The organism is Clostridia bacterium (genome assembly GCA_024653205.1).
Lineage (GTDB): Bacteria > Bacillota > DSM-521 > Neomoorellales > SLTJ01 > JANLFO01.
On record JANLFO010000008.1, the window covers coordinates 1 to 109,312 of the forward strand.

At 64.2% G+C, this 109,312-nt stretch carries 105 protein-coding genes, 3 pseudogenes and 1 riboswitch; of the genes and pseudogenes, 88 read left to right on the forward strand and 20 right to left on the reverse strand.

The genetic code is table 11. The features are described 5' to 3' along the window. The first annotated feature begins 113 nt into the window (after positions 1–113). The 5 genes and pseudogenes from cobU to NUV99_05590 all read left to right on the forward strand — a co-directional run bounded on the left by cobU (position 114) and on the right by NUV99_05590 (position 5,634). Positions 114–746 carry a bifunctional adenosylcobinamide kinase/adenosylcobinamide-phosphate guanylyltransferase gene (cobU, locus tag NUV99_05570; protein ID MCR4419591.1) on the forward strand — a complete coding sequence of 211 codons (633 nt, stop codon included), beginning with the start codon at positions 114–116 and terminating at the stop codon, positions 744–746. A gap of 39 nt (positions 747–785) precedes the next feature. Next, entirely contained in the window at positions 786–2,342 is a 1,557-nt protein-coding gene (locus NUV99_05575) for a cobyric acid synthase (GenBank protein MCR4419592.1), read from the forward strand. A 9-nt stretch (positions 2,343–2,351) separates the two neighbouring features. Continuing rightward, on the forward strand, positions 2,352–3,749 hold the full coding sequence (locus NUV99_05580) for a cobyrinate a,c-diamide synthase (GenBank protein MCR4419593.1): 1,398 nt from the start codon (positions 2,352–2,354) through the stop codon (positions 3,747–3,749). 110 nt (positions 3,750–3,859) lie between these two features. Further along, positions 3,860–4,195 (forward strand): annotated as a pseudogene (locus tag NUV99_05585) (sigma-70 family RNA polymerase sigma factor). Between the two features lie 155 nt (positions 4,196–4,350). Then, a pseudogene (locus NUV99_05590) lies at positions 4,351–5,634 on the forward strand (NAD-dependent epimerase/dehydratase family protein). A 190-nt stretch (positions 5,635–5,824) separates the two neighbouring features. On the opposite strand, the gene ligD (NUV99_05595) reads toward NUV99_05590, so the two are convergent. Next, entirely contained in the window at positions 5,825–6,727 is a 903-nt protein-coding gene (ligD, locus tag NUV99_05595) for a non-homologous end-joining DNA ligase (protein MCR4419594.1), read from the reverse strand. 93 nt (positions 6,728–6,820) lie between these two features. On the opposite strand from ligD (NUV99_05595), the gene ligD (NUV99_05600) reads away from it, so the two are divergent. Next, positions 6,821–7,762: a non-homologous end-joining DNA ligase gene (ligD, locus tag NUV99_05600; protein MCR4419595.1), complete on the forward strand. Its 942-nt coding sequence runs from the start codon at positions 6,821–6,823 to the stop codon at positions 7,760–7,762. Here the strand turns inward: ligD (NUV99_05600) and NUV99_05605 are convergent. The 7 genes from NUV99_05605 to NUV99_05635 form a co-directional block, all read right to left on the reverse strand. Next, on the reverse strand, positions 7,740–8,600 hold the full coding sequence (locus NUV99_05605) for a Ku protein (GenBank protein MCR4419596.1): 861 nt from the start codon (positions 8,598–8,600) through the stop codon (positions 7,740–7,742). The genes ligD (NUV99_05600) and NUV99_05605 overlap by 23 nt on opposite strands. Positions 8,601–8,820: 220 nt before the next feature. Then, positions 8,821–10,188 carry a hypothetical protein gene (locus tag NUV99_05610; protein MCR4419597.1) on the reverse strand — a complete coding sequence of 456 codons (1,368 nt, stop codon included), beginning with the start codon at positions 10,186–10,188 and terminating at the stop codon, positions 8,821–8,823. A 169-nt stretch (positions 10,189–10,357) separates the two neighbouring features. Continuing rightward, positions 10,358–11,188: an ABC transporter ATP-binding protein gene (locus tag NUV99_05615; GenBank protein MCR4419598.1), complete on the reverse strand. Its 831-nt coding sequence runs from the start codon at positions 11,186–11,188 to the stop codon at positions 10,358–10,360. Between the two features lie 6 nt (positions 11,189–11,194). Then, positions 11,195–12,409, reverse strand: coding sequence for a hypothetical protein (locus tag NUV99_05620; protein ID MCR4419599.1), 1,215 nt, complete (start codon positions 12,407–12,409; stop codon positions 11,195–11,197). Then, on the reverse strand, positions 12,406–13,467 hold the full coding sequence (locus NUV99_05625) for a radical SAM protein (protein MCR4419600.1): 1,062 nt from the start codon (positions 13,465–13,467) through the stop codon (positions 12,406–12,408). Before NUV99_05625 ends, NUV99_05620 begins: the two co-directional genes overlap by 4 nt. Before the next feature lie 59 nt (positions 13,468–13,526). Then, positions 13,527–14,573, reverse strand: a complete 1,047-nt coding sequence (locus NUV99_05630) for an iron ABC transporter permease (GenBank protein ID MCR4419601.1) — start codon at positions 14,571–14,573, stop codon at positions 13,527–13,529. After that, complete coding sequence (locus NUV99_05635) at positions 14,573–15,634, reverse strand: ABC transporter substrate-binding protein (protein MCR4419602.1); 1,062 nt, start codon at positions 15,632–15,634, stop codon at positions 14,573–14,575. Before NUV99_05635 ends, NUV99_05630 begins: the two co-directional genes overlap by 1 nt. A gap of 560 nt (positions 15,635–16,194) precedes the next feature. Between NUV99_05635 and NUV99_05640 the strand changes: the two genes are divergently transcribed. The 25 genes and pseudogenes from NUV99_05640 to NUV99_05760 all read left to right on the forward strand — a co-directional run bounded on the left by NUV99_05640 (position 16,195) and on the right by NUV99_05760 (position 39,310). Beyond that, the gene (locus tag NUV99_05640) at positions 16,195–16,986 is read left to right on the forward strand and encodes a DUF364 domain-containing protein (protein ID MCR4419603.1); all 792 of its coding nucleotides are present in this window, start codon (positions 16,195–16,197) and stop codon (positions 16,984–16,986) included. 71 nt (positions 16,987–17,057) lie between these two features. After that, on the forward strand, positions 17,058–17,600 hold the full coding sequence (locus NUV99_05645) for an ABC transporter ATP-binding protein (GenBank protein MCR4419604.1): 543 nt from the start codon (positions 17,058–17,060) through the stop codon (positions 17,598–17,600). 268 nt (positions 17,601–17,868) lie between these two features. Beyond that, a complete protein-coding gene (locus NUV99_05650) occupies positions 17,869–18,927 on the forward strand; it encodes an ABC transporter substrate-binding protein (protein MCR4419605.1) in 1,059 nt (352 codons plus the stop codon). 37 nt (positions 18,928–18,964) lie between these two features. Continuing rightward, positions 18,965–19,993 carry an iron ABC transporter permease gene (locus tag NUV99_05655; protein ID MCR4419606.1) on the forward strand — a complete coding sequence of 343 codons (1,029 nt, stop codon included), beginning with the start codon at positions 18,965–18,967 and terminating at the stop codon, positions 19,991–19,993. Continuing rightward, entirely contained in the window at positions 19,974–20,786 is an 813-nt protein-coding gene (locus NUV99_05660) for an ABC transporter ATP-binding protein (protein MCR4419607.1), read from the forward strand. The genes NUV99_05655 and NUV99_05660 overlap by 20 nt, the downstream gene beginning before the upstream one ends. 24 nt (positions 20,787–20,810) lie before the next feature. After that, on the forward strand, positions 20,811–21,185 hold the full coding sequence (locus NUV99_05665; protein ID MCR4419608.1) for a hypothetical protein: 375 nt from the start codon (positions 20,811–20,813) through the stop codon (positions 21,183–21,185). A 43-nt stretch (positions 21,186–21,228) separates the two neighbouring features. After that, positions 21,229–21,402, forward strand: a complete 174-nt coding sequence (locus NUV99_05670) for a hypothetical protein (GenBank protein MCR4419609.1) — start codon at positions 21,229–21,231, stop codon at positions 21,400–21,402. A gap of 7 nt (positions 21,403–21,409) precedes the next feature. After that, positions 21,410–21,907 (forward strand): hypothetical protein, encoded by a 498-nt coding sequence (locus NUV99_05675; protein MCR4419610.1) that lies wholly within the window; start codon positions 21,410–21,412, stop codon positions 21,905–21,907. Positions 21,908–21,921: 14 nt separating this feature from the next. Beyond that, the gene (locus NUV99_05680) at positions 21,922–22,479 is read left to right on the forward strand and encodes an ECF transporter S component (protein ID MCR4419611.1); all 558 of its coding nucleotides are present in this window, start codon (positions 21,922–21,924) and stop codon (positions 22,477–22,479) included. Between the two features lie 37 nt (positions 22,480–22,516). Next, complete coding sequence (locus NUV99_05685) at positions 22,517–24,346, forward strand: ATP-binding cassette domain-containing protein (GenBank protein ID MCR4419612.1); 1,830 nt, start codon at positions 22,517–22,519, stop codon at positions 24,344–24,346. Between the two features lie 17 nt (positions 24,347–24,363). Continuing rightward, positions 24,364–25,194, forward strand: coding sequence for an energy-coupling factor transporter transmembrane protein EcfT (locus NUV99_05690; GenBank protein MCR4419613.1), 831 nt, complete (start codon positions 24,364–24,366; stop codon positions 25,192–25,194). Positions 25,195–25,210: 16 nt separating this feature from the next. Next, positions 25,211–26,596, forward strand: coding sequence for an MATE family efflux transporter (locus NUV99_05695; protein ID MCR4419614.1), 1,386 nt, complete (start codon positions 25,211–25,213; stop codon positions 26,594–26,596). Between the two features lie 154 nt (positions 26,597–26,750). Continuing rightward, positions 26,751–27,377, forward strand: a complete 627-nt coding sequence (locus tag NUV99_05700) for a uracil-DNA glycosylase (protein ID MCR4419615.1) — start codon at positions 26,751–26,753, stop codon at positions 27,375–27,377. 177 nt (positions 27,378–27,554) lie between these two features. After that, positions 27,555–28,433 (forward strand): Ig-like domain-containing protein, encoded by an 879-nt coding sequence (locus NUV99_05705; GenBank protein ID MCR4419616.1) that lies wholly within the window; start codon positions 27,555–27,557, stop codon positions 28,431–28,433. Then, positions 28,430–29,440 (forward strand): iron ABC transporter permease, encoded by a 1,011-nt coding sequence (locus NUV99_05710; protein ID MCR4419617.1) that lies wholly within the window; start codon positions 28,430–28,432, stop codon positions 29,438–29,440. Before NUV99_05705 ends, NUV99_05710 begins: the two co-directional genes overlap by 4 nt. Before the next feature lies 1 nt (position 29,441). Continuing rightward, on the forward strand, positions 29,442–30,281 hold the full coding sequence (locus NUV99_05715; GenBank protein MCR4419618.1) for an ABC transporter ATP-binding protein: 840 nt from the start codon (positions 29,442–29,444) through the stop codon (positions 30,279–30,281). Beyond that, positions 30,269–31,399: an ABC transporter substrate-binding protein gene (locus tag NUV99_05720; GenBank protein MCR4419619.1), complete on the forward strand. Its 1,131-nt coding sequence runs from the start codon at positions 30,269–30,271 to the stop codon at positions 31,397–31,399. Before NUV99_05715 ends, NUV99_05720 begins: the two co-directional genes overlap by 13 nt. Before the next feature lie 25 nt (positions 31,400–31,424). Further along, complete coding sequence (locus NUV99_05725; GenBank protein ID MCR4419620.1) at positions 31,425–32,171, forward strand: hypothetical protein; 747 nt, start codon at positions 31,425–31,427, stop codon at positions 32,169–32,171. Positions 32,172–32,481: 310 nt separating this feature from the next. Then, complete coding sequence (locus NUV99_05730; protein ID MCR4419621.1) at positions 32,482–33,573, forward strand: S-layer homology domain-containing protein; 1,092 nt, start codon at positions 32,482–32,484, stop codon at positions 33,571–33,573. Between the two features lie 815 nt (positions 33,574–34,388). Then, complete coding sequence (locus NUV99_05735; protein MCR4419622.1) at positions 34,389–36,149, forward strand: diguanylate cyclase; 1,761 nt, start codon at positions 34,389–34,391, stop codon at positions 36,147–36,149. A 19-nt stretch (positions 36,150–36,168) separates the two neighbouring features. Then, positions 36,169–36,267 (forward strand): annotated as a pseudogene (locus NUV99_05740) (hypothetical protein). 64 nt (positions 36,268–36,331) lie between these two features. Then, positions 36,332–36,568, forward strand: a complete 237-nt coding sequence (locus NUV99_05745; protein MCR4419623.1) for a hypothetical protein — start codon at positions 36,332–36,334, stop codon at positions 36,566–36,568. A gap of 662 nt (positions 36,569–37,230) precedes the next feature. Beyond that, a complete protein-coding gene (locus tag NUV99_05750; GenBank protein ID MCR4419624.1) occupies positions 37,231–37,398 on the forward strand; it encodes a hypothetical protein in 168 nt (55 codons plus the stop codon). Continuing rightward, positions 37,371–38,936 carry a recombinase family protein gene (locus NUV99_05755; protein MCR4419625.1) on the forward strand — a complete coding sequence of 522 codons (1,566 nt, stop codon included), beginning with the start codon at positions 37,371–37,373 and terminating at the stop codon, positions 38,934–38,936. The genes NUV99_05750 and NUV99_05755 overlap by 28 nt, the downstream gene beginning before the upstream one ends. Positions 38,937–39,016: 80 nt before the next feature. Next, positions 39,017–39,310 (forward strand): sigma-70 family RNA polymerase sigma factor, encoded by a 294-nt coding sequence (locus tag NUV99_05760; protein MCR4419626.1) that lies wholly within the window; start codon positions 39,017–39,019, stop codon positions 39,308–39,310. Between the two features lie 166 nt (positions 39,311–39,476). On the opposite strand, the gene NUV99_05765 is transcribed toward NUV99_05760, so the two are convergent. The 6 genes from NUV99_05765 to yedE all read right to left on the reverse strand — a co-directional run bounded on the left by NUV99_05765 (position 39,477) and on the right by yedE (position 43,764). Continuing rightward, complete coding sequence (locus NUV99_05765) at positions 39,477–39,797, reverse strand: hypothetical protein (protein ID MCR4419627.1); 321 nt, start codon at positions 39,795–39,797, stop codon at positions 39,477–39,479. A 167-nt stretch (positions 39,798–39,964) separates the two neighbouring features. Further along, complete coding sequence (locus NUV99_05770) at positions 39,965–40,885, reverse strand: selenium metabolism-associated LysR family transcriptional regulator (GenBank protein ID MCR4419628.1); 921 nt, start codon at positions 40,883–40,885, stop codon at positions 39,965–39,967. Positions 40,886–41,007: 122 nt separating this feature from the next. Next, positions 41,008–41,286, reverse strand: coding sequence for a DUF3343 domain-containing protein (locus NUV99_05775; GenBank protein MCR4419629.1), 279 nt, complete (start codon positions 41,284–41,286; stop codon positions 41,008–41,010). A gap of 2 nt (positions 41,287–41,288) precedes the next feature. Then, entirely contained in the window at positions 41,289–42,437 is a 1,149-nt protein-coding gene (locus NUV99_05780; GenBank protein MCR4419630.1) for an aminotransferase class V-fold PLP-dependent enzyme, read from the reverse strand. 2 nt (positions 42,438–42,439) lie between these two features. Next, on the reverse strand, positions 42,440–42,673 hold the full coding sequence (locus NUV99_05785) for a sulfurtransferase TusA family protein (protein ID MCR4419631.1): 234 nt from the start codon (positions 42,671–42,673) through the stop codon (positions 42,440–42,442). 14 nt (positions 42,674–42,687) lie between these two features. Then, the gene (yedE, locus tag NUV99_05790) at positions 42,688–43,764 is read right to left on the reverse strand and encodes a YedE family putative selenium transporter (GenBank protein MCR4419632.1); all 1,077 of its coding nucleotides are present in this window, start codon (positions 43,762–43,764) and stop codon (positions 42,688–42,690) included. Positions 43,765–44,101: 337 nt separating this feature from the next. On the opposite strand from yedE, the gene NUV99_05795 reads away from it, so the two are divergent. The 37 genes from NUV99_05795 (at position 44,102) to NUV99_05975 (ending at position 77,727) form a co-directional block, all read left to right on the forward strand. Further along, positions 44,102–45,277, forward strand: coding sequence for a cysteine desulfurase (locus tag NUV99_05795; protein MCR4419633.1), 1,176 nt, complete (start codon positions 44,102–44,104; stop codon positions 45,275–45,277). A 23-nt stretch (positions 45,278–45,300) separates the two neighbouring features. After that, positions 45,301–46,560 (forward strand): tRNA 4-thiouridine(8) synthase ThiI, encoded by a 1,260-nt coding sequence (gene thiI, locus NUV99_05800; GenBank protein ID MCR4419634.1) that lies wholly within the window; start codon positions 45,301–45,303, stop codon positions 46,558–46,560. Next, complete coding sequence (locus tag NUV99_05805; protein MCR4419635.1) at positions 46,553–48,523, forward strand: hypothetical protein; 1,971 nt, start codon at positions 46,553–46,555, stop codon at positions 48,521–48,523. The genes thiI and NUV99_05805 overlap by 8 nt, the downstream gene beginning before the upstream one ends. A gap of 17 nt (positions 48,524–48,540) precedes the next feature. Further along, positions 48,541–49,056, forward strand: a complete 516-nt coding sequence (locus NUV99_05810) for a YqeG family HAD IIIA-type phosphatase (GenBank protein MCR4419636.1) — start codon at positions 48,541–48,543, stop codon at positions 49,054–49,056. After that, positions 49,056–50,006 (forward strand): shikimate dehydrogenase, encoded by a 951-nt coding sequence (locus NUV99_05815; protein ID MCR4419637.1) that lies wholly within the window; start codon positions 49,056–49,058, stop codon positions 50,004–50,006. The genes NUV99_05810 and NUV99_05815 overlap by 1 nt, the downstream gene beginning before the upstream one ends. Next, positions 49,991–51,196: a chorismate synthase gene (aroC, locus tag NUV99_05820; protein MCR4419638.1), complete on the forward strand. Its 1,206-nt coding sequence runs from the start codon at positions 49,991–49,993 to the stop codon at positions 51,194–51,196. The genes NUV99_05815 and aroC overlap by 16 nt, the downstream gene beginning before the upstream one ends. A 10-nt stretch (positions 51,197–51,206) precedes the next feature. Then, positions 51,207–51,737 (forward strand): shikimate kinase, encoded by a 531-nt coding sequence (locus tag NUV99_05825; protein MCR4419639.1) that lies wholly within the window; start codon positions 51,207–51,209, stop codon positions 51,735–51,737. Then, positions 51,734–52,963, forward strand: coding sequence for a 3-dehydroquinate synthase (gene aroB / locus NUV99_05830; GenBank protein MCR4419640.1), 1,230 nt, complete (start codon positions 51,734–51,736; stop codon positions 52,961–52,963). Before NUV99_05825 ends, aroB begins: the two co-directional genes overlap by 4 nt. Positions 52,964–53,057: 94 nt before the next feature. Then, complete coding sequence (locus NUV99_05835; protein MCR4419641.1) at positions 53,058–54,761, forward strand: GspE/PulE family protein; 1,704 nt, start codon at positions 53,058–53,060, stop codon at positions 54,759–54,761. 18 nt (positions 54,762–54,779) lie between these two features. After that, on the forward strand, positions 54,780–55,826 hold the full coding sequence (locus tag NUV99_05840; protein MCR4419642.1) for a type IV pilus twitching motility protein PilT: 1,047 nt from the start codon (positions 54,780–54,782) through the stop codon (positions 55,824–55,826). A gap of 18 nt (positions 55,827–55,844) precedes the next feature. Continuing rightward, positions 55,845–57,068, forward strand: a complete 1,224-nt coding sequence (locus tag NUV99_05845; protein MCR4419643.1) for a type II secretion system F family protein — start codon at positions 55,845–55,847, stop codon at positions 57,066–57,068. An 83-nt stretch (positions 57,069–57,151) separates the two neighbouring features. Further along, a riboswitch (cyclic di-GMP riboswitch) is annotated at positions 57,152–57,238 on the forward strand. A gap of 233 nt (positions 57,239–57,471) precedes the next feature. After that, complete coding sequence (locus tag NUV99_05850; GenBank protein ID MCR4419644.1) at positions 57,472–58,008, forward strand: type II secretion system GspH family protein; 537 nt, start codon at positions 57,472–57,474, stop codon at positions 58,006–58,008. A 73-nt stretch (positions 58,009–58,081) separates the two neighbouring features. Beyond that, on the forward strand, positions 58,082–58,834 hold the full coding sequence (locus NUV99_05855) for a prepilin peptidase (GenBank protein MCR4419645.1): 753 nt from the start codon (positions 58,082–58,084) through the stop codon (positions 58,832–58,834). Between the two features lie 137 nt (positions 58,835–58,971). Continuing rightward, positions 58,972–59,463 carry a prepilin-type N-terminal cleavage/methylation domain-containing protein gene (locus NUV99_05860; GenBank protein MCR4419646.1) on the forward strand — a complete coding sequence of 164 codons (492 nt, stop codon included), beginning with the start codon at positions 58,972–58,974 and terminating at the stop codon, positions 59,461–59,463. 37 nt (positions 59,464–59,500) lie between these two features. Next, positions 59,501–59,950, forward strand: a complete 450-nt coding sequence (locus tag NUV99_05865; protein ID MCR4419647.1) for a prepilin-type N-terminal cleavage/methylation domain-containing protein — start codon at positions 59,501–59,503, stop codon at positions 59,948–59,950. A 16-nt stretch (positions 59,951–59,966) separates the two neighbouring features. Further along, positions 59,967–60,566 carry a prepilin-type N-terminal cleavage/methylation domain-containing protein gene (locus NUV99_05870; protein MCR4419648.1) on the forward strand — a complete coding sequence of 200 codons (600 nt, stop codon included), beginning with the start codon at positions 59,967–59,969 and terminating at the stop codon, positions 60,564–60,566. 22 nt (positions 60,567–60,588) lie between these two features. Next, the gene (locus tag NUV99_05875) at positions 60,589–61,851 is read left to right on the forward strand and encodes a hypothetical protein (GenBank protein ID MCR4419649.1); all 1,263 of its coding nucleotides are present in this window, start codon (positions 60,589–60,591) and stop codon (positions 61,849–61,851) included. 11 nt (positions 61,852–61,862) lie between these two features. Then, positions 61,863–62,876: a pilus assembly protein PilM gene (gene pilM / locus NUV99_05880; GenBank protein MCR4419650.1), complete on the forward strand. Its 1,014-nt coding sequence runs from the start codon at positions 61,863–61,865 to the stop codon at positions 62,874–62,876. Next, on the forward strand, positions 62,876–63,418 hold the full coding sequence (locus NUV99_05885) for a PilN domain-containing protein (protein MCR4419651.1): 543 nt from the start codon (positions 62,876–62,878) through the stop codon (positions 63,416–63,418). The genes pilM and NUV99_05885 overlap by 1 nt, the downstream gene beginning before the upstream one ends. Then, positions 63,415–64,230 (forward strand): type 4a pilus biogenesis protein PilO, encoded by an 816-nt coding sequence (locus NUV99_05890; protein ID MCR4419652.1) that lies wholly within the window; start codon positions 63,415–63,417, stop codon positions 64,228–64,230. The genes NUV99_05885 and NUV99_05890 overlap by 4 nt, the downstream gene beginning before the upstream one ends. A gap of 33 nt (positions 64,231–64,263) precedes the next feature. Beyond that, positions 64,264–65,046, forward strand: a complete 783-nt coding sequence (locus NUV99_05895) for a stalk domain-containing protein (GenBank protein MCR4419653.1) — start codon at positions 64,264–64,266, stop codon at positions 65,044–65,046. A 14-nt stretch (positions 65,047–65,060) separates the two neighbouring features. Continuing rightward, positions 65,061–66,368: a diguanylate cyclase gene (locus NUV99_05900; protein ID MCR4419654.1), complete on the forward strand. Its 1,308-nt coding sequence runs from the start codon at positions 65,061–65,063 to the stop codon at positions 66,366–66,368. A gap of 27 nt (positions 66,369–66,395) precedes the next feature. Next, positions 66,396–66,848, forward strand: a complete 453-nt coding sequence (locus NUV99_05905; protein MCR4419655.1) for a DUF134 domain-containing protein — start codon at positions 66,396–66,398, stop codon at positions 66,846–66,848. A gap of 144 nt (positions 66,849–66,992) precedes the next feature. Beyond that, entirely contained in the window at positions 66,993–68,414 is a 1,422-nt protein-coding gene (locus NUV99_05910; protein ID MCR4419656.1) for a TldD/PmbA family protein, read from the forward strand. A 1-nt stretch (position 68,415) separates the two neighbouring features. Then, positions 68,416–69,765, forward strand: coding sequence for a TldD/PmbA family protein (locus NUV99_05915; GenBank protein ID MCR4419657.1), 1,350 nt, complete (start codon positions 68,416–68,418; stop codon positions 69,763–69,765). Positions 69,766–69,778: 13 nt separating this feature from the next. Further along, the gene (gene aroQ, locus NUV99_05920; GenBank protein ID MCR4419658.1) at positions 69,779–70,225 is read left to right on the forward strand and encodes a type II 3-dehydroquinate dehydratase; all 447 of its coding nucleotides are present in this window, start codon (positions 69,779–69,781) and stop codon (positions 70,223–70,225) included. 39 nt (positions 70,226–70,264) lie between these two features. After that, the gene (locus NUV99_05925) at positions 70,265–71,356 is read left to right on the forward strand and encodes a Xaa-Pro peptidase family protein (GenBank protein ID MCR4419659.1); all 1,092 of its coding nucleotides are present in this window, start codon (positions 70,265–70,267) and stop codon (positions 71,354–71,356) included. Between the two features lie 4 nt (positions 71,357–71,360). After that, on the forward strand, positions 71,361–71,918 hold the full coding sequence (gene efp / locus NUV99_05930) for an elongation factor P (protein MCR4419660.1): 558 nt from the start codon (positions 71,361–71,363) through the stop codon (positions 71,916–71,918). 53 nt (positions 71,919–71,971) lie between these two features. Beyond that, positions 71,972–72,424, forward strand: coding sequence for an AraC family transcriptional regulator (locus tag NUV99_05935; protein ID MCR4419661.1), 453 nt, complete (start codon positions 71,972–71,974; stop codon positions 72,422–72,424). A gap of 168 nt (positions 72,425–72,592) precedes the next feature. Continuing rightward, entirely contained in the window at positions 72,593–73,624 is a 1,032-nt protein-coding gene (gene spoIIIAA / locus NUV99_05940) for a stage III sporulation protein AA (protein ID MCR4419662.1), read from the forward strand. A 10-nt stretch (positions 73,625–73,634) separates the two neighbouring features. After that, on the forward strand, positions 73,635–74,144 hold the full coding sequence (locus NUV99_05945; protein MCR4419663.1) for a stage III sporulation protein AB: 510 nt from the start codon (positions 73,635–73,637) through the stop codon (positions 74,142–74,144). Positions 74,145–74,157: 13 nt separating this feature from the next. Further along, complete coding sequence (spoIIIAC, locus tag NUV99_05950) at positions 74,158–74,355, forward strand: stage III sporulation protein AC (protein ID MCR4419664.1); 198 nt, start codon at positions 74,158–74,160, stop codon at positions 74,353–74,355. Between the two features lie 30 nt (positions 74,356–74,385). Next, the gene (gene spoIIIAD, locus NUV99_05955) at positions 74,386–74,772 is read left to right on the forward strand and encodes a stage III sporulation protein AD (protein MCR4419665.1); all 387 of its coding nucleotides are present in this window, start codon (positions 74,386–74,388) and stop codon (positions 74,770–74,772) included. Next, positions 74,769–75,938 carry a stage III sporulation protein AE gene (spoIIIAE, locus tag NUV99_05960; GenBank protein ID MCR4419666.1) on the forward strand — a complete coding sequence of 390 codons (1,170 nt, stop codon included), beginning with the start codon at positions 74,769–74,771 and terminating at the stop codon, positions 75,936–75,938. Before spoIIIAD ends, spoIIIAE begins: the two co-directional genes overlap by 4 nt. A 2-nt stretch (positions 75,939–75,940) precedes the next feature. Next, complete coding sequence (locus tag NUV99_05965) at positions 75,941–76,504, forward strand: stage III sporulation protein AF (GenBank protein MCR4419667.1); 564 nt, start codon at positions 75,941–75,943, stop codon at positions 76,502–76,504. Positions 76,505–76,528: 24 nt separating this feature from the next. Continuing rightward, positions 76,529–77,107 (forward strand): hypothetical protein, encoded by a 579-nt coding sequence (locus NUV99_05970; GenBank protein MCR4419668.1) that lies wholly within the window; start codon positions 76,529–76,531, stop codon positions 77,105–77,107. Continuing rightward, positions 77,104–77,727 (forward strand): SpoIIIAH-like family protein, encoded by a 624-nt coding sequence (locus NUV99_05975; GenBank protein MCR4419669.1) that lies wholly within the window; start codon positions 77,104–77,106, stop codon positions 77,725–77,727. The genes NUV99_05970 and NUV99_05975 overlap by 4 nt, the downstream gene beginning before the upstream one ends. 82 nt (positions 77,728–77,809) lie before the next feature. On the opposite strand, the gene NUV99_05980 is transcribed toward NUV99_05975, so the two are convergent. From NUV99_05980 to NUV99_06005, 6 genes are all read right to left on the reverse strand, one after another. After that, complete coding sequence (locus tag NUV99_05980) at positions 77,810–81,124, reverse strand: DUF499 domain-containing protein (GenBank protein MCR4419670.1); 3,315 nt, start codon at positions 81,122–81,124, stop codon at positions 77,810–77,812. Positions 81,125–81,130: 6 nt separating this feature from the next. After that, complete coding sequence (locus tag NUV99_05985) at positions 81,131–81,763, reverse strand: hypothetical protein (GenBank protein MCR4419671.1); 633 nt, start codon at positions 81,761–81,763, stop codon at positions 81,131–81,133. Beyond that, positions 81,760–83,007 carry an AAA family ATPase gene (locus tag NUV99_05990; protein MCR4419672.1) on the reverse strand — a complete coding sequence of 416 codons (1,248 nt, stop codon included), beginning with the start codon at positions 83,005–83,007 and terminating at the stop codon, positions 81,760–81,762. The genes NUV99_05985 and NUV99_05990 overlap by 4 nt, the downstream gene beginning before the upstream one ends. A gap of 68 nt (positions 83,008–83,075) precedes the next feature. Further along, positions 83,076–83,498, reverse strand: coding sequence for a hypothetical protein (locus NUV99_05995; GenBank protein MCR4419673.1), 423 nt, complete (start codon positions 83,496–83,498; stop codon positions 83,076–83,078). Positions 83,499–83,664: 166 nt separating this feature from the next. Then, positions 83,665–86,853, reverse strand: coding sequence for a DUF1156 domain-containing protein (locus tag NUV99_06000; protein MCR4419674.1), 3,189 nt, complete (start codon positions 86,851–86,853; stop codon positions 83,665–83,667). 63 nt (positions 86,854–86,916) lie between these two features. Then, a complete protein-coding gene (locus NUV99_06005; GenBank protein ID MCR4419675.1) occupies positions 86,917–90,534 on the reverse strand; it encodes a helicase-related protein in 3,618 nt (1,205 codons plus the stop codon). Positions 90,535–90,896: 362 nt separating this feature from the next. Here NUV99_06005 and NUV99_06010 point away from each other — a divergent pair, with 362 nt between their 5' ends. From NUV99_06010 to NUV99_06105, 20 genes are all read left to right on the forward strand, one after another. Next, positions 90,897–91,307, forward strand: coding sequence for an Asp23/Gls24 family envelope stress response protein (locus tag NUV99_06010; GenBank protein ID MCR4419676.1), 411 nt, complete (start codon positions 90,897–90,899; stop codon positions 91,305–91,307). A gap of 32 nt (positions 91,308–91,339) precedes the next feature. Next, positions 91,340–91,873, forward strand: a complete 534-nt coding sequence (gene amaP / locus NUV99_06015; protein ID MCR4419677.1) for an alkaline shock response membrane anchor protein AmaP — start codon at positions 91,340–91,342, stop codon at positions 91,871–91,873. 23 nt (positions 91,874–91,896) lie between these two features. Next, positions 91,897–92,103 (forward strand): DUF2273 domain-containing protein, encoded by a 207-nt coding sequence (locus NUV99_06020; protein ID MCR4419678.1) that lies wholly within the window; start codon positions 91,897–91,899, stop codon positions 92,101–92,103. Between the two features lie 19 nt (positions 92,104–92,122). Continuing rightward, positions 92,123–92,533: a transcription antitermination factor NusB gene (nusB, locus tag NUV99_06025; GenBank protein MCR4419679.1), complete on the forward strand. Its 411-nt coding sequence runs from the start codon at positions 92,123–92,125 to the stop codon at positions 92,531–92,533. A 111-nt stretch (positions 92,534–92,644) separates the two neighbouring features. Continuing rightward, a complete protein-coding gene (folD, locus tag NUV99_06030) occupies positions 92,645–93,505 on the forward strand; it encodes a bifunctional methylenetetrahydrofolate dehydrogenase/methenyltetrahydrofolate cyclohydrolase FolD (protein MCR4419680.1) in 861 nt (286 codons plus the stop codon). Next, complete coding sequence (gene xseA / locus NUV99_06035) at positions 93,487–94,701, forward strand: exodeoxyribonuclease VII large subunit (protein MCR4419681.1); 1,215 nt, start codon at positions 93,487–93,489, stop codon at positions 94,699–94,701. The genes folD and xseA overlap by 19 nt, the downstream gene beginning before the upstream one ends. Then, positions 94,702–94,950, forward strand: a complete 249-nt coding sequence (gene xseB, locus NUV99_06040) for an exodeoxyribonuclease VII small subunit (GenBank protein ID MCR4419682.1) — start codon at positions 94,702–94,704, stop codon at positions 94,948–94,950. A gap of 23 nt (positions 94,951–94,973) precedes the next feature. After that, positions 94,974–95,864, forward strand: a complete 891-nt coding sequence (locus NUV99_06045) for a polyprenyl synthetase family protein (GenBank protein ID MCR4419683.1) — start codon at positions 94,974–94,976, stop codon at positions 95,862–95,864. Positions 95,865–96,682: 818 nt separating this feature from the next. Further along, entirely contained in the window at positions 96,683–97,261 is a 579-nt protein-coding gene (locus NUV99_06050) for a hypothetical protein (GenBank protein MCR4419684.1), read from the forward strand. Beyond that, entirely contained in the window at positions 97,252–99,213 is a 1,962-nt protein-coding gene (dxs, locus tag NUV99_06055) for a 1-deoxy-D-xylulose-5-phosphate synthase (GenBank protein ID MCR4419685.1), read from the forward strand. Before NUV99_06050 ends, dxs begins: the two co-directional genes overlap by 10 nt. Positions 99,214–99,264: 51 nt before the next feature. Then, entirely contained in the window at positions 99,265–100,128 is an 864-nt protein-coding gene (locus NUV99_06060) for a TlyA family RNA methyltransferase (GenBank protein MCR4419686.1), read from the forward strand. Then, positions 100,088–100,972 (forward strand): NAD(+)/NADH kinase, encoded by an 885-nt coding sequence (locus tag NUV99_06065; protein ID MCR4419687.1) that lies wholly within the window; start codon positions 100,088–100,090, stop codon positions 100,970–100,972. Before NUV99_06060 ends, NUV99_06065 begins: the two co-directional genes overlap by 41 nt. Continuing rightward, positions 100,960–101,436, forward strand: a complete 477-nt coding sequence (gene argR, locus NUV99_06070) for an arginine repressor (GenBank protein ID MCR4419688.1) — start codon at positions 100,960–100,962, stop codon at positions 101,434–101,436. The genes NUV99_06065 and argR overlap by 13 nt, the downstream gene beginning before the upstream one ends. Before the next feature lie 5 nt (positions 101,437–101,441). Continuing rightward, positions 101,442–103,121, forward strand: coding sequence for a DNA repair protein RecN (gene recN / locus NUV99_06075; protein MCR4419689.1), 1,680 nt, complete (start codon positions 101,442–101,444; stop codon positions 103,119–103,121). An 82-nt stretch (positions 103,122–103,203) separates the two neighbouring features. Then, complete coding sequence (gene spoIVB / locus NUV99_06080) at positions 103,204–104,490, forward strand: SpoIVB peptidase (GenBank protein MCR4419690.1); 1,287 nt, start codon at positions 103,204–103,206, stop codon at positions 104,488–104,490. A 73-nt stretch (positions 104,491–104,563) separates the two neighbouring features. After that, a complete protein-coding gene (gene spo0A, locus NUV99_06085) occupies positions 104,564–105,328 on the forward strand; it encodes a sporulation transcription factor Spo0A (protein MCR4419691.1) in 765 nt (254 codons plus the stop codon). A gap of 136 nt (positions 105,329–105,464) precedes the next feature. Next, the gene (gene steA, locus NUV99_06090; GenBank protein MCR4419692.1) at positions 105,465–106,592 is read left to right on the forward strand and encodes a putative cytokinetic ring protein SteA; all 1,128 of its coding nucleotides are present in this window, start codon (positions 105,465–105,467) and stop codon (positions 106,590–106,592) included. A gap of 27 nt (positions 106,593–106,619) precedes the next feature. Continuing rightward, positions 106,620–107,291, forward strand: a complete 672-nt coding sequence (locus NUV99_06095) for a glycosyltransferase family 2 protein (GenBank protein MCR4419693.1) — start codon at positions 106,620–106,622, stop codon at positions 107,289–107,291. Next, positions 107,288–108,082, forward strand: coding sequence for a hypothetical protein (locus tag NUV99_06100; GenBank protein MCR4419694.1), 795 nt, complete (start codon positions 107,288–107,290; stop codon positions 108,080–108,082). The genes NUV99_06095 and NUV99_06100 overlap by 4 nt, the downstream gene beginning before the upstream one ends. A 6-nt stretch (positions 108,083–108,088) precedes the next feature. Further along, positions 108,089–109,204 (forward strand): DUF3866 family protein, encoded by a 1,116-nt coding sequence (locus NUV99_06105; GenBank protein ID MCR4419695.1) that lies wholly within the window; start codon positions 108,089–108,091, stop codon positions 109,202–109,204. Positions 109,205–109,312 lie beyond the last annotated feature (108 nt).

Genomic DNA, 109,312 nt, shown 5'->3' on the forward strand with positions numbered 1-109,312 from the left:
AGCACCCGGTACCGCCAGTCAACTCAAGTTAACTCGAAAGTGGGGATACGTCAGGGCCGGGGCCTGTTGATGGGCGTGCCTGGGAGGAATTATAATTTGAGGGAGGCTTTTTCGTGAAAGGGGTGGGCGGAATGTCGGGGGGCCTAGTGCTGGTTACCGGCGGGGCCAGGAGCGGCAAGAGCCGGTTTGCCGAGAATCTGGCGGCGGCCAGCGGCAGGCAGGTGGTTTACGTGGCCACCGCCGTAGCGGGGGACGAAGAGATGCGGCTGAGGATCGAACAGCACCGTCGGCGCCGCCCGCCAGAGTGGAAGACGGTAGAAGAGCCCAGGCACCTGGCGCGGGTGATGGTCCAATACGATGCGCCGGACCGCGTCCTGTTGGTGGACTGTATGGCGGTCTACCTCAGCAACCTGCTGCTGGACCGTCTCCCGCGGTACAGCGACCTCGACGAAGATGCTTTTCCCCTGCCCGGCCGCAAAGGGCTGGCCGAGGCGATAGAGGCGGAGATCGGGGAACTGGTGCGCGCGGTCTCGGAAGCAAAGTCCCGAATAATAGCGGTGACCAACGAGGTGGGGTGGGGGCTGGAGCCTGCCTACCCCTTGGGCAGGGCCTACCGCGAATGGCTGGGCTGGACCAACCGCCGTCTGGCCGAAGTTGCCCGGGCGGTGTACCTGGTAGTGTGCGGCCTGCCGGTGGAGCTGAAAGGCCGATCCGTCGAGGCGCGGTGGGAAGATGGCAGTCCATGAGCCTTTGAGAGGCGTATCAGCGCCTGGAGGGCGGAATAGATGGCCAGATACGTAATGCTGCAGGGCACCGGGTCTCACGTGGGCAAGAGTATCCTGGCGGCCGCCCTGTGCCGCATATTCTATCGTTGCGGTTACCGCGTGGCGCCTTTCAAGGCCCAGAACATGGCCCTGAACTCCTACGTCACCGCCCGGGGCGAGGAAATGGCCCGGGCTCAGGTGGTACAGTCCTGGGCCGCGGGTATCGAGCCGGAAGTGGACATGAACCCGGTACTGCTTAAGCCCACCGGGGATTCCCGGTCCCAGGTGGTAGTCCGGGGGAGACCGATAGGCAACGTGGGGGCCTGCGATTACCACCGCGATTTCAATCTTCGGCTATTAGACGAGGTAGAGCGGGCTCTGCGGCGTCTTTCCCAACGTTACGAGATTATAGTCATGGAGGGCGCCGGCAGCCCGGCCGAGGTCAACCTGAAAGAGCAGGAAATCGCCAACATGCGGGTGGCCAAGCTGGTGGGAGCACCGGTGTTGCTGGTGGCGGACATCGACCGGGGAGGTGCCCTGGCGGCCATCGTGGGCACGCTGGAGTTGCTGGACCCAGACGAGCGCGACCTGGTGGCCGGCCTGATCATCAATAAGTTCCGGGGCGATCTCGAACTCCTCCGACCCGCGCTGGAGTTCCTGGAGCGGCGAACCGGAAAGCCGGTGCTGGGAGTGATTCCCTATCTGGCCGACCTGGGGCTGCCGGAAGAGGACTCCGTTGCCCTGGAAGAATACCGCGACACAATTCCGGGCGGGCGGGAACTATCGGTAGCGGTGGTGCAACTTCCCCGTATATCCAACTTCACCGACTTTGACGCCCTTGCCCGTCAGCCCGGAGTGCGGTTGGCCTACGTGATCGGCCCCCAGTACCTCGGCGAACCGGATCTGGTGATCCTCCCCGGCAGCAAGAACACCATTGCCGACCTGGAATACTTGCGTCAGACAGGGATGGCGGAACAGATCGTCACCTTGGCCAGAAGAGGCGTTCCGGTGGTCGGCATCTGCGGCGGCTATCAGATGCTGGGGCGAGAGGTTAGAGATCCGGAGGGAGTGGAAGGAGCCGCCGAAAGGGCAGAAGGACTGGGCTTGCTGGATGTAGTCACCGTAATCCGACCCGAGAAGGCTACGTACCGTAGCCGGGGAGTCGTGTGCGGTCCCGGGCCTTTGCTCGGCGGGTGCCGGGGCATGCGGATCACGGGCTACGAAATCCACATGGGCGAGACCCGACGTCTCAAAACCGCCTCGCCGGCGCTGGTGATCACGCAACGGGGTGAACAAGAAGTCTTCCGGCCCGACGGGGCGGTTAGTCCCTACGGCTTGGTCTTCGGCACCTACCTCCACGGCCTCTTCGACAACGATGCCTTCCGGCACCACCTCCTGGAGGCGTTGCGGCGGCGAAAGGGCTTGCCCTCTGACGCCGGAGATTACTGCTACCAGGTAGAATTGGAGAGGAGTTTCGATCGCTTGGCTGCCGAAGTAGCCGCACACCTGGACCTGGCCAGGCTATCGGCGATCATGAACCTGCCTCGGCCCCTGATCGCCCCGGAAGTGGGAGGGTAAGGGTTGCGAGTGCCGCGGGTAGCCGTAGCCGGAGTAAAGAGCGGCGTGGGCAAGACCACTATTGCTGCCGGGATCATGGCTGCCTTTGCGGGCCGCGGGCTCAGAGTGCAGGGGTTCAAGGTGGGGCCCGACTACATCGACCCCACCTATCACGCGGCGGCTACCGGCCGGGTTTCCCGAAATCTCGATCCCGTGCTGGTCTCGCCGGAAGCGGTAAAGGAGAGTTTTCTTCGTGCGGCCCGGACGGCAGACCTGGCGGTCATAGAGGGAGTAATGGGCCTCTTCGACGGCCAGGTCGGTTCGGGTCACGGCAGCACGGCCGAAGTCTGCCGGCAACTCGATACTCCGGTGATACTGGTAGTAGATGCCTCTTCGCTGGGTCAGAGCGTAGCCCCCCTGATATGGGGCTACAGCCGGTTTGATCCCCGGGTGAGGGTCGCCGGAGTGATCCTCAACTGGGTGGCCGGCCCACGGCATGCCAGCCTGCTCAGGCAAGCGGTAGAGGGCGGAACCGGTATACCGGTAGTAGGCGTCGTGCCCCGCGAGGAGGCTATGAGCCTGCCTTCACGTCACCTGGGCCTGGTGCCGGCGGTGGAACGTGAAGACCTGGCCCGGGCCACCCGTCGCCTGGGGGAGATAGCCTCCCGCTACCTGGACCTGAATCGGATACTGGATCTGGCCCGTGGAGCTCCCGATCTTGAACCCCCGCCCGCCTCCGTCTTCCCGCTGGCGCCACCCAGGCAGCGGTGGCCGATTGCCGTGGCCCGCGACGCTGCCTTCCACTTTTACTACCAGGACAGTTTGGAGTATCTGGAGGCCCTGGGAGCCGAACTGGTGCCCTTCAGCCCGCTTGAGGACCGGTGCCTGCCCGGAGGAGCGGCCGGGGTGTACCTGGGTGGCGGGTTTCCGGAGGTTTTCTTGGAGTCGCTTTCAGCCAACCGTGCCCTCCAGGCCGAGCTGCGAAGGCGGGCGGCGGAAGGCATGCCCATCTACGCGGAATGCGGCGGTCTCATGTACCTCTGCCGGGAGGTGCGCGACGGGGAGGGCAGGGCCTGGCCGTTGGTGGGGTTGCTACCGGCCGACTGTTACCTGGAAAGGCGGCTGGTGAGCATGGGTTACCGGCAGGCCACCGTTCTGCGCCGCAACCTGCTTTTCGACGCCGGCCGGCGGGTTACGGGGCACGAGTTTCACTATTCGCGTTTGGAGGTAACTACTCCGGACTTTCCCTGGGCCTACGAGGTGGAGGAAGGCCAAAGTGGGTCCCGCGTAGAGGGATACGCGCGGGGGAACTTGCTGGCCTCCTACCTGCATCTCAATTTCTTGGGCTGCCCGGAGGGAGCGGCAAGGTTCCTGGAGGCGGCCCGGGGCTATGCCCGAGGCCTTCCGCCGGCGAAGCCTCCGGGCTGAGATCAGAGCCGGTGCCGGCCGCCCGGGGCGGGTCTCCCGGCCTCGGCCACCCCCTGCCTCCCGGGGGCAGGGGACAGGCACCAACCGGTGATGCTGCCAATATCCTGTTAGTGATTTCGACTGCCGGGGGGAAGGGCGTGCTTTCCGGCGAGGCGGGCTTCGTAGGCTATGTCACCAACACGGTGTTTCCCGATCCTTTGGGCGAAGCCGAGGAGGCCGTTCTGGTGGAAAGCCTTCTCCGCGGGGACCGGGAAGCCCGCAACGTGCTCATCGAGAGAAACCTCAGGCTGGTTGCCCATATAGTGAAGAAATTCGAGGGCACCGGAGAAGACCCCGACGATCTTATCTCCATCGGCACCATCGGTTTGATCAAGGCGGTCAATACCTTCGATCCTTCCAAGGGTACCAAGCTGGCTACCTATGCCGCCAAGTGCATTGAAAATGACAGGCTGCGGTCTAAACCTGGCGGGATTTTATGGTAATTCCAGGCCGCCTACGCCCCGGCTCCGGCTGGGAACGGTAGATTGTCGGGCCACTTGCGCCCCGTCCTTTCATTTGCGATAATAGTTAAGGCGTTAACGATTAGTTGGGAGGCGGGATCATGTTCGCCGTTACCGGCGCCACCGGACACCTGGGCAACAACCTGGTCCGGATTCTGGTTTCCCGGGGCTATGCGGTCAGGGCCCTGGTTCTCCCCGGCGACAGCCTGCGGCCGCTGGAGGGCCTTGAGGTGGAGATCGTGGAGGCTGACGTAAGGGACCTGACTTCCCTGGAGCGGGCCTTCAGGGGAGCGGAGGGGGTCTTTCACCTGGCCTCGGTGATTTCCCTCGCGCCCGGAGATGAGCCCTTGCTGGAGGCGGTGAACGTGGGAGGCACCGCCAACGTGGTGGAGGCCTGCCGCCGGGCAGGAGTCAGGCGGCTGGTGTACGTGAGTTCCATCCACGCCCTCCGCGAGCCTGCCGAGGGCGGCACCGTGGACGAGACCTGCTTTGCGGGTCCTGCCGATCTCCCCGACGCCTATTCCCGGACCAAGGCCCGGGCTACGGAGTTGGTACTGGGGGCCTCCGGTGAGGGGCTGGAGTGCGTGGTGGTGGCACCCACGGGACTTCTCGGCCCGTACGACTATGCGCCCTCGCTGATGGGAAGGGCCATTCTGGACGTCGCCCGGGGAAAGTTTGCCGTGACCTTCGACGGCGGGTACGATTTCGCCGATGCCCGGGATGTGGCCGAGGGAATAGTGGCCGCCTGGTTGCGGGGCCGACCGGGGCAGCTCTACCTCCTCCCCGGAGAGTGGGTTTCGGTGCCGTTCCTGGTGAACACCGTATGCCGGCTGGCGGGCAGGCCGTTGCCGCGGGTTCACCTGCCGTATTCCTTCATGATGGGCGTGGTGGGGTTGGTGGAGGCCGTGGGCTACCGCTGGATAAACCGGCAGGCGCTGAAGATCCTGGCCACCCGGGCCGTAATCTCCTCGGAGAAGGCCCGCTCGGAGCTGGGCTACCGCTCACGGCCGGTGGCGGAGAGCCTTGAGGATACCCTGGCCTGGTTCGAGGCCCAGGGGTGGCTGCGGGGGGTGCGGGCCCGGGCGGTCGCCAGGCAGGCGGGAAGCGCCGGCGGATTTGAGGCCCTGGTGATGACCGCCAACCGGGTAATCGAGGCCGGTCAGGCCTGCCTCAACCTCAAGCTCCGGGGGAGCCGGCTCACCGGCGCCGAGGCCAACGTCCTCATGTTTCTGTACACTCACGGCGAGGGAGTAATCCAGGAGGATATCGTAACCGGCATGGAGCTCACCCGGCCGGCGATCTCGCGCACTCTGAGAGAGCTGGAACGCAAGGGCTACGTGCACCGCTACCCGGCAGAAAGGGACCGCCGCTCCCGCCAGGTGTTTCTTACCGACAGGGCTTTCGAGGAAAAGGCACGGGTGGAGGAGGCCTATCGCCAGATTGTGGCCGCGGCCACGGAAGGCATACCGGAGGAGAAGGCCGGGGAGTTCCTGGGCTACCTCCGCCGGGTGGCGGAGAACCTGGACGCCTACCGGAAGGAACTGAAGATGGATAAGGCCGGATAGGTCGGGACCGTTACCCCCGTATGGAGTAGAGCAGACGGTCCAGGCCCTGCTCCTCCCGCAGCACCGGGGCAAAGACGTCGCCGCGCCGGGCCAGCATCTCGGGTACGGTGGCCAGGTTGAAACGGAGCGGGTCCAGCTTTTCGTCCTCCAGTTCTTCCCAGGTAAGGGGAAAGGATACGGGCGCTCCGGGGAGGGGGCGCACGCTGTACACCGAGGCAATGGTCTTGCCGCGCCCGTTTTGGCCCACGTCCAGGTAAACCCGTCCCGAGCGCCGCCGGACCGCCCTTTCGAGGGTGCAGAGGTCCGGCCAGGCGGCCACGCACCAGCGCGCCAGGGCGGCGAGGGCCCGCCGGACTTCGGCATAGGTGTAGCGGGGAGCCAGGGGCAGGTAGAGGTGCAGGCCGGTGGCCCCGGAGGTTTTGGGGTAGCACCTCAATCCCAGCCGGTCGAACAGGCGGCCGAGGCGCCGGGCCAGCAACCGGGCCTCGGCGAAACCCGCCGGCGGGGCGGGGTCGAGATCTACCACGGCAACCGTGGGATGGTCGGGCGCGTTCCACCGGGAGAGCCAGGGATGGATCTCTATCGAGCCTTGGTTTACCACCCAAAGCAACCCTGCCAGGTCGGCGACCAGCACGTAGGTAACCGCCGGGCGGCGGCCGCCGGAAGGCAGCGGCACCCGGGGCAGCCAGTCGGGCGCGTATTCCGGGCACTCTTTCTGGTAAAAGGAAGGGCCCCGGATGCCTTCCGGGAAACGGTGCAGCACCAGCGGACGTCCGGCGAGGTGCGGCAGGAGATAGGAGCTCACCTCCGCGTAGTAGCGCAGGAGATGGGCCTTGGTATAGCCTTCGTCCGGCCAGAACACCTTCTCGGGGTTACTCAGCCCCACTTCTAAGCCCTCTACCTTTACGGTCAACCTTGTCCGCGTACTCTCCACGATGCTTAGATTTGCCGGGACGGTGCGGGGGAATACTTCCTCCGAGACTGCTTCGTTGAGGAGGGACGGTTCGTGGTCGGCCGGAACCTGGTGCCCATGGAGCCGGTAACCTGGCCGGCACCCTTCGACCACCCGGACTGGCTCTTCCAGCCCAAGTGGGACGGGGTAAGGATCCTCGCCCACGTTCGGGGGCCGGAGGTCCGCCTGATCAACCGGCGGGGCAGGGAGCGGACGGCCCACTATCCGGAAATCGTAGAAGGGGTTAGGGCGGTTCTTAGGGGCCAAAACGCGGTGCTCGACGGGGAGATGGTCGTGTTCTGGGAGGGGCGGCCGAGCTTCCCCCGGGTCATGCGGCGCGAGACGGCCGCACCCGGGGGACCGTCCCTGGCCGTACTCCGGCGTACCCTCCCCGCCACCTACATGGTCTTTGACCTCCTCCACCTCGACGGCCGTGAGCTGATCGGACTGGAGCTGGAAGCACGCCAGGAACTCCTTCGTCGGCACCTCGTCGCCGGCGAGCCGGTGCTGCTGACCGACAGCTTCGATCAGGGCAGCCGTCTTTTCGCCGCGGTGGAAGAAAGGGGATGGGAGGGTGTAGTGGCCAAGCGGCGGGGCAGCCCGTACCGGTTCGGGAAAAGCCCGCTGTGGCGCAAGATCAAGGTCAGGCGGCGCCAGCCCTGCGTGGTGGGCGGTTTCACGGTAGCCTCGGGGGGAGTGGTGGGGAGCCTGCTGCTGGGCGTGTGGCGGGAGCAGGACCTGATGTACGTCGGCCGGGCGGGAAGCGGCCTCGGCGGTGAGGAACGGGAGGCACTTGCCCGGGTTCTGGCGGAAACCGTGCAGCCGGAGTGCCCCTTCGATCCGGTCCCCCGCATGCGGGGGCCGGCCGTTCGCTGGGTGGCTCCCCTCCTCAGCGTACTGGTGGAGTACGGCGAGTGGACGGAGGGGCTGCACCTCCGCCACCCGGTGGTCGTGGGTTTCAATCCGGTGCCGGTCAGCGCCTGTCGGCTGCCGTAGCCGCCTTGCGGCCCCGGGCGCTGGCGCGTCCGGCCCCGGCGCGCCCGGCGCGCGCCGCGGGAGCTCGCTCCTTTTCCGCCTGCTCGATGCTGGCCCGCAGGGCCTCCATCAGGTCCACCACCTTGGCCGGCGCCGGAGCCGGAGGGACCACTACCTGGCGGCCGGCGATCTTGCCGCCGATCAGTTCTTCCAGGGCCCGGCGGTAGCCGTCGTGGTACTTTTCCGGTTCGAAGGGTGCGGAAAGGCTTTCCACCAGCCTCTTTGCCATGTCAAGCTCGCGGGGATCAAGGGCTTGCGGGTAATCGATCTCCGGCAGGTTTTCCGGCCGCCTGATCTCGTCGGCGTAGAGCATGGTTTCCAGCACCAGCGCCCGCCGGTATATCCTCACGCAGGCCAGGGATTCCCGCTGGCGCAGGGCCACCTTGGCCAGGGCCACCCGGTTGGTGTCGGCCATGGCCCGGTGGAGGAGGGCGTAGGCTTTCTGTCCGCCGTCTCCCGGCGCCAGGTAGTAGGGCCGGCTGAAATACAGGGGATCGATTTCTTCCAGGCTCACGAAGTCGCTGATCTCGATGGCCCTGGTGGTGGGCAGGGGCAGAGAAGCCAGTTCCTCCTGCGTAACCACCACGAACTGGCCGCGGGCGTACTCGTAACCCCGAACGATCTCGTCGGCCCCAACGTCCGTCCCGCAGGCGGGGCAGCGCTTGGCGTAGGTAATGGGAGTATGGCACTTGCGATGCAGGAGGCGGAAGGAGAAGTCCTTCTCCTCCACCGCCGGATAGACCTTGACCGGGATGTTGACCAGGCCGAAGCTCAAGACTCCGTTCCAGATGCTGCGCAACCCTGTCCGTCCTTTCCCGTTGAGACAGCTCTGCACCGGGCCTCTAGGGAAAGTATTCTTCCTCGCGGCAAGTCCCATGCGTCTGTACAGGTGTCTGTAATAGTTGCTAGGCGCACTTATTTTACTTGAGGAAGGTTACCCACTACCGGCGGCTGGCCCAACTGGCAGAGGAGGTCTTGGGAGGGGAGACAAAACCGTAGACGGCTCCGTACTGACCCCCCTAGCGGTCGAGGGCCCACCAGCCGATAACGCTGCCGCTGCGCGGCAGTCTGATCCCTTCGCGGGCCTCCAGTTCCCGGGCCCAGTCGCCCAGGGGGCAGGCGTGGTGGATTATCAGCGGCACGCTATGGGCCGGCAGCACGTCGTAAGGGAGGCCGTAGGCGGCAAAGGTGCGCTGCATCTCGGCCAGGCTTTCCGCCGTATCCCAGGGAGTGGGGTGTATCAAACCGTGAACCGATCCCTCGCAGCTGGCGTAAGCCCAGTTGTCCGGAAACTCGTCCTTGAGCCGGCGCATGAGGTCTACGGCGGCAAGATTTGTTTGCCTGGTCGTTCCCTTGTTGAGGTTGCGCAGGATGCGGTCGTCGAAGGACTCCAGGCCCACCGAGGCGAGGCGCAGCAAAATCCCCCTTTCCCGGGCACGCTTCAGAGCCTCGCGGGCGTTATGCTCCTGGCGGACGAACCAGTCGGCCCGCATCACCAGGTCGACCTGTGAGATCTTGAGGCCCCGGGAGGCGATTTCGTCCAACAGCCGGGGCAGCTGGGGCAAGGGATTCTCGTTGATGAGCTCGAAGGGTATCTTGCTTCCGTTTTCTTCCGGCAGGGCCCGAATTTGTTCTACCACCACCTCTATGGGGAACCTGCCCGCGTAACCCTTGTCGGTGGCCACGTCGCAGAAGCTGCAGCCGCGAAGCCTGACCGGGATGGAGCTCTGCTTGCCCAACGCCGTAGGGTAGTCTACGGCAATTTCCTTTGCCGCCACCGCGTAGGGGCAGCCCAGTTGCTGTATCACCTGGGCGCTTTCCACCTTAAGGGGGACAAGACTTCCGTTGTCTACCCGGTAAAGGTTATCCCAGCGCACGAAGCGGAAAAAGGCGGCATCCCAGGGCCGCGCCGGATTCCGGCCCCCGCAGGTAACGATTCCCGCACCTTCCGGGGGAAGCGCAGGGTTCTCTTCCTGCAGTACGGGAATAATCTGTTCCGCCGGCCCCTGTACGGCAAAACTGAAACACCGGTGATAGCCCTGGAAGCGGTGCGGCTCCAGGTCTTTTCCTTCCTCGCCGAGGAAGTCCACCGCCGCCTGGGGGCCGCCGAGGACGGTAGTGACCCCGTCCTGCTTGAAGGAGGCGGCGAGTTCGAAAAGCTCGGGCCGGCCGCTGAGGGTGGAAAAACCCACTACGGGCCTATCCTCGCCCAGGTAGGAGTAAATGGCCTTCCTGACCTCGGCGTGGGGCTCCTCTCCCGTGAGCGCCACCACCAGGCACTCGTAGGGGGTGTTCTCCTGGATTACGGTGGCCGCCAGCTGCGGGCCGAGCATGCCGTAAGTCTGACCCTGAAAGTAACTGGTGATGATGACCATCCTGGGACGCATGGTGCGCGGCCACCTTTCCCGGCTCGATCTGGCCCAAGCGCCTTTGCCGGCCGCATCCCGCCGTATCGCCTCCCCCAACTTAACACGAGCTTTGAGCCCGAGTCAATGGCAAACCGGCCTCACGCTTCCCCCGAATGGCCCGCCTTCGGCAGGCAAGGGAGGCGGTTGACTACTCGAAGGCGGAAGGCACTTGTACCTCCGCCGACTCCGGGCGGTGGGGTTCGATGCCCGACGATTCCACCGGCACGGCCACCCGGACCCCCGAGGAGGTGAAGTCCACCTGTATCGGCAGGTCGTACACCCGGCTCAGTACGCGGTCACACAACACTTCTTCCGACGGGCCCATGGCCACGACGTGCCCGTCGCTTATCAGAGCACAGGAGTCGCAGTAGAGCAGCGCGAGGTTGGGGTCGTGAACGGTGAGGATGACGGTCAGGCCCTTTTCCCGCGCCAGGCGGCACACGGTGCGCATCACCCTCACCTGATTGTTCAGGTCGAGGTGGGCGGTGGGCTCATCCAGAAGCAATACGGGGGTGTCCTGGAATATGGCCCGGGCCAACAGGGTGAGCTGGCGCTCTCCGCCGCTCAGTTCCGGAAAGGGCCGGCTTGCGAGGTGCCCGATGCCCAGTTCGTTCATGACTGCCGCTGCCGCCTCTCGGTGCCTGGCGCTGGGCGCAGCGAAGGTGGGCAGTCTGGGCGCGATCCCCATCAGGGTGACGTCGATGGCGCGAAAAGGCAGGAAGGCGTCCGTGCCCTGAGGAACCACTGCCATCCTGAGCGCGAGATCCTTGCGCGCCATTTTGGAGATCTCCCGACCCTGAAACAGTATCCTGCCGCGCATGGGTCTGATGATCCCGTTAATGCACCGCAGCAGGGTAGACTTGCCCGAGCCGTTGCGCCCGAGTATTCCCCACACCTTTCCGCCGGAAAAGCGCAGGTAGACGTCCCTGAGAACCGGGCGGCCGTTGTAGCCGCAGTAGAGCCCTTCTATCTCGATCACCGCGCTTCACCGGCAACCCGCCAGTCCGGGGTTTTGAGTCTCCGAGCCTGCGGCTCCGGGCAGGGCTTCGAGGTCCAGGACCGCCATGGCCCCGTGGTTGTAAAGGGCCCGGGCAAAGCACTCTACCGCGACCTCACAGCCCGAGGTCGCGTGCGTGAGGATGCTCCTGTTCCCCACGGCGGCCGTCCTGCCTCCACGGTACCTGTGCTGCTGGGCAATGGTAGCCTGGGGCATTTCCCTGAATACGCCCGAAAACGGGAACGGTTTCTCCTCATCGTCCTCCGCGTAGTAAGGGAAGCCGGGAGGGTATCCGTTTTCCACAAGGTGCCTTCCGGTAGTGATTGCCAGGTACTGGTTGTCGCCCACCGTGTAACAATACCACCGGCAGGTGTTGGTGATCCTGTGAAAGGGGAGGGGGAAGGTGGCGCACCCCACTCCCTCGACCAGTATCAGGGCCACCTTTGTGCTGCCTGCCAGCATCCCGGAGACCGCACCGGCTACCGAAGTGAGGTCGGCGAGTCCCTGAGAGGCGAGCGGTACGGGGCAGTGCAAAGGGATCTCCCGTTCGTATTTCGGCACCAGATAGATGGGCCGGGCACTACTCCCCAGTCCCCTTAGAACATAACCTTCCTCCGCAACCAGCAGGTAATCCGGGAAGCGGCGATAGAAGAGGAGGTTTCCCCCGAACTCTTTCTGGAAGGATACGCGGTCGACAATACGAGCGACCCCCGGCAAGCGGCGTAAGAAAGCCAGGTCCCTCGGCGCAGGTCGGAACAGGCCGGCGTATTGGGCCGGCATTCCGCCTGCTACCGCCAGGCCTTCCAGACCGGTAAGGTCTACCTGGCCCCGAAGCGGTACCATGCCCCCCAGGCCTACGATGACCGGGGTGAAGTCCGTCTGCACCAGGAAGCGGCCTATTTCGGCGAATACCTGGTCCACCACCGCCGCGCGCTGCGCGGTGTCCGTCGGGGTAAAGGCGGATACCAGGTAAGGGGTAGCGTAGATCAGCATCATGAAGCTCGGGCGGTACCCGTCGACCACATCCAAGGCCACGTCGGTAACCCAGCGGGCAGAGGAAGCATCCAGGTCGCCCGGGAAGGGATGGGCCTTGAGGAGGGATGCCAGGACCGGCAGCAGAGGGTGCTCCGGCTGCACCTCCCTGCCCCTCTCGAGATCGACCGTAACCTGCCAATCCGTAGCATCTATCACCGCCAGCTTCATAAGGCCCCCACCTCCGGATTGAGCGCGGCTCCTGGTGCCGAACGCTCCGGGCCTTCTGCGGAATGCCACCTGACCGGAGGCCGGGCAATCCTGATGGGGTGCCCGCAGATACCGCACTTCTGTCCGTCGTCCAGGCGGTGGGCGACGAGTTTTCCTCCGCACCCTCCAAGGCTTATGCGCTCCATGACTTCGGTCCCGCATTCGGGGCAGTAGGTGCTGACCCAGCGGGAGCCCACAAAATTACCGAAATACACGTAGGGGAGATCCCGGCACACGTCCCGGAGCATAGCGCTGATTCGGCCGACGTCGGGTCGCTCACGGGAGGCCATCCTGTACTCGGGCAGAAGCCGAAAGACATGCCAGGGTATCCGGGAGTCCAAGCGTTGCAAGAAGGCGGCGATCTCGGGGATCTCCGAGTCGTTAAGCCCCTCCACTATCGGCGTGGTCACCTCCACGTGGGTAAGGCGGTGGAAGATCTCTATGTTGCGCATCACTATGCCCGCCGACGGAACACCCACGTGGCGCCGGTAAAACTCATCCCTTACCGACTTGAGACTCACGTTTACAAAGGCGAAGGACTCACCCATCACCCTGGTTATTTCCGGAGTGGCGTAGCCGTTGGTGAGTATTCCTACCGGAATACCCGCTCTACCCGCCGTTTTGGCCAGCTCCAGAAGGGAAGGAAGGATCACGGTTGGCTCATTCAGCGCGAAAGCGATGTTGTGGCACCCGCTTTGGGCTGCCAGGGCCGGCACGCGTTCCGGGCTGAGTTCGTGCACCAGAAGCCGTGCAGGATTGCTTCTGACGAGGTAAGCGTTGGAGCAGTAGTCGCAATCGAAATTGCATCCCGCACCGCCCAGTACCAGCGTGCGGCTTCCCGGCTGAAAGTGAAAGACGGGAAGCGATTCGATGTGACTTACGTAGACCGAGGAATAGCGCCGCGGAAATACCTCCTCCGGCAATTCTGCCTGGGCGTCTCCGGGAGCCCGGTACATTCCGCAGAATCCCGTGCGCCCGCCGTCCAGCTGACAGCGTCTTTCGCAGAAAGCGCACTCCATGCCGATCGCCTCCATACCCAAAGGTCACACTTGGGCGCTCCTGTATTCTCCCGTTCCACCTATCCCCACCAGAGGCTTCGCCGGGCGCCCAGGAGGTAGCCAAGGAAGGGCGCGCCGATGCAGGAAGTGACTATGCTGATGGGGATCTCGGCGCCGCCAACGCTTCGGGCCAGGGTATCCATGGCGGCAAGAAATCCCGCCCCCATGAAGGCAGAGAAGGGCATCAGAACCACGTGGTCTGTGCCCACTACCAGCCGGGCCAAATGCGGCACCACCAGGCCTACCCAGGCGATAGTTCCAGTGGAGGAAACCGATGAGGTTACCACCAGGGTGCCGAAGAAGATGAAGCAGGCCTGGTAGCGCCTCACATTCAGCCCCAGGGAGAGGGCATCGTGCTCGCCGGCGGCAAGTATGTTGAGCTTCCACCTCAGCAGGACCAGCACCATCACCCCCAGGCAGACCGGGGGTAAGGTCCAGGCAACCCGGCCCCAGTCGGCGCTGTAGAATCCGCCCATGGTCCAAAAGATGATAGAAGGGAGGGTTTCGTAAGGATCGGCGATGTATTCCAGAAACGACAGCGCTGCCGAGAAGAGCGAGGAAACGACCACGCCCGCTACCACCATGGTGGTTAAAGAGCGGCCATCCCCACGGCTCCCCACCTTCCATGAAATGGCAACTGCCGCCAAACCGAAGGCAAATGCACAGAGGGGAATTGCCAGCGGCTGGTGGGTTTCGGCTCCCAGCGTGATTGCCAGCGCCGCTCCAAACCCGGCCCCGGCGGAAACGCCCAGAATGTCCGGCGACACCAGCGGGTTGCGGAACAGGCCTTGAAAGGTAGTACCCGCGGCCCCCAGGGCGGCTCCCACCGCCGAGCAAAGGATAACGCGGGGGAGCCGTACTTCCCAGAAGACCGTGGCGGCCGTCTGCGCCTCCTTGCTGGCCGCGAGAGTTGCCGGGTCCGCCAACCACACGGAGAGGAGATCACCTATGCTTAGGCGATAACGGCCCACAGCGAGCGACACCAGGGCGGCCGCCAGAAATATGCCCATCCCCCACAGGAGAGAGACGCGCTGGTCCGAGAATTGTCTGGGCACCGGCAAGGCCACTACAGCGTGCCCCCGACCTCACTAAACGTCCGGCCGTAGAATTCCTTATAGAACGAGTTGGCCTCCTGGAGCGGATCCAGGTCGGCGAAGAGGTCGGGGTGGAGGATCTTGGCCAACCACACCAGACCGAGTACCGCCTGGGGCGAGGGGTAGTCCCACGGGGTCAGATCGGACGGGAACCAGAACACGTTCTTGTTCTGGACTGCCTTGATATTCTTCCACCGCGGGTCCTGCAGAATCTTTTCCGGGCTGGTATCGCTGGCATACTTTACCACCACGATGACGTCCGGGTCCCATTGGATCAACTGTTCGGGCGACACCTCTACCCATCCGCCCTTCAGGTCGCCGGCCGCGTTTCTGCCGCCTGCGGCTTCGATCAGAAAGTGCTGGTACATCTCTCCCGAAGCTGTGGAGAGGGTCCCCATGGGTCCTACCAGGTATACCTTGGGCCGGGCGGAGCCCTCCAGCGCCTGGGTCTCAGACTGGATCCTGTCCAGCATCTGCCGATAGTACTGGTTAAACCGTTCTGCCCTTTCCTCCCGACCCAGGGCGCGGCCGAGATTGGACATGGTATCCATAAGCTGGTCCAGGTCTTCCGCTACCACCCCGAAGACGGTCAGCCCCTTGCCCGCGAGTTGTTCCACCATCTCCTTGTTGCGGCCCGGGACCAGAACCAGGTCGGGTTTCAAGGCGATAATCTGCTCTACGTTGATTTCCTTGGGACTGCCTACCGCGGGCAGGTCCTTGAAACCGGGGTGAAGGGCCAGGAAGAATTGATTTGTCCTGGAGGGGGTGTCGATGCCTACCAACCTGTCCTGAACACCTAGGGCATAGAGAAAATGCGTGGCAATGCCGTAGCTCACGGCGATACGCTCCACCTTCTGGGGCACTTCCACCTGTCGCCCTATCCCGTCGGTGACGGTGACGGTTTGCGGCCGGTTTTCCTGACCGGTGTCCGCTGACGGTGGACTCTGCGGGGTTCCCGCACATGCCGGAAGAAACGCAGCCAGCACTATCAGAGCGAGAACGGATACTGCCAGTCTTCTGGTCCCCGGTTTCAAATTGTTTTCCTCCTCCCAGGTACTGATTTCCGCGGCTCCCCGCGGGGTTGCGTCCGTGTGGCGCGCAACGGCGTGCCCGACCGGCGGCCAATCAAGGCTTGTCTCTGCAGAAACCACCTCCAGCTGCAGGCACCGAGATGCACGGTTCCTCTGCGGGATTGCGGACGGCTCGGGCCCGGCCTGCCGGCAGGCAAACCGGGTGCCTCGCCGTTATGCCGAGTCTAGCATAGCGACTGTCAACGGTCAAGTCCCGGTTGGCCTAATCTCCCGGTCGGCCTTTCGAGTCGCGGCGGGAATGCACCCCGTCCGCACCATTCCGGCCCCCGGTTTCCGTGACCTGCCCGCGGTGCCCGGCCTGGGCCGGCAGTGCGAGACGCAGAAAGATCCACATAGGACGAGTATCCGGGAGCGCCGTCCAGGAGCACAGCCGTAGAAAACTATTGCGGACACAGGATCGGGCTGAGGTCCGTTTGACCTGAAGGCAACGCTATGTCTAAATAAACATAGCGCTCTGAGCAATCCCGGCCACCGGGGATTTCAGAGGGGAGGAGCGGTAAGCCATGATGATCGACCGGATCATAAGAGCCGCACTGCCGTCGGCTGCCGGCAGACGCGTCCAGGATGTCCGGCTGGGCCTGGGCCTGTGCGGGGTCATGCTGGATGACGGTTCCTGCGGGGTGAGCTTTGTCTTTCGCAGCGAGATTACCACTCCGCATTGCGCAGTGGTGGACGATCAGGGTGCCCTCGCGGGACGCGAGGTGACCGAGGTTATACCCTGGGCCGCCGACTATCGCAACCTGGCCCGCGCGTCGATCGGTGTGGCGGTCTTGAACGCGCTTAGCCAGAAGAGCCTGCCCTCGGGGGCGGCCGAGGGGGATGCACTGGACTGGTTGGAGATAAGCCCCGACGACGTGGTGGGAATGATTGGCTATTTCAAGCCTCTGGTTGAGCCGGTGCGCCAGAAGGCCAAAGCATTGATGATTTTCGAGCGCCGCCCGTCCGACGACGACCCGGACATTTATCCCGACTGGGCAGAACGGGCTCTGCTGCCGCAGTGCTCTGTGGTGATTATTTCCGGCACCACCATTATCAATAAGACTGTCGATCAAATCCTGGAATGGTCTACCGGCGCGCGGGAGATAGCCCTGGTGGGCCCCAGCGTGCCTTTTTATCCCGAAGCCTACCGGGACTCCGGTATTACTCTCCTCGGTGCCTCGCAGGTGGGCCCGGGTTCGGAGCGCGTTATCCTCGATCTGATCGGTCAGGGAGGCGGGGGGCTCAGTCTTTTCGGCCACCTGAGAAAGGTTACCGTCCGGCTTCCCAGGTGTTTCCAAGGAACTCAGGGCAGATAGCCTTCCCAGAATGGGGGAGACAATCGCTCACCGGGGCTGCGAAAACTCGATTTCTGGCGAGGTGCGGAGCCGTGTCCGATAGAGGGTGGGAGCCTGTCACTCTGGTTCCGCTGGGACAGGTGGAATCGGATTTTACCCTTTCTGATTCCCCGGAGTATAGCCGGGAAGCCTTCGGAGCCCGTTCGGGAGAAATCACGGTCCTGCTGGGTCCCAATGGGTGCGGCAAGACCACTCTCATACGCTGCCTGCAAGGCCGGCTACGCCCCCAGAGCGGGAACGCCACCTGGCGAGGGCGCACGCTGCTGGACATGTCCCACGTGCAAATTGCCCGAACCATGGCCGTAGTTCCCCAGGAGCATACACCTCTCTTCCCTTTCACGGTTGACCCCAACCTCGCCTATACCTACGCCGATCACATCGTCCTCCTGGCCAAGGGCAGGGTGGCGGCTCAAGGCCGCCCTCCGGACGTAATGACCGAATCCCACCTGAGTCAGGCGTATGAGTGTCCGATTCGGGTTGCCTCTTTCTCCGGCTTTGTGGAGGAGGGCGTCGGGGGCGCCGTTATTAGCCCCAAGTCGGTCGCCCCGCAGCAATATATAAGCGTGGCTCAATGATTGAACCGGGGCCATGGAACGGTCGGGCTTGGCCGAAGTGAGCGGAGCAGACATCGTAGCGGAGCGGTTGCGGAGAAGGGGCTAGACTTTAGGAGGGTGAACGCGGGACGGCGTTATGCTGGAGGGGACATAGCGAGACCGGGCTCGCAGGTGGGCACATGAAGATCAGAAGGGAGGAACCGATCAAATGGGCTAATCCGATCGAAGGGGTACCAAGCCAAGCAAAGCATTGACGCTGGCAACATCAACAAGCAGGGGGTAAGGAAATGTGAAAGGACGCAGCTGTAAAGTCAGTGCGTTGATCCTGACCACAGTTCTGTCTCTGGTATGGCTGGCGGGAGGTTGCGGTCAGCCCGCTACCGGGCCGGCGCAGGGAGGGGCGAAGCCTCAGACCATTACGGTCACCGACCAGCTGGGTCGTCAAGTAGAACTGCCCGCCAAAATCGAAAAGGTGGCGGCCTTTCACCATTTCGGTGCCAAGCTGATCTACGCCATGGGGCAGCAGGACAAGCTGGTGCACCAGGCTTTACTCGGCGTGGAAGCCAAGGCGATGGCCAAGGTCGATCCCAAGTTCGCAGCCCTGCCCAACCTGGAGGCCGAGGGACACGATGTCAATATCGAAAGTGTGGTGGCCCTTGGGCCCCAGGTGGCCTTTGTCTACAGTTCGTTTGATCAAAAGGAACTGGAGGCGCTCGAAAACGCCGGCATTAAGGTGATCGGCCTCAGGGGCGAAACCCTGGAGGAGAGCTATGAGGCGGCCAGACTGGTGGGTAAAGTGCTGGGGTGCGAAGACAAGGCAGAGGCCTATATAAAGTACTGTCAAGACCTGGTGAAAATGGTTCGGGATCGGCTGGCCGACCTGCCTGCCGACCAGCGTCCAAAAGTGCTGTGCGCCGGTCCCAAGAGCATCTTCACCGCAGCCACCGGGGAAATGCTGCAGTCGACCATGATTGAGCTGGCGGGTGGCAAGAACGTGGCCGCCGAACTCAAGGGGTTCTGGGCTTCGGTGTCGCCGGAACAGATCGTGCAGTGGAACCCCGACTACATCTTACTGGGTTCCTCGCTGGGCAAGGTTTCCGTGGGTGACGCCCTCAAGAATCCCGGCCTCCAGACGGTCAAGGCAGTCAAAGAGGGCAAGATATATGCCATTCCCTCGAATATAGGCTGGTGGGACTTCCCGGCCCCACAGTGCGTGCTGGGCATCGTTTGGATGGCCAAGACCCTGCACCCGGATAGGTTCCGGGATGTCGACCTGACCAAGATGGCCGACGATTACTACAGCCGGTTCTGCGGGTATTCCTTCACCGCTCTGGGCGGCAAGCTTTAAACCGTTCGGTACGGCATAGGTTGACCGGGGGGTTGACATGAAGAAGGGCTGGAGAACGGGTCTGGTCGTGGCACTTATCGGGAGCATAGTTGTGGCCATGAACTCGGGCCGTTACGCCGTCAGTCCCGCCGGGGTACTGAGCATCCTGGCTCACGGCGTGGGTCTGGGGGGCTTGGTATCCCCACCCACGCCGGAGATGGAAATGGTGTTTTGGAATATTAGGGTGCCGCGTATCCTGGTGGCCTTCACTGTAGGCAGTGCTCTTTCCGTGTCCGGCGCCGTACTCCAGGCCCTTTTCCGCAACCCCCTGGCGTCGCCCGACATCGTAGGTGTAACCCAGGGCGCCGGGTTTGGAGCTGCGCTGGCGCTTATGTTCTTCCCGCCCTTGAGCGCGGTGGTGCAGGGCTCGGCGTTCCTGTTCGGTATCCTGGCGGTAAGCATTGCCTACCTTTTGGCCTCCCGAAGCCCGGACCGCTCGGTGGCGGTATTAGTCATTACCGGCATAGTGGTTTCCGCGGTCTTTCAGGCCGGTCTTTCTCTTCTTCAGTATTTCGCCGACCCCTACGACCAACTGGCCAAAATCGTCTTCTGGATTATGGGCAGCTTTCAGACCGCCTCCTGGGGCAACGTTCGCACAGTCGTCCCCCTGGTGGCGGCCGGAACGCTGTTACTGGTGGTGTTCGGCTGGCGATTGAACGTGATGGCGCAAGACGATGAGCAGGCTCTATCCCTGGGAATAAACGTCCCGGCCTGGCGCCTGTTATACGTCTTTCTGGCCACGCTCATTGTGGCCTCGTCAGTCTCGGCCACCGGCAATATTTCCTGGGTGGGTCTGATCGTACCGCATATCGGCCGCTACCTGGTCGGCTCGGAACACCGGCGGTTGGTGGCCACCTCAGCCCTGATTGGGGGGATATTTCTGGTGCTTATGGACACCGCTGCCCGTTCCCTAATGCCAGGGGAAATCCCCATTAGCATCGTCACCTCGATGGTTGGGGCCCCATTCCTGGCCAGCCTGGTATTGAGCCGAGGAGGTGTGCTCAAGCGTGAGCATACGAGTGGATAGCCTGGTGGCCGGCTACGGGGAAACGCAAGTACTGCACGGCGTGGACCTGGTAGTCGAGGAGGGTCAGGTCTGCGCCCTGCTGGGTCGCAACGGTTGCGGAAAGACGACGCTGCTGCGCTGTATAAATGCCATCCTCTCTCCCAGGAGCGGCTCGGTAAGGGTTAGAGAGCAGGAGGTACGGCACCTATCTCGTCCCCAGATTGCCGGGCTGATCAGCATGGTGCCTCAGAGCGCGACGACCGTGTTTGCTTCCACGTGTTTGGAGATGGTTCTACTGGGGGAAACGCCCCGGTTGCGGGTGTGGTCCTCACCGGGGAAAAGCGCGCGTCGACGGGCCCGGCAGGTGCTGGCAGAAATCGGCATCGAGCACCTGGCAGAGCGACCGTTCACCGAGCTTTCCGGCGGGGAACGCCAGTTGGTCCTGCTGGCCCGGGCTTTTTTCCAGGACACCCCGGTCATGCTCCTGGATGAGCCCACTTCTCACCTGGATTTCTGCAATCAGCACCGGGTTATGCATCTCATGCGCCGCACGGCGAAGATGCGGGGCGTAACGGTGCTAGTGACGCTGCACGATCCGAATCTCGCCTTCTACTATTGCGACTGCGTAGCGATGTTGAGGGACGGCAGGGTGGTGGCCCAGGGCCCCACCGGCCGGGTAATGAAGGACGAAAACCTCAGGCAAGTTTACGGCGACAACATCAAGACCGACATCACCAGCGTCGGCCTACCCGTAGTAATTCCGAGAAGCTGCGTGGGGGACGGGAAGCGAGAGCGGTTCTCTTTCTCGGCCTAACACTCTGTGGGAGGGGTACCTAGTATGCTGTGCAACTACTGTGAGCGCCGTTGTGACCTTTCCCAAGGCAGGAGCGGCTTCTGCAAGATGTACTTCGAAGAAGAGGGGGTGATTAAAGAGCGGTTTCCCGACCGGTGGTTCGTGCACTCCGTTTCTCACATTGAGTCCGTCCCTTTCTTTCACGTCTATCCGGGCAGCAGGAGCCTGGTATTCGGAACCGCCGGCGGCAGTGTCCCCGCCATTACCGACATATGCGGTTTGATCGAAGCCAGGTTGCAGGAACGGCCGGTGGCGCTCATCCTGGTGGAGGGCGTGGGCATCTCCGATTTTCCCCTGGCCTACCAGCCCTGTCTTAACGGCAAGAAGTGGTATTACTACGAACCCGGTGAAGGTCAGTAGCCTGCCCTCGAATGTATTAGGACGCCGCTTCAACGGCAAAAGCGTGGCTGTGGGAAACCGCAGCATGTTCATGCACGTGGCCGGCGGCACGCACCTATCAGTGGAGTGTTTTGCCCGGATGTTATACAACCACGGAGTCATGGCCGTGGTGGACCGGGACAGGGCCCGATGGCCGGAGCCGGCCGATTTAGATGCGGGAAAGGGAAAGGAGGAGTAGTACGGTGATGGCTGTTCACTCCGTGACCGGTTTGGCGGTCAATAAGCATGGGCAGGGACCCAAGCGCACCCGCCCGGCTGCCTGGCTGGGCGCGATCCTGGCGCTGGCCGTTCTGCTGCTTCCGGCAGGGTGCGGTCAGACGGGGGGCGGAGCGGCTAAGAAAGAGGTGCCCAGCAGCCAGGGTCTCAAGATAATGCGCGGTGATCAAGTAGTGCGGGAGTTTACCCTGGAAGAGCTCAAGAAGCTACCGCAGGCCACAGTAGAGGCCGACGGCGCCACCTTATCCGGGCCTACGGTCAAGACGGTCTTGGGGGAGGCGGGCATAACTTCCTGCAATGAGGTGCTGCTGGTCGCCCCCGACGGTTACACGGTCACGCTTACGAACGATCAGCTTACCGACGACCTCATTCTTGCCCTGAATGAGCAGGGCGTAAAGGAACTCGTCTCGCCCGCGCTGCCAAAGCAAACGCGCATCCGTGGGCCTGACACCGTTAAGGTGCAGTAAGGGAGGCCGGGCTGTTGGCAAAGGGGCGGTTTTACTTCACTACCTACGATTTGGTGTTGATAGCCATTATGGCGGCAGCCCAGGCGGTATTCGGTATTGTGGTATCCAAGTTCGGTATGACACTGGGCCACGGCGTCCATTTTCCCGGCGGGTCGATCGTTGGTGGCCTCTATTACGTTTTCATCCTGTTGGCCCGGGGCCTTACCGGCAAGTTCGGCTCGGCGGTGGTGGCCTGCGAGCTGGAGGCGCTCATCGTGGCGGTGATCGATCCGGGGCGCATGGGTTTCCTGCGTTTAATCAGCTACCTTCCTTCGGCGCTGGCGGTGGACCTGGTGCCGCTTATTACCCGCGATCACCGGCTGGAGCGGCCGGTACCCAATCTCCTTACCGGCGGGTTCGGCAACGCCGTGGGCATGTTGACCACGCTCACCTTCTACATGGGGCTACCGTTGGGGTACGTACTGCTGGCCTCGGGAGTGGGGTTTGTTTCGGGAATGCTTCTAGGCGGCCTGGTGGCGTGGCGGCTGGCTGCTTCGCTGCGCAAGAGCGGGCTCTTGAACCTTGCCGGCTGAATCTTTCCTTTAAGCCCGAGCGGCGGGAGGCAGGAGCTTGATCCGGGTATGCGATCTTTCCTTCCGTTATCCGGGCGCGCCCACCTGGGCGCTCCAGGGGATCAGCTTCGAATTGGCCCGGGGTCGGGTAGCCCTGGTGCTGGGCAAGAGCGGGTGCGGCAAAAGTACCTTGGCCCTGTGTCTGGGTGGTCTAATCCCGAACGTGATACGTGGAGAGTATCGGGGGCGGGTCGAGATGGCCGGCTTGAACACCGCGAAATGCCGCCCGGGGGAGCTGGCCACAAAGGTGGGCCTGGTGTTTCAGGATCCGGACAGCCAGTTGTCCCAGCTTACCGTGGCCGACGAGGTGGCATTCGGTCCGGAAAACCTGCTGGTAGACCCGCGGGAGATACCCCGGCGAGTGCGCTGGGCCCTGGAAAAGGTCGGACTGGCCGGTTTTGAGCGGCGCTCCGCCCTCCGCCTCTCCGGGGGCCAGAAGCAACGGTTGGTTATCGCCGCCGCCTTGGCCACCGGTGCGCAGATCCTGGTGCTCGATGAACCTACTTCGAACCTTGACGGCCGGGGTACGTCGGAGGTGCTGGCCACCCTGGCGGAGTTGCGCCGTCAGGGTCTAACTATGGTGGTGATCGAGCACCGGGTGGAGGAGATGGTGGAACTGGCGGATGTGGTTATGGTCATGGACAACGGCCGGCTGGTGATGCAGGGTCCGCCGCGACCGCTCCTGGCCAAGCGCTCCCTCTTCAGGGAATTGGGCCTATCCTACCCCAGTACGGCCGACCTGTACTACTCGGTGTGCCCCGGGGACGGACCAGACCCGCCGCTCAATCTGGCCGAGCTCCGGTCACGGTTGCCGAGCGGGAGCGGGGGCGGGGTGGAGGTGGCGTTGTCACCTCCTCAGACCGAGGGGGATGGTGAAGACGGGCTGGAGGGCGCCGGAGGCGCCGGCCCGTGCCGGGCGGCAGCTACAGTACCTCGGGTGGGGAAGCCGGTGGTAGAGGTGGACGGCGTCACCTTCGGCTTCGAAGACGTACCGGTGCTGGAGGACGTTAGCTTTACCCTGGAACCGGGCACTCTGACCGTGCTTCTGGGGCCTAACGGCAGCGGCAAGACCACCCTGGCCTTGTTGGTGGCGGGCCTGCTCCGACCTTGGAAGGGGAAGGTGCGGGTGGCGGGCCGGGACCCGGCGGAGGTTCCGGCCCGTGAGCTGGCCTCGTTGGTGGGGTTGGTATTTCAAAACCCCAACCAGCAGATCGTTCAGGATACGGTTCGGTCCGAGATTCTGCTCGGCCCAAGGGTTCTGGGGCTGGCGGAGGCAGTCGAAGGGCGCCTGGAAGAACTGCTGGCCTTTCTCGGCCTGGCCGGCCTGCCCCACCGCCACCCGCACACGCTGAGCCTGGGTCAGAAAAAGCGCCTGGCCCTGGCCACCGCCCTGATCAGCAACCCGCAGGTAATCGTCGTGGATGAGCCCACCACCGGGCAGGAGGCGTTCCTGGTGCGGCAAATGGTCAATCAGCTTCGCCGGCTGGCCAGCTCCGGCTCCTCGATTCTGGTCATCACGCACGACCTGGGCCTGGCGGCAGAAGTTGCGGACCGAGTACTAGTTCTGGCCGAGGGCAGATTGCAATATGCCGGCTCCCCGGAAGGTTTCTTTTGCAATCCCCACCTGGTAGAGAAGTGTGCTGCCCGGGTGCCGCCTTTGGTCAGGTTGGTACAAGAGTTGGGCCTGCCTTTGCGCCCCACGGTGGAGAGCGTGGCCAGATGGTACCGGAGCCACGACGGTGAATCCTTGCGCGGGTATGGCTCCTCAGGCCGAGACGGTTGGCTTCCGGGGAGGAGGCAGGAGCTTACCCACTTGGAGGTTGGCTAAGCAGCGAGGGAGCATATATGCGCGTGAACGACGTGATTACCAGTCTTGAACAAATAGTGGGCGACCATCCCTCGACTTCTTCCGGTGGCAGATACGACCCTCGGGCCCAGCTCCTGTGGCTGGGGGTAATGGTGGCATTAGCCTTTGTCTCTAAATCCTGGTGGTATCTCCTGATTCTGCTCCTGGTTAACATCTTCTTCGTTTTCTTCTTCGCCGTGCCGTGGGCGAGAATTAAGCCCCTGGTACGGCTTAACCTCTATATCCTAGGATTCTGTTTTTCGTTTCAGGTCCTATTCAATTGGGACGGTCCGGCGTTAGTATATCTCATACCCAGAGTCTCTGGCGTTGGCCCCTTCTGGCCCATTACCACTCAGGGGCTTTACCTGGGGGTATCGATGAGTCTGCGCTATGCCGACATTATTCTGCCCTCAATCGTGTTCAGCTCCGTGGTCCGCTTCAAAGCGTTGTTGCTGGCCTTCACCTCTCTGGGAGTACCGTACCAATTCGGCTATATGGCTCTTACCGCCCTGCGGTTCATACCGGTCCTGATGCGGGAGAGCGTCCAGATCCAGCAGGTGCAGCGGCTGCGGGGGCTGGCGTTTGACCGGCGCGGCCTCCGGCACAATCTCACGGTGGCCTATTCCCTAGCCATGCCGTTGCTGGTAAACTGTGTACTGCGGGCGAGAAACCTCAGCTTGGCACTGGAGAGCCGGGGCTTCAACTCTCACCCCTCGCGCACCGTCACCGAACGGTTGTGCTGGCAGAAGCGGGACAGTCTCCTGGTCGTGTTCCTACTGCTTCTGGTTATTACGTCCCTCGGGCTCCACTGGAGGCTCCCGTGGTTCTAACGAAGGGAAATTCGATGTGGCCGGACGTTTGGACAGAACCTATACCGACCTGGCGCCTGAGGAGATCAACCGCACCCTTTGGCACCTGAGTTACCCGAGCCTGCTGGCGCAGGCAGTGCACAACGGCTTTACGGTTTTCGAGGCCGGCCTGGTTGCGCACTACGGTACGGCTGAGCTTGCGGCCTTGAGCCTGGGTTACCCGATCACGATGATAATAACCAACCTGGGCTTTGGCCTTGGGATAGGGGCAAATTCCCTCACTGCCCGGCTGGTAGGACAGGGTCGCTGGGAGCAAGCGCGGCAGGCAGCCTTCTTGGCCCTGACCGTTGCGGTGACGGCAGGGCTGTTGTTGGCCGCCGTGGGCTATCCGGTAACGTGGTGGATTCTCCGGTGGTTACGCACCCCCGAAGAGACCTTGCGGGCAACCATGGCCTATTTGGCCCCGTACCTAGTGGGAGCCGCGGTTTACTTCCTGCAGGCGGTGGGCACAGGTCTTCTGCAGGGTATGGGGCGCATGGCCCAGAGCGCCCGGGTGGTGTTCGCTACGGTGGCGGTGAACGCCCTCCTGGACCCATTCTTGCTATACGGGGTGGGGTTCGTCCCGGAGATGGGACTGCCCGGGGTCTCCCTGGGTGCGGTGATAGCGAGGGGTGCGAGTGCGGCGCTGGCCTACGGTTGCTACCTACGCGCCAGCGGGCTGTGGCCGTTGAGCTTTGGGACCGGGCCGGGCTGGACCCTCGCAAAAGACATCCTGTGGGTGGCCGTGCCATCGGCCCTGGCCCGTTCGGCCCAGCCCCTCTGCATGCTTTTCCTCAACGGGCTACTTCTTTCTCTCGGCGCCGCCGCCGTTGCCGCCCGGGGTGTGGGGGCCCGGATAGAGATGCTGGCCTATTTGCCCGCCCTGGCCTTCGCCCCTACGGTGCTTGCCCTGACCGGGCAGAACTGGGGCGCCGGTAACGCCTTCATGGCCAGGCAGGTACCGCGATACGCCGCCCGGCTTATCGGAGCTGTAATGGCGCTCATCGGGCTGTTCGTCCTGGTTGCCCCGGGAGCAGTATGGGATCCCGTAGCCCCGGATGTGGCGCTGCGGGGCCCGGGTTACAGCTACATGCGCATTATGGGCGCCAGCTACTTCCTGGTGGGCCTGGACATGATCTACAGCGCCGCCTTGCAGGGCCTTGGGCTGGGCTATCCGCCCATGGTCATTACCCTGGTGCGAGTTTGGGGCATTTCCCTGCCGGTCTCGTACCTGCTGGTCAGGTGCTTTGGCATGGGTCCCGAGGGAGTCTGGCTGTCACTGGCACTAGGCAACTTGTGGGCCGGTGTGGCCGCGCCGGTATGGTTCTGGCATGCGGTGAGTGCCCGTCGCCGGGCCGCGGCTCCTGTCCGGCGCACGCGCTGAACCTGGCCCGGTCGCCCATGGGGGATGGCCGGGGATTTTCATCCGCAGGCATAGATACCTGCCGGCTGCCGGCAAAGGGCGCCCTTCGAGAGGAGAATGCGCTGCGAGTGGAGAACCCCCAGGTTGACAGAGTCTTAACCTGGAGGCGTGGGGCGTGAGCGCTGCCGAACCGCTCAAAGAGCTGGAGAATCGTTGCCTGGCCTGTCGGGCCTGCGACCTGAGAAAGTGGTGCCGCCAAGTGGTGTTCGGCGAAGGACGGCCGGACGCGCCGGTGATGTTCGTGGGCGAGGCCCCGGGTGGGGAGGAAGACCGGATGGGGCGGCCCTTTGTGGGTCCGGCGGGCAGGCTTTTGGATCGGCTGCTGGCCTTTGCCGGGTTCTCGCGGGCGGAGGTCTATATTACCAACGTGGTCAAGTGTCGGCCTCCCGGAAACCGCGAGCCCTCCCCTCAAGAGGCCGCGTCCTGCCGCCATTACCTGATGGAGCAGATCCGGCTCATCCGCCCGAGAATAATCGTCTGCCTGGGAGCACTGGCAGTCCGCAGCCTGGTAGATCCGGAGGCCAGGATTACCAGGGTGCGGGGACAGTGGTTCGAAAGGGATGGGGCAAAGATCCTGCCCACCTTCCACCCGGCGGCGGTGCTGCGCGACCGGGAGAAGTTGGCTCCGGTGGCGCTGGATTTCAGGAAGGTGGCGGCCGCCCACCGCGCGCTGGAAGCCCAAGTACGGGCAAGAGAACCCATCAGGGCCGAGCAGCCTTCCTTAGACTTTCCCGATCCTTAAAGGCCTGCCCTATTGTCCGGCCGGTCTTTTTGGCGGCCCGGCGGCAAGAACCGGCAGGAAAACCGTGTCAAACCGTCGAAGATAAAATTACTGCGCAGTCCGTATCCGGATTTTTTTGTGCACCACGTTATATTTGGGTAAGCATAGCGAGCCGTAGCGCAAGGGGGATGGGTTTCGATGCGCCTAGCCGTTCTTCCATGGGCGAGAACGCTCTGTTTCATCCTGTCTGTTACCTTCCTGGGAGCCTGCTTATGTCCACCCGCCCGCGCCGCCGAAGGCGACGGGACGGGCGGAGGGCGCGATGATCCCCTGCAGCTGGTTTCTTCCAGCCCGGCCGACGGCGAGAGGAACGTAACCCTGCCGCTACAGGCGATAACGCTTTCCTTCAACAAGAACGTGGTCAACGCTAGTGTGAGGGAGGCTAACCAGCGCTGTTTCTCCCTACATACCCAGGATAATCAGCCGGTACCCATCCGCGTGGATATGGCGGACGATCAAATCGAGCCGGAAAAGAAGCGGGTGGTTACCTTGGTTCCTCTGGCCGAATTGAAGCCCGGGACTACTTACACGGTGAGAGTGGCTCCCGAGCTACAAAGCAAGAGCGGTGCCACCTTAGGAGAAGAATTAACCATTAGTTTTTCTACTGCCGGGGAGCCCGCAAGCCAGCCCAAAGAGGCTACCAAACCGGTAGAACCGGTAGAGCCGGAGGGTTCTGCGTCTGTAGAGGGATCTGGGGCTCCCGAGCGCTCGGTCCCGGCGGACAAAGAGTCGGCGGCCGGTTCCATCTCCTCCCAGGGCGCGCAAATGCAAGACCAGTCTCCGGCTGCGGTTGAGTATTCACCGCGCCAGGAAACCTCGCAAAGCGCAAAAACGGAATACCCGCCCGCTCCGGCGACGGACATTCAAACCCAGTCCTTGCCCGCCGGGCAGACGCCAGCGGCCAACCCAGCATCGGGCGGCACTTCGACGCTGCCGGCGGTCCTGGGTATCCTCGCAGCCGTGGCTATTGCCGCTGCCGTATTCATTCGCAGCAGATACAGGAAGGTGGGCCCTTGACTTCGAGGAAGCAGAGATGGCTCTACCTGCTACCACTGGTGCCGGTGCTTTTTATCTTCCTCTCTCTGTTCATAGGAAGATACCCGGTCCCACCCGTGGTGGCGGCCCATATATTGTGGTCCAAGTTTACTGGCGCCCCCGCCGACGTGCCGGACATCAGCCGGACGGTAGTGTGGGATATCCGCCTCCCCAGAGCGATATTGGGCGCCATGGTGGGGGGAAGCCTGGCGGCGAGCGGTGCTGCCTTTCAGGGCCTGTTTCGCAATCCCCTGGTCAATTCCGGCATCCTGGGGGTGAGCGCCGGCGCCGGATTCGGAGCTTCCCTGGCCATATTACTCTTCAAAAGCGTAGTCCTGGTATATGCCTTCGCCTTTGGTTTCGGCTTCCTGGCGGTCATATTGAGCTACCTGATCGGGCGGATTTATCGCTCGACACCCACCATTATGCTGGTTCTGGGCGGGGTCATTGTGTCTTCTATGTTCCAGGCCTTGATATCATTCATCAAGTACATAGCCGACCCGTACGAAAAGCTTCCGGCTATCGTATTCTGGCTAATGGGGAGCTTGGCCAGCGCCCGTTTTCAGGACATTATTGTGGCGAGCATACCCATGTCCGTCGGAATGGCAGGTTTGGTCGCTATTAGCTGGCGCATCAACGTGCTCTCCATGGGGGATAAGGAGGCACAGACGCTGGGAGTCAATGTGGTCCTGGAGAAGGGGATAGTGATTTTCTGCGCCAGCCTGGCCACGGCCGGCGCGGTGTGTGTCAGCGGTATTATCGGCTGGGTCGGGTTGGTCATCCCCCATATCGGCCGAATGATAGTGGGAAACGACAACAGGGTGCTGATTCCCACCAGCATGGCCTTGGGGGGTGCCTACCTGATTTTGGTGGACACGCTGGCCAGGGTGGTTTCCGGATCGGAGATACCCCTGGGCATACTGACCGCTCTGGTAGGAGGGCCTTTTTTTGTGTACTTGCTGAAAAAGACCAAGGGTGGGGGGTGGTAATGTGCCGCCCCTGGTGGAAGTGCGCAAAGTATCCTTCGCCTACGGCCGGCACGAGGTATTTCGAGACATCAATCTAGAGCTCGAAGACGGCCACATCCTCTGCATATTGGGCCCCAACGGTTGCGGTAAGACTACTCTGCTTGACTGCATCCTGGGAATCCTTAAACCTACGCGGGGCACGGTACTGGTTAAGGGAAAGCCGGTATCCAGCATTTCTGCCCGGGAGATGGCGCGGCAGGTAGCCTACGTGCCCCAGATTCACGAAAGAACCTTCCCTTACCTGGTGAAGGATCTTGTGCTCATGGGCAGGGCATCCTACCTGGGGCTTTTCTCTTCGCCTTCCCGGGAAGACGAGGAGATCGCCGAGTGGGCGTTACAGGAAGTAGGTATGAGCCGTTTCAGGGACCGGCCCTATACCCAGCTCAGTGGAGGCGAGGGACAGTTGGTGATGATTGCTCGGGCTCTGGCGCAGAAGACCCCGATTATCATCATGGACGAACCTACCGCCCACCTGGATTTCCGGCACGAACTTATCGTCCTCGAAACCATGGTCAGATTGGTTAGGGATACCGGTGTGTCTATCCTAATGGCCACCCATTTTCCCAACCACGCTTTTTTCTTTGAGAATCACAACCTCCCTACCACAGTGGCCATGATGCACCGGGCCGGCCTGGCGGCACTCGGCCCTCCCAGCAAGGTACTGTCGGAGGCCAAGCTCCGAGAGGTTTACGGCATCGATGCCCGGACGCTGACCTGCGAGCTGGACCGGGGCCGTACTCTGAGGTACGTGGTAGCCGTGAACACGCTATCCGGTCACCAGGGGGGTGCATGCGCAAGTTGAACCGGCGGGCGGTTATCAGGCGTTTCACCACCATTGTCTTATTGCTGATAATCCTGGCCGCAGTCGCAGGTTGCAACGGTACGCCTGGGTCGGAAACGGATCGGAAGGCCATTACCGGGACCACGCATACCGTAACCGTTACCGACACCCTGGGAAGACAGGTAAAGGTGCCGGCCAGAATCGAGCGCATTGCCTGCTTATGCCCCTTTTCGGGTGACGCCGCGGTTATGCTAGGGCAGGGCGACAAGATAGTGGCAGTAATAGGGGGGCTGAAGCGGGAGGTGTTGCTGACGGAGATATGCCCCGCGGTTAAGAGCGCCGCCGTACCGCGGGTGAGCGGCACCATAAACATCGAGGAGCTGATCCGTTGCGACCCGGACGTAGTCTTCGTCAAGAACGACACGGCGCTGAACGAAGCGGAGGTCGACAAGCTGAACCGGGCGGGCCTGACCTTTGTAGTGGTGGATTTTCGCAGCATGGAAGAGCAGCGGTACGCCATGAGGCTGATGGGCCAGGTTCTCGGGGCCAGCGAAGAAGCGGAAGAATACAACCGTTACTACGAGAGTTGCCTGGAGCGGGTGCGCAAGGTAGTGGAGCAAATACCGGCGGAGCAGAGAGTCCGGGTCTATCACTCGCTTAATGAGGCCACTCGCACCGACTACACCCAGAGCCTGCCGGCGGACTGGACCCAGGCGGCGGGGGCCATCAACGTTTCCGTAAACCAGCAATTGAAACTGGTGGAAAACGAATACTACGCCACCCTGGAACAGATTCTGCAGTGGGACCCGGATGTGATTATTTGCAACGAGCCCGCAACCTTAGATTACATCATGAGCAACGAGCAATGGAGCCCTCTTAAGGCGGTAAAAAGCCGCAAGGTATACCTGATGCCCATCGGGGTTTCGCGGTGGGGCCATTTTAGTTCCCTGGAAACGCCCCTGGCGGTACTCTGGACGGCCAAGACCCTGTACCCGGACCGCTTCCGCGACCTCGATATGGTGGCGGAAACCAAGTTCTTCTACCGCCAGTTCTTCGATCTCGAGCTCTCCGACGAGATGGTTTCTCAAATTTTGTCCGGAGAGGGCCTGCGCTTGCCCAAGCAGGCAGAAGCAAAGTAGGCAGAGGGAGGAGGCATTACTTGCCATGCGCACCTTTATAGCCATCGACGACACGGATAATATCCATACGAAGCGAGGAACCGGCAAGCTTGCCGCTGCCCTGGCCCAGATGATTGAGGAGCGCGGGTGGGGACGGGGCAGCCTGATCACGCGCCACCAGCTATACGTGCATCCGGATGTGCCCTATACCTCGCATAACAGTTCCATGTGCTTTGTTTCGGAGCTGAAAGAAGAATATCTCGGTGACCTGATCGAGCTTGCCGGTGACTTTCTGGCCAAGGAGAGCGCGGAAGGGTCGGATCCCGGCCTATGCGTGGCCGTGGCCGGGCGGATCCGCAAGGTGGAGGCACTGGTGGACTACGGGCGAAGGGCCAAGGTTAGCGTGCTCACTAAAGCGGAAGCATACGGTCTGGCGGAGGAACTGGGAGTGCACCTGTCCGAGCACGGCGGCACGGGCCAGGGGGTGGTGGGCGCCCTGGCTGGGGTGGCGCTCAGGCTAAGCGGCAACGACGGGAGGGTGAGAGGCAAGCTTCAGGTCGAATCGGAGGCAGGAGTGGCCACGGTCCGGGAGATCCTGAGGCAGGCCCGCGTTTCCCGGGTTCAGAGCCTGGACGGTCGGGTCTTGGGGAACGACGAGCTGATCAGGTTGGGAGACAGGGTAAAGGCAGTTATGCTGGGCGGAGAGCCGGTACTGCTCGTGACACCGTTGGCGCAAAGCGCCGGCGGGGCCAAATGGCAGACCTTGACCAAGGAGCAGCTGAGGGCTTTCTAGGGAGTTGTTACCGGGAGGTCCCTCGGCGCGGGCGGGGTTGTGCAGCAGCAGGGCGGTGCATACCGGAAAGGGGGTGGCTAGGCGCAACGACTTTCTGGGCTTCGCGACATACCTACGCTATTCCACCGGTACATCGATTAGTGCCACCACAGCTTATTGCGCGTAATGGGGGCCGAACCGGAGCGGGCGAAGACCGCCTGGCCCGGGGTTACGCCAAGGCAAAAGAAGGGGAGGCAGGAGCATGTTTCTTAACCGGTTTAGGAAGCGGACTCCGTTGTTCGTTTTCTTATCGGTTCTCTCAATGCTTTTCATGCTTTCTGTGGCCAGTGCCTGGCCGGCATTCGCCGGCGGCGGAGGGGGCGGCGGTTCTGGCGGGGGTCAGAGCGAACCCTTTGCCTTTATAGGAGCCTACCTCACAACTGTCACCGGTAATACCTTTGCCGACATTCAGCCACTGACTGGTGCGGAGATTCAATCGGTAATGCCTACCATTAGGTTAGAGTTCAACAAGAACGTGACTTCGGAAACCGTATGGTCGGAAAATCAGGCCTGCTTCATTCTGCGCGAATCCTCCGGTAACCAGGTGCCTATAATCGTCACCAGGATCGGCACCGGAAGCCAGGATTCGCCGACCGAGCAGAAACGCAACGTATTCATCGCGCCCCAGACCGAATTAGTCCCGGGTAAAAGCTACGAGATAGTGATTAGTGCGAAACTCAGAGCTCAAGCCGGGACCGCTCTAGGGGCGGATAAGACGGTCAACTTCTCCGTAGCCCCGGCAGCGGCCCCGCCGGCAGACGGCGCCGCCGGCCAGCCCCAGATCGAGCCGTCAGCGCCAGTTACATTCACCGACATTGCGGGGCACTGGGCGCAACGGGATATCGAGTTCATGGCCGAAGCAGGTATGGCCGAGGAGGTTGCGCCGGGCAAATTCGGTCCCTCGGATCCGGTTGGCCGGGCGCAATTTGCGGCCTTCCTGAATCGTTGCCTGGGTATCCAGGAAGTCAGGCCGGAGCAGGGACACTTTAAGGACGTACCGGCTTCATCCGGATATTACGGCGCGGTGGAAACGTCACTTGCTAACAGGCTAACGGTCGGTTACGGTGACGGCACTTTCAAACCGGACGCAGGTATCACCCGCCAAGAAGTGGCCTGCGTGATCTCGCGCGTGCTGGCCAGAGCCGGCAGGCCGATCGCGGTTGTCGGGGCGGATGCAACACTGGCCCGCTTCACCGACGCTTCCCGGGTCAGTTCGTGGGCCGAAGAGGCGGTCGCTGCCGTGGCCAGTCAAGGAATAATGGTGGGTAGGGAAAGCGGGCGCTTCGCTCCTCAAGATACTATCAATCGAGCCGAGGCCATGGTGATACTGAAGCGCGTGAAGGAATTACTCGGCCGGGCGTAAGGCACGCTTACAACGTGCCGGTTGTTGATAATGTGGACTGATCGGTGGAGGCCCGTCATCCTTCGTCAGGCTGAACCCGGGCGGGGACAGGAATCGACGTAGGATTGGGAGCCAGAACCGCCAGCCAGGCAAACCGGGTACACACCTGTGCGGGGTTGGCAAGGTCCTGGCCGCCCAATAATGAATGTACATGCATGGTGTTGAAGAATAGAGAAGGCCGGCGCCCGCTGGCGCAGCCTATGCCTAGGCTGCCACCACGGGGCTCATAGCGAGAATATGCGTGTCCGCCGCGTGCCAGCAAGTATTGACACCCTGGCATGGGGGGCGCTATGCTTAAACAAGCATAACGTTTCCGCACCAGGTAGGTCCGAAGGGGCACGCCCTCTTCTCCGGTTCTGGCCGCCTACGGTCGAAGGACCGCCAGCGGACTTGCCAGCCTTACCAGGTGCTCAAGGGCGTAGGAAAACTGGCTTGTCTATGGTAGCAGGTACCAGCTTGTGCTTGAGTCTAGTGGATTGTGCCAACCGTACTAGCTCAATGCGGGTATAGCCCGAAATGTGGGCATAGCCGAGTAGGCATCCCGTCGAGGAGGCTTCCCTGAACGGCCCTTCCGGTTGGAGATGGCTCCGGTCTTCAATTCGTGTTCCGCCTACGACCTGGGCGGGGAGATTCGGAGATTCAGAAGAAACGCCGTGGGGGAGCAGGTCAAGCAGGGAAGGCAGGTATTGGGGGTGCTCACCTTCGGTGAAATCAAGAGCCTCGGCCAGCTACTCCTACCTTGAAGAGTAAGGCCGAGGTAGCGGCGGGTGGTAGGGTTGGGTCTCCAGCCATGGCAATTGCTAGCGATTGACGAGCTAACCAGCTTCTCTTTTCCCGCCTCTTGTCAGGACTTGGTGCAGGAAGCAGGGGAAAAGGCGTCCCGGGTAATAGGGCTTCGCCGCCTGGCTGCAACTGTGGAGGAAGACGGCAAGACAGTGGAGCTCGGGCGCTGGGGCTTCGGGGACCGTGCTCCTTCAAAGGAACGGCTTCGGCATCTGGGCAAAGAGGTCCTGGTGCACGTCATGTCTGGCGTGGTGAAGGGACGGATATACCTGGAGCTGGGGCACAGGCCTTCGGCGCAGGAGCGGTGGGTTCTGAGGCTCTTGGCTCGCCGCTTGGAGGATTTGATCGCCACAAGGGAGATGGCACGGAAGGCCCGGCAATGGGAGCGGGCCTTCCGCGCCGTCCTCAACAACGTTCACAACGGGGTCTTCATTTTCGAGCCCGGCGGCCAGGTCTTGGAGGTAAACGACTCGGTGCTCGGGCTGTACGGGCTGGCGGACCGGGCGGAGGCCCTAGGCCGGTGCTTCTGGCGGGACTACTCCGCTCCCGGCTGCCGCCGGGAAGAAGTGGATCGATGGTGGGCCGAGGGGGCGGAGGAGGAAAGCCTTCACCTGGAGTGGCTGGCCCGGCGCCCCTCCGACGGCTCGGTTTTTGAAGCCGAGGCGCGCTTTGCCAAGGTGGACTTCTGCGGCCGCAAGGCCCTGTTGGCTACGGTTCGGCATAAGAGGAGGTTTAGGGGCGACCGCGGAGACCTGCTGCGGAGCGTCTTCGACCACAGTCCTACTGCCATGTATATAGTGAGGGAGGGCCGGTTTGAGATGGTAAATCCGCAGTTTGAGCGGCTTTCCGGCTACTCCCGGGAGGAATTGATCGACCGAGAGTCCTTGAGCCTGGTGTTCCCCGAGGACCGGGAGAAGGTGCGGCAAGCAGCGGTGCGCATGCTCAAGGGTGCTAACACCCGGCCTTATGAGTTCCGGGTGGTTACCAAGCAAGGCAGCCTCCGGTGGGTCGAGGAGACGGTCACATCTTGGGAGTACAGCAACCGGCGGGTCACCTTGGGCAGCGTAGTGGACATCACCGAAAAGAAGCGCTTTGCCCAGAGGCTGGAATATGTCAGCCTGCATGACCAGCTTACGGGGTTATATAATCGCGTCTATTTCGAGGAGGAGCTCCGGCGCCTAAGCAACAGCGAGGACTGCTACCCTGTGAGCGTGATTGTAGCCGACGTCAACGGCCTCAAACTCGTGAATGACACCCGGGGCCACGAACGGGGGGACGAACTGCTGGTGGCCTGCGCCCGGGTCCTTCAGCGCACTTTGCGCCGCTCGGACGTGGTGGCCCGAGTGGGGGGAGACGAATTCGTGGCCATTTTGCCCAAGACCGATGAGGCGGCCGGCACGGCCATACTGCACCGGTTGCAGGCGGCGGTGGAGGAGCATAACCACCGGCACCCGGAGCTGCCGTTAAGCGTTAGCTTCGGTCTCGCCACGGCCCGAACGCCGGAAGAATCCCTGCGGGAAACCTACCGCCAGGCCGACGACCGGATGTACCAGGAGAAGCTGTACTCGGAAACCACTGCCCGCGGTCAGGCCGTCAACGCCCTGGTGGCCGCCCTGGCGCAGCGGGACCATTTTGCCGAGGGCCACGCCCGGCGACTGGCCCACTGGTGCCGGAAGGTGGGTGAGCGTCTCGGGGCTTTCCAAACAGCAACAGGCCAATTTGGCCCTTCTGGCCAGGGTTCACGACATTGGTAAGCTAGGTATTCCGGATGCCGTGCTGTTCAAGCCCGGGCCTTTAAGCAATGAGGAATGGGAGATCATGCGCCAGCACCCGGAAAAGGGCTACCGCATCGCTCTGGCCACGCCGGAGCTGGCCGGGGTGGCGGACCTCATCCTCAAGCACCACGAGCGCTGGGACGGATCGATCAGGGTACCCCTTGGGACTAAAAGGCGAAGAGATCCCTCTCGAGTGCCGCATCCTGGCCATCATGGACGCCTTCGACGCCATGGTCAACGAGCGCTGCTACCGCAAGGCCAAGACTCTCGCCGAAGCCATGGAGGAGATACGCCGATGCGCCGGCACTCAGTTCGATCCACGGCTGGCCGACTTATTCCTCCAGATGGTGGCCGAGTGCGGGTGGGTGGAAGGTTCCGTCGAGCCTAACCGGGAATAGCCTGACGGGCAGGCTGCAAATTACCGGGTTTGAGGGAACCAGCCCCTTTCTACATCCATTCTTTTGGGCTTAACCGCTATGTGCCGGGTGATTTTTCGGTAGGCTCGGGAGCCCTGCCTTCACCGGCCGGCTAGAGAATAGATGCGGGGCAGGCGGCCCGATATATTGGGGGTGAAACCAGGGGGTAAAAGTGGTGGGCACTGAAGAGATAAAGAAGGCGGCTGTCCCGATCCTGAGACGGTACGGTTACCAGGCCCCAGGCTGGAGGGCCCGGGCCTGAAATATCGCCACCCCAAGGCGCGGGTAAACCCCGGGCCTTTCGCGTTTTTTGTTTCTTGGAGGCCGTGGCGCCGCCACTGGCGGCCGGTTAGCAAGGCCGGCAAGGGGGTGAAGCCGTGTTGAGAAGGCCGAAGAGAGGCAACTGTCTTGCAGTCATGGGCGAGGCAGGCCGCGTGGTTAGGGTCGTAGGGGTGGTAGAAGTCTAGGGGGAAGTAGGTAGACGGTTTTGAGATTCTTTCATGCGACGGCAGGCCGGCCAGGGTGAGGATTAACTGCACCCTGGAATTCATGAGCCAACCGACATCTGGAAGAATGAGGCAAGACAGGCTCGGTAGTAGGACAGGGCGGGACCGGCGTAAGATTTCCCGAAAGGGGGCGCCGGAGTGCCGCGCAAGGCCGGGAGGAACGGCAAGGCCAAAGGAGGACGGCTGACGGTGAGGGTGCTGGGAAGCCCTTCGCCTGAAGCGCTGAAGCAGGCGTACTCGCTGGTGGCCAAGAAGCTGGTGAGGGAGCTGACCCGGGAGTGCGGGCGGCTGTCTACGTCCGAGTGAGCACCGAGGAGCAGGTGGAGACCGGCTACAGCCTGGCGGAGCAAAGAGAAGCCTGCATCCGCCGGGCCAAGGAACTGGGGGCGACTTCCATAACCGTGTACGCCGACGAGGGGGTTTCGGGTGCCACCCTGGACCGGCCCGGCCTTTCCGCCCTGCGCCGCGAGGCCCGCTCCGGCCGCATCGAGCTGGTCGTGTGCCGCGACCCCGATCGTCTTTCGCGCCGGCTGGCGCACCAGCTTCTTCTCACCGAGGAACTGGAGCGGTGGGGCGTACGGCTGGAATTCATCAGCTTCGAGTGGAAGGATACTCCCGAAGGTCGCCTCTTTTACGCAGTGCGGGGAGCCATAGCCGAGTACGAAAGGGAGAAGATACGCGAGCGCACCACCCTGGGCAGGCTGCAGAAGGCCCGTCAGGGAGGTATTCCCGTAGGGCTCGATCTGTACGGGTATACCTACAATCCCGAGACCGGTCGGGTAGAGGTCAGGGAGGAGGAGGTGGCGGTAGTAAGGGAGATATTCGTCCGGTTTGCCGGCGGTTGGGGTTACAGCGCCATCGCCCGCTGGCTGAACGAGCAAGGGGTGCCTACCAGGCGCAGGAAGGGCCCGTGGCACCGGCAGGTTGTGGCTCAGATTATCGCCAACAGCGCCTATGCGGGCACCTGGTACTACCGCCGCCGGGACTTTGCCGGAGGCAGGCGGGGCCAACCGGTCCCGCCCGAGCACTGGATTGCCGTCCCGGTGCCGGCCCTGATCCCGGAGGACTTATGGCTGGCCGCCCGGCAGAAGGCCGAGGCGGCGCGGCGGTTGTGGGCCAGCCGAGGCAAACACGATTACCTGCTGTCGGGGCTCGTGACCTGCGGTGACTGCGGTTTGCCCATGAGCGGCACCTGGATGAGCTGCTGGGGGAAACCGGACCGCCGCTACACCTGCCGGCGTCATGCCGCGGGCAGTAGGGGCGGTGGGTGCCGGCCGACGAAGGTGGTACTGGCCCGCCCGGTGGAGCAGGTGGTGTGGGATCGGGTAAAGGCGTGGCTGGGAGATAGCGAGACCCTGGCGCGGGAGGCCACCTCCGCATGGCCGGATGCGGAAGAGCTGCGGCGGGAATTGGCCCGGGTGGATAGACTTCTGGTCGAGACCGAGCGGGGGCGCCAAAACGTGCTGGCCGCTCTGGCCGGGGGCTGGTTCGACCTCGATGCCAGGACGAGAAACATGCTGGCGGAGCTGAGGCACAGGGCGGAGCGTCTTAACCGACGCAAGAAAGAGATCGAGGCGGAGATAGCGCGGGGTACGGGAGGTGGGCCGGACCCGGTCGGATTGCGCCTGGCCGCGGCAAGCCTGCTGGCCGGAATCGACGCCTTTGCCTTTGAGGAGAAGAGAGAGCTGGTGCGCGCCCTGGTCCAACAGGTTGTGGTGACCGGCCGCCCGAGGGCCGGCGACGCCTGCGGGGATTTAACGGTGACCGTGGTGCCCAGGACGGAAGAGGCACCGGACGGTGGCAATCCTTTCCGCCGGGCATTGACTTTAGGCCGGAAATACTGATGCACCTTAGAGCACTCAAAAAATACGCCCACGAGGTCTCCCTCTTTGAACCTATCGGCATCGATAAGGAAGGCAATGAGGTGACGCTCATTGACGTGCTGGGCACGGAACCGGATGCCGTGGCCGAAGTCGTAGAGCGGGGCTACGATTACGAACGGGTGAAACACCACCTGTCAGGACTCCACGATCGAGAACGCCAGGTGCTGGAGCTGCGGTACGGCATTCTGGGAGGGTTGCGGCGCACCCAGAGGGAGATAGCCAGGCGCCTGGGCATTTCGCGCAGCTACGTTTCGCGCATCGAGAAGAAGGCCATTCAGAAGCTCATCCAGGAACTGGAGAGGACCGCCCCCGACCGGCCCGCTCACCAGATATAGGGGAGGGCTAGGCCGGACAGGCGTAGGCGATGCACAGCGCCCGGTGGTGGCCGCGTGATATTCTGCCAGTGCTGAGATGGGGGTAGTGTGGGTTACAAACCGGGTGCTCCTTTATCGGGGAGAAAAAACCGCCGCGTCTGCTAGGGGTGGAGAAGGAGTTGCCGCCTTACCGGTTATCGGTCTGGCTCCTCCTGCCGACCCGCAGCCGGACAAGGTCCATGGCCAGGCATAAGGAGGAACCTCTGCCCCAGGCCTGCCACCTTCGCTTCAAGCCCGCGCCGCAGTACTGACCCAGGAAGAACGCGCCCACGAGCGGCGGGAAGCTGAACCAGGCCCAGCCGATACCCAGACTCAGGCGCAGGGCTACTATGGCCGGTACGGGCAAATGAATGGCCAACACCCACGGTACGGAAAACCTGGGCACGCCGGCCCGCCAGTAGCCGAAGGGCAGGTTCAGCAAAAGCACCAGAAATACCAGAAAGACCAACCTAAGCGTGGCTTATGGACCCCCTCTGGCAGGGCCGGGCTCATGGTTCGACCTCTATCTGGATAATAATCATGATAATCGGCGCCGGCCACATGCCAATCACCTTTACGGGTACTACGGCGGTAAACCGCAGTTCCTGTCCTCCTCCCTTGACTCTTCCGGCCCCATTATAGCACGGCGGGGCCCGGGCAGCATTGATCATTGGGCGAAAGCCGCCGGGCGGCAAAGTTCCAGAAGGCCTCCACGGCTGGCGAAGTTTCCCGACCGCGGCCCACCAGGAAAAGCTCCCTCCTCAGATCCAACCCCTTTACCCGCAGTGCTGCCACTTTCCCCAGGTGGACCGATCTTTCCGCCGCCAGATGGGTCACAAAAGACAACCCCAGCCCGGCTTCCACGGCGTTGACCACCGCCTCGGTGCTGCCCAGAGTCATCACCGGCTCGGGAAGCCGAATACCCAGGGCGGACAGTCGCTCCACCAGCACCTTCCGGGTGCCCGAGCCGCTTTCCCTCCAGATAAAGGGCTCTCCCTCAAGATCTTGAGGTGACACCTCCCGTAATCCCGCCAGGCGGTGGGCCGGGGGTACGATCAGGACTATCTCGTCTTCGGCTAAAGGCCGGAACTTCAATCCTCTGATCGGGCTCTTGGCCCCCACTACCCCCAAGTCCAGCTCTGCCTCCCGCACGCCCTTGAGCACCTCGGCGGTATCGGCGATGCGCAGGGTTACCTGCAGCCCCGGATACCGGCTTCGGAAACCAGCGATGAGGCGGGGCAGAAGATACTGTCCCGGCGTGGTGCTGGCTCCCAGCAGGAGTTCTCCCTGCAGGAGCTGCTCCAGCCCGGCAATCTCCTGGCGGGTCCTGTCCAGGCGGCGGAGTACCTCTTTGGCCGTGCGGTAAAAGATCCGGCCGGCAGGAGTCAGCCTTGCTTCCCGGCCGCGGCGTTCCAGCAGCCGCGCACCGCAGTAACTCTCCAGCGCCGCCAGCTGCTTGCTGACCGCCGGCTGGGTAAGGTGCAGGGCACGCGCGGCGGCAGAAAGCGTACCGATCTCCACCGTGGTCACGAAGGTCTCGAGCCATTCGAGCTGCATGACGCCTACCCTCCTTTGGGCACCCGCGCTTCGTCCGGTTCCTCCCGGCGCCTCACGGGCCCGGTCCTGACCGGCCGGTCACCCGCCGGGGTTCACCGGCAAATAAGGGTAACCCTACCCGGTTACTGGGGCTCAAAATCCACCACTTCGACCAAGGCCGTGATCAGGCCGGCCTCCCTTATCACCCTGGCCTTACGCTCCAGCTTTACCCCCGCCAGCGCTTCCAGAGCCGCAAGCTCATGCTCGGTGTCTACCTCCAGGGCCAATCCGCAGAGGGAACTGAGCTCGCGGGGAACGGGAACCAGCCTGACCCTTACCCCGGCCTGTCTTGCCGCCTTCTCCGCCTTCAGCGCGTAGTGGGTGGAGGGAAAGGTAAAAAACGTTACTCTCTCGCCTCCCATGGTTACCTTCGCACCTCTCGGGCCAGCTCCCGCAAAGCCTCCAGGGCCAGATCTATCTCTTGGGCGGTGTTGAAGAACCCGGGGCTGAGCCTTAAGGTGCCGGTTTCAAGCGTGCCCAGCGTGCGGTGGGCGAGGGGCGCGCAGTGCAGGCCCGGCCGGGTCACAATCTCGTACTTGGCAGCCAGCCAGGCGGCGGCCTCGCCGGGCGATAGGCCCTGAAGGTTTACGGAGACTACCGGCAGGCGCCCTTCCGGACCTGGCGGCCCGTAAACGGTGAGCCCGGGTATGGTCTTGAGCCCCTCCAGGAGGCGGGCGGTCAGTTCCCGGTTGTGGCGGGCTATGGCGGCAAGGCCGGTCTGGAGCACGAACCTCACCCCCTCACCCAGGGCGGCAATACCCGGCAGGTTAGGGGTGCCGCTTTCGAACTTGTCCGGGGCGAAATCTGGCTGATCCAGGCTTTCCGATCGGCTTCCGGTTCCGCCGTATTTCAAGGGCGGCAGCGCTTCGGGGTCTCGGATGTAGAGGCCGCCGGTGCCCGGCGGGCCGAACAGGGCCTTGTGGCCGGTAAAGGCCAGAAAGTCTATTTCTGCCGCTTCCACGTCAATGGGCACCTCGCCTGCGGTCTGGGCGGCGTCCACCAGAAAAAGAATCCCGTGCTTGCGGGCCAGCGCCCCCACCTCCTCCACGGGCAGGAGGGCGCCGGTCACGTTGGAAGCATGGGTCATGGCGATCAGACGGGTATGGGGGCGAATGGCTTCCTGCACCCGAGCCATTTCCAGGCTGCCGGAAGGGCTACAGGGAAGGATAGTGACCTCCACCCCCTGGGCCGAAAGGGCGGTTAGAGGCCGGGCAACGGAATTGTGTTCTAGACCGGTAGTTATTACGTGGTCGCCGGGCCGGAGCAGGCCCCTCAGGACCAGGTTCAAAGCCTCGGTGGCGTTGGCGGTGAAGACTATTTTCTCCGGCTCGCCTGCGCCGAAGAGCGCGGCCAGGGTCTCCCGGGTCTCCAGCAGCAGGCGGCCGGCACTGACCACGCCCGGGTGGCCTCCTCTCCCCGGCGTCCCGGTCAGCGAACGCAGGCACCGGTCGGCGGCCCGGTATACCGACTCGGGTTTGGGCCAGGTGGTGGCGGCGTTGTTGAGATAGACCAAGGTTACCGGCTCCTCAGGGTTAGGATGAGGGTCCACTCGCCTCCGGCCGGGCCTTCTTCGGCCACGTCGTAGTGGCGGGAGCGGGCGAGGCGGGTGATGTTGTCCTTGGCAGCGGGGGTATCGCCTCGTACTTCTATCACCCCGGCACCCCGATCCATGGCCTGCTTGGTTTTCACCAGCGGCAGAGGGCAGCTCAGTCCCCGTACATCTAAGGTTTCTTTGAACTGACCGGTCATTCCTTTTCACCTCCCTATGCTTCCCGGTATGCCAGACCCACGGCTACTGCTACCGCCAAGCCTATCCCTACTGCGATCTGCCCGTACAGGGTGGGTCCGGCCGGGCTGCTGGCCAGCATGAAGTTGTGGGCCACTCCCGCGCCCACCAGCATGCCCGAGAAGGCGAGTCCGGCATCGCCGTCCCCTTCTCCCCAGAGCACTATCTGCCGCAGCGGGCAGCCGCCCAGCAATACCGCGCAGACCCCGGTGAGGAACAGACCCAGGAAGTTCCACAGGAAGCTGGTGTGGGCCACCGGCTGGTCGGCAAAGCCGAGGTGGAATTGTCCCAGGAACAGGTTGGCAACCAGGGCCGCCAGGAAGATGAGGCCGTAGCCCTTGAGCAAGTAGGTATCCCTCACCAGCAACAGGTCCCGGAAACCGGCGCTGAGGCAGAGCCGCGCCCGCTGGGCCAGCGCCCCTCCGATCAGGCCGGCCACCAGAGAGACTACCAGCGGGGCGTGTAGAGATCCGGGCGGCTTGGCGCTGAAGAATACCGGCCCTCCGGCCTCGGCGTTGAATACCGGCTTGAAGACGACCAATACCAGCAGGGCGATCATTATCAGGGGCATGGCATAGCCCCCGGCCCGGAACCGCGACGGGTGAGCGCGGCCCAAATTAAACCCGGCCTTCAGGAATTGCGTTCCGAAGGCCACGCCGGCGAAGAACCCCAGGAGGCCGGCGACGGCGTTGAGATCGCCTCCCGCCAGGCGCAGTATGGCCCGGAGGGGGCAGCCCAGAAACACCAGGGCTCCGATCATCATGAACATGCCCAGCAGGAACCGGATGAAGGGCGCGGAGCCCTCTCTAACCCGAAACTCACCGGCGATCACGGCGCTAAGGAAGGCGCCAAGGCCCAGCCCCAGGATCTCCGGCCGGAGGTACTGCACCGTGGCCGCCCGGTGCAGGCCGAGGGCTCCGGCGATGTCCCGCACGAAGCAGACGATGCAGTAGCCCATGTTGGGGGGGTTGCCCAGCCTCACCAGCAGGGCGGCGGAAAGCCCTATGACCGCTCCGGTCAGTACAATGAGGAGATTCTTGTTCACCGAATACATGAACCGAGCCTCCTATGTATTGGTTTGATGGGCATTGTATTCGGCCTTAAGTGTGAGAATCCTTCATACAGAGAATAACGGATCGTTATAGATCAAACGGCGGAATCCTTCCCGAAGACCATTTCCCTGGCAGCGGGCCAGGACGCTCGTAGGGCGCAGGGCTTCGGCCGGCAACCGACACCGGGAACAATCCACTCCCCGGACGCGAACCTGCAATAGTCAGGCGCGGTTGCTTGATTCCGGCTGCGGGGAAGGCTATCATGGGCGTGGAGATACCGGTCCCGGTAGGCCCGGGCGGCTTGGAAACCGAGGCGCCACGCATAGGGAGTGGGTGGTAGTGTCCCGGCTGGTGTATCTGGACAACAGTGCGACCACGCCGTTACGGCCCGAGGTGCGCGAGGCGATGGTGCAGGCCCTGGAATCTACCTGGGGAAACCCCTCCTCCCGTCACGGGCTGGGACTGGCGGCGGAAAAGGCAGTGAACCGGGCCCGGGAGAGCATTGCCCGGGCGCTGGACGTTCTGCCCGAGGAGATCGTATTTACCTCCGGAGGGACCGAGGCCAACAACCTGGCCCTGAAGGGAGCGGCCCGGGCGCTGAGACGGCGGGGAAGGCACATAATCACCAGCGCGGTGGAGCATCCCTCGGTGCTCAACGTTTGCCGGCAGCTCGAGGCCGAGGAGGGGTTTGAGGTCACCTACCTGCCGGTAGACGCGGGCGGGGTAGTGGACGCGGAAGGAGTGGCCCGGGCTCTCCGTCCGGATACGGTGCTGGTCAGCCTCATGCACGTCAATAACGAGGTGGGAGCGATCCAGCCCGTCGAGGAGGTGGGCCGGCTGCTCGCCGCCCGGCAGGACAAGGTATGCTTTCACGTGGACGCCGTCCAGTCTTTCGGCCGGCTGCGGGTGAAGCCCCGGACCTGGAAGGCGGATCTCCTGACCCTGAGCGCCCACAAGATAGGGGGTCCCAAGGGAGTGGGCGCGCTCTACGTGCGGCGGGGTACGCGACTGGTGCCCTTAATGAGTGGTGGGGAACAGGAGGGGGGCTTAAGGCCGGGCACGGAGAACGTTGCCGGTATCGTGGGGTTCGGGACGGCGGCCGAGCTGGCCGTCAGGGAGGCTCCCACGGTAGTGCCGCGGCTGGCGGCCCTGAGGCAGCGGCTGCGGGAAGGTATTGAGAAGGAGGTGGGAGGGGTCCGGTATAACGGCCCGCCTCCGGAGGCGGCAGCTCCTCACATTCTGAACCTCTCCTTTCACGTTCCGGCAGAGTGGCTGCTACATTTTCTGGAGGAGGAAGGCATATACGTATCCAGCGGGGCTGCCTGCCATTCCCGGAGGCCGGAGCCCAGCCACGTGCTGGTGGCCATGGGCTTGGAAAAGCCCGAACTGGAAAGCGCCATTCGCTTCAGCCTTTCTTTCTTGACTACCGAAGAAGATATTGACTACACTATAGCCAAGCTGCGGGGGCTGGTGCCGGAACTTCGCCGGTTGGCCGGGTCCGGTGGCCGTCCCTAGAAGCGGTCTCGGGGGTGCGGGGTATGTACCAGGTGGTGCTCGTCCGTTACGGCGAGATCGCCCTGAAAGGCCAGAACCGGTACTGGTTTGAGCGCACCCTCCTCAACAACATCCGGCGCCACCTGAAGGACTTGGGCCCCCGCCGCATAGGAACGGTAAGCGGTCGGGTCATTGTCTCCCTCGACGGCGACTGGGAAGAGGTTAAGGAGCGCCTGGCCCCGGTATGCGGTATAGTCTCCTTCAGCCCGGCCCGGGTGGTGGCCAAAGACATGTCGGCCATCTGCCGGGCGGCGTTGGAAGAGATGTCCTCGCTGGCCTTTGACGGTCCGGCTACTTTTAAGGTAGAGGCTCGCCGGGCGGACAAGACCTTTCCCTTTACCTCACCGGAACTGGCGCGGGAGGTGGGTGCCTTCGTACTGCGGCACCTGCCCGATCTCAAGGTTGATCTTCACCGGCCCCGATACCGCCTTTCGGTGGAGTTGCGGCGGGAGGGCACCTACGTTTACACCCGCGTGGTTCCCGGCCAGGGCGGGCTCCCGGTGGGAGTAAGCGGCCGGGGGGTGCTGATGCTTTCCGGAGGGATCGATAGCCCCGTGGCCGGATTTTTTGCCGCCCGGCGGGGGGTAGAGCTGGTTCCCCTGCATTTTCACAGCTTTCCCTTTACCAGCGAGCGCTCCAAGGAAAAGGCGGTAGAACTTTGCCGGGTGTTGGCGCGCTACGCCGGCCCTTTAAGGCTACACGTCGCCCACTTTACCGACATCCAGAAGGCCATAGTACAGCTCTGTCCGGAGGAACTGCGGGTGACCATCATGCGCCGGATGATGCTCCGGGTGGCCACCCGACTGGCCGAGGCGGAGGGTGCCATAGCCATCTTTACCGGTGAGAGCCTGGGTCAGGTGGCCAGCCAGACCATGGAGAGTCTGGCGGTTATCGGTGCCGTGACCGACCGGCCTGTCCTGAGGCCGCTGATCGGTTTCGATAAGGCGGAGATAGTGGAAAAGGCCCGCGAACTGGGCACCTACGAGATATCCATCCGGCCTTACGAGGATTGCTGCACGCTATTCGTGCCTCCCCATCCTGCCACCAAGCCCCGGAGGGAGAAGGTGGAGGCGGCGGAGTCGCGCCTGGACGTAAAAGGCCTGGTGGAGGGCTGCCTGGGCAGAATGGAAATCATAGAGATCGAACCCCGTTTTTCGGGATTTCGGGAAGGATTCCGGGCAGGTGGGGGAGAAGATGCTTGCCGGCAACGGACGAGCAAGGAAGGGGTAGAAGAGATTGAGTAAGAAGCCAACTCCCCCCGGGGTGGACGATCGGCTGCTCAAGCGGCGGCTGGTGGAAAAGTGGCTGGAAACCTGCCGGCGGGGAGAGGTTAACCCCAGGTATATCGGGAGGGCGGTCAGACGGATATACGACGAGGCCGGGCGGGTCTTCCTGGAGATCCTCCTCCGGGATCTGGAGGCAGTACACATCCGGGACCGCCACCTGGCCGCCGGGTGCCTCCTGGAACTGCCGCCGGTAGCGGAGGTAAGGACCGGGCTGCGACAGGCGGTGGCCGACCGGCGGCGGCACCTTTGGGCCCGGGGCATCTGCCTCATCGCCCTGAGCGGCATGGGCGAGCCCATAGAGGGCATCATGCACCGCTACCCGGAACTGTCCGAGGAATTGCCGGCCGTGATGGCGCGGCAGTACATCGACGCCCTGTGCGACGAAGAACTCAGCAACGGTCGGGGATGGAGCGATTTCCTGCGCAACCCCGAGGAGGCGCAGATCGAGGTAGTCAACCTGTTGACTACGGTGGGCGACGCCAAGGTGGTGGACTTCCTGTGGTGGGCGGCGGAGGAGGGCTCCCCGGCGGTAAAGGAGGCGGCGCGCCGGGCTCTGGGGCGGCTGCGGCTTTCCGGGGTAGACGTGGATCGAGGCCGGGAGACCGGCGAACGCCAGGCTTCTCCCTTGCTGGCGGTTAGGGAAGGCCAGGAGGCCATGCGCCAGTCCAGTCTGGCCCGCGCCATCTTCTATCTTACCGGTGCGCTCCAGAAGATGCCGGCCGAAGACGAGAGGGGCTTTCCGGTGCGGCTGCAGCTGATCACCGCCCTTCTCCGCGACGGGCAGGTGAGGGAAGCCCTGCGCCAGTGCGAGGAATTGGCCGTCCTCGCGGGCCCGGACCACTTTTACGGCCAGAAGGCGGAACAGCTTGCCCGGGCCATTCAGGAGGTTCTCAGGTCGGGCGGCGATGCCGCCGAGTCCGTAGCCCTGGACCCGGTTGAAGAAGCACTTTACGAGTTGCTCCAGGGCCTGCGCGTGCCTGCGCGGGCCCTCGACCGTGCCTTGGTTATATGGGATAGCTTCCTGCGCTACACGCTGGAGCCCGTGCGCCGGATAGACGATCCCCGCCTGTGGGCGGCGGCGGTTCTGGTGTGTGCCTTACTCTGGTTACGGCCGGGCTCTCAGAAGCAGGGAGAACTTGCCCGGGTGCTGGCTGGCCTGCCGGCGGTGGAGGTCAGGCAGAGGGCGGCCCTCATCTGGAATGCCCTGGGGCTGGGAGAGGACACCCGCTGGCTGCGGCGGGAAATTGCCTATCTGGAGACCCTGAACGGTAGCGGCGGGCAGGACGAGGTAAGTCGCACGGTCGAAGAATACCTTACCGAGCTGAGCTGGGATCGGTCTCCCAAGACGGTTCGACGCTACCGGGAGGGACTGGTCCTGTTTCGCGAATACTTGCTGGGTCAGGCGGAGGTGGGTACGGTGGAAGAGATCACCCCCGAGCACCTGGTGGAGTTCCTGGCCTACTGGTACGTGGGGGCGGAGGGAATAAAGCGTTCTCCGGCCAAGGCCAAGGCGCTTCTGGGCACCATCCTGAGTTTCTGCCAGTGGCTGGACATCAGGAAGGGGACCGACCTGGTACCCCCTTATTACCCGCTGCACAAGCAGTTACGGCGCGATCTCCCTCGGGCCCTGACTCTGGCCAGCGTGCTTCCCGGCTCCACTTTTGCCGGACCGCAGCGCTTCGAGCAGCAGGTGAGCGATTACTTCCGGATAGAGAGCCTGACCCGGCGTACCATGGCGGTGCAGGGCCTCCAGACGCGGGTGCAGCTGCGCGGCGTGGTGATACCGCCGGAGGGGAAGGAACTCTTTCGGCCCAACGACATTCTCTACCTCACCGTGGGCAAGCGGAAGCGGCGCTGGTACATCATCGACTCCGGGGCAGTGTTTCCGCCTCTGGCGGGTTCCTTCGTCGGCCGCGAATAGGCTGGGGGAAACGCGGGGTGCCGCTGGGTAAGCTGGGCCGCAGACTGCAACCCGATCTTCAGGTGAATCGCCTCACCGACGTGCCCCTGGAGAGCCTGTGGCATCGGGGCATACGGGCCCTCATTGTGGATCTGGACAACACCGTAACCTACTGGAACAGCCCGGTTATATCGGAAACGGTTCAGGCCTGGTTTCGGGCGGCGCGGGAGCGGGGCTTTGCCCTCTGCCTCAGCTCTAATAACGTGCGTACCCGGGCGGCGGGCATCGCTCAGACCTTACAGGTGCCGGTGGTGTCCGGGGCGCGCAAGCCTCGTCGCCGGGCCTTCCGGCAGATGTTGGAAATTTTGGGCAGCCGTCCGGAAGAAACCGCCGTGATCGGCGATCAGGTATTCACCGACGTCCTGGGGGGCAAGCGGCTGGGGCTCTATACCGTACTGGTGCGGCCGCTGGGCTCGCAGGAGTTTCTGCTTACCCGCTTTTTGCGCCGTCTGGAGCGGCTGGTCATGCGCTATTGGGGGGCCGGGGAAACTTGATGATTACGGGCCGGACCTTCGTCTTGGGCGTGATAGGCTGGCCGGTAGAGCACAGCGTTTCGCCGGCCATGCATAATGCCGCTCTGGCGGCCTTGAATCTGGACGGGGTTTACGTGGCCTTCCCCGTGCCCCCGGCCGAGGTGGGTGCGGCCCTAGAGGGGCTTTGGGCCCTGGGAGTGAGAGGGGCGAACGTGACCATTCCCCATAAGCAGGCGGTGCTGCCCCACCTGAGCGGCCTCAGTCCCGAGGCGCGGGCTGCCGGCGCGGTCAATACCCTGGTTCGCGGGGACACGGGCTGGGTAGGGTATAACACCGACGGCCCCGGCTTCATGCGGGCCCTGGCCGAGGAACTGGGGTCTCCGACGTCCGGGCTCCGGGCACTACTGCTCGGCGCCGGCGGCGCGGCCCGGGCCGTGGCCTTTGCCCTGGCCGGAGCCGGTGCGGAGGCCGTCACCGTGGCCAACCGCAGCCGGGAGCGGGGACAGGCTCTGGTGCGGGATCTGGCCGACCGCACCCGGGCTTCGGTACGCCTTGTCCCCTTGGAACCCGAAGCGCTGGCCGGGGCCCTTGCCGAAAGCGACCTCCTGGTAAACTGCCTGCCGGTGGGCATGTACCCCCGTTCGGAGGAAATGCCGCCCGTCCCGGCAGATAAGCTGGTGCCGCCCCTGATGGTCTGCGACCTCATCTACAACCCGCGGCCTACGCGCCTGCTGCTAACCGCCCGGGCGCAGGGCTGCCGGGTCATGGACGGGCTGGCCATGCTGGTGGCGCAGGGAGCGCTGGCCTTCGAGCTTTGGACCGGGCGGCAACCGCCCAAAAACGTGATGCGGAAGGCGGCCGAAGAGGCCTTGGGGCAGGGTGGGGGCCGGGACGGCCGTTTGGACGGCAGCGGGGTGGGTTCAGACCACCCGGCGCGAGAGGCATCCGGGTGCCGATTCCGGGAGGGGTAGGCGTGGGCAGCCTCCGTTTCCTGACCGCAGGAGAGTCGCACGGGCCCCAGCTCACCGTGCTGGTGGAGGGAATACCCGCGGGGCTTTCCCTGGAGGCAGAATACATAAACGGCTGGCTTTTTCGGCGGCAGCAGGGCTACGGCCGGGGCGGCCGCATGACCATCGAGCGCGACCGCGCGGAGATAGTGGCCGGTGTCCGGGGCGGGATCACCCTGGGCTCCCCGGTGGCGCTGGTTATTCGCAATCGCGACTGGGAGAACTGGCGCGAAGTAATGGCTCCCGGACCCGAGGCCAGGCTTCAGGATCGGGTGGTAACCCGGCCCAGGCCCGGCCATGCCGATCTGGCCGGGGCGATGAAATACCGCCATACCGACCTGCGCAACGTGCTGGAGCGGGCCAGCGCCCGAGAGACGGCGGCCAGAGTGGCGGCCGGCGCGGTGGCGGCACGGCTGTTGGAGGCTGCCGGGGTGGCACTGGCGGGGCACGTGGTTCAGATCGGTCCGGTGCGGGCGGAGGTGGGCCTGAATCCGGACGTTCTAGGCCGTGCCCGTTCTTCTCCGGTGTTCTGCGCCGATCCGCAGGCGGAAACGAACATGATGGCGGCCATTGACCGCGCCAGGGAAGAGGGGGATACCCTGGGCGGCGTTTTCGAGGTGGTTGCCTGGGGGATTCCGCCCGGACTAGGGAGCTACGCCCACTGGGACCGGAGGCTGGACGGCAGGCTGGCCCAGGCCCTGATGAGTATTCCCGGAATCAGGGGGGTAGAGATCGGGCTGGGTTTTGCGGCCGCCTCCCGGCCGGGCTCGGAAGTCCACGACCCGATTTTCTGGGAGCCGGGGCGCGGGTTTTCCCGCGGCAGCAATCACGCCGGCGGGCTGGAGGGCGGGGTCACCAACGGCGAGCCCCTGGTGCTGCGGGCGGCGATGAAGCCCATCCCCACTCTGGCCCGGCCTTTGGCCAGCGTGGATCTCCGCGACCGAAAACCGGTTTCGGCCGCCTACGAGAGGTCGGACGTGTGCGCGGTGCCGGCGGCCAGCGTGGTGGGCGAGGCCATGGCGGCTCTGGTGCTGGCCGACGCCCTCCTGGAGAAGGTAGGCGGAGATCACCTGGAGGAGCTAAAGCTGAACTTGGAAAACTACCGCCGGTACCTGGCGGCCTTCGGCGGGGTGGAACGAGATAGCCGAGGATAGGAACATCGTCTTGATCGGCTTCATGGGCGTGGGGAAGACCGCGGTGGGCAGGTACCTGGCCGCGGTTCTTAATCGGCGGTTTGTAGACGTGGACCTGGAGGTGGAGCGCGTCACCGGGCTCGGAATACCGGAGATCTTCGCCCGGTACGGAGAACCCCGCTTCCGGGAAGAGGAGGCCCGCGCGCTGGCACGCGTATGCCGGCACCGGGGACAGGTGATCGCCACCGGCGGCGGAGCGGTGCTGCGGCCGGAGAACGCCGAGGCCCTGCGCCGGGCGGGAGTGGTGGTGTGGCTTAGGGCCGATCCGGAGGCCATATACCGACGGGTTGGGCCGGGAGGCGGCCGGCCGCTCCTGGCCGGAGCAAATGCCCGGGAGCGCATTCGGGAATTATTGGCCCAGCGCGAGCCCTGCTACCGGGCCTGCGCCCATATGGCGGTGGATACTACCGGCCGCTCGGTAGAAGAGGTGGCGGCGGAGATTGTCCGGCGGCTCGGGTTCGCCGGCGAAGCCGCGCCCGTCGAAAAGGAGGAAAAGCGGTGAGGCGGGAGCTGTGGGTAGAGCTGGGGGCGCGGCGTTACCCCATCTACATCGGCCGGGGTATCCTGGGCGACCTCGGCGGCCTGGTTCGGCTTGTCTCGCCTTCCCCTTCCCCCGTGCTGGTGGTATCCAATTCCACGGTACAGGGACTCTTCGGCGCCCGCATCGAGGCCGCCCTCGGCGAGGCCGGCCGGCGCTTCGGGTGGGCCTTGGTGCCCGATTCCGAGGAGGCCAAGAGCCTTTCCGTTCTAGGCGACCTTTACGAGCGCGCCGTGGCGCTGGGGCTGGACCGGCGCTCGGCGGTAATCGCCCTGGGCGGAGGGGTGGTGGGGGACGTGGCCGGCTTTCTGGCCGCCACCTACCTGCGGGGCGTGGCCTACGCTCAGATTCCCACCACCCTGCTGGCGCAGGTGGATTCCTCCGTGGGCGGCAAAGTGGCGGTTAACCTTCCCCAGGGCAAGAACCTGGTAGGGGCGTTTTACCAGCCGCGCCTGGTGCTGGCGGATCTGGACACCCTGGCGAGCCTGCCGGCCCGGGAGTGGCGCTGCGGCCTGGCGGAGGTAGTGAAGTACGGGGTCATAGGCGATCCGGATCTTTTTGCCCTGCTGGAAGAAAGGGGCTTTGTCCTGGCCGACTTCACGGGCCGCGCCGACGGCGAAGGGACCAAAGGGGCGCCTGACCAGGTAGACCGATCCCGAAAGCGGCCCGGTGACTCCTCCGAAGCCACGGTCGCCCGAACCCAGGCAGGCGGCTCCTCTCGGCTGGACTCTGACGTAGCCGGACTCCTGGAGGAGATCGTGTGGCGGTGCTGCCGTCTAAAGGCCCAAGTGGTGGCCCGGGACGAGCGGGAAGAAGAGGGTCACCGGATGATCCTGAACTTCGGCCATACCGTGGGCCACGCCCTGGAAGCGCTGACCGGTTACCGGGACTGGCGCCACGGCGAAGCGGTGGCCGTGGGCATGGCGGTGGAAGGGTACCTGGCGGTGCTTCTAGGCCGATGGGGCCGGGACGAACTCGACCGGTTGGAATCGCTGTTGCGCCTTTTTTCCCTTCCCACGCGGCTGCCGCCGGGCCTGGCGCCCGAGGCCATCCTGGCGGCCATGCACCGGGATAAGAAGGTCGTGGGCGGCAATCTTACCCTGGTTGTGCCGCGCCGCCTTGGGGAGGTGGAGGTGGTGCGCGGGATTCCAGAGGAGAAGGTACTGATGGCCTTGCAGGCGTACGCCTGAGCGGGTGGGACGGCCGGCACTCACCTGAAGGCGCCAGGAGGCGGAGGGTCTCCTGGTCCCGGGCCGGGCGGCCGGGAAAGGATTGGGAGCCGGGGTGAGGGTGGTGCGAAAGCGTCTGGGTGAACTGTTGTTGGAAGCGGGCTTGGTAAGCGAGGAGCAGCTGGAGCGCGCCCTGGCGGAGCAGAAGGGCACGGGAGAACGGTTGGGGAAGCTGTTGATCCGTCAGGGTGTGGTGACGGAGCAGGACATCATCAACCTCCTGGAGGTTCAACTGGGCATACCCCAGGTGCGCCTGCTTCCCGGCTCACTCGACCGCAGTCTGGCCCGCATCCTGCCGGAACCGCTGGCCAGGCGGTACCTAGTGGCTCCGGTACGCCTGGAGGGGAACCGGCTGGTGGTGGCCATGGCGGATCCTCTGAACGTGACCGCGGTTGACGATCTCCGGCTGAGGACGGGGCGGGATATTCTCCCCGCCATCGCCTCCGAAGCGGACATCGAGCGCGCCTTTTCCGAGCTTTACGGCCAGGCCCTGTCTGTGGAAGAGCTGGCCAGCGCCGAGGAGGGCGAGGGTACGCGGGTACTGCAGGCGGAGGTGTTCGATCTGGACCGTTCGGGCACCGCCGCCGGGGTAGACGCTCCGGTGGTCAAGTTGGTGAACGGCCTGCTTCAGCAGGCGCTTCGGGAGCGCGCCAGCGACGTGCACCTGGAGCCCATGGCAGAAGGGGTCAGGGTACGCTATCGGGTAGACGGCGCCCTGCGGCCGGTCATGACCCTGCCCCGGGCCCACCATGCTCCGGTGGTGTCGCGCATAAAGGTTATGGCCGGCATGGATATAGCCGAGAAAAGGCTTCCCCAGGACGGCAGAGTGCAAATCCGGGCACAAGGCCGGCAGGTAGACCTCAGAGTTTCGACCCTACCCACCATTTTCGGAGAAAAAGTCGCCATAAGGCTTTTGGACCGGGCCTCGGCCTATCTGGCCCTGGATGATCTGGGCTTCGGATCGGAGGCGCTGGCCCGCTATCGGAAACTGATCCGTCGCGCCTACGGTATGATCCTGGTCACCGGGCCCACCGGCAGCGGGAAGACCACCACCCTCTACGCCACTCTGAGGGAGATCAACACTCCGGAGAAGAACATCATTACCATAGAAGACCCGGTGGAGTACGTACTCGAGGGCATTAACCAGATCCGGGTTAACCCCAAGGCCGGGCTTACCTTTGCCTTAGGGCTTCGTTCCATCCTGCGACAGGATCCCGACGTGATCATGGTGGGCGAAATCCGCGATCGGGAAACCGCGGACATCGCCATCCGTTCTGCCAACACCGGGCACCTGGTGCTGAGCACCCTCCATACCAATGACGCGGCTGGAGCCCTGACCCGGCTCCTGGACATGGGGGTGGAGCCATTTCTTGTAGCTTCTTCGGTAATTGGGGTGGTGGCCCAGCGTTTGGTGCGTACCTTGTGCCGGCACTGCCGGCGGCCGTATGAGGTACCGGCCGGTGGAGAGGAGCACCTGCTCCTGGGCGAAGGAATTAAGACCCCCCTGACCCTCTACCGGGCGGCGGGTTGCCCCGAGTGTGCGGGAACGGGGTACCTGGGTCGAACGGCCATCCTGGAAGTCATGCCCATGACCAGTGCCCTGCGACGCCTGGTGCTCGCGCGTGCTTCCGGTGAGGAAATTGCCGCCCAGGCCGTGGCCGAAGGCATGATAACCCTCTGGGAAGACGGTCTGGCCAAGGTACGCCGGGGGCTGACTACCATGGCGGAAGTGGTTCGGGTAGCATACGCCGGCGAATGATCTGGTGGGGAGAGCAAGATGGACCTCGACGCGGTCCTACGCGAGGCGGTTCAGCTGGGAGCCTCGGACGTACATATCACCATCGGTTTGCCGCCGGTATTCCGCATTCACGGAGAGTTGCGAAGGCAAGAGCACCTGCCGGTGGTAACCCCTGCGATGGCGGAGGGTGTGCTTCGGCATCTGGTTTCGGAGGAGCTGTACCGGCGATTTCAGGAGTCCGGGGACATGGACTTCGCCTACTCGCTGGCCGGGGTGGGGCGTTTCCGGGTCAACGCCTTCAGACAACGGGGTAGCGTGGGTCTGGCCATGCGATTGATAAACACGCGCATCCCGTCCCTGGAAGAACTGGAACTGCCTCCGATAGTTGCGGAGTTGAGCCGGCGGACCAAGGGGCTGGTACTGGTCACCGGCCCCACCGGCAGCGGCAAGTCTACCACCCTGGCGGCCATGGTGGGGCTCATTAACCAGGAGCGGGCCTGCCACATCGTCACCCTGGAGGACCCCATCGAGTACGTGCACCGGCACGGCAAGAGCATTATCAACCAGCGAGAAATCGGGAGCGATACCGAGAGTTTCGGCCGGGCCCTCCGGGCCGCCCTCCGGGAGGACCCGGACGTTATCATGGTGGGGGAAATGCGGGACCTGGAAACCATATCTACCGCGATCACCGCCGCGGAGACCGGCCATCTGGTGCTGGCCAGCCTGCATACCGCCAGCGCCACGCAAACGGTTGACCGGATCATCGACGTGTTTCCTCCCCACCAGCAGTCCCAGGTGCGGGTGCAACTGGCCGATACCCTTGAGGGCATCGTTGCCCAGCAACTGCTGACCCGCGCCGACCGATCCGGCCGGGTAGTGGCGGTAGAGATCCTGGTTGCCACTCCGGCAGTGCGCAACCTGATCAGGGAGGGCAAGAGCCATCAGCTCCTTTCCGTGATGCAGACCGGCGCCAGGTACGGGATGTGCACGATGGAAGCCTCGGTGCGGGAGTTGGTGCGTCAGGGCAAGGTAGGAGCCGAGGAGGCGACCCGGGTGCTGAGCGGGTTGGCCGCTTACCAACCGTAAGGAGGTGAGCGGGCCGGAGTGCCTACTTACCGTTACCGGGCGCGCGACGCCCACGGCCGGCTTCGCGTGGGTACCCTGGAGGCGGAAAACGAGGTGGCCGTGACCCAGGAGCTTCGGCGCCAGCAGTTCTTCCCGGTGGAGGTGAGGCTCCAGCCCGCCGTCGGGCGGCTGCGCCTGCCCCTCCCTTGGGAGGAGTGGGTTTCACCGCGGCCGAAGAGCGGCGACCTGGCCTTTTTTTGCCGGCAGTTCGCCACCTTAGTGGGCGCCGGCGTGCCGGTGGTGCCCGGCTTGCGGGCTCTGGCGGAGCAGACCGCCAATCGGGCGCTCAAGACTGCCCTGCGCGGGGCGGTGGGGCGGGTGGAGGGAGGCTCGGGCCTGGCCGAAGCCCTGGATGCGTTTCCCCGCGTCTTCCCCCGGCTCATGGTGCGCATGGTGGCCGCCGGAGAAGTGGGCGGGATGTTGGACGAGGTTCTGGAGCGCCTGGCAACCCACTTCGAGCGGGAGCACGAGCTGTACCAGAAGTTGCGCTCGGCCGTCACCTACCCGGCCTTCGTGCTGTTAGCGGCATTGGGAGTGGTGGCCTTTCTGTTCCTTCACGTATTGCCCACCTTCGGCCAGTTGCTGGCCGGTCTGGAGGCTCCTCTGCCCTTACCTACGGTCATAGTGTTGGCGGCAGGGGGGGCCGGCCGTCGGTATTGGTATTTGTGGATTGTGCTGTCGGTGGCGGCGGCGCTGGCGGTAAGGCAGCAGCGGCAGACCTCCCGCGGCCGCCAGCAATGGGATCGCCTGCTGCTGCGCCTCCCCGCGCTAGGGGAGCTATACCGGCAGATTCTCATTTCCCGACTCAGCCGCACCCTGGGCACCCTCCTTCGGGGCGGGGTGCCGCTTTTGCAGGCCCTGGAGGTGGTAAAAGGAGTGCTGGGGAACGTGGTTCTGGAGCAGGGGCTGGCGCAGGCACAAGAAGGCATCCGCCGCGGGGAAAGTCTGGCCGGAGCCCTAGGCCGCACCGGGCTTTTCCCGCCCATGCTCACCGAGATGGTGGCCGTGGGCGAAGAGTCGGGAGCTTTAGACCTTCTGTTGGAACGACTGAGCCTATTCTACGACCGGGAAGTTGACGCGGCCGTGAGTCGGCTTACCAGCGTGGTAGAACCCGTTTTGATTCTTTTTCTGGGCGGCGTTGTGGGGCTAGTAATGGTATCGGTATTGCTTCCCATGCTGACCCTGATACAGAGCGTTCGTTAGCCAAAAAATTTTCCAAACCGAGGCCTGGTTGGGAGGAGAGCAGCATCGGCAGGCGAAAAAAAATATAATCCTAAATTAGGAAGTACCCGAAAGGGCAAACCCGGCGAAAGCCGGGGGCGCAAAGCTACGGGCCTACGGACGGAATGGTCTAGGGCGGCCGGGCTGCCGAGGTACGCAACCGCGGCGGCCCGGCCTCTGCATGCTAGCTCTTGGCGGGAAGGTGGTTTGCCCTGCTGGAGGCCAAAGGCATGGGGTGCCGAGCCGGCAAACCAGCAGCGGGGGTGGTGACCAGGCATTCTGACAATGACGTGGACGTCCTGAGTTATTGCCGAAATTGGGCGGGGTATGAGGTTCTAGCGGGTAACGGCGTGCGTGTATGACCCTAGGGTAAGGAGGTACGTCTATGCGAAGGCTGCTGAAGCGCGAGCGAGGATTTACCCTTATTGAACTGCTAGTGGTAATTGCGATCATCGGCATTTTGGCAGCGGTAATTACGCCTAACGCCTTCCAATCAATTGAGAAGAGCAAGGTAGCAGCTGCCGAGGCGGACTATAAGGCCATCAAGGCGGCCGCAATGAACTTTTATACGGATACTGGGCTCTGGCCTCCAACCTACACTAGTTCGGTGCCAGACTCCTACCTCACCACGACTCCGACGTCGGGTTACAATGGCTGGGCCGGGCCTTACCTCGAGCGTTGGCCCAGCCGCAATCCGTGGGGCGGTGTCTACAGGTTTTACAATAGTTCGTCCCCCCCTACAGGCCATCCGTGGGGAGCCCTTACTGGTAGCGGCACCTACAGATGGTTATATGTCGATCGAGTACCGGGGGTGGGCTCAAGCCCAACGGGCGCCGCGGCGAAGCTCAAGAACGATCTGGGAGATGTTGTCTACGTTCCCTCGTCGGGTAACGTACTTTACATCCTAATCTCCAAGGACTAACGAAAGACTAAACCGAAGGTAGCTTTTCAAGGCCTGGGGTTTGGTTTCGGTGGTCCAGGCGGGCTCTACTTGCATGCTGGCTTTCCTCATTCTGTCGCTAGGTGTAGCTATCGGCAGCTTCCTCAACGTTTGCATCTACCGCATCCCCAGGGGGGAATCGCTGGTATTCCCCCCTTCTCACTGCCCTTATTGCGGGCACCGGCTTGGGCCGGCGGACCTGGTGCCGGTGCTGAGCTACTTGTGGCTCAGGGGGCGCTGCCGGTATTGCAGGGAGAGGATTTCGCCCCAATATCCCCTGGTAGAATTAGGCACCGGCGGCCTTTTCCTGTTGCTCTGCCACCTCTACGGGCCCTCGCCCGAGCTGGTAAGCCGGCTGGTGCTGGCCTCGGGGCTCTTGGTGGCGGCGCTGATTGACGCGCGCCATTACCGCATCCCCAACCAAGTGGTGGCCTTTCTCGCCGCCAGCGGGGTGGCCCTGAATCTATGGACCCAGGAACTGGCGTGGTGGCAGGTGGCCGCCGGCGCCGGGATAGGAGGAGGAGTCTTGGCGGCGTTGGCGCTCTTGAGCCGGGGCGGAATGGGTGAGGGCGATGTGAAGCTGGCCGGGGCTGTCGGCCTTTATCTTGGTCCGGCCGGAGCAGTGATGACCTTGTTCTTGGCCGCCGCCCTGGGCGCGATAATAGGAGGGCTACTGATTCTGCTCGGCCGCCGGGGCCGAAAGGAGCCCATTCCTTTTGCCCCGTTTCTGGCCGTGGCCGCGGTAACGGTTCACACAGCCGGGGAAACACTTTGGCAATTTTATCTGTCCTGGGCGGGCTGGTCGTAGTCCACGAGGCTAGCGAAAGGGATTCTGCCCACGAAAGCCGGAGGTTCCGGGGAGGAAAAGGAGGCCTAGGCGTCGAAATGGGCCCACAGGCGGGCCTTTTGTTTTCGAACCAGGTTGGACACGAGGGGCAGTAAGCATTGCACGCGTCAAGAGACTGTGGCCTGACCTTAGTCGAACTCTTGCTGGTTATGGCGATACTGGGCACCCTGGTGGCGGTAGTGGCGCCCGAGGGCCAACGGTGGGTGCAGGACTACCGACTTAAGGAGGCGACGGAGATGGTGGCGGCCGACCTTCGCCTGCTCCGCCAGGGGGCCGTAGCCGGAGAGAGTACTAATTGGGAAATACGGTTTAATTTTGCCAGCGATCCTCACCAATATCTCATCAAACGGGGGCTAGAGATAGGGGGCACCAAGATCGTTAGGCGGCTTCCCAGCGGGATCGCCTTCGAGGGCTCGGTGGTGGTCGGCAACGGAAAGATTGCTAATGTGGTGCGCTTCAACCTGGAGGGCACGCCCAATTCCGGCTCCATAGACATAACCATCCCTCTGATGGATGAGGTTAGCCGCCGCCAGCGCTTCGTCAAGGTGGGTGGCACAACGGGCCACATCTGGGTAACTGACCGGCGTTAAGGCGCACCGGGCGGCGGGCCGGAGGGGAGCGGAGGCTATGCCCAAAGGTTACTCAGACTACCGCCCTGTCGCGGCCGGGTTCACCTTCGTAGAGGTGCTGGCGGCCTTGGCGGTCTTGGCCCTGGCGCTGGTGCCCCTGATGGACTTGTATACCCAGAGCCTGAGAGTGGGTGAGCGGGCGGGGGAAGAGAGTTTGCTCGCCTGGCTGGCGCAGGGAAAGATGGAGCAGTACCTGTATTGGTTTCGCCAATACCAGGGTCAAGGGCCCACCTTGGGCCAACGGCTGCAGGGTGACGGAGTTGACCTGGATCCCAGCGATGGGGTGGAGGCAGAGTTTAGACCCTTTGCCGGGTTTCCGGATTACGCCTACCGGGCCTTCTTGACCCCGGCTTACGGAGACGCCTCCCCGCGCCAGCTACGTAAGCTGAAAGTAGAGGTCCGGGGGCCTGGAGGGCATCAGGCGGTTCTAACTACCCTGGTGTGGTGAGGCTGGTGCGGGTGGGATGGCTGCTCTTGCGGCGGGTGACGAGCGAGGGAAGAAACGATCGGGCCGGCAAAGCGGTTGGTGGCAGGACGGCGCCGGGTTTACACTTCTGGAAATGTTGATCGCGGCGGTTCTGATGGTAACCGTAGTGGGGGCCGCCTACGCTTTGCTTCAACAGGGGGCCCTCTCCTGGCAAGTGCAGGTGGCCCGGGAGGAGGCACAGGACAGCCTGCGGGTGGCCCTGGCCAGGATGGGCAAGTATGGCCGGGAGGCAGCGGCGGTGAAGGTGGACGAGAACCACTCGGCTTTAACCCTTAAGTGGTGGGATGCCAACGAAACCAACCCCGACAAGCAATGGAAGGAGATCCGTTACCAGGTCAAGGACGGAGTGCTCAAGGAGGGGCGGGCGAGCGGCCCCCGCATCGGGTGGCTAATCAATCCCAGCTACAACTGGCGGGTTCTGGCCGATCGGGTGGTCGGCGCGGAATTTGAGCTGAAGCCTGTCGAAGGAGAGGGCGACTGCCGGTTGGTGGAGATAGCGCTGCGGGCCCAGGATAGGCGCGGAACCGAACGCCGGGTCAAGGTTGCTTTTCTGGCCAGGGCAGTCTTGCTCCCCTAAGTACAGGGAGGATAGGCGGTCGGTGCCGAAGATGGGGCGGGGAGTGAGCACGAAAAGGGCGGGTGCGCTACCCAGGGGCCTTCTCGGTCAGCGGGGTGTGGCCCTGGTAACGGTGTTGTTGGCCCTGGCTGTGTTGTTAGGATTGGGTCTGGCCGGGTTGAGTCTGGCCCTCACCTACCGGGAGTTGAGCAACACGGAGCTGAGGAGCCTGCAGGCCTTCTACGCTGCGGAAGCGGGGTTGGCTGCGGCCCTGGCGGCGCTGGGTGCCGATTGGTCCTGGTCGGGATATCCCGGCGATGATCTTCCGCCGGAGGCGGCGCTGCTGGAGGGCGAGGGCGCAAGGATCCGAGAGATTAAAGTGGAGGACCTGGGAGACATGCTCCAGATCGAGGCTCAGGGTGAGGCCGGCGGCCGGACGCGCCGGGTGGCGGCTTGGGTCCAGAGGCCGGCGTGGGCGTATGGCCTGGTCTTGGGTGCGCAGGAGGCGGTCGGGTTTACCGGTAACACCTTTCTCCGGGGCACTCTGGTTTTCGCCGGGGACGTGGAGATCGGTCCTTCGGTTCAGGTAGGTGACAGCGAGGCCAGGGACGGCTGGATCATCTCCGGAGGAAACGTGACCAATAAGGGCCGGATCTACGGTGGGGTAAGAGCTGTGGGGGAAATCAAGACCCTCAATCCCGGAGTGATCGAGGGCACCGTCCAAGAGAACGCCCCTCCTTTCCTGCCAGGGTTTTCCGCGCCTGACATGACCGCCTACCGCGACAGGGCGGCACAGGTAATCCGGGGGGACCTGGCGTGGGGCCAAGACGAACTGCAGGCGTTTATTGACGCCCATACTCCCGACGGGGCGGTTCTGTTTGTGGAGGGGAAGCTTACCCTTGGGAGTGAGGGGAACAAAGAGAGTCATGGAAACAAAGCCATCGCCTACAGCGGCCGCGCCGTCCTGGTGGCGACGAACGGCATCGAGATAGCCGCCGATATAGTGAGGGCCGAAGGCGCCGAGGCAACCAGCGCCCTCGCCTTGATCGCTGGCGGAGACATCGAGGTGGGTAACCACGAAGTGCAGGCCGTGCTGTGGACGGGATCCAACCTCAAGGTCCACAGCCAGACCAAGATTGTGGGGGCGGTGGCAGCATGGAATCTGGATCGCCAGGGTGAGGCCGATCCAATGTTCGAACTTTCTTATGACGGGCAACTAGTGGGCCTATTCTTGGGCCCTGGCTCGCCCCTTCTTTCCTCCGCGGTCGCTCCTCGGATTGTCCGTTGGTGGACGAAGGATTTGTAAGGGGTGGGAAGGTGGGTAGGGGGCTAAGCGCCTTCCGGGTGGGTCGTCGCAGTTATCTCGGCTTCGATTTGGGGGCCTCGGCGGTGCGGGCGGTGGAGGTAGTCGGGCTTGGGAAGCGGTGGCGGGCCCGGACGGCGGTAACCCAGGCCCTTCCGCCGGGCGCAGTGGCTGACGGAGCGGTACGGGCTCCGGCGGTGGTGGCGGAAATTCTAAGAGATTTGGCGGCCGGGCAAGGGTGGCTGGGACGCAAGGCATTTGCCTCCGTGGGCGGCAGCCGCCTCATTACCCGGCACTTGCGCCTGCCCCTTATGCCCCGGGCGGAGCTGGAACGGGCCCTGAGGTATGAGGCCGAGCAGTATTTGCCGGTGGGGATGGCGGAGCAGAGCGTGGATTTTGCCTTGCTGGGGAAGGAGCGGGACGAAGAGGGGGAAATGTGGGCGGTGCTGCTGGCCGCCGTTCCCTTGGAAATGGCCCGCAGCTATGCGCAAGTGTTTGAGGCGGCAGGGCTCTCGTTGGTGGCACTGGATATCGTGCCCCTGGCCTGGCAACGGGTGCTGGTCGCGGCGCTGGGCGATTCCCCGGCGGAGCGGGCGGTGGGGGTAATCGACCTGGGGTATTCCTGCACCCACATAGTGATTCTGTACGGCTCCCAGGTGGAGCTGTGCCGCTCGCTGCCCCAGGGCTGGGGGTCGTCGGCTGCGGCTTCGACGGCTTACGAGGTGGCGGCCACCGCGGCAGCGGCAAATCCGGCGCCCTCCGCGGGCCGGGCCTGGGAGGATGCCTTAGAGGGCATTTCCTACGAGGTGCGCCGCTCGGTGGATTTCTTTCGGGCCCAGCGGCGGTCCGCAGGCTGGGGTAGCCTATACCTCAGCGGTGCCTTAGGCCAGTCTTCGGAAGTCTGCTCCTGGCTGGAGGCGGAGATCGGGTTGCCGGTTAAGCCCCTATGGCCCTTGATGGAAGGCCTGTCCGTGGATCCGGAAGCAGCCGTGGCCCTGGGAACCGCGTTACGGCAGGTGATACCTTAGTGCCGGCGGTCAATCTTTTGCCTCCCGAGTTACGGCCCCACCCCCGAAGCCTGCCCTGGCGGCAGGTGGCGCTTTTGGCGGTGTGCCTGGCCGTCGCCGCCGGGCTGGGCTTGGCGGGTGCCACTTATTGGCGCCTGGTGCAGGAGCTGCAGGGGGCGACCGTGGCCAGAGCGGGGGTAGCGGAGAAGGCCACGGAAGCCGAAGAATTGGAACGGCAACTCGCCCAGATCGGCCAGGAACAGGCGGCCCTGGAGGAAGTGCTTCAGAAGCGCTTTCTGTGGTCTCGCTTTTTGGCGGACCTGCGGGCTAGCATGCCTGAGGAAGTTTGGCTGACGGATCTCTCCCTTCAGGCGGCAGACCTCACTTTGGAGGGCGGCGCCGAATCGCCTTTAGGAGTGGCCCGGTTTGTGGAGCAACTGGCGCTGCTGGACGGCGTCCGGGAGCCGAAGTTGGTGAAGGTGGAAGGGGATTCGGAGTTGAAATTCACCGTAAAGGCAGTATTGGAAAGACCTCTGCTGCCGGAGCGAGGGGAAGGGGATTGAGCCGCACCGCGCGGGAGAAGCAGCTCTTGCTCCTCCTATGTCTGGTTCTAGGGGCGGTGACCTTCTACCGCCTCGGGGCTGGCGTGGCCTGGCCCCGGTACCTCCAGCTCCGAGAGTCGGTAGCCGGGGAGCGCCAGGCTCTGGTTCGGGCGCAGTACCAGGCCCAACGCCTGCCGGAGCTCAAGCAAGAAACGGCCAGGGCCGAGGCCGCCCTCGCGGAAGTCCGCCGGCCTTTTCAGACGGTGGGGCAGGCCGGGCCGCTTAACTGCGTCTTGGGCTTGCTACCTGCGGGTTTGGAGGTAAGGGAGCTGGTGCCGGGGGCGGAGGTGGACCAAGGGTTCTATCGGGTCTATCCCCTCCGTCTGAAGGTGGCGGGTCCTTACGAGGAAGTGGAGGCCTTCCTGGAGAGAGTGGAGGAGCTACCGATTTACGTCCGGGACCTTCGGATGAGCCTCGCCGAGGAAGGGGCCGGGATCGAGGCAGAGCTCGACCTAGACGTATTCTTCCAGGCCCTTGCCTCGCCCGCCCTCAGGGAGGTGCCCGGTGCGGTGCAAAGGAACCCGTTTGAGCCCCTGTCGGCGGTCACGCTGCCGGGGACGCCGCCGGCAGCCAGCGGTACGGTGAAAGAGGGGCCTGCTTCTGGCATCGGCGTCGGCACCGCCGCCGGGGCGGCTTCTCCTGAGAAGACCCTGGGCGGCCGGACGCAGAAGCAGGAGGCGCAGCCAGATTCGGAGTCGAAGCCGGTTAACGTCTGGCCCGAGGCGCCGACACCTAATGCCTCCCACCAGTACACCTTCCCAGTACGGCGCTAGGAGGCGCAGGCCAGGGGCAATGGAGGGCGGCAGATGAATCGAGGTGGATCGCACTGGAAATGGTGGATGCTCGGGCTGGCGCTCTGGGCAGGGGTGGCCGTGGCTCCGGCGCTGGCGGGGGCCAAATGGACGCCCGTCCGCGTCCCGGTGCTGCTGGGACCTATACGGGTGGTGATCAACGGTACCGATTGGCAGCCCGAGGTCAAGCCCTTTCTTCTTCAGGACCGGGGCACGATAATGGTCCCGCTGCGGGAACTGACCACGGCGTTGGGGATTCCGTTGCGCTGGGATCAGGCCACGGGCACGGTTTACCTGGGTGCCACCGACAACTCCGGCGGTGCAGCCGGTCCCGGCGGCAGCGCTTCACCCGCCTCTGCCCCCTCCTATGTCTGGCTGGAAGACCTGACCGTGCTTCGCAACATCGGCCCCTTCTACCAGCAGCCCCGGCGCAACTTCATGGTGGCGGCGCGGCCGTTCAGCCGGGGAGTCGCCGTAGAGCTGGAGGCGGGGGAGGAGGCGGAGGTGGTGGTGGATCTGGCGGGGCAATACCGGGAGGCAGAGGTGTACCTGGGTATTGAGGACGCTACCTGCAACAGCGCCGGCGGAGCGGTGGTTTCCTTCTATGCCGACGACCGCCTGATTTATACCGGCCCCTTGCTCAAGCCTTCCCAGTATCCCTATCTTGTAAGCCGTCAACAACTCGGCTCTCTGGACGGGGTGAAGCGCTTGCGGGTGCATGCGCGCTGGCAAAAGGTAGGGTTGGGGGAATACGACCGGGTAGTAGTAGTGCTTGCGCGTTTTCGCCTTTTCCGCTGAAGGGAGACCGGAAAATGTCTGATTGGCCTTGGTTTGCCGCGGTAGGGGCGGCCGGAGTGGCGGCGGTGTTGTACCGCCAGAACCGCCGGCTGCGGCAGGCCCGGTCGGACCTGGAGCAAAAAGTTGGGGAACTGACGGAGCGCAATCGCCTGCTGGAGGAACTGGCCATAACCGACGGCCTGACCGGGCTTTACAACCGTCGTTACTTTGAGCAGCGCCTCGCGGAGGAAATAAGCCGCTGCCGGCGGTACGAGTCCGTCCTGGCGCTGGCCATGATCGACGTAGACTACTTCAAGTACTATAACGACGCCCTGGGGCACCCGGAAGGCGACCGGGTGCTGCAAGATCTGGGCCGCCTGCTTCGTGACGGCGTTCGGGACGAAGACGTGGTCGCCCGCTACGGAGGGGACGAGTTCGCCGTAATCTTCGTGGAAATGGATTCCCTCGTAGCCCAAAAGGCCGGAGAGCGGATCCGAGAGATCATCGAGGCCTATGCCGCCAAGCTGGTGGGCGCCGACTCCGGCGCCGCCCAGGACTTGCTGACCGTTTCCGTAGGTATAGCCAGTTTCCCCAAGGATGCAGAAAGCGCCGGAGAGTTGATCCGCAAGGCGGACCAGGCCCTATACAGGGCCAAGGAGGGCGGCAAGAACCGGGTGGTAGTCTACCATTCGCCTCTGGAAGAGTTGGTCCGGGGGTCACCGGTCGAAGAGGAGGCAGAGGAGGGGGAGTTTACCGCCCACCTCATGCGGGCCATTCGCTCCATCCTGCTTTCCATTAACGCCCGGGATCGCTACACCTACGGCCATTCCCAGCGCACCACCCGGTATGCCGAGGCGCTTTCTCGGCGGCTGGGGTTCGCGCCGGAACGCGTCCGGCTGGTTAAGCGGGCGGCCTTGCTGCACGACGTGGGCAAGGTTAACATCGACAAGGAAATACTTATTAAGACCAAACCCCTTTCTCCGGACGAGAAGGAGACTCTTCGCCGCCATGCGCTCATGAGCGCGCAGATAATCGAGCCGGTGAAGGAACTGGCCCGGGTGATCCCCATCGTGGAGCAGCACCACGAGCGTTATGACGGCAAGGGCTACCCTCGGGGCCTGGCCGGGGAGCAGATCAGCTTGGAGGCCCGCATCCTGGCGATTTGCGACGCCTATGATGCCATGCGCACCCCCCGGCCTTACCGCGACGCTTTGAGCTTCGGCGAGGCAGTAGCGGAGTTGCGGCGGGGCGCGGGCACCCAGTTTGACCCCCACCTGGTGGAAGTGTTTATTGAAGTGGTGCAGCAATTGGAGATAGGGGCTGCCGGTGGGCCGGGGACCTAGAGGCGGCATCGGGCAGGAGGGATTAGCTTGCCGCGTCCACCCAAGTGGCGGCGGGTAGAGTACTTGCCGCCCTGCGTATACTTCAAGCCGGCCGGAGTTCCTCTAAGGGACCTGGAGGAAGAGTGCCTGGCCGTGGAGGAACTGGAGGCTTTGCGGCTAAAAGACCTGGAGGGGCTGGAGCAGGAAGAGTGCGCCCAGAGGATGCAGGTTTCCCGCCCGACCTTTCAGCGTATCCTCACCCTGGCCCGGGAGAAAGTGGCCCGGGCGCTGGTCGAAGGCCGGGCCATCCGGGTAGAAGGGGGGCATTTCGTGCTCGCCGGTCGCAGGTTCCTTTGCCGGGCCTGCGGTTACCAGTGGGAGCAGGGGAGGATGTCGGACGCGGCCGAGGCCGTCTGTCCCCGTTGCCGCAGTCAGGATGCCGAGGTGAGCGTCGAGAGGGGCCGGGGGCGCTGCCGGCGGGGCCACGGCTGGGAGGACTAGGGAGGAAGGAAAACTCTGCGGCGACGGGAATAATAGTAAGGGTCGGGCCCGCAAACGCGGGCGGACTGAAGTTGGCCTGAAGGGGGGCTTTGGTTGGCGTCGGCGTTGGGCAGGGCGGAACTGACCAGGGTCTTAGAGACTGCCATGGCACAGGGGGCAGACTTCGCCGAGGTCTTCGTGGAGGAACGCCACAGTACCGCAGTCGTCTGCGAGGATGACCGCATCGAGAAGGTGACGACCGGCCGGGAGGTGGGGATCGGTCTGCGGGTGCTGGTGGGCGAAAGCACCGCCTACGGCTACGCCAACGAACTATCCCCGGAAGCCCTGTTGGGGCTGGCGCGTACGGTGGCGGAGGCGGCCAAACTCCGCGGCGGGGGTTCGGCGGTGGTAAATTTGCGCCGGACGCCGGTGCCCTACGAGTTGACGGTGCTTCGGCCGCCCGCCGAGGCGGCCGTGTCCGACCGCGTGGCCCTGGTGCAGCGGGCCAACGCCACCGCCCGACGCGAGGATCCCCGCATCAAGCAGGTTATGGTCAACTATGCCGATACCCTTCAGCGGGTTTGGATAGCCAACAGCGAGGGCGACTACGTGGAGGACGAACGGGTACGGGTTCGCCTGGCGGTACATGCGGTGGCGGTAGCCGGGGGCCTCCTGCAGACTGGCTACGAAGCCGTGGGCGGCTTTTCGGGACTGGAACTGTTCGAACGCCAGCCCCCGGAAGAGGTGGCGCGCACTGCGGCCCGCAGGAGCCTGCTGATGCTGGAAGCCAGGCCCGCACCCACCGGGCGGATGCCGGTGGTGATGGCCGCCGAGGCCGGAGGTACCATGGTGCACGAGGCCTGCGGCCACGGGCTCGAGGCCGACCTGGTGCAGAAAGGCCTCTCCGTGTACGCCGGCCGGCTGGGCCAGCCGGTGGCCTCCCCGCTGGTCACGGTGGTCGACGATGCCACCCTGGAGGGCAGGTTCGGTTCTTACCGTTTTGACGACGAGGGCACCCCGGGGCAAAAGACGGTGCTGATCGAAAAGGGTGTGCTGTGCGGATACATGTACGACCGCCTTACGGCCCGCCGGGAGGGCCGGCCTTCTACCGGTAACGGGCGGCGGGAGTCGTACCAGTACCGGCCCCTGCCGCGCATGCGCAATACTTACATAGCACCCGGCGAGCACGACCCGGAGGAGATCATCCGCCGTACCCAACGGGGACTGCTGGTGAAGAAGATGGGCGGAGGCCAGGTGAATACCACCAACGGGGATTTTGTCTTCGAGGTGGCCGAGGGCTACCTTATCGAACAGGGCCGGGTGACCGCGCCGGTCCGGGGAGCCACGCTTACGGGCAACGGCCCCGAGGTGTTGCGGCAGGTGGACATGGTCGGAGGCGACCTGGGTTTCAGCATCGGCGTGTGCGGCAAGAACGGCCAGGGCGTGCCGGTGAGCGATGCCCAGCCCACCCTGCGCATACCCTCGCTGGTGGTGGGGGGAACGGCCGGAGCGGGCGAGGCGGAAGCTGCAACCGGTGGCCCGCGCGACAGCCTGTCCGGCCTTTGCCGGTCCGGAGGGGGACGGTAAGATGAGCGGGGATTTCGGACGGGAAAAGGATATCGTGTGGGATCTGGTGGCACAGGCGCAGCGGCGCGGGGCCCGGGCGGCAGAGGCGTATTTCTCCGAAGAGGAAGAGACCGGGATCGAAGTCCGGGATCAGAAGGTCGAGGATCTGAAGATCGCCCGCGAGCAGGGCGTGGGATTGAGGGTGCTCATGGGTCGACAGCCGGGTTTCGCCTACACCACCGACCTTTCCGGTGATGGGCTGGTGCGGCTGGTGGAGGAAGCGCTGGCCAATGCCGCGGCGGCCAGCGAGGATCCTTACCAGGTCTTGCCCGGACCGGCGGTCTACCCGGAAAACCTCGACCTCTATGACCCGAGCCTGGAGCGTACGCCGCCGGACGCGAAGGTGGAGCTGGCGCTGCGCCTGGAACAGGCCGGGCGAAGTCTCGACCCCCGCGTGCGTCTTACCGAGACCGCCAGTTACGAGGAGAGCCGCTACCGGGTGGTACTGGCCAACTCTAACGGGCTCCTCGCCGCCTACCGGGGCGCTCACTGTGGCCTCAGCGCGGTATTCGTCGCCGCTCAAGACGGTGACCACGAAACCGGGTTTGCCTTTCAATACCGCACCAGGTATGCCGACCTGGACCCGGAGGGTGTGGGTCGGCAGGCTGCTTCCCGGGCGGTAGAAATGCTGGGCGCCCGGCCGATTACTCCCCGGCGGGCGACGGTGGTCATGGATCCCTACGTGGCCATCAACTTCCTTGGCCTGCTGATTCCTTCCTTCAGCGCCGATGCGGTGCAAAAAGGCCGCTCGCTGTTGGCCGACAAACGGGGCCGGAAGGTAGCCGGTGGGGCGGTTACCGTAGTGGACGACGGCCTGCTTCCCGGGGGCCTGGCCTCCGCACCGTTCGACGGGGAAGGAGTACCCTGCCGCCGCAACCTCCTCCTGGAGGCGGGGATAGTCAGCAACTTCATGCACAACAGCTATACCGCCGCCCGGGCCGGAGAGGAGACTACCGGCAACGCGGCGCGGGGTTCTTTTCGCAGCCTGCCCGGAGTGGGAACCACCAACTGCTACCTGCAGCCGGGCGGAGAGCACCCGGCAGCCCTGATCAGGGGAGTGGGTTCGGGGCTTTATCTCACCGAGGTCCTGGGCATGCATACCGCCAACCCGGTCTCAGGGGACTTTTCCGTGGGCGCGGCGGGCCGCCTCATCGAGAACGGCGAGTTAACCGCGCCGGTGAGAGGCATTACGGTAGCCGGTAACATCCTGGAATGGCTGGGCGCGATCGAGGCCTGCGGTCGAGACCTTACCTTTCTGGGAAGCACCGGAGCCCCCACCATCCTGGTGGGACGGCTTACCGTAAGCGGCTAGGGCGGTGGTCACGCTGCGCGTACTGATTCTGCACGGGCCCAACCTGAATCTCCTGGGCGAGAGGGAACCCGGGGTGTACGGCACCGTCACCCTCGAGGAAGTTAACCGCCGGCTCCGGGAGCGGGCGCATACGCTGGGTGTGGAGCTGGAGGTTTTCCAGTCCAACCATGAGGGGGAGCTGATCGACCGGCTGCACGAGGCCCGGCACCGGGTCCAGGCGGTGGTGATCAATCCCGGTGCCCTGACCCACTACAGTCTGGCCCTGCACGACGCCATCAAGGCCGTAGATCTGCCTGCGGTAGAAGTCCATCTCAGCAACATATACGCGCGTGAAGACTTCCGCCGTCTTTCGGTGGTGGCGCCGGCGGCCACCGGCCAGATTGCCGGTTTCGGGGTGATGAGCTATTTGCTGGCCCTGGAGGCGGCTGTCTACCTGGCGAAGGGAGAGCCGCCGTCCTAGACTTCGCTGCCGGGGTAGGGGAGAAGGGAAGAAAAGAACATGCTGAGTCTGGGGGAGGAAACCTACCGGCGGCGCCAGGGCCGGATACTGAAAGGGCTAGAGGACGTCGGGGCCGAGGCTTTTCTGGTCACCTGCCCGGAGAACTGCTTTTACCTGAGCGGTTTTTCCGGAGAGGGCGTACTGACGGTCTCGCCCGCCGGCTCCTGGCTGTTAACCGATTTTCGCTATCTGGAGACGGCCGAGGAAGAGGTCAGGGCCGCCGAACCGGTGCGTATCGAGGGCGGCTGGGTGCAGGCGGTCAGGAAGCTGGCACAGGATCGGGGATGGCGCCGGGTAGCTTTTGAGTCCCGGCACCTGACCTACGACCGCTACCGGGAATTGACCGAGGCCCTGGCGCCGGCTTCCCTGGTGCCGACCGCAGGCCTGGTGGAGGGCCTGCGCCGGGTAAAGGAAGAGGCGGAGATAGAGCGGCTGCGCGAGGCGGCGCGGCTGACGGACGCCGCCTTTGCCCACCTGGTAGAGCGGGTCCGGCCGGGCCTGACGGAACGGGAACTGGCCCTGGAAATCGACTGTTTCCTGCGCCGGAACGGATCGGAAGGGGTCTCTTTCCCTACTATTGTAGCTGCGGGGCCAAGGAGCGCCCGGCCCCATGCCCTTCCCGGTAACGAGCCGGTCAGGGAGGGAGACCTTCTCCTGGCCGATTTCGGGGCGGTTTGGCTGGGGTATCACGGCGACCTCACCCGCACGGTGGCGGTGGCCCGGGCGGGAGAGAAGGAGCGAGAGGTCTACGCCGTGGTACTGGCCGCCCAGGAGAAGGCGCTGGCCGCCGTGCGTCCCGGGGTTAGCGGGGCGGAAATAGACACCCTGGCCCGGGAGGAGATTTCCCGGGCGGGCTACGGGGACTGCTTCGGGCACCGCCTCGGTCACGGCGTGGGCCTGGCGGTACACGAGGAGCCGGGCTTGGGCGGCGAGGAGGTCATCCTGGAACCGGGCATGGTGGTCACCGTGGAGCCGGGAATCTATGTGCCCGGCTGGGGCGGCGTGCGTATAGAAGACCTGGTGCTGGTAACCGAGAACGGGGCCGAGGTGCTTTCGCGGGCCCCCAAGAACTTTCTAATCGTGGGAAGGTGAGAGCGTGATTTCCACCAACGACTTCCGGACCGGGGTGAAGATCGAGGTAGACGGCGAGCTCTACGCAGTGGTGGAGTTCCAGCACGTCAAGCCCGGCAAGGGCGCGGCCTTCGTGCGTACCAAGCTGCGCAACCTGCGTACGGGAGCGGTAATCGAGCGTACCTTTCGGGCGGGCGAGAAGGTTCCCCAGGTCCGGGTGGAGCGGCGGGAAATGCAGTACCTCTACAACGACGGCGAGAACTACGTCTTCATGGACACCTCGAATTACGAGCAGCTCTCTCTGCCCCGGGAAAAGTTGGAAGATGCTACCCAGTTCCTGAAAGACGACATGCTGGTCTATGTACTGCTCTATGAGGGTGAGACCATAGGCGTGGAGCTCCCCAACTTTGTGGAGTTGAGGGTGGTGCATACGGAGCCCGGTGTCAGGGGAGACACGGTCAGCGGAGGGACCAAGCCGGCCACGCTGGAGACCGGTGCCGTGGTCCAGGTACCCCTCTTTGTCGAGGAAGGCGACGTGATACGGATCGATACCCGGACCGGAGAGTATATCGAACGCGTGTAGGGGATACATAAATAGAGGGGATAGTAAGCCGAAAAAGGGGTATCGTCGCGGAAATGGCAACGGCGGACCTGAAGGAAAAGATGGCCTACCTCCAGGGCATGGTTTCCGGGTTGGGTTTGGATACCACCACCCGGGAAGGCCAGATAATGCAGCAGGTGCTTGAGTTGCTCGACAGTCTGGTAGGGGCGGTAACCGAGCTGCAGAAAGCTCAGGAGGAAACCGAGGAGTACCTGGAGAGCGTCGATCAGGACCTCTTTCGTCTGGAGGACGAGGTGTACGGCCCGGAGGAACGAGAGGAAGACGACGAGGAGCCGGAGCACGTGGAAGTGGAGTGCCCAGAGTGTCGGGAGACCGTCTGCTTCGACCCCGAACTCCTCGAGGACGAGGGTGAGGTAGAGGTGAACTGTCCCCAGTGCGGTACGGTGGTATTCACCACCCAGGCCGGCACGTGGGCGCAAAGGGTTGACGCGCAGGAAAGCGCTCCCGCCCCGGAGGGTCAGGCCTAGAACCACTGCCCCGGACGGGAAAAACCGGAACGGTGCCATTTGCCCGATGCGGCCGCCACCAGGCGGCCGCCTGGTTTTTCTTGCGGGCCGAAGCTTGTCTGGAGCCGGATGACGGTACGGGCATATCCGGCGAGAGCGGCTAATATCTATGGGGTGGAGGGGAAAAAGTTGGCAACTACCGGCTTGGCCGATCGCCTGCCAAAGGAGATCCTGCCCTTTGTGGCACCGCCGGTACGGGAGGCTCTGCGCCGTCTGGCGCCGGAGGTGCTGGGGGAGCTGGAAGAGATAAGGCTCCGGGTGCAAAGACCCCTGGCGGTGGTTACCGCCGCGGCCACGCGTTTTGTAACCGCCGAAGGGCAGCTGACCGTAGACGCGAGACGGGCGTACGCGGTGAGCGGAGAGGACCTGAAGTTTACTCTGGAAGCGGTCAGCCGCAGTTCCTGGTACGCCCTGACCGAGCAATTGCGCGAGGGCTATCTCACCCTGCCCGGCGGCCATCGTTTGGGACTGGCCGGAGAGGCGGTAAGGGGGGAGGAGCGGGTGGCCGGCATGAAGCACGTGGCCAGCCTTAACCTTCGCCTGGCGCGGGAGGTCTTGGATTGTAGCCTGGGTGTGCTGGCCTGGCTGTGGGATCGGAGCGCCGGGCTACCCTGCCACACTCTGGTACTATCCCCTCCCCGGGCGGGCAAGACCACCTTCCTGCGCGACCTGGTGCGACACCTGAGTGCCGGAGTACCCCACCTGGGAATATTGCCTTCCAGCGTGGGCCTGGTGGACGAGCGGGGAGAAATCGCCGCCTGCTTCGAGGGGATACCGCAGAACGAGGTCGGCCCATGCACCGACGTGCTTTCCGGATGGCCTAAGGCTCAGGGAATGCTGGTACTGCTTCGGGCACTGTCTCCCCGCGTGATAGCCACCGACGAGATGGGCGGGCCGCAGGACCTGGCCGCGCTCTGGGAGGTGTTGAATGCCGGGGTCCGGGTGGTGGCTACGGTGCACGCTGCGGATCTGGAGGAACTCCAGCGCCGGCCGGCCTGGCGGCAGTTCCTGGAATCCGGAGGGTTTGAACGCTTTGTGGTGCTGAGCCGGCGTCTGGGGCCGGGTACGGTGGAGGCGGTGCGTGACCGCTCCGGCCGGGTGCTGTTTCGGGGGCCGTGGCGGGCCTCGCTCCGACCGGCCGCCGCCGAGGGGAGGGTCTAAACTGAAGCTGATGGGAGCCTTCCTGGTTTTCCTGGCCTGCGGTGCCCTGGGCCTGGTTCTGGCGGGCAATCTGGTTCGGCGCCAGGAGATCCTGCGGGAGCTTCAGGTGGCCCTCCAGCTTCTGGAGACCGAAATCGCCTACGCGGCCATGCCCCTGCCCGAAGCCTTCCTCCGGGTAGCACAGAAATGCCGCTTCCCCCTGCGCCGGCTCTTTGCCGTGGCCGGCAGGGCACTGGAGGAGCGCCGGGGCATCGCGGCCGATGAGGCCTGGCAGGCGGGCCTGGCCGAACTCCGGGCCGTCGCCCCTCTGGAGGAGGAGGACCTGGCCGTGCTGGTGGATTTGGGTCGGGGCCTGGGATGGGGAGACAAGGAGGACCAGGTGAGAAAGCTGGAACTGGCACGAACGCAGCTGCGACATCTGGAGCAAAGGGCGGCCGAGGCCAGGTCCCGCCAGGCCAGGATATGGCAGGCCCTGGGGTTCCTGGGCGGGGCGGCGGTCATCGTGCTCCTGTACTGGTAAACGGGTGAGGGGTATGAACATCGAACTCATCTTCCGGATTGCCGGGGTAGGCATTTTGGCCGCAGTACTTCACACCGTATTGAAACAGGCGGGCAAGGAAGAGTTGGCCCACCTGGTCACTCTGGCCGGCGTGGCCCTGGTGCTGATGTGGGTGGTGCAGTTGCTGGCCCAGCTTTTCGAGCAGGTGCGGTCCGTCTTTTATCTTTACTGACGGCCGGGCCGGTAATCCGGGGGGATGGCAGTGCAGGTGGCTCAGATCGTGGGTTTGGCCCTCATCGCCGCGGTGCTGCTGGTTGTGGTCCGCCAGCAACGGCCGGAACTGGGGCTGCTCCTGAGCGTGGCCGCCGGAGCGGTGATCTTTCTCTTAGTGCTGGAGCAGGTCGGCAGGGTAACCGAGGTGCTGGAAAGGCTGGCCTCAGCCGCGCGGGTAGACCGCCTCTACCTGGGGACGCTCCTCAAGATTATCGGCGTGAGCTACCTGGCAGAGTTCGGGGCCCAGGTATGCCGGGACGCCGGGGAGCAGGCGGTGGCCTCCCGCGTAGAAATGGCGGCCAAGGTGATCATCGTGGTGCTGGCCCTGCCCATTGTGGTTGCGGTTGTGGACACCGTGATGAGGTTGCTCCCATGAGAACCGGCTATGCGTGGCTCGTCGGAGGCCTATTGCTTCTGTGGCTCTCCTGGGCGGAGGTGGCCCAAGCAGAAACTCCCCCGGCGGTGGAAGGTTTGTTGGAAAGGCTGGACTTCGGCCGGGCCGAAGCCATGCTTTCCGACCTGGAGGCAGGAAGGGGAGGGTTCTGGCCGCAGTTAAACGTCAGGACCATCCTGGCCGATCTGGCCGCCGGCCGGACGGTGCTGGACCCGCGGGCCCTGTTCTCTTCCCTGGGAAGGTTCCTGGGGGGCGAGTTGCTGGCCAGCGCCCGGGTGATGGGGCAATTGGTGGTGCTGGCGGTTCTATGTGCGGTGCTGCATAATCTGCAGGCGGCTTTCGAGCGCCGCACCGTAGGGGAGATCGCCTACCTGGTCGTGCTTCTCGCCCTGCTGGTTTTGGCCCTGGGTTCGTTTTCTTCCGCCATGCAGATCGGCCGGGAAGCGGTGGACCGGATGACCGTCTTCATGCAGGCCTTGCTGCCCGGTCTGCTTACTATCTTGACCGCCATGGGAGGAATGGCCAGTTCGGCCATTGTCCACCCGCTGATCATGGGGTGCCTGGCCCTGGGTGGAACCCTGGTGCGAGACGTAGTGCTGCCCCTGCTGTTTCTGGCGGCCGCCCTCAACATCGTGGGACGGGTATCGGAGCGGTTTCAGGTTACCCGGCTGGCCGACACCCTCAAGAGCCTGGCGGTCATCGCCCTGGGCTTATTCATAACTCTGGCGGTGGGAATCATTACCGTTCAGGGCGCGGCGGCCGGTGCGGTGGACAGCCTCACCCTGCGCACGGCCAAGTTCGCTTCCACCGCCTTCGTCCCGGTAATCGGCAAGACGCTGACCGATGCCGTAGAGGCGGTAGCCAGTGCCTCCCTGTTGGTTCAGAGCGCCGCCGGGCTGCTCGGTGTGGTGGGGCTGCTGGGCCTGGCCCTCTTTCCCGCCCTCAAGATAGGGGTGCTGGCACTGATCTTTCACCTTACCGCCGCCCTGGTACAGCCCTTCGGCGATAACCGCATTAGCGACGCCCTGGCGGCCATGGGCGGTACTCTGGGCCTGGCCTTTGCGGTGGTGCTCGCCGTAGCCCTGTTCTTCTTCTTAGCCTTGAGCGTCTTGGCCGGGCTGGGCAACCTCAAAGCCCTGTGGTGGTAGCCGTGCTCGAGGTACTCGCCGACGCGGTGCGCACGGTGGTTCTGGTGGTACTTCTGGCCGTGTTCGTGGAGATGCTTCTGCCCTCCGGAGATATGGCCCGTTTCGTGCGCCTGGTGATGGGTCTATTCGTGGTGGCGGTTGTCCTGGGGGCCGTTTGGCAGTTGGTGCCCGGCCTGGGCGCGGTGATTTCCGGGCAGAGGCCAGAAGGGGTGGAGGAGGTCTCCGCTACGGGGGTACAGGCGTTGCAGGATTATTACCGGGAGGCGGCCTGGCAATTGATGGAGGAGCAGGTGGGCCGGCAGGTGGGGACCTTGCTGGCCGAGTACCCGCAGTTCGCCGTTCTGGGGGTGAGAGTGGTGGCCGACGGGGAATGGAGCTGGGGCCAGATCCCTCGCCTGCGCGGCCTGGAAGTCCGCCTGGGTCCGGGTGAGGGTTTGCCGACCACGGACGAAGTCCGGACCCGAGCCCTGGAAGAGGTAAAATCCAGGTTGGCGCAATCCTTCGGTCTTTCCCCGGAACGGGTGGAGGTGCGCTGGCAGGGGCAGCCGGCAGGCCGGAGCGAGTAAGGCAGGCAGCGGGAGGGGCGCTAGGTGCAGATCAGTCGGGAGCAGTGGCCGCAACTGATATGGCTGCTGGCGCTGGGAGCTCTAGGAGTGGCCCTGTTGGTAATAGGCAGCGGAGGTCAGAAGTCTCCTCCGGGGTGGTCGTCCGCGCCGTCGACGGTGGAGAGCAGGCCGGCCGAGGGTTTGCAGGCGGCAGAGGAAAGCGTGGAAGTCAAACTGGAGTCCATCCTGGGTCAGATCGAAGGGGCGGGCGAGGTGGAGGTGAGGGTGACCCTGGCCCGGGGTCCGGTTTATGACTATGCGGTAAATACCAATACCAACGAACGGCGGGTGGAGGAGGGGGGACAGGGAGAGAGCCGGCGGGTCACCACCGAACGGGTGGCGGAGGAGGAACTGGTGATGCGCCAGTCGGCAGGAAGCCAGGAACCGGTGGTGGTTCAGGAGAGCCGACCGGCAGTACAGGGGGTGCTGATCCTGGCCGAAGGGGCGGAAGACCCCCTGGTCCGAGCCCGGATCAGCCAGGCAGTGCAGACTCTGCTGGGGGTAGCACCGCATCAGGTGGCCGTGCTACCCAAAGTGAGGACCGCGGGAGGTGAAATAAGATGATGCTGATTACCCGAAAAGAGACCTTGGCCTCGGTGGCCTTGCTGGTCCTGGCCGGAGTTTTCCTCTACCTGGGTTTTACCGAGGGCCGACCCTCCTGGACCGAACTCACCCAGGCCCCGGTCACTACCGGCGTTGAGCCCCGGGATACGGCGGCCGAACGGTCCGAGGCCGGGAAACCTCAGGCCGAGGCCGGCCGGGCTACGAACTTGCCGCAGCCGGCGGCCAACCCCCTGGAGGGGAAGCGGGCAGAGGCGCTGAAGCAGAAGACGGGCGAGGAATTCTTCGTGGAATACCGCCTGGAAAGAGACCGCGTGCGCAGCCAGGAAATACAAATGCTGCGTGAGGTAATAAATAATCCCAATTCGACTCCCGAGGCCAAGAACGAGGCGCAGCAACGCCTGATTCGCCTTACCGAATACATGGATCAGGAAGTGCAACTGGAAGCCCTGCTTCAGGCCAAGGGTTATCCCGACGCCGCAGTGCTGATCCAACCCTCCACCGTCAACGTGATCGTACGCGCTCCGGAGCTCAAGCCCGAGGACCTCAACCGCATCGGAGAGCTGGTGGCCCGCACCACCGGCCGCAAGCAGGAGGAAGTAGTGATAATCCCGTGGCCGTAAGTGGTCTGCTCCGACGGTGGCGTTGATCATACGCAGATGGAAGGGAGGTGACGGGGCCCATCACCCCCCAGGGATGGGGCGGCTACTTAAGCTGAAGGTCTTTTGCCACCCGGGCAAGCAGCCGATTGACCGTCTGGACGACTTCGTCGGACGGTGCCGAGGCGCCGCCCAATTCAACGCGCAGCCTGAAGACCAGCTCGTAACCGACCGCGGCGCTAGCCAGCTCGCCGATGATCTCGGCCAGATCCTGAAGCTGATGGGGGCGCAGCTCGGCTTCGGCCGCTTTGGAGCCCGGCTTCGGCGGCGGTGGTGAAGGAGGTGCGGGTGGCGACACTGCCTCTTCGGCGGGCACCCGCAGCCGGACATACTGCGCGTCACCGAAATCACAGGGCCAGGGGCCGGAGTCTACGGTTTTCTCGAGCAATCGGGCCTTGATGGCCCCGTCTATGGCTTCCCGTACCGTCGCCCACGGGAGGTTCCGGCCGGCTTTTTGCGCCAGAGCCCTCGCGATATCTAGCGCCGTTGCTACGGGACCCGGCCAGGCCGCCGGGAGATTAGCCGGGAGCACTGCGGTTACCGCCACCGGTGGCGGTGGGGGCCGAAGTCTGGCGTCGTCGCTCAGCAGGCCCATGGGGATATCTTCGGCCAGGAGGCTGGCCTCGCCAGCCGTCAACCACAGCTTCCCGGCCTTGACGGCCGTTACTATCGCTACGTAAACTACTGTCGGTTCGGCCTTGGGAATGACCACCGGTTCCGTATACCCTTCTCTGGACACCGACACGACATTGCCGCCCCGGAAATAGGCCACCACGTCCCGAACGGCGATCTCGGGCGGAGCAGGCCACAGGCCGGGCAGCGCGCCGGGAACCAAGAGATCAGGAGACACCGTCGACAGTTCGGCCGCCTCGGGCAAGACCAGCTCTAAAGCCGGATCGTTCAGATCCGTCTCCTGCGGCTCCTCGCGCCAGACGGTACGCACCGACCGGTCCGGACGCACGGCGCGCAAAACAAACAGCCCGTCCCTGACGCCCTGAAGCAGCGTTGCCAGGATTTCCTTCCGGCGCAACATCTTTGGCAGATGGGGGAACTGGGCGAACGCTCCTATCAGGTCCTTTACCCGCCGCGCCGTTTCTCCTTCGCGCCAGAGGTTGTAGGGGCCTTCGGGCAGGAGCGCCTCCGCGCTTATGGCCGTCTCCTGGATGCGGACGCGGGGATCAGCTTTGATAAGGTTAAAAAGAGGCTCGGTTCCCACAGTAAGCTTGTAGGCCAGAATCTCGTTCTTCTCCGAAACCGTTACCGCCAGGCAGTAGGCCTGCCGGACTGCCTCGGCGATTTTCTTTTTGGCGGCCTCAGTGTAGGCGTTCAGCAACTCGGCCCGTAACGGGTCAAGCTGCTGTCCCTTGAGCAAGTGGCGCACCTCTTCCCATCCGAGGTACTCCCGGATCCGGTCGCGGGCGATCTCCAGTCCCTCCCGCGAAGGCACCGCCAACACCACGGCGTTGCGGTAGACCCGCGGCCGGTCGGGACCGGTGGTTTCTTCGATGAAGCGCTTGGCCTCAACTGAGGGATTGCCGGCGGTGGAGGCGGCTTTGGGCCCCAGGACGGCGTAGTGGAACTCGCCGTCGTCCTCGATCTCTCTGGGGCGTTGGGGAAGAAGATGCACCCTGGCGCCGGCCGCCGAGGCCCCGGCGGTCAGGCTCTTAAGACTGCCGATGGCCTCAATGAGCTTGGCCTCAATCAGTTCGGCGGATACCCGCCGGCAGGCTTCGCTGTGCATCTGCCGCAGGTTGGGCTTCGAACCCAACCGCCAGGTCCTAGGCAGGGCCTGGTGGCCATCACCGCCCGTTTCGGCTTCACTCAGAGCTTCTTCATCAAGGAACCAGGAAACCTCGGCCCAACGCCCGAGCGCCTTTTCCAACTCGATCTTGTCCGGGCGCGTGTGGCCGAGAAGGAGGAAAAGCTCGCGGGTGAGTGCTTTCTGGCCGATGGGCTGCGAGTGGATAAAAGTGGCCATCACGGCCTGCTCGACCTCGCGGAACTTAAGCCCCGGGGTTTCGGCCTGAATTGCCCGGGCCTTGGCCAGCTCTCCTTCCAGGATGCCCGCCCATTCCTGCCGCTTTCCCTCATACTCCTCGCTGGCGGCCACGGTGGTCAGTTCTCTGGCGGCCGCCGAGATTTCCCCCTCACCCGGAGCGCTCAGGAAGACATTGGCCGCGATGAGCGGGCAGTGGTCCCATTTCTCGGCCTCCCGCAGGGCCAGGGCAAAGGTCCGCAGCACGCCGCGTGCCCGCTGAAAGCCTTCCAGCTGGGTCCATTTCCCGTAGAAAACCTCGGTTAAGTCCGGGTGGAAGGGGAAACTGCGCAGGAACCGATCCTCGGCCGCCCTGCCGTCCTTTTTCGTCTGGTCGTCCAGTGCCGTAATACCCTTGAGGGCGGCCACCACGTGCGGGCGAAAGGCCTCCCGGTCGCGAATGGATTCCGCCGTAAACAGACGCCGCCGCAGCACCTCCGCCACATCTTCCTTCACTACGGGCTGAACGCCCTCTTCCTGCTCCCGCCGGAAGACGTCGTACAACTCCTTGGCGATTTCCTTCCCGAGGGCGTCACTCTTCTTGGGATCGCTCGCCAGGAGGGAAACTACCACCGCGCACCGCTCTACTTTCGTGGCCGCCTGGGTTAAATACTGGAAGAAATTCTGCAGCCGGCCGCGCCAAACCGGCTGAAGCCCGATCTTCTCGCGGGCGTACATGAGCACCTCGTCCATGAGGATGAGGGTGCCGAGCCCCTCCCGGCCGGGGAGAGCAAAAAGGTCTCTTAAAAGATTCTCCGCCGGGGCGCTCTCCCGTTCGGCCTCCTTGCCGTCAGGGTGCAGGAGGCGCAGGCCCTCCGTCCCGGCTATCTGCCAGGCCAGCACGCTCCACGGGTGCCTGAGCCACCGGGGCTGCCCGTCCGGCGCCTTGATTTCCATCCCCTTTTCCACGTCGAGCTTATCGAAGGGCAGGCAGGCTACCCGCGCTTTGGGCGGAGTAATGCCGGCGTGTTCGATAAACTCTCTTACTGCAGGCAGGTCCGGCAGTCCTGCCGGGTTGGAAACCAGGTGGTAGAGGGTGATCAGGGTGTGCGTCTTGCCGCCCCCGTAGGTGAGCTCCAACTGGCGCACGGCCTTCTCGTTTTTCCCGGCCAGGCGGACCAGCACGTCTTTGGCCAGCTCGCGCAGGTTGAAGGTCGGGTAGGTCAGGGCGAAAAACTCGGCCGGGTCCTGGTAAACCGGTTTGGCCCGGCCCATGACCACGTCGTACAGGTCGGCCGCAAAAACGGCCAGCGACAGCTCTCCCGATCTGATATCCTCGCGCAGTTCAACTACCTGGTGCCACGGCGTCCAGGGGAACTTAATCATTTCCTTTCACCTGCCGAACCATTTCTGCATTACCGCCTTAAACTTTAAAAAAGCCGGGTCCGTACAACGTTCAAAGCTTACCCGTTGCGCAAGCAGCTTGTATATGCCGGAAGACCGAGGCTTTCTTACCTGGCGCAAGACCTGTTCAACCGCACGTTTTGGGTCAACAGGCTTTCGACCATACTTGGGCCACAATCCTATGGCGGTTAACCACTTTCGCAGGTCACTCATGCCCGGTTCCCACCCCAAACAGCTAGCTACTGCAGGCGAATCGCTCCACACCCAGACCTCCAGTTCCGGGTCTATTACTACGGCGGCGGCGCGGTCACCCCAGCCGGAGACGGAAAGGTTGTTTTCGACAATACCTTCTATAGTCTCGCGCCTCTCACTCTCCTGCCCGCAGCCGACCCTATCAAACATTACCAGCGCGTGTTTGTAGCTGTTAGTCATCGGTCTTAGAAAATCATGACTTCTCTTGTAACAACCCGGATCACGCTCGATGTGGGTGAAGATACTTGAGCTAATCTCTCGTATACCCAGAGCCTGCGGCCGACTCAGAATCCCTGTAACAGCAGCTTCCGTATTCCTGTCCGGTACAAGGATGACAAGGTCAATGAGGTCAGAAGACGCCTGCGTCACCCTAATACCCCTCCGGCAAAGAGTACCCCCAGATTGGTTTCACCGCGCCAGTGCCTGAGAGCAGGATGTTCACTGCCCCGTACTATGTCGGTGGCTCCCTCGTCGTCCCTGGCAAAGCAAAGGACATGGGAAGGATCGGCTATGCCGAGGATCACCGGGGAATGAGTGGCCAGGAGTATTTGGGCCCCGTAGACCGAGGATAGGGACTGGAAGGCAACCTCGATGGCTCGGGGGTGGATACCGTTCTCCGGCTCCTCAATCAGATAGATGCCGGAAAGGTCGGGTATGTAGGCCAGCAGGGTCAGCGCCAGCAAGCGCAGCGTGCCGTCGGAGACCATCCACGAGGGCACCTCGAGCCCACCCCGGTAGCGCACTACCAGATAGCGGTGGCGGTCCTCGGGCCGCTCCACGGTGTGGATATCCTCTATATCCGGCAGGGCAGTCTGCAAGTGGAGAATCCAATCCCTGAAGCGGGAAGGGTGTTTCTTGGCCAAGGTCTCAATCACCCACGGCAGATTGGAGCCGTCGGGGCGGAAACCCCTCGGCTGCCCCGGCGGACTCGGCTTTCTCATCAGCAGACTGTTGAGGATAAGCCGTTGTACCCCGTCCATCAAAGTCGCTTTGAGCCAGGTTGATACCGGGAACCTCGATTCGTCCTCCGGAAGATTCGCCAAGGCCGACCTTCTTGGTCCCAGCCGGAACGAGTGATCCCAGCCCTTGCCAGTCTCGTCGTAGAAGTTATCGTTGCCTCCTCTTACTTTGTTAACCACCGTTCTGGCATCTCGCCGTTGCTTCGGCGTTAAGATCGTCTGGGGCGGCCTAACCGGAGCCGGAAACAGCTCTCTTTGGCGAATAGACTCGGCCGTCGATCTCAGGAGAATGACTTTCTCGGCAAGGATGGCCAACTCATCTACGCCCGCGTCGCTCCCTATAGCCACCTCGTATCGGCACAGGTCGTAGCTTCGGTCTTTAATCATTTTCAGCCGATCCTCGGGGATTTCCAGTTCAACGGCAAGCTCGAAAGCCCGGCCCCTGCGCTGCCAAATCAGATCGCGTAGGTCCGAAGTACGCTGCTCTATAGCGTTTTCCAGACCGAGAGACAATAGGTCACCTAGAAAGGCCACAACGTCAAGGAAGGTAGTCTTGCCGCTGGCGTTCGGCCCCACCAAGACGTTGAAAGGATGCAACCCCTGGCGTATATAGCGCAGGCAACGGAAGTTCAGGGCCTCTATGCGTCGGATCATCGACTAAAGTATCCCCCATAACTAAAGTATTACGTTCGCGGCGTCCCGAAATCCAGGCGCCTCCTTGTTTACCAGAGGAACAGGCTGGCGCAGTAGATTAGGACCAGAACCGCAATCGAACCGTAAAACCAGCCTAAGGTTACAGAGAACATAATCCTGAACGGCGACTGTACTTCAGTCCGGAAGCGGTAAGCGTTCATATCAAAGAGGTACTCGTCGGTGTTCCACCTATTCTTAACCACCCAGTCGTAAAGTTTCCGGTACATTCTCTCCTGCCAGAGGAAGTAAGCGTCCAGAAACCAGAAGACCAGCAGAGGAATGAAAGCGATAAGAGCCTGGATTTCGGTGCCCCGCAGCAGCAGGGTGACGACCACCAGGGTTACGGCCCAACCCTTGATGAGAAGGGAGCTGTAGGCCATGCGTTTGATGATATCCTGGATTACCTCAATTTCCTTGAGCAGGCAGCCCTTCCGGTCTTCCTCCGTGATCACCCGCACCACCCCCTAGCACCTATTATACCATTCAATTCCTTCTTACTCCGATTGTCGTTTGCTCCGGCCGGCCGCCGGGGCCGTCTCTCCGGCCGGGCCCAGGGTCCCGGCCAAAGGCCTGTATCGGGGCCACCGCCCTCCCCCGGGCCGCCCTTGCGCCCGCCGTTTAAGGGAAAAGGCGCGGTTGTTTCTCCGGGGCGATGCCCCGCGCGGCCACATGGTTGCTGATGCTCTCTAACAGGGAACGCTCCTCGCTGCCGGGCGGGGCGAGTTCGATTAAGGCCTGGAGGAGCTGGTAGAAGAGGCGGTGGCGGCGCAGACCCCGGTGGTCCAGGTACTCGTCCACCTTCACCACGTCGCCCGTCTTCCAGAGGCGCATCAGCCGGTGCACCTGGTCGATGAGCGGCGCCGGGCGGCCCTCGGCGTCCAGGCCCAGGGTCTTGCGAAGGCGCTTTTGCCAGGGTTTGAGCCGGACCTTGCTGCCGGTGCCTCCCGTGATCTCGCCCTCTTCTGCCTCCGCGGCCTCTTCTTCCTGCTCTTCGCGCTGCTCCTGACCGCCGGTGCGAACCAGAAGGTCGTACTGGTCGACGAGTTCCCGGTCTGAAAGGCCGCAGGAAACGGCGTAGAGGATGCAGGCCCCGGCGGGAACGTCCTCCAAGCCAAAATCGTGGCGGTGCAGTAGGTAGTAGGTAGTAACGTCGTCTAAACCCCCGGCCCCCTCCACGCCGCCGTTACGGGAGAGCACCCGGCCGACGACGAAATCCACCACCAGCCGGCGGACGGCCCGCAGAAACTCGGAAACGGTCATGACCTGGCCGGGCTCGTTCGCCTTTTTGACCACCGGGTGTTGGCTGTAAGCCTCCAGCGCCGGGCCGGTGGCCGCCCAGACGAAGTCCGGCCCCCGGATGCCGGCGTCCCAGAACTCCCGCAGCCGGGTGTGAATTCTCTCCTGCATCTCCTCCAGCACCCGGTTGTCCCAGCCGGGGCGGGCGGCTTCCGGGCGCTTCTTGCAGACCAGCCAGACGGAGGAGGCGAGCGCCGCCGAGGAGAGGGCGCGGGTGCGGTTGCCCATCTCCGTCTGGATGGGCCAGCTCGCGACGACAACAAACCCGGCCCGGATGAGGGCCGAGACCAGAGTTTCCCAGGCGTCCGGGTGCTTGTGGGCGAAGACTACGACCAGCCGCCCTTCGGGCTTCAGGGCCCGGTAGCAGGCCTGGAAGGCGCGAAACATCCCCTCTTCGTAGGCCGCCCTGGATTTTTGTTTGTCGCCGCCGAAGCGGCTGGCGTCGTCGATCAGCTCCCCGTCGTTTTTTTCATGGTTCCACTTCGGGGAGAGCGGCTGCTGAAAGGCGGCGTCTATTTCGGGCGACAAACCGTGCAGCGTCCGCCGCAGCCAGACGTAGAAGAAGTCCATCAGGTCGGAGTAGGGGATGGCGTCGTAGTAAGGGGGGTCGGTAAGTACAAGATCGATATTATTACCTGTTAACAACGTCGCAGAAGCCATGGCAACATGGGGGGCTTGCGGCGATAAGGGCGCCCTAATGACGTGCAGGACATACCGAAAAACCCAGTCGAGTCCGCTACAATAGTCACCGGTTGCCCCTGACAAGACATTGACTTCGCTAAAGTCCCATTTAATAGGCAGAGCGAAGCGTTGAAAGGTGTGGGTAATATATTCCCCATTGGGATCCCAGTTGCACACATTACTGTCATAGTCGGCCAAACGATTTATTGCCAAACCCAGATACGCCCCCACCGCCTCGACCCACTCCGGCGGGTAGCCGGCCTCGCGCATGGCGTCGCGGGCGGCGCGGGTATGTTTGACGAAGGTGCCCAGGGCCAGGAGCTGGCGGGGGGTGAAGAGCCTGGCCCATTGGTCGAAGCCGTATCCGTCAACCGAGAACGCCCTGCTCGCGCCGCTCCCGCCCTTGGGCGTGGGCTCTTCCGGCAGCCCGAACGGGACCTCCGCAAAAACCCGGGCGAGTTCCCTCTCCGCTTCCTGCGCCAGACGTACCTCCTCCGCCGTCGGCAGGCGGTACTCCTTGCCGTTCGGCCCGTCCACCACCACGGCGGTCATCACCGCCCCTAACCGGCCTGCTCGCCCTTCGAGGCGTATATCCTCCATGGTCATAATAGTCCCGCAGCTGGGGCAGGTCGCCCCGGAGCGGGACATGGTGCCGGCGCCGATCTTCCGGTCGTGCTCCCGCCTTTGCGCGGCGTTGCCGCCGACCACGGGCACGTCCTTCTGAACCCCGAAGACCACGCCGGTCCTATCGGCGCTGGGCTCCATGGTGAGCACCACGCGCTTGTTGTCCTTTTTGCAGAGCCAGCGGGTTTTCAAAAGCGGCACCGTGGCCCGGCAGTTCTTGCACGGCACCGTCCGCGCCCAGAGGTAGGCCACCGTGGGCTTGGGCACCCAGCGGGGGTGGCGCGGGTCCCGGAGGTATTCCTCCGTAAACTCCGCGTTCAGGGCCTCAAGGTCCGGCGAACCGTCCTCTTTAACCGGCACCGGCCGGGGCGCGCGCTTCTCCAAAGGACGGCCGTCCGGCTTCAGCGGCTCGAAGTCGGCGTAGACCGGGTAGAAGCGGGCCAATTCCCGGCGCGCCTGCTCCAGCACCCATCTGCCCCAGGCGCGCACGTGCCAGGAGAGATCGGCCTCCGGCACCGGGAGTTCCCCGGCTTCTAGCCGGGTCCGCAGAGTCTCCAGATCGAGTTGCCCCTCCTCGGGCCGCCCCCGGCCGACAGTTCCCGGGTGGGCCTGGTAAAAGGCTTCCATGAAATCCCGGTCGGATAAAATGAACTCCGGCAGCGGCCTTTTCTGCCCGGCCAGCTTCTGAGGATATTCCAGGGTGCACTTGAGGATGAACCAGGCCACCGGGTTGATGTCGATGGCGGTTACTTCGCAGCCCAGCCGCATGGCTTCCAGCGGTATCGACCCGCCGCCGGCGAAGGGGTCCAGCACCCTCGGTGGTTTGCCGCCGTAGGCCGTTTTGATCTCCTCGCGGAACCAGCCCAGCGCCGGGCCGTTCTCCCGCCCCCAGTGCAGGATGCCTCCTTCGGTTTCTTCCTTGATGCGCTCGATGACCCTGCCCCCGGGCAGCTTCTTCTTTTCCACCTTCCGCACCACCCGGCCCGCCAGCCTTTCGAGAATTCGGCGGCGCTCCTCCGGGGTGCCCGGATCGGGCAGCAGCGTGGCGATCAACACCGCCCGGCAGGCCGCCAGCGGCCTCCGCGCCGGCCAGATGTGCAGCGTGGAGATGTGCCCGTGCCGCACGTTCTTCTCGTGCACCGCATCCAGCGAGGCCTGCTTCAGCGGGAAAGCCTGCTCGATAAGACGCGGGAAGTCATTACCCACGATCATTTCCTCCGTGTGCGCTTAGACGTTTTCACCGTTCGGGCCAAGTGGTGCCCACGCCTCCTACGTTTCCGCCGCCTCAAAAATTTCCTGTTCGCCTATGACCACGCCGCCTTGGCGCCGCGCCAGGAGCTTGCCGAAGGGGTCCTGCACGCGCAGGAGGCGCGGGTGGGCACTGGCGCAGTCGTAGACCACGTAGAGCCAGTAGCGGTGGCGCAGGTTGCAGGCCCGGCCCCACTCGTTCTCCGAAAGCTCTATGTCGCCGATGCCGGCCCGGCCCTTGACCTCGATGGCCCGCTCCTCGCCGCCGGGGTGGCGCGATAGAAGATCGAAACCGGGGTAGGCCTCCAGACCGGCACGCACGGCCAGTTCCGGAGCCGAAACATCCCGGACGGCACAGCCGCGGCTCTCCTCGTAGCCCCAGGCCACCCGGACGGCGATCCGCTCGATCTCCCGGTCGTAGCGCGCCCTGTCTTCCGGATCGTAAGAGGGCACCACCAGAGCGTGGGCCACAAATCGCGCCTCGCCGGGAACGATCAGCTCCGGCTCCCGCCGCAGCACCGCCAGGGACCGCTCCATCCGGTCGGCGAGTTCCCGCTGCTGCTTCTTAACCCTGGTCAGTTCCCCCTTGGCCGCCGCCTCGCCCGCCGCGGCCCGCTCGGCAAGGCGGGCCCGCCTCCAGGCGAGTTCCGCTTCCCGGTAAGCGTAGCCCCGGCGGATGAAGTCCTCCCGTTCGGCCAGGGTGCCGAGCAGTGTCTGCCTGTGGGTGGCGGCCACGGCTTCGGCAATCCGCTCCCGAACGAAGTTCTTCGCCTGCTCGCAGGCCGCGGCGAGGGTGGAAACCAGCGGGATGGCCGCCGGAGGGATGGTTGACGCGCCGCGCAATAACATGAGGTGTTCCACCGGGCACTCCGCGATGCTTCCGGTCTCGTCCTGCCGCAGCGCCACCAAACGCGTCTCCACCAGTTCTTCCCGGCCGAAAACCTCAGGCAGCGCCGGATCGGCCTGCCGTATAACCCTGACGAGCGCCACGTGGAAGAAGTAGGGGCGCTCCGCATAAGGATCCACGAAGACGCCGCCCCGCCGCGCCCCCGCCGCGAACCGGGCGCGCACCAGCGAACAGTAACGGTCAAAGAGCGGTTCGCCGGGGTGCAGGAAGATGGCCGGCTCGCCCTCCGGCGGCTTGTAAACGGTCAGCCGCTCCCACCTTGCGGGAGCGTAACTTTCCAGGACCGGCCATAAGGGGTCGAGCGCCCCCGGCTTGAGGGGCCGGAAGGAGAAATAGCCCTCCGGGTCGCCCTCGAGGCCGATATCTAAGAGCGGAGCCGACTTCTCGAGGAAGCGGCGGACGTACCCCGGCAGCAGCCGCCGCAAGGTCTCGCGCTCCAGTTTGGCTTGTTCTTCGGGCAGATGCCGGGCGATATCCCCGCCGGTGCCGAGGAGCTTTTCCCGCTGCGCCAGCCGCGCCCTGACCTGCTCCGGCGTAAGGCGGCCCTCAACCTGTCGGACGGCCTCCTCGGTCTCTTCGTCCACCACCGCCTGCAGAATCAACTCTTTTAGCGAAACCCCTTCGAACTGCAGGCCGATAACGTCAAAAACCTTATCCGAGCCGAGTTCGCGGCGGATCTGCTCCAACTTCTCCAGCAGCGTTTTCAGCACCCTGCCCTCCCGGGTCTTCCCCGCCACCAGGTTGAAGATTAGCACCGGGTCGTGCCTCTGCTTGTAGCGGTGGACGCGTCCCATGCGCTGCTCCAGCCGCGCCGGGTTCCACGGCAGGTCGTAATTCACCATCAGCCAGCAGAACTGGAGGTTGATCCCTTCCCCGGCGGCATCGGTGGCGACCATGAGGTTGGCGCCGCCTTCCCGGTTCGGCCGCCGGAAGAAGGCCACCTGCGCCTCGCGCTCCTGGTAGTCCATGCCGCCGTGGATGTGGGCCACCCTTCCCGTGTAGCCCAGGCCTTCCAGGCGCCGAACCAGGTAATCGAGGGTGTCTCGGTGCTCGGTGAAGATCAGGATCTTTTCGTCCTGGAAACGCTCGTCCTGCACCACCTCGCGCAGTTTTTCGAACTTGGACTCCTCTCCGGAGGCCAGCACCCGCCGCGCCAGGCCGAGTAAGTGGGAAACCTCTCCCCGCTCCGCTTGCAGCTCGGCCAGCGAGGTGGCAACCACCCCGGTGAGGGCCTGGTCCTCGGCTACCTCGTTCTGCTCGCGGCCTTCCTGGGGTTCCTCTTCGTCGGCGGTCATGCGGTCAAGGACGTCGGGCGTCTTGTCTAGTTTCCGCTGGTAGGCAGCGAGCTGCTCCTCCGTAAGCCGGCCGCTCTGGATATCCTCGATCAGCCCGTCCAGTTTCTCCAGACGCCGCTCCAGAGACCGCAACAGCGCCCACGTGGAACTCGCCAGCCGGCGCTGGAAGATGCTCATGGCCAGGCGGGCGGCCGAACGGTTTAAGATGCGGGCGCGACTATAATAGGTGCGGATGTAACTGGTGGTCGCCTCGTAGAGCTGCTGCTCGGCCGGTCCCAGGTCATAGCTCAAGGTGCGGGATTCCCGCTTGGGGTAAATCGGCGTGCCGTCGAACCGCACCATTTCTTCCTTGGTCCGCCGGAGAAAATGGCGCCGCCGCGCCGGTTCCGGGTAGGCGTTGAAGGCGTCCACGGTAGGCAGTATCTCCGGTTCCAGCAGCCGCCACAGGCAGAAGTAGGGGAAGTCCTTGCCCATGTGGGGCGTGGCGGTGAGCAGGAGCAGGTGGTGGCACCGCCAGGGTAGCATCCAGTCGGGGTCGTCCGAGGCCCCCGCGATGGCTTCGGCCAGGCGGTAGCGGTCGGTCTTCCGCACCGTGAAATCCGGATTGCGGTCGGCCGCAAGCTTATGGGCCTCATCGAAAACGACCAGATCGTAGGGCTCCACGCCGGGCTCGCCCAGCCGACTGAAGGTGGGCGGGCCGGCGAGCGTGTCCAGGCTGACGATGACCAGGTCGCCCTCCGGCCCGGTGAAGGGGTTGCCGGCGCGCGCCTCGGCACCGGTCACTATTTTAAACGGAAGGCTGAAAAGGGTGCGCAGTTCCCTTTGCCAGTTCCCCACCAGTCCCGCCGGAGGCACGATCAGGACGCGCCGGATCAGCCGCCGGGCGAGCATCTCGCGGATGTAGAGACCGGTCATGATGGTCTTGCCCGCCCCGGCATCGTCGGCCAGCAAGAACCGCAGCCTGGGCTGGGGGAGCATATGTTCGTACACGGCGAGGCGCTGGTGCGGCAAAGGGTCGATCCGGGAGGTTTCGGTGGCGAAGGCCGGGCTGAAAAGGTGGCCGTAGGTCAGACGCTCGGCCTCCACGGCCAGGCGGACGATTTCCGACGGGGCGGAGAAGTCCATCGGGCCCGGCATCGGCTCCGGCGGCGCGGCCGACGGCCGGTAGGTGGCCCGGTCTTCGGCGGCCAACGCGGCGTCGGTTGGTAGACCGCTGCCGCCGGGGAGCGCCGGTTTGTGTAACCCCTCAAGACCTTCCATTTCCAGGCGCAGGATCTGAGCCCAGGCCAGGCGGTTGGGACGGGCCTGCCCGTTTTCCCAGCGGTTGACGGACGCAAAGGAAACGCCCAGAAGTTCCGCCAGGCGCTTCTGGCTCAGACCCAGCTTGGCCCGTAGGCGCCGGATCCGGTCTGGGTAGTCGTGGGGGATGAATCGCACTTTGCTCCTCCGTTTTAGACTTATCCGACTAGGGAATCGCTGCCATAATGGTAAACCATCGCGTGCCTGGTGTCAAGGCTATAGCAAGTGCGATGTAGATTAGGACGTGCCCTCTCGCCCAGGGGGAAAGTACCCGCACCGTCTACTGCCACCGGTGCGCGGGAACCCAAAGCCACCAGCACCCGGAGCGCGGCGCCCGAGCGCAAGCATCGTCGGCGAGGTGACCGGTACGAACGGGGTGACCCGGGACCGCCCCAAGGCAAACTGGGGATACGCCAGCGCAAGTTCTGGTTGTCCGTGGATGGAGGGTTCTGGTATAATAGCCCCGCAGGTGGAGTAAACCAACCTGGGGGAGGAAAAACATGGGCCAGAATAACGCGGTGGGGGTTGCTCACAACGTGGAGACGGATTTGGGCTCCATACGTATTGCCGACGAAGTGGTAGCGGTGGTGGCCGGCCTGGCGGCGACCGAGGTCCCGGGAGTTGCCGGCATGAGCGGGGGTATCGCCGGCGGAATCGCCGAGATGCTGGGCCGGAAGAACCTGGCCAAGGGCGTTAAGGTGGAGGTAGGAGAGAAAGAGGCGGCCATCGACCTTTTTGCGGTGGTGCACTACGGGGTACGCATCCCCGATGTGGCCCTGGAGATCCAGCAGAAGGTCAAGGAAGCGGTAGAGCGGATGACCGGGCTCAAGGTCATCGAGGTAAACGTGCACGTTCAGGGGGTGGCCTTTGCGCCCGAGGAAGAAGAGGAAGAAACCCGCCGCGTGCGCTAGGCGCCGGGTATTTGTGAAGAAGGAGCGGGGTCATGGGACTCTTTGAGCGGGCAATCGCGGTGCTTTATACGCTGGTCCTGGCGCTGGCGGCGGTCATCCTGGCGGCCACGGCTGCAGGCTGGCAGGATCCGGTGCTCTACTGGAACCGGCTGATGGCTTCCGGCCAGGAACGCTGGATAGTCGGGGTGCTGGCGCTGGCCGTAGCCCTGGTCGGGCTGCGTGCCCTAATAGGAATGCTCGGTACCCGGGAACCGGAGCAGACGCTGGTGCAGAGTACCCCCGCCGGGGAGGTATACATCAGCCTTTCCGCCTTAGAGCACATGGTAGCCCGGACCGGCCGGCAGGTGCGGGGGATAAGGGAGGTCCGGCCCCGGGTCAGGGTCACACCGACTGGGGTGGCCGTCCGTGTAGAGGCCATGGTCAACCCGGACGTTTCAGTTCCTCAGGTCACGGCCGAGTTGCAGGAGAAGGTGCGGCGGCAGATAGAAGAGTTGGTCGGGGTGCAGGTGCTGGAAGTTAAGGTGCTGGTGGAAAGCGTGCTGCGTGAGCGCACGCGCGTTCGCTAGCCGAAAGGACCGGGTGATAGGGCGTGGACTGGGATTACTGGCGCCGCCACCCCGGCCGAGTGAGCGGGCTGGCGGCCGGAATGCTCTTCGGCATTCTTACCGTGGCGTTGGGATTCTGGGAAGCGGTTTTCGTGTTCTTCTGCGCCGGCGTAGGGTACCTTCTGGCCTGGCACCTTGAACCTTACGGCGGTCTGTACGGCTTTCTTACCCATATCTTGCGGCGGCGCTAGAGGAGGAGACCTGGCCCTCTTGAGCAGACGACTGGCCCGGCAGAAAGCTTTTCAGGTTCTTTTCCAGATTGACGTGGGACGAACCGAACCCGAGCTGGCCTGGCAGCAGGTCCTTCAGGGGAGCAGGCTGGCGGGGGATAATCTCGAATACGCCCGTTCGCTGGTGCAGGGGGCCCTGGATCACCTGGAAGAGATAGACGGGCTGATCAGTCGGCACTCTTTCGACTGGCGGCTGGAACGCATGGGCAACGTGGATCGGAACGTGCTCCGCCTGGGAGTGTACGAGTTACTGTACTGTCCGGATCTGCCTGCCAGCGTGGTCATCAACGAGGCCATAGAATTGGCCAAGCTCTACCATGACGAGGAGGCGGGGCGCTTCGTAAACGGCATACTCGACGCAATAAACAAGGCCCACCGGTCCAACGAATAGACTGCAGGCAAAGTTGGGGTCTGCAGGGTTCGGCAGCGGCCCGGCAGGAGTCGCGGGAAGGCATTACGAATGTTTATCAAAAGTTCTTAGTGAGGAGGGCGGGGCTGGTTTATGGCCGCACAACTCATCGACGGCAAGAAGATCGCGGCGGAGATAAGGGCGGAAATCCGGGCGGAGGTGGAGGAACTCCGCCGCCGGGGGCTGGAGCCCGGGCTCGCAGTAGTGCTGGTGGGAGACAATCCCGCCTCCCAGATCTACGTCAACAACAAGCACAAAGCCTGCGGAGAGCTGGGCATCTACTCCGAGGTTCACCACCTGCCTGCCGAAACCGCCCAAGGGGAACTGGTGGGCCTTATCGAACGGCTTAATTCCGACCCCAAGATACACGGCATTTTGGTGCAGCTGCCGCTTCCGGAGCACATCAACGAGAAGGCGGTGATCGATGCCATCAGCCCCGCCAAGGACGTGGACGGCTTTGGTCCGGCCAACGTGGGCAACCTGGTAATCGGTGAGGACTGCTTCTATCCCTGCACGCCTCACGGGATACTGGTCATGCTGGACAAGATCGGCGTGGACCCCAAAGGCAAGCGGGCGGTAGTGGTGGGCCGCAGCAACATCGTGGGCAAACCCGTAGCCATGATGCTTCTGCACCGCCACGCTACCGTGACCATATGCCACAGCCGGACTCCGGACCTGGCCGCCGAGTGCCGGCAGGCAGACATTCTGGTGGTGGCGGTAGGCCGGCCGCGCATGATCAGCGGTGACATGGTGAAGGAAGGCGCGGTGGTGATCGACGTGGGGGTTAACCGCCTGGAAAACGGAAAGGTCGTGGGAGACGTGGACTTTGCCGGCGCCTCCGAGAAGGCAGGCTGGATTACCCCGGTTCCGGGAGGCGTGGGCCCCATGACCATCACCATGCTGATGAAGAATACGGTGGAGGCGGCCAAACGCCAGTGGAGCCGCGGGTCCTGACCGTTTCCGAACTCACCGCCTACCTGCGGGAGCTGCTGGCCGGGGATCCGGTGCTGGCCGACGTTTGGGTACGAGGGGAGATAAACAACTTCCGCCACCATTCCTCCGGTCACATGTACTTCTCCCTCCAGGACGGGGGAGCGGTGCTGCGGTGCGTGATGTTCCGCGCCCAGAACGGGCGCCTTTCTTTTCGCCCGGCCAACGGCCTGGAGGTGATAGCCCGGGGCTACGTGGCCGTATACCCGCGGGACGGTCAATACCAGCTCTACGTCCGGGAGATGTGGCCGGGGGCGCTGGGCAGTATCTTCTTATCCCTGCAGCAGCTAAAGGAGAAGCTGGCCAAAGAGGGCCTGTTTGCCGAGGAGCGCAAGCGGCCGCTCCCGCTCCTTCCCCGGCGGGTGGGGGTGGTTACCTCTCGCGACGGTGCCGCCCTGCGGGATATAATCAGCGTGATCGGGCGCCGCTGCCCGGCGATACAGATCGTAGTGGCCCCGGTACTGGTTCAGGGAGCGGGGGCGCCCCAGAGTATTGCCCGGGCCATACGGCTTCTGAATGATTACGCAGCCGTCGACGTGCTTATTGTGGGGCGGGGCGGGGGTTCGGGAGAGGATCTGGCCGCCTTCAACACCGAGGAGGTGGCGCGGGCCATTTACGCTTCCCGCGTGCCGGTAGTGGCGGCGGTTGGCCACGAGATCGACTATACCATTGCCGACCTGGTGGCCGACCGGCGCGCGCCCACGCCCTCGGCGGCGGCGGAGATGGTGGCCCCCCTGCGTTCCGAACTCCTCCGCCAGCTGGCCAACCTTCAGGCCCGCATGGAGGCCGCCTGCCGGCGCCGGCTGCAGGCGGGTGCCCAGCGCCTGGAGCTCCTGTCCAGCCGGCCCTGCCTGGCGCGGCCCCACCTGCATTTGGACCGCTTCCGCCAGCACCTGGACGAGTGCGCGGCGGGGCTGGAGAGGGGTTTCACCGCCCTCCTGGAGGGCCTGGACCGGGAGGTGGCTGTCCTGGCGGCGAAGCTCGACAACCTCAGCCCCCTGTCCGTGTTGCGGCGGGGTTACAGCGTTTGCCGGCAGGAGGGGAGAATAGTCCGCCGGGCCGGGGAGGTGGCTTTGGCCAGCCGGGTAGAAGTGGTCCTTTACCAGGGCCGGCTGGTGTGCCGGGTAGAGGAGAAGGGTGAAGAGGGGGAGCAGGAGTAATTGGAGGCATCATCCCTGAGCTTTGAGGAGGCCCTCAAGCGTCTGGAGGCCATAGTGCGGCGGCTGGAAGCCGGAGAACTCTCTTTGGAGGAGGCCCTGACCGGCTTCGAGGAAGGCGTGCAGCTGGTGCGCTTCTGCCGGGAAAGGCTGGCCGCGGCGGAAGAGAGGCTGCAGTGGCTGGTGGAATTGGCCAACGGCACGGCCGAGTGCCGGCCCGGGGAAGGGGAGGAGCCGGGTCCCGGGCTCTAGAGGGTCAGAAGGAAGGGAAGACTTTGGGTCTGGTCGGCTATCTGGAGGACAAGCGCCGCCTGGTGGACGCCGCCCTGGATCGGTATCTGCCGGCGGAAACGGTCTACCCGCCGCGCATTCACCAGGCCATGCGCTACAGCGTGTTCGCCGGCGGCAAGCGTCTCCGGCCCCTGCTGGTGCTCATGGCCGCCGAGGCGGCCGGGGGCGATGAGGAGAAGGCCGTTCCCGCCGCCTGCGCGGTGGAAATGGTGCATACCTATTCTTTGATCCACGATGATCTGCCGGCCATGGACGATGATGACCTGCGCCGAGGAAGACCTACCTGTCACCGGGCGTTTGACGAGGCCACGGCGATCCTCGCGGGTGACGCGCTGTTGACGCATGCCTTCTGGCTCCTGGCGTCCGAGCTTCCCCGCCTGGGGGTTCCCGCGGCCACGATCGTAAAGGTAGTGGAGGAACTGGCGGAAGCGGCGGGCGTGCGGGGCCTTATTGCCGGACAGGTGGTGGACCTGGCGGCCGAGGGCCGCGAGGTGGACGAGCAGGAGTTGCTGTACATCCATCGCCACAAGACGGCAGCGCTGTTTGTGACCAGCCTGCGTATAGGAGGGCGGCTGGGCGGGGCGGGAGAGCCGGAGCTATCGGCGTTGACCGCCTTCGGAGAGAGCCTGGGGTTGGCATTTCAAATCATAGATGATATACTGGATGTGACGGGAGAGACCTCTAAGTTGGGTAAACGGCCCGGGTCGGATGTGCGACGGGAAAAGGCCACTTTTCCCCGACTCTTCGGCCTGGAAGGAGCCCGGCGCCGGGGCGAGGAGGCTACGCGGCAGGCGTTGTCGGCCATAGAGCCGCTGGGGGCGGGAGGGCGGCGATTGCGCGAACTCGCGCTGTACTTGCTGGCCCGCGACCGGTAGGCGCAGCGAATTCGCCTGTAGGCGCAGGTACGGTATGAAACGCACGTATCCGAACACGCGAGGGCGGGCTTAACCCGGAAGCGGGCCCATCGGCCGGCGGGGAGGTTCGCCTTTCGGCGTTTGTGGGGGTGGCTGAGGCCGTTTCCGGGCGATCGTGCGAGGTCTTCCTCCCGGGCGGAAACGAGTGTCTTCACCCGGTAGGTGGTGCAGTATTCTAGTCAGAATGGCTTCTTCTGAAGGCGGGCCTAAAAATCCGCCAAGGGCACAGCGATGAAGCTTCTGGTGCTGGCCGCCGACGCCCAGTTGGGGGCTGGTGCTGGGAGACTAGGGGGCCGGGCAGCCCGCAAAGGCATGCGGGTGCCGTCCCGACCCCCGCGGAGACCTGAGTGCGTGGTCTGCGGGCTACGGCTCAGGACAGAAACCTGCATGTCGGTGCGACGGGTGCTGGCTGCAGTGTAGCCTGCCCTGAGTGGCACGGGCGGATGTTGGCGATGACCCGCCGGAGCTGTTGGCCGCAGGTCCGGTTCGGTAGCGGCTGAAACCCGCGCTGCAAAAGGGGCTAGGGAGAAGCCGGACTGTCGGGGAAAGCTCCTAGACTGTCTACCGCTAGGGTAGGGCCCGGCCGGGATTAAAGTGTGCTCTAAGTGGCAATCTAGCCCTGCCTCGGGTGACCGGGCAGTGCGGTCCTTAAAGGGAAACCGCCGGGCCGGCGACGACCGGTGGACCGCAGGGAAAGCCTGCTAGACCTCAAGGCGCAACGTTTACCGGCCGGGCTACCACCTACCGCAGGTTTTTGGAGGAATCGGGGTGAGAACCGGGTGGCCAAATCGGGTGTTTCGGGCCGCAGGGCATTGCTGATCGGGGGCGGTGCCTTTTTTTTGGCCGTGTTGGTGGCCGGCGGTTCTCAGACCCTGCTGGAGCGTCTGACCATTCTACCTTTGACCTTTGTTCTTCTCGTAGCCATTATCCTTACCGGCATCCTTTTTGATATAATTGGCGTGGCGGCAACCGCGGCGCGGGAAACCGGCTTCCACGCCAAGGCCGCCCGGCGGGTGGCCGGAGCCCGGCAGGCCCTATACCTGGTTCGCAACGCCCATCACGTGGCCAGTTTTTGTAACGACATAGTCGGAGACATATGCGCCACCCTCAGCGGGGCCATGGGAGCGGCCATCGTGTTTCGCCTGGTGGGCCCGGCGGATACCCTGGCGGGCTGGTGGGCGGGCATCTTGATGACTGCGGTCATATCCGGGCTGACCATTGGGGGCAAAGCCTGGTCCAAAGGCTTGGCCATCGGCCGTGCGGAGGAGATCACCTTTGAGGTGGGTCGCCTGTTGTACTGGCTCCAGCAGGCGGTGACCGCTTTTAGAGGGCAGAAAGGAAAGCGAAAATGTACCTAGAGCAGATAGACGGTCCCGAAGATCTAAAGCGGCTTGCTACCGAGCAGTTGGTGCATCTGGCTCGGGAAATCCGGGAGGAACTGGTGCGGATCGTGGCCGCCAACGGCGGCCACCTGGCTCCCAACCTGGGTGTGGTAGAGCTGACCCTGGCCCTGCACCGGGTTTTCGATTCCCCCCGGGATAAGATAATCTGGGACGTGGGCCACCAGTGCTACGTGCACAAACTGGTCACCGGCAGGCGCCGGCAGTTTGCCAGCCTCCGCCGCTACGGAGGGCTGTCAGGCTTCCCTAAACGGGAGGAGAGCCCCCACGATCCCTTCAATACCGGCCACAGTAGCACCTCCATTTCCGCCGCCCTGGGGCTGGCCCTGGCCCGGGACCTGGCGGGAGAAGATTACGAGGTGGTGGCGGTCATCGGGGATGGAGCCATGACTGCGGGAATGGCTTACGAGGCTCTGAACCACGCCGGCCACCTGCAAACCCACCTGATTGTGGTGCTTAACGATAACGAGCGCTCGATAGGGCACAGCGTGGGGGCGATGGCCGCCTACCTGGGTCGGCTGCGGGCCAGCAGCACCTATGCCCGGAGCAAGAAGCGGTTCGAACAGCTCATGCGCTCCTGGTCGCCGGCCGGCCCGAAGGTGCTGAGGGCGGCGGAGAGACTCAAGGATAGTCTGAAACACCTCCTGGTACCGGGAATGGTCTTCGAAGAATTGGGCTTCACCTATCTGGGCCCCGTGGACGGCCACGACCTCACCGCCCTACAGGAAGTCCTCTCGTGGGCGCGGAAGCTTGAAGGTCCGGTACTGGTACACGTCCTTACCAAGAAAGGCAAGGGGTATCAGCCGGCGGAGGAAAATCCGGACGTCTTCCACGGGATCGGACCGTTCGACGCGCAAAGCGGGCGGCTGCAGGAGAAGACCCCGTTTCCGTCCTACACCGCCGTATTCGGGCGGACGCTGGTGCGGCTGGCCGAGCAGGACTCCCGCGTGGTGGCCATCACCGCGGCCATGGCCAGCGGCACCGGACTGGAGGATTTTGCCCGCCGGTTTCCCCGAAGGTTCTTCGACGTGGGCATCGCCGAGCAGCACGCGGTCACTCTGGCCGCCGGTTTGGCTGCGGCCGGGCTAAAGCCGGTAGTGGCCGTTTACTCGACCTTTCTCCAGAGAGCCTACGATCAGGTAGTGCACGATGTCTGCCTGCAGCGGTTGCCGGTGGTGCTGGCCCTGGATCGGGCCGGGCTCGTCGGGGAGGACGGCGAGACCCACCAGGGGACCTTCGACCTGGCCTATCTGCGGCACGTACCTCACCTCACCGTCATGGTACCCAAGGACGAGGACGAATTGCAGCACCTGCTGTGTACTGCCTTGCAGCTCGATGGGCCGGCGGCCCTGCGTTATCCGCGGGGGCGAGGGCGGGGAGTGAATCTGGCTTCGGAACCCTGGCCGCTGCCGGTGGGCCGGGGAGAGGTGCTGCGGGAGGGCCGGCACCTGGTAGTCCTGGCGGTCGGCCCGCCGGTTTACGAGGCCCTGGCGGCGGCCGAGTTGCTGGCCAGGAAGGGCATAGAGACCACGGTGATCAACGCCCGCTTTGTCAAACCGCTGGACCGAGAAATGATCGTGAGGCAGGTGAAGCGAGCGGGATACCTGCTCACGGTGGAGGAGCACGTGCTGGCCGGGGGCTTCGGCAGTGCGGTGCTGGAGCTGTTGGCCGCAGAAGGAGTAAGACCTGCGGCGGTGCGCTGTCTGGGCATACCGGATTGTTTCGTGGGGCACGGGGGGCCGGAGCAACTGCGGGCGGAACTGGGCCTGGACGCCCGGGGAATCGCCCGGGCGGCGGAAGCTTTGCTGCGCTCGGAGTACGCCGCCGCCAAGTGGGTTGGGACACCCCGAGGGAGAACCAGGACTGGCGGGAGGGCAAACCAGCACTGCCCCGAGACAAACTGGGGATAACTCAGTTAGGTCAACCGAGACCTGGTCCGGGAGGTAGAGGCCATCGATCGGGTGGAGAAGCAGCGTTTGGACCTGCTGCTGGTGGAGCGGGGCTTGTGTGCCAGCCGGGAGCAGGCCAGAGCCTGCGTGCTTGCCGGCCGGGTGACCGTAGACGGCCGGCGGTTAGACAAGCCCGGTACCCGGGTTCCGGTCACCGCCCGGATTGTGCTTTTGGGTACGCCCCATCCCTACGTGGGTCGGGGAGGGCTGAAGCTGGAACGGGCGCTGGCGGTATTCGGCCTCGACCTGACCGGGAAGGTGGTGCTGGATGTGGGCGCCGCCACCGGCGGGTTCACCGACTGCGCCCTGCAACACGGAGCGGCAAAAGTGTACGCCGTGGACGTAGGGTACGGGCAGTTGGCCTGGAAGTTGCGGCGGGACCCGCGGGTGGTGGTTCTAGAGCGGGCCAACATTCGTTATCTGGAGCCCGGTCGGCTGGAGGAACCGGCCGACGTGGCCACCGTCGACGTTAGCTTCATCTCCCTGTTGAAGGTGCTGCCGGCGGTGAAGAGGCTGCTCAGACCCGGGGGACGGGTTATCGCCCTGGTCAAGCCGCAATTCGAGGCCGGCCGGGAGAAGGTAGGCAAGCGCGGGGTGGTCCGGAGCCCGGCTACCCACCTGGAGGTCCTGGAGCGGGTGGTGCAGGGAGCCAGGGAGTTGGGGTTTGGCGTTGAGGGGCTGAGCTACTCGCCCGTCAAGGGGCCGGAAGGGAACATTGAGTTCTGGCTTTACCTGTCCCTCGAGCATCAGGCGGAAAGGCAGCCCGGACCGGGTGAAATCGAGCGGGTGGTGGCCGAGGCCCACCGGGTCCTGGGCGGGACGAAGGAGCACGGGCATGCGCACCTTGGGACTGGTTCTCAATCCCACCCAGAGTAGGTCGCCGGAAGTGGCCCGGGACATAGCCGAGTGGCTCGGAAGGCACGGCGTGCGGCCGATGCTTGTCCGCGCTCACGCCGCGCTGGCCGGCCTGGAGCGGTGGGGCGTAGAGGAGGAGCAGCTGATCCGAGAGGCAGAGTGCCTGGTGGCCCTGGGCGGCGACGGCACCCTGCTGGCGGCCGCCCGTCTGGCCCTGGCCGGAGGCAAGCCTCTCCTGGGAGTAAACCTGGGCCACCTGGGCTTTCTGACCGAGGTGGAGTTGCCCGACCTTTTTACGGGATTGGAGCGGCTGCTAACCGGCGACTACCGCCTGGAAGAGCGGATGGTGCTCAAGGGCGAGGTCTGGCGGGGAGAGGGACTCGCGGCGAGCTTCTGCGCCCTGAACGACATGGTGGTCAGCCGTGGAGCCTTTTCGCGCCTGTTGGAGCTGCGCACCTGCGTAGAGCAGGACTTCGTGGCCACCTATCCGGCAGACGGGCTCATCGTCAGCACGCCGACGGGCTCTACCGCCTACTCCCTGGCGGCCGGCGGCCCCATAATCGTCCCCTCACTGGAGGTGATTCTGCTCACGCCCATCTGCCCGCATACCTTTTACGCCCGGCCCCTGGTAATCGAGGCCGAGAGACAGGTGAGGGTTCGGGTGGAAACCGAAAGGGCGGAGGCCATGCTCACCGTGGACGGCCAGCGGGGTCACCCGCTGGCGGTGGGGGACGAGGTTAGGGTGACCAAGGCTCCGAAATACCTGCACCTGGTGAAGCTGGGCGGAAGGTCCTTTTTTGAGATCATGCGGCAGAAACTGCGTTTGGGCGAAAGCAAGGGAAGTGGTGGCCTGTGGCTAAGCTAGGGCGGCAGCGCGCGGTTCTGGAGATCATTTCCGAACAGGTGGTTTCCACCCAGGGTCAGCTGGCCTTCGAACTGCGTAAGCGCGGCTACCGGGCAACGCAGGCTACGGTCTCCCGGGACATCCGGGAGTTGGGCCTGGTCAAGGTGCCGGCGGGAGACGGGACCTATCGCTATGCCCTGCCCGGTTCGGCATCTCCCTCGGCGGACGCCTGCGCCCGGATGCGCAGGCTTTTCCGGGATTCGGTGGTCAACGTGGATTACAGCGACAACCTGGTGGTGATCCGAACCCTTCCTGGAACCGCGCAGGCGGTGGCCTCGTGCGTCGACGGCGTGCGCTGGCCGGAAGTCCTGGGTACGGTAGCCGGCGACGACACCATCCTGGTGGTGATAAAACCCAGGAAGGCCGTAGCCCAAGCGGTGCAAAAATTTAGGGAACTGCTGGCGGAAGAGTGGCCGCAGGAGTGAGGCGGATGCTGGCCAGCCTCTACGTGGAAAACCTGGCGCTTATCGAGCGGCTGGAACTGGAGCTGGGGCCGGGATTCAACGTGCTCACCGGAGAGACGGGCGCCGGGAAGTCTCTGGTAGTGGATGCGGTCAACCTGCTGCTGGGGGCCAGGGCCGCTACCGAGCTGATCCGGACGGGCGCCGAACGCGCGGCCGTGCAGGGCGCGTTCTTCTGCCCCGGGTCCGAGACCCTGCGGGTGCGCCTGGAGGAAATGGGAGTCGTGCCCGAGCCCGGCGAGGTCCTGGTGCTGGCGCGAGAACTGAACCGTACCGGCCGGCACCTCTGCCGGGTGGGCGGCCGGCTGGTGGGCCTGGCAGCCTACCAGGAGTTGGGTCGATGCCTGGTAGACGTGCACGGTCAGCACGAGCACCAGTCGCTGCTGAACGGCTCCACCCAGTTGTGGCTTCTAGACGCCTACGGCGGCCCGGAGTTGCTGGCCCGGCGGCGGGCCGTAGGGGATGCCTGGAGAAGATGGCAGAGGGCGGAAGCCGAGCGGGCGCGGCTGGCGCACCTGCAAGAGGAGGAGCAGAGATACCGGGAACTCTGGGAGTTTCAGGTTCGAGAGATCAGGTCTGCCAGGCTGCGGCCCCAGGAGGAGGAAGAGCTTCAGGCCCGGGAGAAGCTCCTGGCCGGAGCGGAAAGCCTTTTGGGAGCGGTGGAGGAGGCCTACAGGCTGCTGTTCGGGGGTCCGGGCGGCACGGGGGCCTACGACCAGATCAGCCGGGCGGCGGGTCAGATCAGGGCGGTGATCGGCCTGGACCCGGCGGCCCTGAGCGAGGTGGTGGGAGCCCTGGAGGAAGTGGCCGCGGGCATCCAGGACCATGCCCGGTTTCTGCGCGATTACCGGGAAGGGTTGGACTTTAGCGCCGAGCACCTTGCCGAGGTGCAGGCCCGCCTGGCCCAGATTCGGCAGTTGCGGCGCAAGTACGGGGGCACGGTGGAGGAAATCCTGAAGCAGGCCGAGGAACTGGAGCGCCGCCTGAAGGAAATGTCGGATCGGAGCGAAGAGCTGGCGCGGGCGGAGACGGAGAGGGCGGCGGCCGAGGCCGATTACCGGCATAAGAGCTCGGAACTGTCCGCCCACCGGCGGGAAGCGGCAAAGCGGTTGGAGGCGGAGCTGGCGGGAGTCCTGGTCGACCTGGCCCTTCCCAACACCGTTTTCGTCGTGAACTTTACCGCCGCGGCGCCCGGCCCGGCCGGGGAAGAGGCGGTGGAGTTCCACTTCAGCTCCAACCCGGGTGAGCCGCCGCGGCCGGTGGCCAAGGTGGCTTCGGGCGGAGAGCTTTCGCGGCTCATGCTGGGCCTCAAGAGCATCATGGCCGAGAACGACGCCATCCCCACGCTGATCTTCGACGAAGTAGACGCGGGTCTGGGGGGTGCGGCCGCGCGGGCGGTAGGAGAGAAGCTGCGGCAGTTGAGCCGGTGGCACCAGGTAATCTGCGTCACGCATGCGCCTCAGATCGCCGCCTATGCCGACCGTCACTTCTTCATTGCCAAGGAGGAGGCGGGAGGCCGGACGGTGGTGCGGGTGCGGGAACTGGGCCGGGAGGAGAGAATAGGTGAACTGGCCCGCATGCTGGCCGGGCGGGTAGACGACGCTTCGCTGAACCACGCCCGGCGCCTGCTCGAGGAAGCGGGGGCATAAAACCTAGGGGCAGGGGTTAACTTAACGCTAGATCATCCTGGCCAGGACGTCGGGAAAAACCAGGAGCGTGGTCCATTCACCTATGCCTTCGGGTAAAGGCCGGACGTTCTGGCTTTTTTCCGCCCTGCTGGCGGCAGTCCTGTTCTTCTCCTACGCCCTGTACTCGGTGCCCGAGGAGCAGCGCCTGGGCATCGGCGAAGAGGTCCGGCTGGAGCTGGCGCTTCCGGCCAGGCTGCTGTCCGGCCTGGGACGCTGGCAGCCCTCGGACGGGGTGAACTGGCCGGTGGCCACCCGTCCCGGCAGCCTGCACCTCAGGCTGGAGCTCCTGGGCCTTATCCCCGTAAGAACGGTTACGGTTCACATCGTGGAGCCGCCGGAAGTAGTGCCCGGAGGACACTGCATCGGCGTGCTTCTAAGGACTTCGGGAGCGGTAGTGGTGGGCTTTGCGCCCATTACCTCGGGCGGGGGCGAAACCGTCAATCCCGCGCGGGAGGCGGGGTTCGTCCTGGGAGACACCATAACCCGTATCGACGGCCACACCGTGGCCGGCGAGGATCAGGTTGCCTATCTGGTGGATCGGGCCGGTAGGGCGGGAAAGACGGTTCGGGTGACGGTGCGCCGGGGCGGCGAGCTGAAGACCCTGGTGGTGCGGCCGCTGTTCTGCCGGGAGACCGGGCGCTACCGTATCGGGCTCTACGTGCGGGACAGTGCGGCAGGGGTAGGCACCCTTACCTTCTACCTGCCCCGGGAAAAGGTTTTCGCCGCCTTGGGGCACATGGTAGTGGACAGCAATAGTGAGCCTGTTCCCCTGGCGGACGGCCGCATTGTGGGCGCCAGCGTCCAGGGTATACAGCAGGCCAGGCAGGGCCGGCCGGGGGAGAAGATCGGGTTGTTTCTGGATCGCACCGATCTGCAGGGCAGTATTCTGCGTAACACCAGGTTTGGCATCTTCGGTTCCCTGGACAGGCTGCCCCGGCGCTCGCTGTACCGGCAGCCGGTTCCGGTGGCCCTGGCCCACCAGGTGCACTCCGGGCGGGCGGAGATGCTGACGGTGATAAACGGGGAGGAGATCGAGCGCTTCGAAGTGGAGATCGAGCGGGTCATGCCCCAGCAGCGGGAGGACGGCCGGGGCCTGCTGTTGCGGGTCACCGATCCCCGCCTGCTGGCCCTGACCGGCGGCATAGTGCAGGGCATGAGCGGGAGCCCTATTCTGCAGGACGGCACCCTGGTGGGGGCGGTTACGCACGTTTTCGTGCACGATCCCACCCGGGGCTACGGGGTGCTGGCCGAGTGGATGCTGGCGGAAATGGGCCTGTTCGGGAGGGCGGAGGTCGAAAAACCGAAAAGATTGACGATTGGCGGTCTCTAGCAGGATTTCTTCTCCGGGTGTCGAAACAGCCTTTGTCAGGAAGATATTTCCATTTACTGGGGAGGGAGATCAATTGAACGAACCCATAAGCATACTCATCGCCGATGACCACCGGGACTTTTGCCAAGTATTAGTTGATTACGTGAATTCCCAGGCCGACTTCCGCCTTCTGGGCGTGGCCCATAACGGTGAGGAGACCTTGAGGCTAATTGCGGAGAAGCGGCCGCAGGTAGTACTGCTGGACATCATCATGCCCCATCTCGACGGGCTGGGAGTCCTGGAACGCCTGCAGGCCGTACCTCCGGGCCAGCGGCCGCGGATCATCGTGGTCACCACCGTGGGGAACGAAACCACCACCAAGCGTTGCCTGCAGCTGGGGGCGGACTACTACATCCTGAAGCCCTTTGATCTCGAAGTCCTGGGCATGCGCATCCGCCAGTTGGCCAACGGGCAGCCTCTCTCCTCGCCCGCCCCCTCCCGGGGCAGGAATCTCGATCTGGAGGTAACGCGGATCATTCACCAGGTGGGCGTACCCGCCCACATTAAGGGTTATCAGTACCTTCGGGAGGCCATTCTAATGGTGATCGAGGAAATGAGCCTTCTGGGGGCGGTAACCAAGGAGCTCTATCCTTCCATAGCCCGCAAGTACAATACTACGCCCAGCCGGGTGGAGCGGGCCATACGTCACGCCATTGAGCTGGCCTGGGAACGGGGAAATCTGGAGATCATCGATCGTCTGTTCGGATATACGGTAAGGGTAGATAAGGGTAAGCCGACCAACTCGGAGTTCATTGCCATGATTGCGGACAAACTGCGTTTGGAATCCAAGGCCTCGTAAAGGCAGACCGTAACGAAGCGTAACCGGGCTGCCGGGGCGAGGAAGCGCCTCTTTCCCCTTCGCGCGCAGGCGCGTATCGCCGCGAGACCGTATTTCTCCCCGGAAATAGTTGCATAATAGGCTCGGGTGATAGGCCTTGCGCATCAAGGGCCGGGCCCGGGTGGACCGGCGCACCAAGCATCTGGTACAGAGGCTTAAAGCCCACGAAATTGCCATTATCGATCACCCCGACCTGGACGCCGTGGCCGCCGAGGGCCTGGCCCGGCGTCGGCCCCGGGCGGTGGTAAATGCCAGCGCCTCAATCACCGGGCGCTACCCCAATTCCGGCCCCCTGCGGCTTCTCCGGCAGGGCATACCGCTGCTGGACGGGGTGGGGCTGCAGGTGCTGGAGGCGGTGCGGGAAGGAGAAGCGGTCGAGATCGTGGGAGAGGCGCTTTTCTGCCACGGGCAGGAGGTTGGCCGCGGCCGCTGGCTGACGGCCGAAGGAGTGGAGACGGCGATGCGGCGGGCCCGGGCGAACTTTCCCCGGGAGCTGGCCCGCTTTATAGAGAACACCCTGTATCGCGCCCGCGAAGAGGTGGAAGCGGTCCTCGGGGGGCTGGAAATACCGCCCCTGGAGACGGAGTTCGGCGATCGACAGGTTCTGGTGGTGGTGCGGGGGGAGCACTGCCGGGAAGACCTCGTTGCCCTCCGTCCCTACATAAGGGAAAACCGGCCGGTTCTGGTAGCCGTAGACGGGGGCGCGGACGCCTTGCTCGAGTGCGGGTACCGGCCCCGGGTCATAGTGGGGGATATGGACAGCGTAACCGACAGCGCCCTGCGCTGCGGAGCGGAGCTGGTGGTGCACGCGTACCCCGACGGCCGGGCGCCGGGACTGGCGCGGCTTGAGCCCCTGGGCCTGGCGGACGAGGCCAAGGTGGTGCGGGCTCCGGGCACCAGTGAGGATCTGGCCTTGTTACTGGCGCACCAGCTCGGGGCCTCGCTGATCGTAACCGTGGGCAGCCACTCCAACGTGCTCGATTTCTTGAACAAGGGAAGGCAGGGTATGGCCAGTACCCTCCTGGTTCGTCTCAAGGTGGGGTCCTCCCTGCTGGACGCCAAGGGCGTAAGCCTCCTGTATCGCCAATCCTTTCGTCTCCGCCTCTTGCTGGAGCTGGTGGCGGCCGCGCTGGTGCCGGTACTGACCGCGCTCCTTGCCGCCCCGGTGACGCAGCAATTACTCCGCCTGGCCGCCCTGCGCCTGCGGCTGGTCCTGGGCGTTTAGGAGCCGGTTGGGGAAAGGGGTGGCCGGGTGCTGGCAGTAATCATTCCCGCCTACAACGAGGAAGAGACCGTGGGCCAAACGGTGGAGGCCTGCGCCCGGCTGGCTCCGGTCTCGGAAGTGATCGTGGTGGACGACGGTTCGCAAGACCGCACGGCCGAGGCGGCGGCCGGGGCGGGGGCACGGGTACTGAGGCTGGCCCGCAACTGCGGCAAGGGGCAGGCGCTCAACCTCGGTCTGAGGGCCACACGGGCTCCCTTCCTGGCCTTTGTGGACGCCGACGTGGGAACTACCGCCTGCGAGTTGGAGCGCCTCTGGGAGCCGGTTGAGGCAGGCCTGCTGGATATGGCCATAGGGCGGCTGACGGGCGGGCAAAAGGGTAGAACGCTGGGATTGGTAAGGGCCCTGGCCGGGTGGGGTATCTACCGGCTGGCCGGTTGCCGGCTGGTTGCCCCTCTTTCCGGTCAGCGGGTATTGGACGCCCGCGTGGCGAAGAGGCTGTATCCCTTGGCCGGCGGGTTCGGGGTAGAGGTGGATCTGACCGTGCGGGCGTTGTGGGCCGGGTTCAGGGTGGGGGAGGTCCCGGTAGCCATGAGCCACCGGGTGACCGGTAACGATTGGGCGGGGCTGGTGCATCGGGGTCGCCAGTTTTGGGAAGTGGGGCAGGCCTTGATACGCGCGGCCCGGAGCACAAGATGGTGATCGTTGAGGCGGCCCTGGCCGCTGCCGTTACCTTTTTGGCCCTGAAGTGGCCCCGGGCCTGGCCGCAGCGGCCCAACTACCGCGGCCTGATCGTGGCCCAGGCGGGCCCGGCACCGGTCCTGGGAGCGGCCGTTGCCCTCCTGCCTGCCCTGGCGGTCGAGGGCCCGACCGGAAAGGCCGGCCGGGTGCTTCTCGCCCTGATGGTCCTCGGTGCCGTGGGCCTTCTGGACGACCGTCGGGGCGGGGACCGGGTCAAGGGGCTTAAAGGTCACCTGCGCTACTGGCGGAAGGTGGGACCGGATACCGCTCTGCTCAAGGTGATCGGAGGTCTCGGCGCCGGAGTGGCGGTTGTTGCCCGCAGGTCCCTCCCCTGGTGGGAGGCGGGACTGGAGGTGGCAACCGTGGCCCTGGCGGCCAACGCGCTTAACCTTCTGGACCTCCGCCCGGGCCGCGCGCTCAAGGGGTTCTTCATCCTGGCCGGAGTATTGGCGGGCCTCGCCGGGGGAAGAAGCGTTCCCCTGTTGGCGCCGCTGCTGGTAGCCGCACTGGTATTCTTTCCCTTCGACCTGCGCGAACGGGCCATGCTGGGCGATGCCGGAGCCAACAGCCTGGGCGGGGCACTGGGCGCAATCGTCACCCTTCACTGGGGCGCGGCGGCGGAACTGGGGCTGCTCGCCGCCCTGGCCGGGTTGCACTGGTATGCGGAAAGAGCCTCCATCACCCGCCTGCTGGAGCGCGTGCCCTGGCTGGCGCGGTTAGACCGCCTGGGGCGGGCGGCACCAAAGGGGTAATGCCCGTTGTTGAGCAGTAAGGTGGGTACGGTAGTAGACGTAAAGGAAGACCTGCCGGGATACACGGAGCTGCTGGTGGAAATCGAAGGAGAACGTACACCGGCAATCAACTACGGAGCGCTGACCGGACCGGCAAGGATCGGAGATCGGGTGCTGTTGAACGTAACCGCGGTAGAGCTGGGGCTCGGTACCGGCGGCTACCACTTCGTAATGGCCAATCTCAGCGGCGGGTGTACCACGGCTTCCGGTCCGGGCCACATCATGAAGCTCCGCTACACCCCTTTGCAGTTCAAAGTGCCGGCACTGGAGGAAGAGAACTCTCCCTACCGGGCGGCGCTGGAGCGCTGCTCTTCTCTGGCCGGCATGCCGGTCATTGCCGCGCCCCTGCACAGTCTTGTGGCGCCGGCCGTCGCGGGCGTAAAGGTTGCCAACCCCGGTCTGAAAGTGGCCTATGTCATGACCGACGGCGGGGCCCTGCCCCTGGCCTTCAGCCGGCTGGTCAGGCGCCTGAAAGAACGGGGGCTGCTGGCGGCCGCCATCACCGTGGGGCACGCTTTTGGGGGCGATCTGGAGGCGGTTAATCTTTACAGCGGGCTGTTGGCCGCCAAGGCCGTGGTCAGGGCCGACGCGGCGGTGGTGGCCGTGGGGCCCGGTCACGTGGGAACCAGCAGCGCCTGGGGTTTCAGCGGGCTGCAGCAAGGGGAGGCGGTGAATGCTGCCTGGGTATTGGGGGGGAGGCCGGTGGCCGTACCCCGGCTGAGCGGCGCCGACCCTCGCCCCCGCCACCTGGGCCTGAGCCATCACACCGTTACGGCCCTGGGAAGGGTGGCGCTGGCTCCGGCCCTGATCGCCCTGCCCGTGCTTCCCGCCTCGCTCAGGGACCGGGTGTACCGCCAGATCCGCGAAGCGGGATTGCCGGACCGGCACCGGGTGGTGTCGGTTGACGGCCGGCCGGCCCTGGATCTGCTGGAGGGGGAGGGCATCGGGACGGAGAGCATGGGAAGGACCCGGGAGCAGGACGAGGTCTTCTTTGCCGCCGGGGGCGCTGCCGGCATCCTGGCCGCCCGGCTGGTCGAGCCGAGGAACGAGCCGGAGGTTGCGGAAACTCCCGCTCCTGGTTAGGGCCATAGGCATGCCCCGGAGGGTGCGGCCTGACGTATCCCCACTTTCGAGTTAACTTGAGTTGACTGGCGGTACCGGGTGCTCGCCTGAGTACATTGGCAACTCGCC

What these genes read in the sequence shown, in the direction of transcription:
- NUV99_05705 (MCR4419616.1), top strand. Translation starts at nt 27,555, where the DNA reads ATGCGCCTAGCCGTTCTTCCATGGGCGAGAACGCTCTGTTTCATCCTG.
- NUV99_05625 (MCR4419600.1), bottom strand. Translation starts at nt 13,467, where the DNA reads ATGGAGTGCGCTTTCTGCGAAAGACGCTGTCAGCTGGACGGCGGGCGC.
- NUV99_05935 (MCR4419661.1), top strand. Translation starts at nt 71,972, where the DNA reads ATGGCAACGGCGGACCTGAAGGAAAAGATGGCCTACCTCCAGGGCATG.
- NUV99_05675 (MCR4419610.1), top strand. Translation starts at nt 21,410, where the DNA reads ATGGCTGTTCACTCCGTGACCGGTTTGGCGGTCAATAAGCATGGGCAG.
- NUV99_05640 (MCR4419603.1), top strand. Translation starts at nt 16,195, where the DNA reads ATGATGATCGACCGGATCATAAGAGCCGCACTGCCGTCGGCTGCCGGC.
- NUV99_05730 (MCR4419621.1), top strand. Translation starts at nt 32,482, where the DNA reads ATGCTTTCTGTGGCCAGTGCCTGGCCGGCATTCGCCGGCGGCGGAGGG.
- NUV99_05690 (MCR4419613.1), top strand. Translation starts at nt 24,364, where the DNA reads ATGCGCGTGAACGACGTGATTACCAGTCTTGAACAAATAGTGGGCGAC.
- NUV99_05990 (MCR4419672.1), bottom strand. Translation starts at nt 83,007, where the DNA reads ATGATCCGACGCATAGAGGCCCTGAACTTCCGTTGCCTGCGCTATATA.
- NUV99_05770 (MCR4419628.1), bottom strand. Translation starts at nt 40,885, where the DNA reads ATGCAGCTCGAATGGCTCGAGACCTTCGTGACCACGGTGGAGATCGGT.
- NUV99_05915 (MCR4419657.1), top strand. Translation starts at nt 68,416, where the DNA reads ATGAGCGGGGATTTCGGACGGGAAAAGGATATCGTGTGGGATCTGGTG.
- NUV99_05925 (MCR4419659.1), top strand. Translation starts at nt 70,265, where the DNA reads ATGCTGAGTCTGGGGGAGGAAACCTACCGGCGGCGCCAGGGCCGGATA.
- thiI (MCR4419634.1), top strand. Translation starts at nt 45,301, where the DNA reads ATGTACCAGGTGGTGCTCGTCCGTTACGGCGAGATCGCCCTGAAAGGC.
- NUV99_05900 (MCR4419654.1), top strand. Translation starts at nt 65,061, where the DNA reads ATGTCTGATTGGCCTTGGTTTGCCGCGGTAGGGGCGGCCGGAGTGGCG.
- NUV99_05815 (MCR4419637.1), top strand. Translation starts at nt 49,056, where the DNA reads ATGATTACGGGCCGGACCTTCGTCTTGGGCGTGATAGGCTGGCCGGTA.
- NUV99_06010 (MCR4419676.1), top strand. Translation starts at nt 90,897, where the DNA reads ATGGGCCAGAATAACGCGGTGGGGGTTGCTCACAACGTGGAGACGGAT.
- NUV99_05945 (MCR4419663.1), top strand. Translation starts at nt 73,635, where the DNA reads ATGGGAGCCTTCCTGGTTTTCCTGGCCTGCGGTGCCCTGGGCCTGGTT.
- NUV99_05610 (MCR4419597.1), bottom strand. Translation starts at nt 10,188, where the DNA reads ATGCGTCCCAGGATGGTCATCATCACCAGTTACTTTCAGGGTCAGACT.
- NUV99_05665 (MCR4419608.1), top strand. Translation starts at nt 20,811, where the DNA reads ATGCTGTGCAACTACTGTGAGCGCCGTTGTGACCTTTCCCAAGGCAGG.
- NUV99_05865 (MCR4419647.1), top strand. Translation starts at nt 59,501, where the DNA reads ATGCCCAAAGGTTACTCAGACTACCGCCCTGTCGCGGCCGGGTTCACC.
- spoIIIAC (MCR4419664.1), top strand. Translation starts at nt 74,158, where the DNA reads ATGAACATCGAACTCATCTTCCGGATTGCCGGGGTAGGCATTTTGGCC.
- dxs (MCR4419685.1), top strand. Translation starts at nt 97,252, where the DNA reads ATGTACCTAGAGCAGATAGACGGTCCCGAAGATCTAAAGCGGCTTGCT.
- NUV99_05785 (MCR4419631.1), bottom strand. Translation starts at nt 42,673, where the DNA reads ATGACCGGTCAGTTCAAAGAAACCTTAGATGTACGGGGACTGAGCTGC.
- NUV99_05655 (MCR4419606.1), top strand. Translation starts at nt 18,965, where the DNA reads ATGAAGAAGGGCTGGAGAACGGGTCTGGTCGTGGCACTTATCGGGAGC.
- NUV99_05775 (MCR4419629.1), bottom strand. Translation starts at nt 41,286, where the DNA reads ATGGGAGGCGAGAGAGTAACGTTTTTTACCTTTCCCTCCACCCACTAC.
- NUV99_05980 (MCR4419670.1), bottom strand. Translation starts at nt 81,124, where the DNA reads ATGATTAAGTTCCCCTGGACGCCGTGGCACCAGGTAGTTGAACTGCGC.
- spoIIIAE (MCR4419666.1), top strand. Translation starts at nt 74,769, where the DNA reads ATGAGAACCGGCTATGCGTGGCTCGTCGGAGGCCTATTGCTTCTGTGG.
- NUV99_05855 (MCR4419645.1), top strand. Translation starts at nt 58,082, where the DNA reads ATGCTGGCTTTCCTCATTCTGTCGCTAGGTGTAGCTATCGGCAGCTTC.
- NUV99_05895 (MCR4419653.1), top strand. Translation starts at nt 64,264, where the DNA reads ATGAATCGAGGTGGATCGCACTGGAAATGGTGGATGCTCGGGCTGGCG.
- NUV99_05620 (MCR4419599.1), bottom strand. Translation starts at nt 12,409, where the DNA reads ATGAAGCTGGCGGTGATAGATGCTACGGATTGGCAGGTTACGGTCGAT.
- NUV99_05720 (MCR4419619.1), top strand. Translation starts at nt 30,269, where the DNA reads ATGCGCAAGTTGAACCGGCGGGCGGTTATCAGGCGTTTCACCACCATT.
- NUV99_05975 (MCR4419669.1), top strand. Translation starts at nt 77,104, where the DNA reads ATGATGCTGATTACCCGAAAAGAGACCTTGGCCTCGGTGGCCTTGCTG.
- NUV99_05725 (MCR4419620.1), top strand. Translation starts at nt 31,425, where the DNA reads ATGCGCACCTTTATAGCCATCGACGACACGGATAATATCCATACGAAG.
- spoIVB (MCR4419690.1), top strand. Translation starts at nt 103,204, where the DNA reads ATGCCTTCGGGTAAAGGCCGGACGTTCTGGCTTTTTTCCGCCCTGCTG.
- amaP (MCR4419677.1), top strand. Translation starts at nt 91,340, where the DNA reads ATGGGACTCTTTGAGCGGGCAATCGCGGTGCTTTATACGCTGGTCCTG.
- folD (MCR4419680.1), top strand. Translation starts at nt 92,645, where the DNA reads ATGGCCGCACAACTCATCGACGGCAAGAAGATCGCGGCGGAGATAAGG.
- NUV99_05840 (MCR4419642.1), top strand. Translation starts at nt 54,780, where the DNA reads ATGGACCTCGACGCGGTCCTACGCGAGGCGGTTCAGCTGGGAGCCTCG.
- NUV99_05850 (MCR4419644.1), top strand. Translation starts at nt 57,472, where the DNA reads ATGCGAAGGCTGCTGAAGCGCGAGCGAGGATTTACCCTTATTGAACTG.
- yedE (MCR4419632.1), bottom strand. Translation starts at nt 43,764, where the DNA reads ATGTATTCGGTGAACAAGAATCTCCTCATTGTACTGACCGGAGCGGTC.
- NUV99_06065 (MCR4419687.1), top strand. Translation starts at nt 100,088, where the DNA reads ATGCGCACCTTGGGACTGGTTCTCAATCCCACCCAGAGTAGGTCGCCG.
- NUV99_05910 (MCR4419656.1), top strand. Translation starts at nt 66,993, where the DNA reads ATGGCACAGGGGGCAGACTTCGCCGAGGTCTTCGTGGAGGAACGCCAC.
- NUV99_05870 (MCR4419648.1), top strand. Translation starts at nt 59,967, where the DNA reads ATGGCTGCTCTTGCGGCGGGTGACGAGCGAGGGAAGAAACGATCGGGC.
- recN (MCR4419689.1), top strand. Translation starts at nt 101,442, where the DNA reads ATGCTGGCCAGCCTCTACGTGGAAAACCTGGCGCTTATCGAGCGGCTG.
- NUV99_05575 (MCR4419592.1), top strand. Translation starts at nt 786, where the DNA reads ATGGCCAGATACGTAATGCTGCAGGGCACCGGGTCTCACGTGGGCAAG.